This window comes from Achromobacter sp. CF-sbj1-Ac2-l (assembly GCF_052698165.1).
In genome coordinates this window covers 3,665,717-3,781,059 of sequence record NZ_CP199855.1, presented here as the reverse complement: position 1 = coordinate 3,781,059, position 115,343 = coordinate 3,665,717, and the positions used below count along the sequence as shown (strand labels likewise).

General features: G+C 68.6%; 90 protein-coding genes, 3 pseudogenes and 2 riboswitches (2 of these 95 running past the window's edge). Of the genes and pseudogenes, 50 read left to right on the top strand and 43 right to left on the bottom strand.

What is annotated here, in order from left to right; genetic code table 11:
• Both ACUDCK_RS17110 and ACUDCK_RS17105 read left to right on the top strand, forming a co-directional pair.
• A protein-coding gene (locus tag ACUDCK_RS17110; RefSeq protein WP_116792177.1) for an iron ABC transporter ATP-binding protein crosses the window boundary here: on the top strand, positions 1-421 show its 3' portion. 338 nt of this gene lie to the left of the window's left edge; the window shows 421 of its 759 coding nt (coding positions 339-759); its start codon lies off the left edge, out of view; it ends in the stop codon at positions 419-421.
• A 268-nt stretch (positions 422-689) separates the two neighbouring features.
• Complete coding sequence (locus ACUDCK_RS17105) at positions 690-2,786, top strand: TonB-dependent receptor (protein WP_175166761.1); 2,097 nt, start codon at positions 690-692, stop codon at positions 2,784-2,786.
• A 43-nt stretch (positions 2,787-2,829) separates the two neighbouring features.
• Here ACUDCK_RS17105 and thiM read toward each other — a convergent pair whose 3' ends face one another.
• Positions 2,830-3,651: a hydroxyethylthiazole kinase gene (gene thiM, locus ACUDCK_RS17100; protein ID WP_175166762.1), complete on the bottom strand. Its 822-nt coding sequence runs from the start codon at positions 3,649-3,651 to the stop codon at positions 2,830-2,832.
• Between the two features lie 60 nt (positions 3,652-3,711).
• Positions 3,712-3,845, bottom strand: a riboswitch (TPP riboswitch).
• A gap of 549 nt (positions 3,846-4,394) precedes the next feature.
• On the opposite strand from thiM, the gene ACUDCK_RS17095 reads away from it, so the two are divergent.
• The 3 genes from ACUDCK_RS17095 (at position 4,395) to ACUDCK_RS17085 (ending at position 5,724) form a co-directional block, all read left to right on the top strand.
• A complete protein-coding gene (locus ACUDCK_RS17095; protein WP_162876644.1) occupies positions 4,395-4,580 on the top strand; it encodes a hypothetical protein in 186 nt (61 codons plus the stop codon).
• 2 nt (positions 4,581-4,582) lie between these two features.
• Positions 4,583-4,906, top strand: coding sequence for a hypothetical protein (locus tag ACUDCK_RS17090; protein WP_175166763.1), 324 nt, complete (start codon positions 4,583-4,585; stop codon positions 4,904-4,906).
• Between the two features lie 203 nt (positions 4,907-5,109).
• A complete protein-coding gene (locus ACUDCK_RS17085; protein WP_175166764.1) occupies positions 5,110-5,724 on the top strand; it encodes an ABC transporter ATP-binding protein in 615 nt (204 codons plus the stop codon).
• Between the two features lie 13 nt (positions 5,725-5,737).
• Here the strand turns inward: ACUDCK_RS17085 and ACUDCK_RS17080 are convergent, their stop codons facing one another.
• Positions 5,738-6,499, bottom strand: coding sequence for an SDR family oxidoreductase (locus ACUDCK_RS17080; RefSeq protein WP_175166765.1), 762 nt, complete (start codon positions 6,497-6,499; stop codon positions 5,738-5,740).
• A gap of 259 nt (positions 6,500-6,758) precedes the next feature.
• Here ACUDCK_RS17080 and ACUDCK_RS17075 point away from each other — a divergent pair, with 259 nt between their 5' ends.
• Entirely contained in the window at positions 6,759-7,490 is a 732-nt protein-coding gene (locus ACUDCK_RS17075) for an SDR family NAD(P)-dependent oxidoreductase (protein ID WP_175166766.1), read from the top strand.
• A 188-nt stretch (positions 7,491-7,678) separates the two neighbouring features.
• Here ACUDCK_RS17075 and ACUDCK_RS17070 read toward each other — a convergent pair whose 3' ends face one another.
• Positions 7,679-9,589 (bottom strand): tetratricopeptide repeat protein, encoded by a 1,911-nt coding sequence (locus ACUDCK_RS17070; protein WP_175166767.1) that lies wholly within the window; start codon positions 9,587-9,589, stop codon positions 7,679-7,681.
• A 224-nt stretch (positions 9,590-9,813) separates the two neighbouring features.
• On the opposite strand from ACUDCK_RS17070, the pseudogene ACUDCK_RS17065 reads away from it, so the two are divergent.
• Both ACUDCK_RS17065 and ACUDCK_RS17060 read left to right on the top strand, forming a co-directional pair.
• Positions 9,814-9,897 (top strand): annotated as a pseudogene (locus ACUDCK_RS17065) (hypothetical protein); the annotation flags it as partial.
• 237 nt (positions 9,898-10,134) lie between these two features.
• Positions 10,135-13,284 (top strand): autotransporter domain-containing protein, encoded by a 3,150-nt coding sequence (locus ACUDCK_RS17060; RefSeq protein ID WP_445659321.1) that lies wholly within the window; start codon positions 10,135-10,137, stop codon positions 13,282-13,284.
• A gap of 94 nt (positions 13,285-13,378) precedes the next feature.
• On the opposite strand, the gene ACUDCK_RS17055 is transcribed toward ACUDCK_RS17060, so the two are convergent.
• The 5 genes from ACUDCK_RS17055 to ACUDCK_RS17035 all read right to left on the bottom strand — a co-directional run bounded on the left by ACUDCK_RS17055 (position 13,379) and on the right by ACUDCK_RS17035 (position 17,268).
• Positions 13,379-13,765 (bottom strand): Hsp20/alpha crystallin family protein, encoded by a 387-nt coding sequence (locus ACUDCK_RS17055; protein WP_116792185.1) that lies wholly within the window; start codon positions 13,763-13,765, stop codon positions 13,379-13,381.
• Positions 13,766-13,799: 34 nt separating this feature from the next.
• Positions 13,800-14,243: an Hsp20/alpha crystallin family protein gene (locus ACUDCK_RS17050; RefSeq protein ID WP_054415783.1), complete on the bottom strand. Its 444-nt coding sequence runs from the start codon at positions 14,241-14,243 to the stop codon at positions 13,800-13,802.
• 274 nt (positions 14,244-14,517) lie between these two features.
• Positions 14,518-16,140: a chaperonin GroEL gene (gene groL / locus ACUDCK_RS17045; protein ID WP_049073230.1), complete on the bottom strand. Its 1,623-nt coding sequence runs from the start codon at positions 16,138-16,140 to the stop codon at positions 14,518-14,520.
• Positions 16,141-16,171: 31 nt separating this feature from the next.
• Positions 16,172-16,489, bottom strand: coding sequence for a co-chaperone GroES (locus ACUDCK_RS17040; protein WP_049073231.1), 318 nt, complete (start codon positions 16,487-16,489; stop codon positions 16,172-16,174).
• Between the two features lie 158 nt (positions 16,490-16,647).
• The gene (locus tag ACUDCK_RS17035; protein ID WP_175166769.1) at positions 16,648-17,268 is read right to left on the bottom strand and encodes a diguanylate cyclase; all 621 of its coding nucleotides are present in this window, start codon (positions 17,266-17,268) and stop codon (positions 16,648-16,650) included.
• Positions 17,269-17,490: 222 nt separating this feature from the next.
• On the opposite strand from ACUDCK_RS17035, the gene ACUDCK_RS17030 reads away from it, so the two are divergent.
• The 6 genes from ACUDCK_RS17030 to ACUDCK_RS17005 all read left to right on the top strand — a co-directional run bounded on the left by ACUDCK_RS17030 (position 17,491) and on the right by ACUDCK_RS17005 (position 21,172).
• Complete coding sequence (locus tag ACUDCK_RS17030) at positions 17,491-18,087, top strand: NAD(P)H-dependent oxidoreductase (RefSeq protein WP_049073233.1); 597 nt, start codon at positions 17,491-17,493, stop codon at positions 18,085-18,087.
• A 19-nt stretch (positions 18,088-18,106) separates the two neighbouring features.
• Positions 18,107-18,709 (top strand): TetR/AcrR family transcriptional regulator, encoded by a 603-nt coding sequence (locus tag ACUDCK_RS17025; protein WP_175166770.1) that lies wholly within the window; start codon positions 18,107-18,109, stop codon positions 18,707-18,709.
• Between the two features lie 78 nt (positions 18,710-18,787).
• Positions 18,788-19,180, top strand: coding sequence for a hypothetical protein (locus ACUDCK_RS17020; protein WP_144657940.1), 393 nt, complete (start codon positions 18,788-18,790; stop codon positions 19,178-19,180).
• Between the two features lie 78 nt (positions 19,181-19,258).
• Positions 19,259-20,515 (top strand): hypothetical protein, encoded by a 1,257-nt coding sequence (locus tag ACUDCK_RS17015; RefSeq protein ID WP_175166771.1) that lies wholly within the window; start codon positions 19,259-19,261, stop codon positions 20,513-20,515.
• Between the two features lie 20 nt (positions 20,516-20,535).
• Positions 20,536-20,889 carry a type II toxin-antitoxin system RelE/ParE family toxin gene (locus ACUDCK_RS17010; RefSeq protein WP_445659245.1) on the top strand — a complete coding sequence of 118 codons (354 nt, stop codon included), beginning with the start codon at positions 20,536-20,538 and terminating at the stop codon, positions 20,887-20,889.
• Positions 20,882-21,172 (top strand): HigA family addiction module antitoxin, encoded by a 291-nt coding sequence (locus ACUDCK_RS17005; protein WP_200904303.1) that lies wholly within the window; start codon positions 20,882-20,884, stop codon positions 21,170-21,172. Before ACUDCK_RS17010 ends, ACUDCK_RS17005 begins: the two co-directional genes overlap by 8 nt.
• 100 nt (positions 21,173-21,272) lie before the next feature.
• On the opposite strand, the gene ACUDCK_RS17000 is transcribed toward ACUDCK_RS17005, so the two are convergent.
• Together ACUDCK_RS17000 and ACUDCK_RS16995 are read right to left on the bottom strand one after the other, a co-directional pair.
• Positions 21,273-21,602 carry a DUF202 domain-containing protein gene (locus ACUDCK_RS17000; protein ID WP_054502191.1) on the bottom strand — a complete coding sequence of 110 codons (330 nt, stop codon included), beginning with the start codon at positions 21,600-21,602 and terminating at the stop codon, positions 21,273-21,275.
• A gap of 36 nt (positions 21,603-21,638) precedes the next feature.
• On the bottom strand, positions 21,639-21,992 hold the full coding sequence (locus tag ACUDCK_RS16995; RefSeq protein ID WP_054502192.1) for a DUF202 domain-containing protein: 354 nt from the start codon (positions 21,990-21,992) through the stop codon (positions 21,639-21,641).
• Positions 21,993-22,184: 192 nt separating this feature from the next.
• Here ACUDCK_RS16995 and ACUDCK_RS16990 point away from each other — a divergent pair, with 192 nt between their 5' ends.
• From ACUDCK_RS16990 to dld, 8 genes are all read left to right on the top strand, one after another.
• Positions 22,185-23,465: an MFS transporter gene (locus ACUDCK_RS16990; protein ID WP_244976826.1), complete on the top strand. Its 1,281-nt coding sequence runs from the start codon at positions 22,185-22,187 to the stop codon at positions 23,463-23,465.
• Positions 23,466-23,508: 43 nt separating this feature from the next.
• The gene (locus ACUDCK_RS16985) at positions 23,509-25,005 is read left to right on the top strand and encodes an NAD-dependent succinate-semialdehyde dehydrogenase (protein WP_144657937.1); all 1,497 of its coding nucleotides are present in this window, start codon (positions 23,509-23,511) and stop codon (positions 25,003-25,005) included.
• Positions 25,006-25,032: 27 nt separating this feature from the next.
• Complete coding sequence (locus tag ACUDCK_RS16980; protein WP_175166774.1) at positions 25,033-26,457, top strand: Rieske 2Fe-2S domain-containing protein; 1,425 nt, start codon at positions 25,033-25,035, stop codon at positions 26,455-26,457.
• Between the two features lie 17 nt (positions 26,458-26,474).
• Positions 26,475-27,428: a PDR/VanB family oxidoreductase gene (locus tag ACUDCK_RS16975; RefSeq protein ID WP_175166775.1), complete on the top strand. Its 954-nt coding sequence runs from the start codon at positions 26,475-26,477 to the stop codon at positions 27,426-27,428.
• A 12-nt stretch (positions 27,429-27,440) separates the two neighbouring features.
• The gene (locus tag ACUDCK_RS16970; RefSeq protein ID WP_175166776.1) at positions 27,441-29,051 is read left to right on the top strand and encodes a GMC family oxidoreductase; all 1,611 of its coding nucleotides are present in this window, start codon (positions 27,441-27,443) and stop codon (positions 29,049-29,051) included.
• Positions 29,048-29,827: a GntR family transcriptional regulator gene (locus ACUDCK_RS16965; RefSeq protein WP_054502196.1), complete on the top strand. Its 780-nt coding sequence runs from the start codon at positions 29,048-29,050 to the stop codon at positions 29,825-29,827. Before ACUDCK_RS16970 ends, ACUDCK_RS16965 begins: the two co-directional genes overlap by 4 nt.
• Before the next feature lie 26 nt (positions 29,828-29,853).
• Positions 29,854-31,311, top strand: a complete 1,458-nt coding sequence (locus tag ACUDCK_RS16960; RefSeq protein WP_175166777.1) for a sulfatase-like hydrolase/transferase — start codon at positions 29,854-29,856, stop codon at positions 31,309-31,311.
• Positions 31,312-31,431: 120 nt separating this feature from the next.
• On the top strand, positions 31,432-33,123 hold the full coding sequence (gene dld / locus ACUDCK_RS16955; protein ID WP_116792197.1) for a D-lactate dehydrogenase: 1,692 nt from the start codon (positions 31,432-31,434) through the stop codon (positions 33,121-33,123).
• A gap of 57 nt (positions 33,124-33,180) precedes the next feature.
• On the opposite strand, the gene ACUDCK_RS16950 is transcribed toward dld, so the two are convergent.
• From ACUDCK_RS16950 to ACUDCK_RS16940, 3 genes and pseudogenes are all read right to left on the bottom strand, one after another.
• A complete protein-coding gene (locus tag ACUDCK_RS16950; protein ID WP_249292331.1) occupies positions 33,181-33,390 on the bottom strand; it encodes a flagellin in 210 nt (69 codons plus the stop codon).
• A gap of 957 nt (positions 33,391-34,347) precedes the next feature.
• Positions 34,348-34,701: pseudogene (locus ACUDCK_RS16945) on the bottom strand (flagellin N-terminal helical domain-containing protein); the annotation flags it as partial.
• A 123-nt stretch (positions 34,702-34,824) separates the two neighbouring features.
• Entirely contained in the window at positions 34,825-35,682 is an 858-nt protein-coding gene (locus ACUDCK_RS16940; protein WP_175166778.1) for a LysR substrate-binding domain-containing protein, read from the bottom strand.
• A gap of 122 nt (positions 35,683-35,804) precedes the next feature.
• Between ACUDCK_RS16940 and trpB the strand changes: the two genes are divergently transcribed.
• The 3 genes from trpB to ACUDCK_RS16925 all read left to right on the top strand — a co-directional run bounded on the left by trpB (position 35,805) and on the right by ACUDCK_RS16925 (position 40,412).
• Positions 35,805-37,013 (top strand): tryptophan synthase subunit beta, encoded by a 1,209-nt coding sequence (trpB, locus tag ACUDCK_RS16935; RefSeq protein ID WP_175166779.1) that lies wholly within the window; start codon positions 35,805-35,807, stop codon positions 37,011-37,013.
• Positions 37,010-37,798 carry a tryptophan synthase subunit alpha gene (trpA, locus tag ACUDCK_RS16930; RefSeq protein WP_144657927.1) on the top strand — a complete coding sequence of 263 codons (789 nt, stop codon included), beginning with the start codon at positions 37,010-37,012 and terminating at the stop codon, positions 37,796-37,798. Before trpB ends, trpA begins: the two co-directional genes overlap by 4 nt.
• 154 nt (positions 37,799-37,952) lie before the next feature.
• Entirely contained in the window at positions 37,953-40,412 is a 2,460-nt protein-coding gene (locus ACUDCK_RS16925; protein ID WP_244976827.1) for a DNA internalization-related competence protein ComEC/Rec2, read from the top strand.
• Positions 40,413-40,429: 17 nt separating this feature from the next.
• On the opposite strand, the gene ACUDCK_RS16920 is transcribed toward ACUDCK_RS16925, so the two are convergent.
• Together ACUDCK_RS16920 and ACUDCK_RS16915 are read right to left on the bottom strand one after the other, a co-directional pair.
• Complete coding sequence (locus ACUDCK_RS16920) at positions 40,430-41,746, bottom strand: ArgE/DapE family deacylase (RefSeq protein ID WP_054502204.1); 1,317 nt, start codon at positions 41,744-41,746, stop codon at positions 40,430-40,432.
• Positions 41,747-41,779: 33 nt separating this feature from the next.
• On the bottom strand, positions 41,780-43,096 hold the full coding sequence (locus ACUDCK_RS16915; protein WP_175166780.1) for an MFS transporter: 1,317 nt from the start codon (positions 43,094-43,096) through the stop codon (positions 41,780-41,782).
• A 137-nt stretch (positions 43,097-43,233) separates the two neighbouring features.
• Between ACUDCK_RS16915 and ACUDCK_RS16910 the strand changes: the two genes are divergently transcribed.
• Positions 43,234-44,214 carry a LysR family transcriptional regulator gene (locus ACUDCK_RS16910; RefSeq protein WP_054502206.1) on the top strand — a complete coding sequence of 327 codons (981 nt, stop codon included), beginning with the start codon at positions 43,234-43,236 and terminating at the stop codon, positions 44,212-44,214.
• 22 nt (positions 44,215-44,236) lie between these two features.
• On the opposite strand, the gene ACUDCK_RS16905 is transcribed toward ACUDCK_RS16910, so the two are convergent.
• The gene (locus ACUDCK_RS16905; RefSeq protein ID WP_144657922.1) at positions 44,237-45,130 is read right to left on the bottom strand and encodes a TonB family protein; all 894 of its coding nucleotides are present in this window, start codon (positions 45,128-45,130) and stop codon (positions 44,237-44,239) included.
• Between the two features lie 16 nt (positions 45,131-45,146).
• On the bottom strand, positions 45,147-46,034 hold the full coding sequence (locus ACUDCK_RS16900) for a LysR family transcriptional regulator (protein ID WP_116792528.1): 888 nt from the start codon (positions 46,032-46,034) through the stop codon (positions 45,147-45,149).
• A gap of 149 nt (positions 46,035-46,183) precedes the next feature.
• On the opposite strand from ACUDCK_RS16900, the gene ACUDCK_RS16895 reads away from it, so the two are divergent.
• Positions 46,184-47,827, top strand: coding sequence for a GMC family oxidoreductase (locus ACUDCK_RS16895; RefSeq protein WP_175166781.1), 1,644 nt, complete (start codon positions 46,184-46,186; stop codon positions 47,825-47,827).
• 123 nt (positions 47,828-47,950) lie between these two features.
• On the opposite strand, the gene cfa is transcribed toward ACUDCK_RS16895, so the two are convergent.
• On the bottom strand, positions 47,951-49,126 hold the full coding sequence (gene cfa / locus ACUDCK_RS16890; RefSeq protein ID WP_175166782.1) for a cyclopropane fatty acyl phospholipid synthase: 1,176 nt from the start codon (positions 49,124-49,126) through the stop codon (positions 47,951-47,953).
• A 393-nt stretch (positions 49,127-49,519) separates the two neighbouring features.
• Here cfa and ACUDCK_RS16885 point away from each other — a divergent pair, with 393 nt between their 5' ends.
• From ACUDCK_RS16885 to greB, 4 genes are all read left to right on the top strand, one after another.
• Positions 49,520-50,092, top strand: coding sequence for an AAA family ATPase (locus ACUDCK_RS16885; RefSeq protein ID WP_064526851.1), 573 nt, complete (start codon positions 49,520-49,522; stop codon positions 50,090-50,092).
• 140 nt (positions 50,093-50,232) lie between these two features.
• The gene (locus tag ACUDCK_RS16880; protein WP_175166783.1) at positions 50,233-51,168 is read left to right on the top strand and encodes an alpha/beta fold hydrolase; all 936 of its coding nucleotides are present in this window, start codon (positions 50,233-50,235) and stop codon (positions 51,166-51,168) included.
• Positions 51,169-51,258: 90 nt separating this feature from the next.
• Complete coding sequence (locus tag ACUDCK_RS16875) at positions 51,259-52,104, top strand: 3',5'-nucleoside bisphosphate phosphatase (protein ID WP_064526847.1); 846 nt, start codon at positions 51,259-51,261, stop codon at positions 52,102-52,104.
• 63 nt (positions 52,105-52,167) lie between these two features.
• Positions 52,168-52,719 carry a transcription elongation factor GreB gene (gene greB, locus ACUDCK_RS16870; RefSeq protein WP_024069367.1) on the top strand — a complete coding sequence of 184 codons (552 nt, stop codon included), beginning with the start codon at positions 52,168-52,170 and terminating at the stop codon, positions 52,717-52,719.
• Positions 52,720-52,902: 183 nt separating this feature from the next.
• Here the strand turns inward: greB and ACUDCK_RS16865 are convergent, their stop codons facing one another.
• From ACUDCK_RS16865 to ACUDCK_RS16855, 3 genes are all read right to left on the bottom strand, one after another.
• Positions 52,903-53,934, bottom strand: coding sequence for a DctP family TRAP transporter solute-binding subunit (locus ACUDCK_RS16865; RefSeq protein WP_049073254.1), 1,032 nt, complete (start codon positions 53,932-53,934; stop codon positions 52,903-52,905).
• Between the two features lie 73 nt (positions 53,935-54,007).
• Positions 54,008-55,306, bottom strand: a complete 1,299-nt coding sequence (locus ACUDCK_RS16860; RefSeq protein ID WP_054502214.1) for a TRAP transporter large permease — start codon at positions 55,304-55,306, stop codon at positions 54,008-54,010.
• Entirely contained in the window at positions 55,303-55,854 is a 552-nt protein-coding gene (locus ACUDCK_RS16855; protein ID WP_054502215.1) for a TRAP transporter small permease, read from the bottom strand. Before ACUDCK_RS16855 ends, ACUDCK_RS16860 begins: the two co-directional genes overlap by 4 nt.
• A gap of 367 nt (positions 55,855-56,221) precedes the next feature.
• Between ACUDCK_RS16855 and purL the strand changes: the two genes are divergently transcribed.
• Both purL and ACUDCK_RS16845 read left to right on the top strand, forming a co-directional pair.
• Positions 56,222-60,271 (top strand): phosphoribosylformylglycinamidine synthase, encoded by a 4,050-nt coding sequence (gene purL, locus ACUDCK_RS16850; RefSeq protein ID WP_175166784.1) that lies wholly within the window; start codon positions 56,222-56,224, stop codon positions 60,269-60,271.
• Between the two features lie 272 nt (positions 60,272-60,543).
• A complete protein-coding gene (locus ACUDCK_RS16845) occupies positions 60,544-62,169 on the top strand; it encodes a methyl-accepting chemotaxis protein (protein WP_054502217.1) in 1,626 nt (541 codons plus the stop codon).
• A gap of 89 nt (positions 62,170-62,258) precedes the next feature.
• Here the strand turns inward: ACUDCK_RS16845 and ACUDCK_RS16840 are convergent, their stop codons facing one another.
• Positions 62,259-62,873, bottom strand: a complete 615-nt coding sequence (locus ACUDCK_RS16840; protein ID WP_175166785.1) for a LysR substrate-binding domain-containing protein — start codon at positions 62,871-62,873, stop codon at positions 62,259-62,261.
• Positions 62,874-63,015: 142 nt separating this feature from the next.
• Complete coding sequence (locus tag ACUDCK_RS16835) at positions 63,016-63,789, bottom strand: MipA/OmpV family protein (protein ID WP_116792521.1); 774 nt, start codon at positions 63,787-63,789, stop codon at positions 63,016-63,018.
• Between the two features lie 140 nt (positions 63,790-63,929).
• On the opposite strand from ACUDCK_RS16835, the gene ACUDCK_RS16830 reads away from it, so the two are divergent.
• Both ACUDCK_RS16830 and ACUDCK_RS16825 read left to right on the top strand, forming a co-directional pair.
• Positions 63,930-64,598, top strand: coding sequence for a response regulator transcription factor (locus ACUDCK_RS16830; protein WP_054502220.1), 669 nt, complete (start codon positions 63,930-63,932; stop codon positions 64,596-64,598).
• On the top strand, positions 64,595-65,953 hold the full coding sequence (locus ACUDCK_RS16825; protein ID WP_175166786.1) for an ATP-binding protein: 1,359 nt from the start codon (positions 64,595-64,597) through the stop codon (positions 65,951-65,953). Before ACUDCK_RS16830 ends, ACUDCK_RS16825 begins: the two co-directional genes overlap by 4 nt.
• A gap of 54 nt (positions 65,954-66,007) precedes the next feature.
• Here ACUDCK_RS16825 and ACUDCK_RS16820 read toward each other — a convergent pair whose 3' ends face one another.
• Together ACUDCK_RS16820 and ACUDCK_RS16815 are read right to left on the bottom strand one after the other, a co-directional pair.
• Positions 66,008-66,994 carry a Bug family tripartite tricarboxylate transporter substrate binding protein gene (locus tag ACUDCK_RS16820; RefSeq protein WP_175166787.1) on the bottom strand — a complete coding sequence of 329 codons (987 nt, stop codon included), beginning with the start codon at positions 66,992-66,994 and terminating at the stop codon, positions 66,008-66,010.
• 18 nt (positions 66,995-67,012) lie between these two features.
• Complete coding sequence (locus ACUDCK_RS16815; protein ID WP_175166788.1) at positions 67,013-67,966, bottom strand: alpha/beta fold hydrolase; 954 nt, start codon at positions 67,964-67,966, stop codon at positions 67,013-67,015.
• Between the two features lie 110 nt (positions 67,967-68,076).
• Here ACUDCK_RS16815 and ACUDCK_RS16810 point away from each other — a divergent pair, with 110 nt between their 5' ends.
• Positions 68,077-68,994 carry a LysR family transcriptional regulator gene (locus ACUDCK_RS16810; RefSeq protein WP_054502224.1) on the top strand — a complete coding sequence of 306 codons (918 nt, stop codon included), beginning with the start codon at positions 68,077-68,079 and terminating at the stop codon, positions 68,992-68,994.
• Positions 68,995-69,042: 48 nt separating this feature from the next.
• The gene (locus ACUDCK_RS16805) at positions 69,043-70,515 is read left to right on the top strand and encodes a M20 family metallopeptidase (RefSeq protein WP_020928243.1); all 1,473 of its coding nucleotides are present in this window, start codon (positions 69,043-69,045) and stop codon (positions 70,513-70,515) included.
• 45 nt (positions 70,516-70,560) lie between these two features.
• Here the strand turns inward: ACUDCK_RS16805 and ACUDCK_RS16800 are convergent, their stop codons facing one another.
• Both ACUDCK_RS16800 and crcB read right to left on the bottom strand, forming a co-directional pair.
• Positions 70,561-70,944: a hypothetical protein gene (locus ACUDCK_RS16800; protein WP_175166789.1), complete on the bottom strand. Its 384-nt coding sequence runs from the start codon at positions 70,942-70,944 to the stop codon at positions 70,561-70,563.
• A 128-nt stretch (positions 70,945-71,072) separates the two neighbouring features.
• Positions 71,073-71,444, bottom strand: coding sequence for a fluoride efflux transporter CrcB (crcB, locus tag ACUDCK_RS16795; RefSeq protein WP_026382997.1), 372 nt, complete (start codon positions 71,442-71,444; stop codon positions 71,073-71,075).
• Between the two features lie 163 nt (positions 71,445-71,607).
• A riboswitch (Fluoride riboswitch) is annotated at positions 71,608-71,671 on the bottom strand.
• A 104-nt stretch (positions 71,672-71,775) separates the two neighbouring features.
• Between crcB and ACUDCK_RS16790 the strand changes: the two genes are divergently transcribed.
• The 3 genes from ACUDCK_RS16790 (at position 71,776) to ACUDCK_RS16780 (ending at position 74,881) form a co-directional block, all read left to right on the top strand.
• Positions 71,776-72,333 carry a DUF1415 domain-containing protein gene (locus tag ACUDCK_RS16790; RefSeq protein ID WP_175166790.1) on the top strand — a complete coding sequence of 186 codons (558 nt, stop codon included), beginning with the start codon at positions 71,776-71,778 and terminating at the stop codon, positions 72,331-72,333.
• A gap of 247 nt (positions 72,334-72,580) precedes the next feature.
• The gene (locus ACUDCK_RS16785) at positions 72,581-73,573 is read left to right on the top strand and encodes a Bug family tripartite tricarboxylate transporter substrate binding protein (protein ID WP_175166791.1); all 993 of its coding nucleotides are present in this window, start codon (positions 72,581-72,583) and stop codon (positions 73,571-73,573) included.
• A 9-nt stretch (positions 73,574-73,582) separates the two neighbouring features.
• Positions 73,583-74,881 carry an alpha/beta fold hydrolase gene (locus ACUDCK_RS16780; RefSeq protein WP_175166792.1) on the top strand — a complete coding sequence of 433 codons (1,299 nt, stop codon included), beginning with the start codon at positions 73,583-73,585 and terminating at the stop codon, positions 74,879-74,881.
• Positions 74,882-74,964: 83 nt separating this feature from the next.
• Here ACUDCK_RS16780 and ACUDCK_RS16775 read toward each other — a convergent pair whose 3' ends face one another.
• Genes ACUDCK_RS16775 through ACUDCK_RS16765 form a run of 3 tightly spaced genes read right to left on the bottom strand, consistent with a single transcriptional unit; the run spans position 74,965 to position 92,067 of the window.
• On the bottom strand, positions 74,965-75,723 hold the full coding sequence (locus ACUDCK_RS16775; RefSeq protein WP_054502231.1) for a SapC family protein: 759 nt from the start codon (positions 75,721-75,723) through the stop codon (positions 74,965-74,967).
• Between the two features lie 9 nt (positions 75,724-75,732).
• Complete coding sequence (locus ACUDCK_RS16770; protein WP_175166793.1) at positions 75,733-90,387, bottom strand: filamentous hemagglutinin N-terminal domain-containing protein; 14,655 nt, start codon at positions 90,385-90,387, stop codon at positions 75,733-75,735.
• Positions 90,388-90,411: 24 nt separating this feature from the next.
• Complete coding sequence (locus ACUDCK_RS16765; protein WP_175166794.1) at positions 90,412-92,067, bottom strand: ShlB/FhaC/HecB family hemolysin secretion/activation protein; 1,656 nt, start codon at positions 92,065-92,067, stop codon at positions 90,412-90,414.
• A 486-nt stretch (positions 92,068-92,553) separates the two neighbouring features.
• Between ACUDCK_RS16765 and ACUDCK_RS16760 the strand changes: the two genes are divergently transcribed.
• Positions 92,554-93,378 carry a response regulator transcription factor gene (locus ACUDCK_RS16760; RefSeq protein WP_081273577.1) on the top strand — a complete coding sequence of 275 codons (825 nt, stop codon included), beginning with the start codon at positions 92,554-92,556 and terminating at the stop codon, positions 93,376-93,378.
• Positions 93,371-96,055, top strand: coding sequence for a hybrid sensor histidine kinase/response regulator (locus tag ACUDCK_RS16755; protein WP_175166795.1), 2,685 nt, complete (start codon positions 93,371-93,373; stop codon positions 96,053-96,055). The genes ACUDCK_RS16760 and ACUDCK_RS16755 overlap by 8 nt, the downstream gene beginning before the upstream one ends.
• Positions 96,056-96,069: 14 nt before the next feature.
• Here ACUDCK_RS16755 and ACUDCK_RS16750 read toward each other — a convergent pair whose 3' ends face one another.
• Entirely contained in the window at positions 96,070-96,738 is a 669-nt protein-coding gene (locus ACUDCK_RS16750; protein WP_175166796.1) for an O-methyltransferase, read from the bottom strand.
• 166 nt (positions 96,739-96,904) lie between these two features.
• Between ACUDCK_RS16750 and ACUDCK_RS16745 the strand changes: the two genes are divergently transcribed.
• Both ACUDCK_RS16745 and ACUDCK_RS16740 read left to right on the top strand, forming a co-directional pair.
• On the top strand, positions 96,905-97,567 hold the full coding sequence (locus ACUDCK_RS16745; protein WP_063584180.1) for a TetR family transcriptional regulator: 663 nt from the start codon (positions 96,905-96,907) through the stop codon (positions 97,565-97,567).
• A gap of 46 nt (positions 97,568-97,613) precedes the next feature.
• The gene (locus ACUDCK_RS16740; protein WP_175166797.1) at positions 97,614-98,357 is read left to right on the top strand and encodes an SDR family NAD(P)-dependent oxidoreductase; all 744 of its coding nucleotides are present in this window, start codon (positions 97,614-97,616) and stop codon (positions 98,355-98,357) included.
• A 19-nt stretch (positions 98,358-98,376) separates the two neighbouring features.
• Here ACUDCK_RS16740 and ACUDCK_RS16735 read toward each other — a convergent pair whose 3' ends face one another.
• From ACUDCK_RS16735 to ACUDCK_RS16715, 5 genes are all read right to left on the bottom strand, one after another.
• Positions 98,377-99,372, bottom strand: a complete 996-nt coding sequence (locus ACUDCK_RS16735) for an Lnb N-terminal periplasmic domain-containing protein (RefSeq protein WP_175166798.1) — start codon at positions 99,370-99,372, stop codon at positions 98,377-98,379.
• On the bottom strand, positions 99,369-100,748 hold the full coding sequence (locus ACUDCK_RS16730) for an HdeD family acid-resistance protein (RefSeq protein WP_064527084.1): 1,380 nt from the start codon (positions 100,746-100,748) through the stop codon (positions 99,369-99,371). Before ACUDCK_RS16730 ends, ACUDCK_RS16735 begins: the two co-directional genes overlap by 4 nt.
• Positions 100,749-100,883: 135 nt before the next feature.
• Positions 100,884-102,335, bottom strand: a complete 1,452-nt coding sequence (locus ACUDCK_RS16725) for an NCS1 family nucleobase:cation symporter-1 (protein ID WP_054502434.1) — start codon at positions 102,333-102,335, stop codon at positions 100,884-100,886.
• A 243-nt stretch (positions 102,336-102,578) separates the two neighbouring features.
• Entirely contained in the window at positions 102,579-103,373 is a 795-nt protein-coding gene (locus ACUDCK_RS16720) for an alpha/beta fold hydrolase (protein WP_175166799.1), read from the bottom strand.
• Between the two features lie 75 nt (positions 103,374-103,448).
• Complete coding sequence (locus ACUDCK_RS16715; RefSeq protein WP_024069344.1) at positions 103,449-104,750, bottom strand: UDP-N-acetylglucosamine 1-carboxyvinyltransferase; 1,302 nt, start codon at positions 104,748-104,750, stop codon at positions 103,449-103,451.
• Between the two features lie 238 nt (positions 104,751-104,988).
• Here ACUDCK_RS16715 and ACUDCK_RS16710 point away from each other — a divergent pair, with 238 nt between their 5' ends.
• On the top strand, positions 104,989-105,420 hold the full coding sequence (locus tag ACUDCK_RS16710; RefSeq protein ID WP_064527078.1) for a DUF1801 domain-containing protein: 432 nt from the start codon (positions 104,989-104,991) through the stop codon (positions 105,418-105,420).
• Between the two features lie 16 nt (positions 105,421-105,436).
• Here ACUDCK_RS16710 and ACUDCK_RS16705 read toward each other — a convergent pair whose 3' ends face one another.
• Positions 105,437-105,919 (bottom strand): hypothetical protein, encoded by a 483-nt coding sequence (locus ACUDCK_RS16705; protein ID WP_175166800.1) that lies wholly within the window; start codon positions 105,917-105,919, stop codon positions 105,437-105,439.
• Between the two features lie 61 nt (positions 105,920-105,980).
• On the opposite strand from ACUDCK_RS16705, the gene ACUDCK_RS16700 reads away from it, so the two are divergent.
• Positions 105,981-106,778, top strand: coding sequence for a hypothetical protein (locus tag ACUDCK_RS16700; protein WP_175166801.1), 798 nt, complete (start codon positions 105,981-105,983; stop codon positions 106,776-106,778).
• Between the two features lie 61 nt (positions 106,779-106,839).
• Here the strand turns inward: ACUDCK_RS16700 and ACUDCK_RS16695 are convergent, their stop codons facing one another.
• The 4 genes from ACUDCK_RS16695 to ACUDCK_RS16680 all read right to left on the bottom strand — a co-directional run bounded on the left by ACUDCK_RS16695 (position 106,840) and on the right by ACUDCK_RS16680 (position 110,175).
• Complete coding sequence (locus tag ACUDCK_RS16695; protein ID WP_054502244.1) at positions 106,840-107,478, bottom strand: hypothetical protein; 639 nt, start codon at positions 107,476-107,478, stop codon at positions 106,840-106,842.
• A 179-nt stretch (positions 107,479-107,657) separates the two neighbouring features.
• A complete protein-coding gene (locus ACUDCK_RS16690; RefSeq protein WP_244976828.1) occupies positions 107,658-108,065 on the bottom strand; it encodes an EF-hand domain-containing protein in 408 nt (135 codons plus the stop codon).
• Positions 108,066-108,217: 152 nt separating this feature from the next.
• A complete protein-coding gene (locus tag ACUDCK_RS16685; RefSeq protein ID WP_175166802.1) occupies positions 108,218-109,126 on the bottom strand; it encodes a DNA/RNA non-specific endonuclease in 909 nt (302 codons plus the stop codon).
• A gap of 149 nt (positions 109,127-109,275) precedes the next feature.
• On the bottom strand, positions 109,276-110,175 hold the full coding sequence (locus ACUDCK_RS16680; protein WP_175166803.1) for a LysR family transcriptional regulator: 900 nt from the start codon (positions 110,173-110,175) through the stop codon (positions 109,276-109,278).
• 257 nt (positions 110,176-110,432) lie between these two features.
• Between ACUDCK_RS16680 and ACUDCK_RS16675 the strand changes: the two genes are divergently transcribed.
• Positions 110,433-111,386: an aromatic alcohol reductase gene (locus ACUDCK_RS16675; RefSeq protein WP_175166804.1), complete on the top strand. Its 954-nt coding sequence runs from the start codon at positions 110,433-110,435 to the stop codon at positions 111,384-111,386.
• A 48-nt stretch (positions 111,387-111,434) separates the two neighbouring features.
• Here ACUDCK_RS16675 and ACUDCK_RS16670 read toward each other — a convergent pair whose 3' ends face one another.
• A complete protein-coding gene (locus ACUDCK_RS16670; protein ID WP_175166805.1) occupies positions 111,435-112,289 on the bottom strand; it encodes a DUF7822 domain-containing protein in 855 nt (284 codons plus the stop codon).
• An 832-nt stretch (positions 112,290-113,121) separates the two neighbouring features.
• Here ACUDCK_RS16670 and ACUDCK_RS16665 point away from each other — a divergent pair.
• Positions 113,122-113,628, top strand: a pseudogene (locus ACUDCK_RS16665) (DUF932 domain-containing protein); the annotation flags it as partial.
• A gap of 59 nt (positions 113,629-113,687) precedes the next feature.
• Positions 113,688-113,900: a hypothetical protein gene (locus ACUDCK_RS16660; RefSeq protein WP_175166806.1), complete on the top strand. Its 213-nt coding sequence runs from the start codon at positions 113,688-113,690 to the stop codon at positions 113,898-113,900.
• A gap of 41 nt (positions 113,901-113,941) precedes the next feature.
• On the opposite strand, the gene ACUDCK_RS16655 is transcribed toward ACUDCK_RS16660, so the two are convergent.
• The gene (locus ACUDCK_RS16655; RefSeq protein ID WP_175166807.1) at positions 113,942-114,850 is read right to left on the bottom strand and encodes a Dam family site-specific DNA-(adenine-N6)-methyltransferase; all 909 of its coding nucleotides are present in this window, start codon (positions 114,848-114,850) and stop codon (positions 113,942-113,944) included.
• A 16-nt stretch (positions 114,851-114,866) separates the two neighbouring features.
• Here ACUDCK_RS16655 and ACUDCK_RS16650 point away from each other — a divergent pair, with 16 nt between their 5' ends.
• On the top strand, positions 114,867-115,343 hold the 5' portion of the coding sequence (locus ACUDCK_RS16650; RefSeq protein WP_175166808.1) for a DUF7687 domain-containing protein. The gene runs 438 nt beyond the window's last position; the window shows 477 of its 915 coding nt (coding positions 1-477); it begins with the start codon at positions 114,867-114,869; its stop codon lies off the right edge, out of view.

Sequence of the window (115,343 nt, the reverse complement as noted above, 5' to 3'; positions counted from 1 at the left end):
GGTCCATATCGACCGGGCCATCGCCTACCTGGACCTGGAACCGCTGGCCGGCCGCTACCTTGACGAGATGTCCGGCGGCCAGCGCCAGCGCGCGTTCGTGGCGATGGTGCTGTGCCAGGACACGCGCTATGTGTTGCTGGACGAGCCGCTGAACAGCCTCGACATGAAGCACGCCGTGGCCATGATGGGCACGCTGCGGCGCGCCGCCGACGAACTGGGCAAGACCGTGGTGCTGGTGCTGCACGACATCAACTTCGCGTCCAGCTATGCCGACCGCATCGTGGCGATGAAGGCGGGCAGGGTGGCGCATTGCGGTACGCCCGCCGAACTGATCCGTCCCGAGGTGCTGGGCGACCTGTACGAATTGCCGATCGACGTGCACGAAATCGGCGGCAAGCGCATCTGCGTGTATTACCGCTGACGGTCGCGGGGAGCGCGCAGGGTCGCGGGACGACGCCAGCGCCGGCGCGTGGCGGGAAATTTCCGGGGACGGAATACGGCCGGACTGGGACATCCGGCCCGTCGCGCACGCTTCGCACAGACATGCTGAATAACATCTGAATTGGACGCGTGTCTCATTTATCGTGGCCCCCAGGCAACGTAATGATAAAAGCATTGCGAGTGATTCTCGTTGTCAAGAGAATGGCGGTTTCTTCCATTTCAAACGACTTCGAAAAGACCCGCAGGCCATGCACGTCCTCCGCCCCCTCACCGCCGCCCTGTTCGCCGCGGCCCCCTTGGCCGTCCACGCCCAGGCCGCCGCGCCCGCCGCCACCCTGCCCGCGATCAGCGTCGTCGGCGCCGATGACACCGCGCAAAGCTACAACCCGCCCGCGTCCACCAGCGCCACCAAGATCGACGCGCCGCTGCGCGACATTCCCCAGACGGTGAACGTGGTGCCGGCGCAGGTGCTGCGCGACCAGCACGCCATGTCGGTGCAGGACGCGCTCAAGAACGTGCCGGGCGTCAGCTTCTCGACCGGCGACGGCCAGCGCGACCAGGTGTCGATCCGCGGCTTCACCGCCATCGCCGACCAGTTCGTCGACGGCTTCCGCGATGACGCGCTGTACTTCCGCGACCTGTCCAACGTCGAACGCATCGACGTCATCAAGGGGCCGGCGGCGGTGCTGTACGGCCGCGGTTCGTCCGGCGGCCTGATCAACCGCATCACCAAGAAGCCGGGCGAGGACATCTCGCAGGTCGGCCTGAGCTACGGTTCGTGGAACGACCGCCGCCTCGACCTGGACCTGGGCCGCGCCAACGACAGCGGCAGCATGGCCTGGCGCCTGACGGGCGCGGTGGAAAAGGGCGACAGCTACCGCGACAAGCAGTTCATCGATCGCAAGGCGATCGCGCCGTCGGCCCAGTTCAAGCTGGGCGAGAACACCACCTTCCTGCTGCAGACCGAATTCCTGGAAGACCGCCGCCTGACGGACTTCGGCATCCCGGCCTACCATGGCCGGCCGGTGGACGTGGACCCGTCCACCTACTACGGCGCCGAGAACGCGCGCGACACCGACTACACCCAGACCCGCGTGCAGTCGTACGCCGGCACGCTGACGCACCGCTTCAATGACAACTGGTCGCTGCGCAATGCCACGCGCTACTACCACTACACGCTGAACCGCAACAACACGCTGCCGGGTTCGGTCAACGAAGCCGCGCAGACCGTGTCACTGACCCACGGCAACGTGCTGCGCGACGAACACGGCTGGACCAACCAGACCGAGCTGATGCAGCGCGTGCAGTGGGGATCGGTGCGCCACGACATCCTCTACGGCGTCGAGGTGGGCCAGCAGAACAAGGACCTGGTGAGCTATTCCAACCCCAACGTGGCGGTGGTCAACCTGTTCGATCCGCAACTGCCGACGCTGCGGCGGCAGGCCGTGGGCGCGCCTGGCTCCGACAACCTGGGCCGCTTCAGCACGCTCGGCCTGTATGTGCAGGACATGGTGTCGCTGGGCGAGCACTGGAAGGTGCTGGGCGGCGTGCGCCATGACCGCTTCGAGCAGAAGACCGAGGACCGCCGCAGCGGCCAGAACCTGCAGCGCACCGACTCCAACCTGAGCCCGCGCCTGGGCCTGGTGTTCCAGCCGGACAGCGTGCAGTCGTACTACGTGTCGTGGAGCCGTTCCTACCAGCCCTCGGGCGAGGCCTTCGCGCTGGCGGCCAACAACGTCGACCTGGCGCCGGAGAAGACCACCAACTATGAAGTCGGCGCCAAGTACGATTTCCTGGATGGCAAGCTGTCGACCACGGTGTCGGTGTTCCGCCTGGAGCGCACCGACATCAAGGTGACCAACCCGGTGACCAACACGCTGGTGCCGGTGGGCACGCAGCGCACCGACGGCGCCGAGTGGACCCTGTCAGGCGACCTGTCCAACGGCTGGCGCGCGATGCTGGGCTATGCCTATCTGGACGCGCGCGTGACGCAGTCGGTGGCGCGCGACGCCGGCAAGGACGTGGAGGGCAAGCGCGCCACGCTGACGCCGCGCCATGCCGGCAACGTCTGGATCACCAAGGACCTGGGCGACGGCTTTGGCGCTGGCGCCGGTCTGAACCTGGTGGGCGCGCGCTTCGCCAACCCGGGCAACACGGTTACGCTGCCGGGCTACCTCACGGCGGACGCGGCGGCGTGGTGGCGCCAGGGGCCGTACTCGGTGCAGTTGAACGTGTACAACCTGTTCAATGCCGGCTACATCGTCTCGGCGCACGGCACCAGCCCCAACCTGAACATGCCGGGCGCGCCGCGCAACGCCATGCTGAGCCTGCAGTACCGCATGTAAATGGAAAGGCGTCCGCGCGCCGACAGGGCGCGCGGATGTGGTTTCAGCGCAGTGGCGACTCGGCCGTCAGGCTGTCGGTCTCCAGCGCCGCCAGCGCGTCGAGGAAGCGCCACGCGAACGAGCCGGGGCCTTCCGCCAGCGCCCCGGCGCGCCGGCCGGCGATGCCGAAGCAGGACAGCGCCGCCACCGCCGCGGTGTAGGCGTCAGCGCGCGCCACCGCCGCGAAGGCGCCGACCACCGCGGTCAGCGCGCAGCCCGTGGCGGTGACCTGAGGCATCAGCGGCGATCCGCCGGCCACGCGCACCTCGCGCTGGCCGTCGGTCACGAAATCCACTTCTCCCGTCACCGCCACCACCGTTGCGCGGGCCCGCGCCAGCTCGCGCGCCGCCTGCTCGGCCTGCTGCACCGGGTCGCGCGCATCCACGCCCTTGCTGGCGCTCTGGCCGCCTCCCAGCGCGATGATCTCCGACGCGTTGCCGCGGACCACGGCTGGCCGCAGGTCCAGCAGGCGCCGCACCGCGTCGCGGCGGAACGCGGTGGCGTGGTGCGCCACCGGATCCAGCACCCAGGGCGTGTCCGCCTGGCTGGCGGCGGCGGCGGTCCGCAGCATGCTGTCCAGCCAGGGGGCCGAGAGCGTGCCGATATTGATCACCACCGCGCCGCTGATGGCGGCGAATTCGGGCGCTTCCTCCGCCGCGTGCACCATTGCTGGCGAGGCGCCGATGGCCAGCAGCGTATTGGCCGCGGTGTTCATCGACACGAAGTTGGTCAGGCACTGCACCAGCGGCGCGTCGCGGCGCACGGCCGCATACAGGTCGCGCGAAGCCAGCGCCAGGTCGGACAGGGTAGGAGTGAGGGAGGCCATGCCGGCGGGTCCTTAAGGGGACAACGGGCGGGGCGGGGCGGCGTGGCGCGGCATGGGGGGCCGGCGGGATGCGCACCTTCCCTACGCCAGGATTGTCTGGATCAGGTTCAACGGGTCTCTCGCGCCGCGTGCCGCGCTGGGCGCGGCCGCCATCGGAATCTCAGCTTCTTGCCGAAGCTCCCCGGGTGGATGGGGCTATGTTCGGAGGGGGGAGGGGGGCTTGTCAAGCCGGGCGAGCCCGGCGCTTCTGTCATCATGGCGGGCAATCGGATCGAGACGAGGAGGCGCGCGGCATGCAGACCCACGATGAGGCGTTGACCGAGCAGGACCTGGCATGGTTGCGCCGGCATACGAACTTTCACCGCGCGGAAACGGTCCTGGGTGCGGTGTGTTTCATGCTGTTCCTGGCCATCACGGTTCTCTTCGCCGGGATCTGGCTGTGGGGGCCCTCGACCACGGCGCGCGACGGTCAAGTACGGCGTGCGCGGCCGGGTGGACGAGGTCCTGACCTACAAGGTACTAATGCCGGAGTCGACGTCCTGGACCCCGCTATATGTCTATCGGCTGGGCGGTGAACTGTACAACCTCAGCCATGGCGGCGGTCCGGCGCTTCCCGGGGAGCGGGTGGCGTTCGAGTACCTGGACCGCGGCAAAGGCGGCATGGAGCCGCTGTTCTTTCACCGCGAAGGCGGGGCGCCACCGGTTCTGTCATCATGCCGAACACCCTGAAAATGGAGACACGCATGACCGAATTACGCCGAGCCCGAATGGTTCCGGAGTTGCTGCTGGCCGACCTGTCGCGCAGCCTGGCTTTCTGGTATCGCAGCGATGCGATCGAAGTGGGCGTGCGCCAGTTCCTGGTGCAGGACCCCGATGGCTATCTGCTGCGCTTCTCGGCCTGGGTCGGCGATCGACCGGCGGCGCATTGACGATGCGCGCGCTGATCCTGGCGCTGGCCGCGCTGGCCGTATCGTTCGCGACCACGGCTCATTCGGCGAACACCCCCTGTTCCGGCAAGAAGGGCGGCGTGGAACGCTGTGCCGGGGAGAAGTTCCTCTGCCGTGATGGTTCGATCAGCGCCTCGAAGCGTGTCTGCACGGGCCCGGACGGCGCCGCCCAATCCCTGGTGTCGCCGCCACCCGCGGCCGGTTCGAGCGGCTCGTGCCACTGCCGCGACGGCCAATACTGTACGGGCCCGCGCGGCGGAACCTTCTGCTATTCGGACAGCGGAAAAAAGTCGTACCTGAGGAAGTGACGCGCTGCCGTCACGTGGCCTCGCGCTTCAAGTGCTTCCAGACCTTCGCCATCGAGGCCAGGGGGGGCGAGTAGCGGTGGCCGCGCCGTCGCGCATGGCCGGGGCCTGGCGTGTCGTCGCGTGGTCGGGGGCGGCCCGGCGGGTTGCGCGGCAGGCGCCGCGCGGTCCTGGCGGGGCGGCACGTTCCTGCGTACACTGGCGCCATGCTGCGCATTGACCATCTCACCAAACGCTACGGCGACCATCTCGTCTTCCAGGGGCTGACGCACACCTTCGGCCCCGGCTGCGTGGCGCTGTGCGAAGAGGACAGCACCGGTAAATCCAGCCTGCTCGCCATCATCGCGGGCGTGATCGCGCCGGATGGCGGCGAGGTCTGGATCGAGGGCCATTCGCTGAGCGGGTCGCCCCAACTGGCCAAGTCCCGCCTTGCCTACGTGCCCGACAACTGCCTGGCGTTGCCGCAGCAGACCGGGCGCGGGTTGCTCCAGCAGGTCGCGGCGGAGAAGGGCGTGTCGGTGGATGACACGGTGCTCGACCTGGCCGCGCGGCTGGGGCTGGAACCGCACCTGGACAAGCGCTTCGAGCAGATGTCCACGGGCACTCGCCGCAAGGTCTACCTGACCGCGGCCGCCCTGGGCGATCCGGCCGTGGTCATCGCCGACGGCCCGAGCAACGGGCTGGATACGCCGGCGCGGCGTGAACTGGCCGAGCTGTTCATGGCCTGGGGCCGGGACCGCGTGGTGCTGTTCGCCAGCCACGATCCCGAACTGGTGCAGGCCTGCGGGGCGACCGTCATGGAGGTGGCCGCGCTACGCTAGCGCGGCGCTCCGGTTACTTGCCTCCTGTGACGTCAACGAACGTCCCGGTGACGTACGAGGCCTCAACGCCGGCCAGCCACAGGATGGCGCGCGCCACTTCCTCGGGCTGGCCGCCGCGGCCCATGGGCACGGTGTCCTTGATGCGGTCCACCCGCCCCGGTTCGCCGCCGCTGGCGTGCATCTCGGTATAGATGTGGCCAGGACGCACGCAGTTCACGCGGATGCCTTCGCGCGCCACTTCCTTGGAAAAGCCGATCGTGAAACTCTCCAGCGCGCCCTTCGAGGCGGCGTAGTCCACGTATTCATTGGGACTGCCGAGCCGCGCCGCGCCCGATGACACGTTGATGATGGCGCCGCCCCGGCCCTTGTGGCGCTGGGACATGCGCCGGGCCGCCTGTTGCGCGCAAAGCATGGGGCCGATGGCGTTGACGGCGAAGATTCGTTGCATCCGTTCGAACGTCAGGTCTTCCACCCGCGATTGCCGCGCGATGATCGCGGCGTTGTTCACCAGCACGTCCAGACGGCCGAATGCCTGGTCGATGGCGGCGAACAGATGGGTGACCTGTTGCGGGTCCGCGCTGTCGGCGCGCACGGCCAGGGCGCGGCGCCCCAGGGCCTGGACGTCGGCGACCACCGCCCGCGCCGCCACTTCGTTCGAGACATAGCTGATCGCCACGTCATAGCCCTGCGCGGCGGCCAGCCGCGCGGTGGCGGCGCCGACGCCGCGGCTGCCGCCGGTGATCAGGATGACGGGGGCTTGGGATTCGGTGGCCATGAAAAGGGGCTCCTGCTGCGAAGTTCGGGATGGGTGCGTCGGGCGCGCCTGCGCCGCGCCGGTCACTATACTTCGCGCGGATCCGCGCCTCCAAGGCTGCTTCACGCGACGGGCGCCGGAATTCCCGGATGCGCCGGCGGGTCAAGGCGTCATCGGGCGCGCGATGCCGATACACTGCAGTCGCCTGCGCATGGCGCGGTGTCGACGGCGGCCGCGCAAGGCTTGCCCGGCCCGCGCCCGGTTTTCAAGGAGTGGATTCATGGCACGCATCTTCATCACCGGTTCGGTCGATGGCCTGGGACTGGCGGCCGCGCGCGCGCTGCTGGCGGACGGCCACATGGTGGTCGTGCACGGGCGCAATCGCGAGCGCCTGGGCGCCGCGCGGGAATTGTTGTCGCAAGGGGCGCTGGCGGTGGTGGGCGACCTGGCCGACCTGGCGCAGACGCGGGAGCTGGCGGACCAGCTCAATGCGCTGGGCCGGATGGACGCGGTCATCCACAATGCCGGCGTCTTCACCGGCCCGGCCATCCTGCCAGTCAATGTCATCGCGCCGTATATGCTGACCGCCTTGATGGCGCGGCCGCGACGGCTGGTCTACCTGAGCAGTGAAATGCACTACGACGGCAGGCCGGACCTGGACGGCATGGCCTGGGATGGCGGCCGCGAAAGCGGCTCGTATTCGGACAGCAAGCTGTTCGTGACGGCGTTGATGGCGGCCGTGGCGCGCCGCTGGCCGGATGTGATCAGCCAAGCGGTCGATCCCGGCTGGGTGCCCACCAAGATGGGCGGGCCCAACGCGCCGGACGATCTCAGCCTGGGGCATGTGACTCAGGCCTGGCTGGCGACGACCGATGATGCCGACGCGCTGCGCAGCGGCGGCTACTGGCATCACCAGGCGCGGCGCGAACCGCATCCGGCCACGCATGACGAGGCCTTCCAGGCGCGTCTGCTGCAAACCCTGCAAGGCGCCACGGGAGTCGGGCTGCCCTGACGCGGTCCGGCGCCTGCGTGACGGCATTGCGGCGGCCGCGGCGCCGCGCGCTGGAGCCGACGCAGTCGCGGTTCGCGGGCGACGCGCGTGGCATTTCCGGCCGCTCCATGTTCGGCGCCAAAGTGCGCGGCTTTGCCGTGGAGCGGGTCGTCAGGTTTTGGAGCGGCCGGCGAGGAAGGGGCGGAACGTCATTCGGCGGCGGAACGGGCCGCCTGCAAGGCGCGCAACGCGACCGCCACCTCTTCCAACACCGGCTGCCACGCATCCGGGGCCGATTGGCGGAACAGGCGCACCGACGGATACCAGGGACTGTCGCGGCGCTCGCGCAGCCAGCGCCAGTCGGACGCGAAGGGCAATAGCGCCCAGGCCGGGCAGCCCAGCGCGCCGGCCAGATGAACCGGCGATGAATCCACCGACACCAGCACATCCAGCAGGGTCAGGATGGCCGCGGTGTCGTCGAAGTCGTGGATATCCTGGCCCAACGGCACCAGGTTCAGGCCCGGCGGGGGCGAGGCCGCCTGGGCGGACGCCTCGCCGACCTGCAGGCCGATGAAAGTGACGCCAGGCTGTGCCAGCGGCGCCATATCGGCCAGCGCCAGGGAACGCTGCGCGTCGCGCGGATGGGTCGGCCTGCCCGCCCAGGCCAGGCCGACCAGGGGGCGCGGCAGGTCCGCCAGCCGCGCGCGCCAGCGAGCCACGCGGGCCGGGTCGGCGCGCAGGTAGGCGGTGCGCACCGGCAGGTCGTCAAGGCGCAGGCCCAGCGCCAGCGGCAGGCTCATCAGCTCGCAGTGCAGATCGAACGGCGGCGGCGGCGAACCGGCGACGATGACTTCATCAATCCCGTCGCTGCGCCGCGCCAGTGCGTGGCATGGCTCCTTGACCTCCAGGACGATGCGCGCGCCGCTGCGCGCGCGGGCCAGTGCCACCAGTTGCAGGAACTGGAAGGTATCGCCGTAGCCTTGCTCGTCATGCAGCAGCAGCGTCTGGCCGGGGATCGGCCGGCCGTCCCAGCGCGGCTTTTGCACGTGGCGGGCCAGCGCCGCCGTGTGCGCCAGGTGATAGCGGTAGCGGTATTCGCGCCAGCCGGCATCGAAATCGCCCTCCGTCAGCAGCACCTCGGCCAGCTCGAAGCGCGACCCCGTGTCGCCCGGCTCCGCGCGCAGCACGTGCTCCAGGGCGTCGCGCGCTTCCCGCAGCTTTCCTTGCGGCCGCAGGGCCTGGACCAGCAGGCGCAGCAGAGCGACATGACGCCCCGCCTGCGCCAGCGCGTCGCGCAGCAACGTTTCGGCCTGGGCGTAGCGGCCCTCGCGGAGCAGCGCCTCGGCCTCGCCCAGCGCATGTTCATCGGGCGGCGCGGCCGGCGCCGGGGCGCCGCCGGGAATTGCCCGGGCCTGGCCTGGGCGTGGCCGCGCACGTTCCAGCGCGGCCAGATTCAGGTGCGCCTGCGGCAGCAGCGGATCGATCTCGATGGCGCGCCGGATGGCGGCCAGGGCGGCCTCGTGCCGGCCCTCGTCGCCCAACGCCACCGCCATGTTGCTCAAGGCCTGCGCGTAGTCCGGGTCCAATTCCAGGGCGCGCCGGTAATGCGCCAGCGCCTGCGGGTTGTCGCCCAGGCGCTTGCAGGTGTTGCCCAGGTTGTTGTGGGCCTGCGCGCTGTCGGGCAGCAATGCAGCCACGCGCTGCAGGCAATCGAGGCTGGCGGCCAACTGGCCTGCCTCCTGCAGGATGATGCCCAGGTTGTTCCAGCCCTCGGCCAGCCCCGGATCGGCGGCCACCGCGCGGCGGGCGGCCGCCTCGGCTTCGTCGAGCCGTCCCTGCTGGCGGCACACTTCCGCCAGATTGCTGCAATAGACGGCCGGCGCCGCGTGCGATTGGCAGGCCGCGCGCAGATGCGCCAGCGCCAGCGCTGGATGGCCGTACGCATGCGCGATCAGGCCGAGCAAATGCCGCGCGTCGGGCTGGTCGGGAACCGCGTCCAGCACGCGCAGGCAAAGGTCTTCGGCTTGCGCGGCCTGACCGGCGTTCCAGTGCGTGTGGGCCAGGGCGATCGCCTCGCGGACGGTCAACGGCGGGGCGGCGCGGTCGGCGGTCGGGCCCAAGAAGGTCGCTCCTTGTAAATCGGCATTGGCGGCAAAAGTGCGATTATCTTCGCGGTGGGCAGGAATTGACCAGTGATTGCGCCTTTTCTTTTCGCTTCAGCCGCCCTGGCGCAGGCTATATTGTGCGCAAATATTCCGCCCATCGGCCAAAAAAGTCGGCTCGTCCTGTCGTGGGTGCGCCGCGCTGATCGCATGCGTTCGTGCCACCTTCACGGTGGGCCAGGATGACGCAGGCCGTCGCAAAAACAAGGGATTCCGCTTTGAACCACATCTACCGTCTGGTATGGAATCGTCGCCTGCGCGTTTGGCAAGCGGCGTCGGAACTGGCATCGCAAGCGCGCGCGGGCGGGATCTCGCCCCGCCCTGTCCTGCCTTGCCGGCCGCGCCGTCATGCGCTGGGCGCCGCGCTGGCGCTCGCGCTGGCCGGGACCGGCGGGGCGGCCCAGGCGGACTGTATCCGCGTCGGCCTTCTCGTCCAATGCGCCTCGCCAGCCAATCCTGTCACGCCGTCCTACGCGGATGCGTCCAATAACCTGGAGGTCACCGTGACTGGCACGGGGTCGTTGGGCGTCATACCGCCCGGCGGCGGCACCGCGCTCAGCCTGACCGGCAGCAACGTGACCGTGTCGAACCACGGCCGGATCGACCCCAACCCGCTTGGCGTGAATTCGGCCGGGTCGACCGGCGTGTTCGTCGGCAACAGTTCGGCCGGCGAAACACGGGTGACCAATGAGACGACGGGGACGATTGTCGGCGTCACCCCTGGCGTCGGCGGCGGCTCCAGCCTGCCGTCGCTCCTGGGCATGGCCGTGGCCGTGCAGAACGGCAGCGGCGGGACGAGCTATCTCACCAACGCTGGCATGATAAGCAGCAGAGATGTGGACGGCACCGTCACCGCGGCGGCGGACAAGGCCGTCATTGCCGCTTACGGCGGCGCGAGGGTGGAATTCGTCAACGACCGTACCGGCACCATCGTCGGCCGCGTCGCGTTCGAAGCCGCCGGCACTCCCGGCGAGGGGCACAGTTTCACCAATGCCGGGACCATCGTCGGCGGCGTATCGCTGGGCCAGGGCGGCAACAACACCTTCACCGCCGTTTCGGGTTCCGTCGTGTTTCGCGGTTCGGGATCCTCGTCGGCCGACCTGCCGGTGGCCGGTCAGCCCGGGCTTGCCTTCGCGCCAGCCGGCACGGTCGATGGCGGCGTGGGCGGGGGCAACACGCTGGTGCTGCAGAACGCGCTGCCGTCCGCGGGCACGGGCAGCGGCACGGGAGGGGCGGTCACCGCCATCTCGGGGCTGACCTACATCAACTTCCAGAACCTGCGTATCAACAGCGGTTCCTGGATATTGCAGGATTCGCCCCTGGTCTCCGGCGGCAGCGTGACGCTCAACGGCGGCCTGGCGACGCTGCAGCACGGCGCCATGCTAGGACTCGGCCCGATCAGCGCGAATGGGGGCGCGATCGCCGCCGCCGGTGTGCCGGGGGCGTTGAGCATGTCGAATGACTTCGTGCTGGGCCCTGGCGGGCTGACGGTCACCGGCGCCAACGGCATGACGCTATCCGGCACGCTGTCCGGCGCGGGGGGGCTGAGCCTGACTGGCAGCGGCACCGTCATCCTCACCGGCGCCGGCAACCATGCCGGCGGCACTTTCGTGCAAGCCGGCACCCTGCAGATAGGCGACGGCGCCAACTCGGGCAGCCTGGCGGGCGACGCGGACATCGCGGCGGGCGCGGCGCTGGTCTTCAATCGCAGCGATACGATCCGCTTCGACGGGATACTGCGCGGCGCCGGACAGGTGCGCAAGGCCGGCGCCGGCACCCTGGTGCTGGCCGGCGAGAACGCCTTCGCGGGCACCACGGTGGTCGACGCGGGCACGCTGCAAGTGGGCGATGGCGGCAATCGCGGCTCGTTGAGCGGCAATATCGTTAACAACGCCAACCTCCGGTTCGATCGCGCGGACGACTCCGCCTACGGTGGCGCGATTTCCGGCGCGGGCGCAACGACGAAGCTGGGAGCCGGGACGCTCGCGCTGACCGGCGACAGCAGCGCCTACACGGGCGCGACACAGGTGGCGGCCGGTACGTTGCAGGTGGACGGCAAGCTTGGCGGCCAGGTGCTTGCCGCGAGCGGGTCGACGCTGTCCGGCTCCGGAACGCTGGGCGATGTGACCATCGCGTCCGGCGCCACCCTGGCGCCGGGCAGCGCCAACCTTCCCACGGGCCGCATGAACGTGCAGGGGGACCTGACCTTCCAACCGGGAGCCGTCTACCGCGTCGCCACCACGCCGGATGGCTTGGCCAGCAGTGTGCGGGTGGCCGGCGGCGCCAACCTGGCGGGATCCGTGCTGCACATCGGCCAGAACGGCAACTATGCGCCTTCCACCACCTATACCATCCTGACCGCGGACAATGGCGTGCTGGGACGATTCGACAGTGTCTCGAGCAACCTGGCGTTCCTGACGCCGTCGCTGGCCTACGACAGCCAGCGCGTCGATCTGGTGGTGAGTCTCAAGCAGGTTCCGTCGGATGACGGCGGCTCGCGCCCGATCCAGTTTGTCGACGCCGCGGCCAGCGGTAACCAGCGCGCGGTGGCGCGGGCCCTGCAGAGCCTGGCGCCCGATAGCGCACTGTACCGGCACGTGTTGAACCTGCCCGACGGCATGCCCGCGCAGGCGTTCGATGCGCTCTCCGGCGAAGCGCATGCCAGCGCGATGTCGATCCTGCAGGGCGCCACCGGCGCCATGGCGCAGATGCCGCTGTCGCGGCTGCGCGCCAACCTGGGCGCCGGCTGGGCGCCGGGCGCGCCGACGGCGCAACTGGGCAGGGGCGATGCCGCGTCGCTGCCGCAATCGAATGCGCAGCCGCTCTGGACTCAGGTGTTCGGCAATTGGACCACCCTGGGCGGCGACGGCAACGCCGCCCGTACCACGCAGACTGACTCGGGCATGATCCTCGGCGGCGACGTGGCGGTCGGCGCGCAATGGCGTCTGGGCGGCGCGCTGGGCTACACCAACAGCCGCAGCCGCACCAGCGACCGGGCCTCCAGCGCCGACGTCGACAGCTACAGCGTCACGCTGTATGGCGGCCGGGCCTTCGAGGCCGGCGCGGGCCGGATCAATCTCAGCCTGGGGGCCGCCTATACCTGGCACGACGTCGACACCCGGCGCAGCACCGCCGCCGCGGGCCTGGACCAGACGCTCAAGGCCAGCTACGGCGCCAGCACCGGCCAGGTCTTCGGTGAACTCGGTTATGCCGTGCCGTTGAATGACCGGGTCACGCTCGAGCCTTTCGTCGGCGCCAACTTCAGCGACCTGCGTACCCGCGGCTTTTCCGAATCCGGCGGCGACGCGGCGTTGCGCGGCGAGAGCGGCCGCAGCCGCATCACGACCACCACGTTGGGCCTGCACGCGCGCAGCGATTTCGAGAGCGCCGGCGCGCGCGGCGCGGTGCGGGGCACGCTGGGATGGCGCCACGCCTTCGGCGACCGCAACCCGCTCAGCACGATGTCCTTCGTGCAGGGCGGGGACGCGTTTTCGGTGACGGGCGCCCCTGTGGCGCGCGACGCGGCGGTAGTCGAGCTTGGCGTGGGCATCGACGTCAGCAAGCGCACCACGGTGAGCGCGCTGTACGGCGGGCAATTCGGCGATGGCAACCGGCAGAACACCGGGTCGCTGGAAGTGAGATACCGCTTCTGAATCCTCGGCGGCAGGGGGACGCCGGCCGCGGCAGGTCAGGACATGAAGGCGCCGCGCCACGGCGGCCTGGCGGCCCCGCGGCGCGGCGCATCGTTTACGCCACCGTCACCGGAATCTGGCGCGGCTGCGCTTCGCGCACACGCGGCACGCGCAGCGTCAGGACCCCTTGCTTGAGGTTGGCGCTGATCGCGTCCTTGTCGAATTCCGGCCCCAGCCGGAACGAGCGGCGAAACAGCGGCTCGCGCAGTTCGCCGTGGATCAGGCGCAGTTCCTGCGGCACTGGCACGGCGGCTTCGCCTTCGATGACGAGCACGTCGGATTCGACCTTGATGTTCAGGCGCTCCTTGGTGACGCCCGGCAGGTCGGCCAGCACCGTGACGCCGGCGGTGTCCTCGAAAATGTCCACGGCGGGCAGGGTGGCGGGGCGCCGCGGCGCGGCGCGGCCTTCTTGTTCGACAACGAGTTCGTTACGCGTATTCATGATGCTATCTCCTGAATAGTGCGATTGGCGGGCGTTACTGCACCGGGATGAGACGCGGCTTGGACGACTCCTTCTTCTTGATGGAGACCAGCAGGCAGCCGTCGACATAGCGCGCCTGCACGTTGTCCGCGTCGACGTCGGCCGGCAGTTCGATGGCGCGCGTGAATGAACCGTCGGCGCGTTCACGCGCGTAATAGCGCGCGTTCTCGGGCAGTGCCTGCGTCTCGCGCGTGCCGCTGATCGTTAGCAGGCCCTTCTCGATGGACACTTTCAGGGTGTCCGGGTCGATGCCGGGAATGAATGCCACCACGACCGCGGCATCATCCGACACGCCGATATTGACCGGCGGAAAATGTCCGCGCGGCAGGGCGCGCAGGTTGGCGGGCAGGCCCGCGCCGCGCAGGATGCGGTCCATCTGTTCCTGGACCGCGTCGAAGAAGGACTCGACACCGGTATCGGTGAATGGGTAGTTCGCCATGATTACCTCCCAAGATGGTTGGACAGGATCGGGGCCGCTTCATGCGTCGCAATCGCCAGCCGCTCGACCGCTTCAACAGAGATATAAGTGCGGTCCGCGGGGATTCAAGATCCCGCGTTTTTGATTCGTGAAATCGGTTGGCGCGAATGCATAGACGCCATTGAAGAGCGGCCCGCGAGGACCCGGGAGGGGGGGGCGGTCGCGCGCCGCGACGCAAAAAAAAGGCACCGCGCCCGTGGCGCGATGCCTTCACGCAGCCCCGGTCCGAGCCGGATCAGAAGTCCATGGCTTCGGCCGGCGCCGCCTGCGGCTTGGTCTCTTCGGCGGCCTGCGCGACGGTGGCGTCCGTCGTCAGGATCAGGCCGGCGATCGACGCCGCGTTCTGCAGCGCGGTGCGGGTGACCTTGGTCGGGTCGACCACGCCGATCTCCACCAGATCGCCATACTCGCCGGTGGCCGCGTTATAGCCAAAATTGCCCTTGGCGTCCGCCACCTTGGCCACCACCACCGACGGTTCTTCGCCGGCGTTGGCCACGATGGCGCGCAGCGGCGCCTCCAGCGCGCGCCGCACGATGCGGATGCCGGCATCCTGGTCGGCATTGGCGCCCTTGAGGTCCTGGATGGAGGCGCGGGCGCGCAGCAGCGCCACGCCGCCGCCGGGCACGATGCCTTCCTCGACCGCCGCGCGGGTCGCGTGCAGCGCATCGTCGACGCGGTCCTTCTTTTCCTTCATCTCGACTTCGGTGGCGGCGCCCACCTTGATGACCGCCACGCCGCCCGCCAGCTTGGCCACGCGTTCCTGCAGCTTCTCGCGGTCGTAGTCGCTGGTGGCGTCCTCGATCTGCTTGCGCAGCGTCTTGACGCGGGCGTCGATGGCTTCCTGCTTGCCGGCGCCGTCGATGATGATGGTGTCTTCCTTGCGCACCTCGATGCGCTTGGCGCTGCCCAGGTCCTGCAGCGTGGCCTTGTCGAGCTGCTTGCCGGTCTCTTCGGAGATGACGGTGGCGCCCGTAAGGATGGCGATGTCCTCCAGCATGGCCTTGCGGCGATCGCCGAAGCCCGGCGCCTTGACCGCGGTGACCTTGAGCACGCCGCGCATGGCGTTGACCACCAGCGTGGCGAGCGCTTCGCCTTCGACATCCTCGGCCACGATCAGCAGCGGCTTGCCGGCCTTGGCGGCGCTTTCCAGCACCGGCAGCAGTTCACGCACGTTGGAGATCTTCTTGTCGTACAGCAGCACCAGCGGGTCGTCGAGCTGCGCCACCTGCTTCTCGGGATCGGTGATGAAGTAGGGGCTCAGGTAGCCGCGATCGAACTGCATGCCCTCGACGATATCGAGCTCGTTGTCCAGCGACTTGCCGTCCTCGACGGTGATCACGCCTTCGCGCCCGACCTTGTCCATCGCGTCGGCGATGATCTTGCCGATGGCTTCATCCGCGTTGGCCGACAGCGCCGCCACCTGCGCCGTTTCCTTGCTGGTGGAGATCGGCTTGGACAGCTTGCGCAGCGCCTCGACCACGCCCGAGACGGCCTGGTCGATGCCGCGCTTCAGGTCCATCGGGTTCATGCCCGAGGCGACGTACTTCATGCCTTCCTGCACGATGGCCTGCGCCAGCACGGTGGCGGTGGTGGTGCCGTCGCCGGCCACGTCGGCCGTCTTCGAGGCCACCTGCTTGACGATCTGCGCGCCCATGTTCTCGAACTTGTCCTTCAGTTCGATTTCCTTGGCGACCGAGACGCCGTCCTTGGTGATGACGGGCGCGCCGAAGCTGCGTTCGAGCAGCACGTTGCGGCCCTTGGGGCCGAGCGTCACCTTGACGGCGTCGGCCAGGATGTTGACGCCCTTGACCACGCGGGTGCGGGCGTTATCGTGGAATTTGACGTCTTTGGCACTCATGTCTTGCTCCTCAGTTCGCGATGGCCGGGCCTCAGGCGGCCTTCTTCAGTTGCTTGTCCCGCGGCGCGAGCACGGCGAAGACATCGTCCTCGCGCATGACCAGCAGTTCTTCGCCGTCGACCTTCACGGTCTGGCCGGCGTACTTGCCGAAGAGGACATGGTCGCCCACCTTGAGTTCGGGCTCGCGCAGGGAGCCGTCGGCGTTGCGCTTGCCCTGCCCGACGGCCAGGACTTCGCCTTGCTCGGGCTTTTCGGCGGCCGCATCGGGGATGACGATCCCGGAAGCCGTCTGGCGCTGTTGTTCGATTCGCTTGACGACAATCCGGTCGTAGAGGGGACGGATCTTCATGACTCTATCTCCTGAAGTCTTGATCATCAAAAAGTGAACGCTGGCGCGTCGTCACGGCATTGCGCCGACATGCGCCGGGCATCCGCGATCGGGATGCGCAAAAAATCTATGGGCGCGCCAAAGGCGCTTCAAGAGTCAAAAATGCATCAAAATGAAACTTAAGGAATCAAAAATCCCTTCCCCCGCCCGAGCCGGTAGAGCACCTTGCGGCGCAGTTCGCGGCCGTCCGGTTGCAGCGGAACCGGGCAGGGCATGGGGCGTCCGCCGTCGGCGTCCAGCGTGCTGTCGTCGCCGTCCACCAGGCGCCACAGTCCTCCCTTGCGCGGCCTGAACAGCCAGCGCACGTAGCCCTTGCGCGCCGCCAGTGCGATCAGGACCCGTTGGTCCGGGGCTTCCACCACGACCGGGTCGTGCGCGGACGGCAGGTCGGAATAATCGGCGAAGGCGCGGTGGCCGGCCACGGCTTCCGCGACCGGCGCGTTCAGGCGCCACCAGGGTGGGCGCGCCACGCGCTCGACGTCCCAGGCGCCGAGCGCCCATCCGGCGTCGATGATCGCGCGGTCGAGCACGGCGAAATCATGCCAACGCAGGTTGAGCTGCACCGCCGAACCGGCGACTGAACGCAGCCGGCGGCCGGGCTCGCCATCACGGTGAAAGCCGTGCCAGTGCAGGGTGAGGATGAGGGGAGTGTCGGCCTTGCGGATGGCGCTGGCCGTCACGGCGTACAGCGGGCGTTGCAGCGCGCGTGTGTGCGCAGCGATCGTCTCGATGATATCCATGCGTGTGACTCCAACGTCGGGCCTGCGGGGCAGGCCGCGGTAACGATTTCGCTGCAGCAAATTTATCGCTTCGGGCGCCCATGCTCAAGATCGCGGCGGGCATGGTCGGCGGACATGCCCGCCGCCGCCGCCGCCACCGCGACCGCGGCCAAAGAATTTTTCACAACCTACTAAAAGTAGGCTACGATTGGTATATAGAAACTTTGATACGGAAGGCCCCGCATGCACGCCCTTATCGTTGTCGCACATCCCGATCCGGCATCCCTGACCCACGCCGTTGCCGCCCGGCTCGCGCAGGGCATTGCCGCCTCCGGTACGGAACACACTTTCGAGATCGCGGATCTGGCCGCGCAGGGGTTCGATCCGAGATTCACCCAGGCCGACGTGGCCCTGCACCTGAAGCAGGCGGCGCCGCCGCCGGACGTCCTCGCCGAGCATGCGCGGCTCGACCGCGCGGATGCGTTGGCGTTGGTCTACCCGGTCTACTGGTGGTCATTTCCCGGCTTGTTGAAGGGCTGGATCGACCGCGTGTTCACCAACGGCTGGGCCTATGACGCCAGCGCGGACGGCAAGCTGGTCAAGAAATTGCAGCGCCTGCCGGTGCACCTGGTTGCCATCGGCGGCGCCGATATGCGAACCTACGACAAGCATGGCTATTTCGGCGCCATGAAAACGCAGATCGACCACGGCATCTTTGGCTACTGCGGCGCGCGCGTCGCGACATCGGAATTGCTGCTTCCCTCGGATACCGGCTCTCCGGCGTCCCATCTCGACGCGGCGCACGCTATCGGCCAGCGGATCTTTGCCGTGCCGTCCTGATCGACACCCGAGAATACAGATGTCCGCCGCTCCCGCCCCGCCGCCACGCCGCCGCCGCCTGTCGAAAGACGAGCGCTCGCGCCAGTTGTTGGAAGTCTCCTGGAAACTGGTCAGCGAGGAAGGCTCCGACGCCTTGACCCTCGGGCGCCTGGCCGAAGAGGCCGGGATTTCCAAACCGGTGGTCTACGACCACTTCGGCACGCGCAATGGCCTGCTGGCCGCCTTGTACCAGGACTTCGATGCGCGCCAGACGGCGATCATCGACGACGCCATCGCCGCCAGCAAGCCGACCCTGAAGGACAAGGCCGGCGTCATCGCCGCGAGATACGTCGCGTGCGTATCGGCGCAAGGGCGCGAGATTGCCGGGGTGCTCGCGGCGCTGGACGGCTCGCCGGAACTGGCCGCCGTGAAAAGGCAGTACCAATATGCCTTCATCGAAAAATGCCGGCGCCTCTTCGCGCCCTTCGCCGGGCCGCAAGGCATCGCCACGGCCAGCCTGTGGGCCATGCTGGGCGCGGCTGATGCGCTCTCGAATGCGGCCGTCGCCGGTGAAATCCCCGAGGCGCAGGCGCGCGACGAACTTTTCCGGACCATCCTGGATATGGTCAAGCGAAACAAGTGACGCCCGGCGCGGCCGGCGCGCCGTGCCCGGCCGATGCCCCGTCCGCACACGACCGGCCTGCCCGGGAAAGGAGTTTTCATGGATGTCGCACTCGGCGCAAGAATGGGCGGGCCGGAGGCCGGGCTGCGGTTCCTGCCCGCCGTCGTCGCGTACCGGCCCAGACTGAAGGCGGCATTGGCGCCGGTCGTGGTGCCTGGCGCCGCCACGCTGGATATCGAACTCTTCGTGGGAGGCGGCATCAGCGACTATGCCGAGTCGGGGTTCAGCGCCGTGGCGAAGTACTCGGGCAAGAAAGCGGCTCTTGCGGTTGTCATCCAGGTTCCGCGTCACGAGGCGATGGCGGTGAACGAGGCGGACGCGAATGCGGCGGTGGCGGGCTGGGTGGCCCGCGGGCTGGAATCGATGAAACGGTCCGCCAGCGCCGGCGCGCTGGATCTGGCCGGGGTGCTGGCGGCGCTAAAGAGCGCGTAAGCGCCGGCCCGGCGGCCTCGCTTCAATCGCCGGCTCCGGTATATTCGGCCTACCCCAATTTCCGGCTGCGCCCACTCCATGCCATCGTCCATCTTTCGTCCTCATATTCCTTCCCTCGGGGCCCTGGCGATGGTCCTCCTGTCGCTGCCGGGTGCGCAGGCCGATGCCGCCCAGCGCACCGTCTACAAGGGCACGCTGCAAGGCGCCGGCGAGGTGGTGCTGGAACTGGATGACGCGGCTGGCGCCGACGGGGTCGTAAGCGGACGCTATTTCTATCCCAGGAGCGGCGTCGACATTCCCCTGCGCGGCACGGGCGAAGTCCTGTACGAGCCCAAGCCGAATCCGGCGCGGCCGCCCGCCTCGGACACGGCCACGATCGAACCCGCCGATCGCGCCGCCAGTTGGCAAGGCACGCGCGATGAGAAGGGCTATCGCGGCCAATGGACCGACGCGCGCACCGGCAAGCAACGCCGCTTCGACCTGCAGCGGGTGGCCGGCTACGACACCGCCCAACTCGAACGCGACCGCGCCAAGGCGCGGGCCACGCAGGTCGACCCGGGCGACATCGACCTCGAGGCGGGTATAGATGCCACCCGCGCGCCCTACGAAACGCTGAAGCTGGCCGGCCACGCCAAGCCGGTGGGCAAGGAAGCCGGCTCGGCCACGGTGGCCTACCGCATGTGGGTGGATCCGCGCACCAGGTTCGCCTATCCACGGCTCAGCCGTCACCCCGATCCGCAGGTCATGCGGCGCGTCAATGACCTGCTGGAGCAGCGCCACTGGCGCAAGAGCCTGGGCGCGCTGGAATGCATGGCGTCCGCCTATACCAGCACGAATCCCGGCGCGGGCACCCTGGGCGGCTTCGACGATGAAAACATCAACGTCACCTGGCTGTCGCGCGCGCTGCTGACCGTGACCGAAGCTGGCAGCCTGGATTGCGGCGGGGCACATCCCGCCAATCATTTCGAGCCATACACCTTCGACTTGCTGCGCGGCGAATACCTCGATTGGAACCGCGTGTTCGACGCCTACGCGCCGGGCCAGCGCAGTTTCGGCCGCGAGCCCAGCGCCGCGCTGCGGGGGCTGGTGGAGCAGGTGGTCAAGGCCGGCCCGCCCGAGGACCGCGCCGAGCAGCATCCCAACCTGGAAGATTGCGCCGATCTCTGGCCGCAATACCTGGCCCTGGGCGCCACCGCGCCGGGGGCATTGAGCCTGTCGGTGTCCGGCGTGGGGCACGCCTCGGGCGCCTGCCTGGGCACGCACGGCAGCGTGCCGTTCAAGGCACTGCGGCCCTCCCTCAAGCCGGGGGGGCAGGCGTATCTGGTAACCGACTGAGCGGGCGCGGCGCCGCTGCGGTGGCGCGGCTTGCACACACACGCCATTCAGCTTCTCGCTGCCGTGCCGTGTTGCGCGGTGATGGTCCTGCCTGTCTTTTTGCGTGCGTCCGGACTCAAACTGATAAACGGCGTGTCATCGTTGACGGTCCGGTGTCCGGTGCGCAGGATGGGTCCTTGCAGACGCGATGCCGATTGGGAAGTCGCGCGGTGAACACAATCACCGGCTATAAGCTGCACTCGTTGAAAGGCGAGCTCGCGAACCAATGGTCAGTCTGGGTCAACGGCAATTGGCGCGTGACATTCCGCTTTACCGAGGCGGGTGTCGAGCTGGTCGATTATCGCGACTACCATAGGAATCATCATGATGCATAACCCTCCGCATCCGGGCGAAGTGTTGCGGGAAGACGTTATTGCCCCCTTGGGCCTGTCGGTGACAGACGCCGCTGATCGCCTGGCGATGTCGCGGGTGGCGCTGTCGCGGGTACTCAACGGCAAGGCCGGTATCAGCCCGGACCTCGCCGTCCGATTGGAGCAGGCGGGCGCGGGCACCGCGCAGGCGTGGGTTGCGATGCAGGCGAACTACGATCTGTGGCAGGCGTTGCAGCACGAGCAACCGCCAGTCAAGCCCCTGGCCTCCGTGGCGGATGCGCATTAGGCCGGCTTGCGTCAGCAGCGTGTGACCGTCTCGAACGAAAAGCGCCACCAAAGGCGGAGCGCGGTGAGAAGGCGGGGAGGGGCAGTGTCGCCCTGAGCGTTCAGGACAGCGCCGCGTGGAAAAGGCGCACGCCGTGCCAGGCGCCCGCCAGGCACAGCAACAGGGCCGCGCAGGTGGCCGCCATGACAACGCGCGGGTCCGGCGCGCTGGCGCGCGCGCCTGGCGAGGTGGACAGGCGCGCCCGGACGCGGGCATACAGCCAGCCGGCCAGCGCCACGACAAGCAGCCCGACGCCGATCGCGGCGGGCTCCCCGTGCAAGGCTCCCCCGCGCATCAGCAGAAAACTGTTCAGCACTAGGCCCAGGCAGGTGCGCCGCCAGGCCAGCAGGGTCCGCTCGGGTTGCAGCCCCGGATCGCGGGGATAGGTCATGGTTGGCGCATCGCCGGCCGGTTAACAGGATGAGGATCAAGCGTGGCTGAGCAGCAGCCAGCACACGCCCGCGCCGATGGCAAGCATGGCCAGGCACAGCAGCGCCAGGGCAGGGCTGTGCGGCAGCGCGGCGGCATGGCGCATGGCGATTTCATTGCCGCGCCAGCGCAGATAGGCGCTGGCGCAGGCCAGCACCGCGAGCAGGCACAGGCCGAGCGCGAGCCCCATGCGCACGATCGGGTCGCCCGCCATGCCGGGTTGGTCGAGCAGCAGGCCGGCCGCCAGCAGCGCCAGCGCCGAGCGGATCCAGGCCAGGAAAGTGCGTTCGTTGGCCAGGGAATAACGGTAGTCGGGGTCGCTGCCGTGATGGCGCCAGTGGGGACGTTGCATGGGCTTGGGGCTCGAAAAGAAGCGTGATCGGTCGGACTAGGGTTAGTCCTAGTGAGTCTGAGGATTGAACTTAAGAACTATATAGGACTATAGTTTTGACACGGCGCGGCGTCAACGCGGCGGATCTCGAAAAACAAGGGGCGAGACATGGCAACAGCAGCACCAGCGCAGGTGAATGTACGGGGGTGGGTCGTGACAGCGCTTCTGGCTCTGTTCATGGTCATCAATTTCATGGACAAGGCGATTCTCGGCATCGTGGCCGTGCCGCTGATGCAGGAGCTGAGCATCGAGCCGGCGCAGTTCGGCATGATCGCCAGCAGCTTCTTCCTGTTCTTTTCGGTGTCGGCGATCGGTTTCGGCTTCCTAGCCAACCGGGTGTCGTCCAAGGTCGTTCTGGTGGTGCTGGCCGGCATCTGGGGGGTGTCGCAAATGCCGCTGGCGTTCTTCGCCTCGGTGCCGTTGCTGTATTTCTCGCGCATCCTGCTGGGCATTGGCGAGGGGCCGGCGTATCCGCTGGCGCTGCACTCCTGTTACACCTGGTTCAGCGACGACCAGCGCAATGTGCCGTCGTCGGTCATCTTCCAGGGCGTGACGGTCGGTCTGCTGATTTCCGGGCCGGTGCTCACCTACATCATGCTCAACCATAGCTGGCACGCGGCGTTCCTGCTGCTGGGCATCCTGAGCATCGTCTGGATGGTGCTGTGGCTGCTGTTCGGCGGCGACGGGCAGGTCCGCAACGCCAGTGCCAGCGTCGACGCAACGCAAGCGCGCGTGCCGTACTGGGTGCTGCTCACGGATCGCACCTTCCTGGCCAACATGCTGCTGTACTGGACCACGTACTGGATCTTCTCGGTGATGTTCACCTGGATCCCGGCCTACATGAGCAAGGCGCTGGGCTACTCCACGCAGGAAACCGGCTGGATGTTCATGATCTTCACCGGCATCAATATTCCGCTGGTGCTGGTTGGATCGTGGCTGTCGCAGCGCATGCTCAAGCGCGGCATCGCGTCGATCTACGCCCGCGGCTGGCTTAGCTGTGCGTTCGTGCTGCTGGGCGGGGCCTGCATCCTGCTGTCGCTGTACGTGGCCGAACACCCCACGCTGCGGGTGCTGCTGCTGGCGCTGGGCTGCAACCTGCCGCAACTGACCTTCGTGCTGAGTTCGGCGATCGTCGCCGAGATCTCCTTCGATTCGCAGCGCTCGGCCGCGATGTCGATCAGCAGCGCGCTGGCGACTACCGGCGGCCTGGTGGCGCCGGCCTTGATGGGCCGTTTCATCGGCAGCGGCAACACCGTCGTGGCCGGCTATGAACAGGGCTTCCTGGTATCCGCGGTGCTGGCCATCGGCGTGAGTCTCGTCGGCGTGCTGTTCATCAATCCGCAGGCCAGCCGCCGGCGCATGCAGGCCCGCATGACCGCCGTACCGGGCGCCGTCGCAGGAACCATGCCGGGCGGCGCGCGGCGGTTGTCATGACGGATCTTCTTCCCCCTTCTAGAACCACGATGAGTCACAAGCCATGAAGCAAACGAAACACGAGCCCACCGCGGCGGTCGCGAGCCAGGACGCGGCGGCCTATCCCCGCGACCTCGCCCTTTGCGTGGGCGGACAGTGGCGCGGCGCGCCGGGGCGCGAAACGCTGGCGGTGCGCAATCCCGCCAGCGGCGCCGAGCTGGGCAGGCTGCCGGTGGCCACGGACGAGGACATCGACGACGCGCTGCGCCACGCCGACGCCGCGTTCGCCACCTGGTCGCGCACCAGCGCCTGGGATCGGGCGGCGATCCTGATGCGCGCGGCGCAGTTGATCGACCAGCGGCGCGGCGAGCTGGCAGTGGTCCTGACGCTGGAAAATGGCAAGCCGCTGGCCGATGCGGACGGCGAGCTGAGCCGGGTGATCGAGGGCATCGTCTACTGCGCGGAGGAATGCAAGCGCGCCTACGGCCGGCAACTGCCGCCGCGCTCGGCGCTGCTGACGCAGACCACCGTCAAGCGCCCGATCGGGCCGGTGGCGGCCTTCGTGCCGTGGAATTTCCCGGCGTTCCTGGCCGCGCGCAAAGTGGCGGCGGCGCTGGCGGCGGGCTGCACCGTGGTGCTCAAGGCGCCCGAGGAGACCCCCGCCATCGGCATGCTGCTGGTGCGCGCGTTCCTGGACGCGGGCGTGCCGGCCGGCGCGATCGGCCTGCTGTATGGCAAGCCGGCGCAGATTTCCGAGCGCCTGATCGCCTCGCCCGTGATCCGCAAGGTCTCGTTCACCGGCTCCGTGCCGGTGGGGCGCTTGCTGGCCATGCTGGCCTCGCGCCATCTCAAACCGTGCACCATGGAGCTGGGCGGCCACGCGCCGGTGATCGTCTGCGACGACGTCGACGTCGCCCGCACCGCGCACGCGTGCGTGGCGTTCAAGTACCGCAACAGCGGCCAGGTGTGCCTGTCGCCCAGCCGCTTCTTCGTGCAGGACTGCCTGTACGAGCCCTTCGTCGCGCATTTTGTCGAATACGCCAGCCAGCTCCAGGTCGGCGATGGCCTGGCGCAAGGGGTGCGCATGGGGCCGCTGAACAACGAGCGGCGCCTGGCCGCGGCGACCGAACTGGTGGACGATGCGCGCCGGCGCGGCGCCCAGGTCAGGCTGGGCGGGGCCCGCCAGGCGGGCGCGGGCTACTTCTTCCCGCCGACGGTGCTGACCGACGTGCCCGCCAGCGCCCGCATCCTGCGCGAGGAACCGTTCTGCCCGGTGGCGCCGATCCTGTCCTTCGGCGACCTGGACGCCGCCATCACGCGCGCCAATGCCGTCGAGTACGGGCTGGCGGCCTATCTGTTCACCAACGACCTGCAACGCGCCGCCACTTTTGCCGAGGACATCGACGCGGCGTGGATCGGCATCAACAACTTCACGCCCTCGCTGGCCGATGCGCCGGTCGGCGGCGTCAAGGACAGCGGGCTGGGCTACGAAGGCGGGCCGGAAGGCCTGGACGCATATCAGCAGATCCGCTTCGTCAGCCAATCGAATCTGCGAGTTTGACCCATTCCCATCATCAGGAGACAAGACATGACGCAAGCCACGAGTCCCATGCCCCCGACCCGCAACGAGCATCCGTTGCGGTTCTCCGGCTACCAGCAACGCAACCGCCCCGGCCCGGACCTGGAACTGACCAGCAGCAATCCCGGCACGCCGATGGGCGAATACATGCGCCGCCACTGGCAGCCGGTGTGCCTGTCGCAGGAACTGACGGACGTGCCCAAGGCCATCCGCATCATGGGCGAGGACCTGGTGGCGTTTCGCGACAAGAGCGGCGACGTTGGCGTCATGCACCGCCAGTGCGCGCACCGTGGCGCCTCGCTGGAATTCGGCATCATCGCCGAGCATGGCATCCGCTGCTGTTATCACGGGTGGCACTACGGCGTGGACGGCACGCTGCTGGACGCGCCCTGCGAACCGGACGCCACGCGCCTGAAGGAGACCGTGTGCCAGGGCGCCTATCCCGCGTTCGAGCGCGACGGGCTGGTCTTCGCCTACATGGGGCCGGGCCAGGCGCCGCCGTTCCCGGAATTCGATACCTACAGCCTGCCCGCCGATACCCGGCTGGTGCCGTTCTCGAATATCTACCCGTGCAACTGGCTGCAGGTGTACGAGAACATCATGGACCACATGCATACCGCCGTGCTGCACAACCACATGGTGGTCGAGGGCGTGGATGCGGCGACCTCGGCCGGCGTGTCGCTGGAAGGCTTCGGCGACATGCCGGTCATGCAATGGGAAGCCACGCGCGACGGCAATGGCTGCGTGTTCATCGCCTCGCGCCGCCTGCCCGGCGACAGGATCTGGGTGCGCATCACCGAAATGGTGTTCCCCAACTACCTGCAGATCGGCTCGCTGCTGCCGACCGCCGCGCGCGAGCGCCATGGCACCGCCGGCTGCACCCGCTGGAGCGTGCCGGTCGACGACGAGAACATGATCATCTTCGGCTATCGCCACTTCAACAGCACCGTCGACCCGGACGGCCTGGGCAACGAAGCGGACTGCGGCGTCGACAAGATCGACTTCCTGGAAGGGCAGACCGGCAACCGCAGCTACGACGAAGGCCAGCGCGCGCCGGGCGACTGGGAGGCCATCGTCAGCCAGGGCCGCATCGCCGCGCATGGCGCCGAGCATCCCGGCGTCTCGGACGTGGGCGTGTACCTGTGCCGCAAGCTGTTGCGCAACGCCGTGCAGGAAAAGACCCCGCCCTACGCGCTCTACCAGCAGTTGCAGGAGCAGGGCAGGACGCTGCCGATCTATGCCCAGGATTCGGTGCTGGACATTCCCGAACTGGCCGACAAGCAGGCGGACCGCAAGCAGTTGGCCGCCGCCGGCAAACAGGTGCTGGAAATCATGCGGTCGGCCGACGCGCTGCCGGCCGACCAGCGCGATGCGCACGTGCGCGCCCGGCTCGATGGCATCGACCGCGCGGGCCGGGCGGCCAGCGCCGGCTGAGGGATGCGGAGAAAGCCATGCTGAAGCTGCGAGTCAGTGCGATCCGGTATGAGGCGCAAGGCATCTACGCCTTCGACCTGGTCGATCCGGGCGGCGCGCCGCTGCCTGCGTTCGAGGCCGGCGCGCACCTGGATATCCGTACCCCGGGCGGCGTCAACCGCCGCTATTCCCTGTGCAACGCACCGGGCAGCACTGACCGCTATTGCATCGCCGTGCTGCGCGTGCCGGACAGCCGCGGCGGTTCGCGCGCCATGCACGAGCAGGTGCGGCCCGGCGATCTGCTGGAGGTGGCGGGCGTGCACAACTACTTCCCGCTGCGGGAGGACGCCGGCCATTCGCTGCTGCTGGCCGGCGGCATCGGCATCACGCCGTTGCTGGCGATGGCCGAGCGGCTGCGCGCGCTGGGCCGGCCGTACACGCTGCACTACTGCACGCAGTCACCCGAGCGCACCGCCTTCGCCCGCTATCTGGCCGACGACCAGTGGCGCGGCCGCGTCTTCCTGCACCACGATGGCGGCAACCCCGCCAACGGGCTGGATCTCGGCCAACTGCTGGCGCGGCGGCCGGAGGATGGCCAGCTTTACTTCTGCGGCCCGCCCGGCTTCATGCGGGCGGTGCAGGCGGCCTGCGCCCATTGGCCGGCCGAGGCGGTGCATTCGGAGCATTTCGGCGCCGATCTGGCGCCGGCGCCGCCGCCCGCGGCGGACAGCGCGCCGGCCAGCCTGACGCTGCGCCGCAGCGAGCGGTCGGTGCCGGTGGCGCCGGGGCAGACCATCCTGCAGGCCCTGCGCGGCGCCGGCGTGGCCTGCAATTCATCCTGCGAGGCCGGGCTGTGCGGCGAATGCCGGCTGCACTACCTGTCGGGCCTGATCGAACACAACGACTACCTGTTGAGCGACGAAGAACGCGCCGACAGCGTACTGATCTGCTGCGCGCGTGTCCGCGAGGGCGCCGTGGTACTGGACATCTGAGGGGAAGGGAACGTGGAGACCAGGGAGTTTGACTACATCGTCGTGGGCGCGGGCTCGGCCGGATGCGCCGTGGCCGCCAGGCTGGCGCAGGACCGCAAGACCACGGTGCTGCTGCTGGAGGCCGGTCCGCGGGACCGCAACCTGTGGATCCACATCCCCATCGGCTATGGCAAGACGATGTTCAATCCGCAACTGAACTGGCAATTCGAATCCGAGCCTGAACCCAACCTCGACAACCGCAGGATCTACCTCCCGCGCGGCCGCACCCTGGGCGGGTCCAGCTCGATCAATGGCCTGGTCTACATCCGTGGCCAGAAAGAGGATTTCGAGCGCTGGCGGGCGCTGGGCAACGTCGGCTGGGGCTGGGACGACGTCCTGCCGTACTTCAGGCGGTCCGAGGCCAATGAGCGCGGCGCCGACGCCTGCCATGGCGGCGACGGCCCGCTGGCGGTGTCCGACATCCGCGGCCGCCACCCGCTGATCGAAGCCATCATCGGCGGCGCCAACGAGCTGGGCGTGCCGCGCACCGACGATTTCAACGGCGCGCGGCAGGAAGGCGCCGGCTATTTCCAGTTGACCACTCGCAATGGCCTGCGCTGCTCGGCCGCCAAGGCCTACCTGCGCTCGGGCATCGCCGGCGCCAACCTGTGCGTGCAATCCGATGCGCACGCCACCGGGCTGATCCTGGAGGGCCGCCGCGCCGTGGGGGTGTCGTACCTGCACGGGGGCCAGGCCTGCCAGGTCCGCGCGCGGCGCGAGGTGGTGCTGAGCGCCGGCGCGATCCAGTCGCCGCAATTGCTGATGCTGTCGGGCATCGGCGACGCCGACGCGCTGCGGTCCCTGGGCATTGCGCCGGTGCACCATCTGCCCTCCGTCGGCCGGAACCTGCAGGATCACCTGCAATCGCGGCTGATGTACCGCTGCACCCGGCCGATCACCACCAACGATGCCCTGCGCACCTGGTGGGGCACGGCCCGCATCGGCATGCAGTGGATCCTGCGACGCGCCGGGCCGGTGGCGGCCGGCATCCAGTTGGGCGGCATGTTCGCGCGCACCAACGACACCGAGCAGACCCCCAACGTGCAATTTCACTTTGGCACCATCAGCGCCGACATGACGGCCGGCCGGCCGCATGATTTTTCCGGCTTCACCCTGTCGGTGTGCCAGTTGCGGCCGACCAGCCGTGGCCGGCTCGACCTGGCCTCGCCCGATCCGCTGGCCGCCCCGCGCGCGCGCTTCAACTACCTGGATACCGAGTTCGACCGGCGCACCATGATCGAAGGGGTGCGGATGGCGCGGCAACTGGTGCGCACCCGTTCGCTGGCGCCGTACGTGGCCGACGAATACCGCCCCGGCTTCAACGTCGAGTCGGACGATGAAGTCCTGCGTTTCATCCGTGGGTACGCCACCACCATCTTCCACCCCGTGGGCACCTGCCGCATGGGCGCCGACGCCGAGTCCGTGGTCGATACCCGGCTGCGGGTCCGCGGGGTGGACCGGCTGCGCGTGGTCGACGCCTCGATCATGCCCCTGCTGCTTTCCGGCAATACCAACGCTGGTAGCATCGTGATCGGCGAGAAAGGCGCCGACATGATCATGCAAGACAGGGAGAAAATCTCATGAGTACCTTGGAACGTCGTCTGGAAATCTTCGAGACGTTGCATGCCCCCGATCCGACCCGCCGGCCCAAGTACCAGCGGCTGGTGGAGGTGTTGATCGACGCGGTCCGGCGCGGCATCTGGCAGCCGGGCGACCAGTTGCCGGCCGAGGAGGAACTGGCGCAGCTCACGCCGTTCAGCCTCGGCACGGTGCAACGGGCATTGCGGGACCTGGTGGAGCAGGGGCTGGTGGTGCGCATGCACGGCCTGGGCAGCTTCATCGCCGAGGCGCCGCGCCAGATCGAGGATCCCTGGCATTGCCGTTTCCTGGACGACGATGGCTCGGTGCTGCCGATCTTCTCGCAGGCGATCCTGCGCGCGCCCGTGACCGGCGCGGGCCCCTGGAATCGCCACCTGGGCACCGAGGCCAACGTCATGCGGCTCGACCGCATCATCATCGTCAACGATGAGTTCCGCATTTCCAGCCGCTTCTATGCCGACCGCCAGTTGCTCAAGCGCCTGTGGGACATGCCCATGGACAAGCTCAACGGCGCCAACTTCAAGAAAGTCATCATCCAGCAATTCAAGTTGCCGATCACCAACATCACCCACCTGGTGAAGCAGGCCGATTTCGACGCGGAATCCTGCGAGCGCATCGGCGTGCCATATCCCTACCGCGGCATCTACATGCAGGCCGTGGCGCGGTCCGGGCGCGGGCAGTGCGTGTACTACCAGGAATTCTTCCTGGGCCCGACCTCGCGCGATCTCGCGTTCCCCGATTCGAATTTATCAAGCGGCTGACATCAGCCATCCAACCTAGTAGAGCCATGACCGTGAAACCGAAGAACCTGTTGATCATCATGTCAGACGAACACTCGCCCAAGGCCCTGGGCTGCTATGGCAGCGAGATCGTCAAGACCCCTCATCTCGATGCCCTGGCCGCGCGCGGCACCCGGTTCAGCTCGGCCTATTGCGCCAGCCCGGTGTGCATTCCCGCCCGGGCCTCGTTCGCGGTGGGCAAGTACATTCATCAGATCGGCTATTGGGACAATGCCGACGCCTACGATGGCGCGGTGCCCAGTTGGCATCATCGGTTGCGCGAACGCGATCACGACGTGGTTTCGATCGGCAAGCTCCACTTCCGCCAACCCGGCGAGGACCACGGGTTCTCGGAAGAGATCATCCCCATGCACATCATCGAGGGCAAGGGCGATCTGATGGGCCTGGTCCGCAGCGAACTGCCGGTGCGCAAGGGCGCCTACAAGATGGCCCACTTCGCGGGGCCCGGCGAAAGCTCATACACTTTCTACGACCGTGAGATCACGGCCCGCGCCCAGGTCTGGCTGCGCGAGGCGGCGCGGCGCGAATCGGACAAGCCGTGGGTGCTGTTCGTGTCGCTGGTGGCGCCGCACTTCCCCCTGACCGCGCCGCCGGAACACTATTACCGCTATTTCAACCAGAACCTGCCGCTGCCCAAGCTGTACGACAGGCGCGAGCGGCCGGACCATCCCTATCTGGTGGACTACCGCAACAGCTTCAACTACGACGATTATTTCGAGGGCGACGCGGTCAAGCGCGCCGTCGCCGGCTATTATGGCCTGTGCTCGTTCCTGGACGAGAACATTGGCAAGATCCTCAACGCGCTGGAGGACGCCGGCCTGGCCGATGACACCCGCGTGATGTACACCTCCGACCACGGCGACAACCTGGGCGCGCGCGGCCTGTGGGGCAAGTCCACCATGTTCGAGGAAACCTCGGGCGTGCCGCTGATCATGGCGGGCGACGACATTCCGCGCGGACGGGTGGTCGACGTGCCCGTCACGCATATCGACGCCTATCCGACCGTGCTGGACGCCGTCGGCAACACCGAGCCGGCCTTGCGCGAAGGCTATCCCGGCCATTCGCTGTTCGATATCGCCCGGGGCGAGACGCCGCGGCGCAACGTGCTGGTGGAATACCACGGCATGGGTTCGACCACCGGGGCCTTCATGATTCGCCACGGCAAGTACAAATACATCGAATACGTCGGCTATCCTGCGCAGTTGTTCGACCTGGAAGCCGACCCGGAAGAACTGCAGGACCTGGCCGCGGATCCGCGCCATGCCGACGCCCTGCAGGCCTGCCGCCGGCAGTTGCATCTGATCTGTGACCCGCAGGCGGTCGACCGTCAGGCCAAGGCGCGCCAGCAGACGTTGCTGCGCGAGAACGGCGGGCGCGAAGCGGTGATCGCCCGCGGCGATCTCGGTTTCACGCCGGTGCCGGGTTCGGCCCTGGTGTTCGACTGACGTGGCGTGGGGGCGGGGCGTCCGCGAGGACGCCCGGCCTGCATTTGGCGTGCCCCGTGTCGGCGGCCCTGAGGGTTTGGGCTGCGCGCGGTTTCCAATCCGTTTCTTTCCGAGGAGCGCATGAATCCTGATAACCAGCGTCTGCTGGACGAACTGCGCGGCATTGTCGGCGCGGACCATGTCTTGACCGATCCACGGCATACCCAACGGTTCCGGACCGGGTTTCGCTTCGGCTTCGGATCGGCGATCGCGGTTGCGCGGCCGGGCAGTCTTCTGGAGCAATGGCGCCTGGTCCAGGCTTGCGTGGCGCATGACAAGATCGTGATCATGCAGGCGGCCAATACCGGCTTGACCGGGGGATCAACGCCCGACGGCAATGACTACGATCGGGAGATCGTGATCATCAGCACGCTGCGCATGAAGAAAATCCAGTTGATCCGCGATGGGCGTCAGGTGATCTGCTTTCCCGGCGCTACCCTGGATCAACTGGAGAAGGCGCTCAAGCCGCTGGGACGGGAGCCGCACTCCGTCATCGGGTCGTCATGCATTGGCGCGTCGGTGTTCGGCGGGATCTGCAACAACTCCGGTGGATCATTGGTCCAGCGGGGGCCCGCTTTCACCGAGATGGCCGTGTTTGCGCAATTGGGGCAGGACGGCAAGCTATCCCTGGTCAACCATCTGGGCATCTCGTTGGGGCAATCCCCCGAGGAGATCCTGCGGCGCCTGGATGACGGCACTTACCGGCCTGACGATATCCACGACGGCGGGCGCGGGTCGGACCAGGATTATGCGCGGCACGTGCGCGATGTCGATGCGGATTCGCCCGCGCGCTTCAATGCGGATCCGAAGCGGCTGTTCGAGGCGTCAGGCAGTGCCGGAAAGCTGATTCTCTTTGCCGTGCGCCTGGACACGTTTCCGGCGGAGACGCAGACCGACGTTTTCTATATCGGGACGAACGATCCCGCGGAACTGACGGATATTCGACGATACCTTCTGACGGCCCTGCCGGCATTGCCCATCGCGGGGGAATACATGCACCGGGATGCGTTCGATATCGCCGACGTCTACGGCAAGGACACTTTCCTGGCCATCCGCAGGCTGGGCACCGCAAGGCTTCCCGCCTTTTTCGCCTTGAAAGCGCGCGTGGACAATTTCTGCGCGAGGTTCTCGTTTCTTCCCAGGAACATGAGCGACCGGCTCCTGCAGTTCTTCAGCGCACGCTGTGGCGACCACCTGCCCGCCCGCCTGCGCGACTTTCGCGCCCGGTATGAGCACCACCTGATGATCAAGGTGTCCAGAAAGCTGACGGAGCCGCTTCAGGCTTTTCTGGACTCCCATTTCAAGAAGGCCACGGGCGCCTACTTCCTGTGTTCTCCGGAAGAAGGCGCGGCCGCGTTCCTGCTGCGATTCGCCGCGGCCGGCGCCGCCGTGCGCTACCGCGCCATGCATCCGGACGCGGTCGAGGATATCGTCGCGCTGGATATCGCCCTGAAGCGCAACGAACGGGACTGGCTGGAGGTTCTGCCCGAGGACATGGAGACCGCCATGGTGGCCAAGCTCTATTACGGACACTTTCTCTGCCATGTCTTTCACCAGGACTACATCGTGAAGAAGGGCGTGGATTGCCTGGAGCTGGAGCACCGCATGTGGAAGCTGCTGGACGCGCGCGGCGCGCAGTATCCGGCCGAACACAACGTGGGGCACCTGTATCGCGCCGGCCCCGAGCTTCGCAATTTCTATCGCGCCCTGGATCCCTGCAATCAGTTCAACCCAGGAGTCGGGCAGCTTTCGAAGCGCAAGAACTGGGCGTGAGACACCAAAGCCGCGCATCGCCTCGCCGCGCGCGTTCGCACCTGCGCCAATGACGCCTCAATCCTCCTGCAGCAACGCCAACACGTTCTGCGCCAGTTGGTTGGCCTGCGTCAGCGCCACCTTGCTGGCCTGCTGCAGGATCTGTTGCCGGGTCAGGTTGGAGGTTTCGATGGCGTAGTCCGCGTCCTCGATGCGGCTGCGGGCCTGGCTGAGGATGCCGGCGGTGTGGTTCAGGTTGGTGATGACCGAACCCAGGCGGTTCTGCATCGCGCCCAGTTCGCCGCGCAGGCCGTCCACCTGGTCCAGCGCGTTGCTCACCCGCTTCATGGGCATGACCTTCATGTTGACCGTGGGCGGGGCGTCCTTCGGCTTGAATTCCACCTGCCCGGTGGCCGAAATGCTGATGTCGTAGAAATTGCCGTCGCTGCCGCTGATGACATAGTCGCCATTGGCGTTGCCGCTGGCGTCGGTGAGGTAGTGCACTTTGCTGTCGTGATCGAACAAAGGCCGGCCGTCGGCGGTGACGGGCACGGGCGCGAGGCGCTGGAGGAAGTCGAACAGCTTGATCGGCGTGCCCTTGCTGACCGAATCGGCCGTGGCCGCGACGGGAGGCGTGGTTGGCGCCGGGGCCGTCGCGGGAGGGGGCGTCACCGGTACCGGGACTTGCTGGCCGACGAGGTAGGCGGTGCTGCCGGCTATTTGGGCGCGTTCCGCCGCACTGACTTTCGCCACATCGAAGGGCGTCAAGCCGGCGATGTCGATATCGAGGGCGCCGCCGACGGGGGCCGGCAGCGCGACCCGGTAGGAGTCTCCCAGCGGATTCACCAGTGGACCCACCGTTCGGACCACGTAGTTGCTGGTGCCGTTGAAGTCATATTGGATGAGGAATGCCTGGAACATGGTGAAGGTTCTGCCTCCGTCCCTGATGGCCAGCGTTGCCGGGGTGGTGGCGGGCGGGGGAGCCGCCGGACCGGGAGCCGCCACGGCGGGGCCGGGCGGCGCGGCGATGTCCAGCATGGTTTTGTCGGTGGCGCCGCCCAGCCGTGGATCGCGCACCACGTCGATCCCGTCCAGGTTCAGCGTCCTGGTATTGACGAGCTTTGTATTGAGGTCGATGGTCTCGCCGTCATGCGCGCCGACCTGGATCGAGATGCCGGCGTCCCGCGCCAGCACGTCCAGGTTGTTGAAGCGTGTCTGGTGCGATATCCGCTCGATTTCGCCCAGTTGCTGGTCGATCTCGGCCTGGATGGATTCGAGGTCGCTGAGCGAGTTGGTGGAATTCTGCGCCTGCACCGAGAGTTCGCGGATGCGATGCAGGCTGCGATCCATCTCGCCCAGCGCGCCCTCGATGGTCTGCGCCAGCGAGATACCGTCGTTGGCGTTGCGCGCCGCCTGGCGCTGGCCGCGGATCTACGCAGTGAAGTGGTTGGCGATGGCTTCGCCGGCGGCGTCATCCGCCGCGTGATTGATGCGCTGGCCGGATGACAGCCGCTCGATGGCCACGCCTTGCGCGGCCTCCGATTTGCCCAGATTGGTGCGAGCCCGCAGCGACAGGGACTGGCTTCTGATCGAGGGCATGTTGTTCTCCAATGCAAGATTGCCCGCCGGCGAGGCCGCGGGCCGATCAAAAATGCTAAGCCGATCCCCCGCCGGCCGTCTCGCCGCGCGCGTGAATCCCAGATTCGTCCTATGCGGCGCGGCTCAGGGAGCGTCGGACAGCGCCTGTGCCTTCAGCCAGCGCCTGAAGTCGGCAACGACTTCACGGGCGTCGGTGCGGGCGTACAGGCTGAACCGGCCGCCGGTATCCTGGAACCCGAGCGGGGCGGCCAGCCGGCCGGCCCGGATGTCGGCCTGCGCCAGTTCCCGCGGCGCGATGCCGATGCCCAGGCCGGCTACCGCGGCCTCGAGCAGATGGCCGAGCTGGTCGAACTGGCGCCGGGGCTGTTGCGCGTCCAGCGTCACGCCGTGGGCCTGCGCCCAGTGCTCCCAGGCGGCGGGGCGCGCCGCGGCATGCAGCAACGGGCAGCCCAGCACGTCGGCCGGCCGCCGGATCCGCCCGGCCAACGCCGGGGCGCAGACGGGTCCGATGCTCTCCCGGAACAGCGGCACCGCCTCGATGTCCGGCGACCGGTGTTCGTCGGCCACGATCAGCACATCGACCACGCGCCGTTCCAGCAATGCGATGTCGGCCGCCGTCTGCAGCCGCACCTGGACGCCGGGATGGGCGCGTTCGAAATCCTCGAGCCGGGGGATGATCCAGTTGGACAGCAGGCTGGCAGGCGCGCCGACGACCACCTCCGCCGAGGTGGCGCGGCCGAGCAGTTCGGCCAGGCGCTGCTCGAGCATGTCGAACGCCGGCAGGCAGACGCGTTGCAGGTCCTGGCCCGCCGCGGTCAGCCGCACGCCGTCGGAATGCCGCTCGAACAGCTTGCCGCCGAGCCAGGTCTCGAGTTGCCGGACCTGCTGGCTGACCGCGCTGTGCGACACGCCGAGCTCTTGCGCGGCGAGCGACAGGTTCAGGTGGCGGGCGGCGCTGTCGAAGACGCGCAGCGAATTCATGGGAGGCAGGTTTCTCATGTTTTGATATTAGAAAATCTGATATCAATGAGCAAGAAATCTATGATTTATCTAGGCATTTCACCTAGATACCATGGCGGACATGTTCCCGAAGGCCTGAAATCATGTCTTTTATCCCACATCCTGAATATCCCGATGCCGCCGGGCAGTTCGGCCGTTATGGCGGCCGCTACATGCCCGAGACGCTGGCCCCGGCGCTCGATGCGCTGGAACACACCTTCCGCGCGGTTCGCGAGGACCCTGCGTTCTGGACCGAGTACCGCGCCATGCTGGCCGACTACGTCGGACGCCCGAGTCCGCTGCTGCATGCCGAGGCGATCAGCGAGGAACTGGGCGGCGCGCGCGTCTTCCTCAAGCGCGAGGACCTGAACCACACCGGCGCCCACAAGATCAACAATTGCCTGGGCCAGGCGCTGCTCGCCCGGCGCATGGGCAAGCGCCGCATCATCGCCGAGACCGGCGCGGGGCAGCACGGAGTGGCCACCGCCACGGTGTGCGCCTTGTTCGGCCTGGAATGCGTGGTCTACATGGGCGAGGTCGACGTGGCGCGGCAGTCCTCCAATGTGGCGCGCATGGAGATGCTGGGCGCGCAGGTCCGGCCCGTGCCGGACGGCAGCGCCACGCTGAAGGACGCAATGAACGCCGCCATCCGCGACTGGATCGCGCATCCGGACGACACCTACTACCTGCTGGGGACGGGCGCGGGGCCGCATCCCTATCCCTGGCTGGTGCGGGAGTTGCAGAAAGTCATCGGCGAGGAGACGCGGGCGCAGATTCTCGCGAAGACCGGGCGGCTGCCGGACGCGATGGTCGCCTGCGTGGGCGGCGGCTCCAACGCCATCGGCTTCTTCCATCCCTTCCTGAACGATGCCGGCGTGCGGCTGTTCGGCATCGAGGCGGGCGGACGCGGCACGCACACCGCCGAGCACGCCGCCAGCATCGGCGAAGGCTCCCCCGGCGTCCTGCATGGCTGCCGCAGCTACTTCCTGCAGGACGCGGACGGCCAGATCCAGAACGCGCATTCGATTTCGGCCGGTCTCGATTACCCCGGCGTCGGCCCGGAGCATGCCCTGCTGCACGATACCGGGCGGGTCGTCTACGAATCGGTCACCGATACCGAGGCGGTCGACGCCTTTCTGTGGCTGACGCGGCGGCAGGGCATCATCCCCGCGCTGGAAAGCGCCCATGCCTTGGCCTATGCCAGGAAACTCGCCCCGCTCATGGAGCGCGACCAGGCGCTGGTGGTCTGCCTGAGCGGACGCGGAGACAAGGACCTGAATTCGGTCCTGCAATTCACCGGAGAGGCCGCATGAGCCGTATCGAACAGACCCTGGCGGCGTTGCGCGCCGCCGGCCGGCCGGGCCTGGCCGCTTATTTCACGGCGGGCGATCCGTCCTACGATGACTGCCTGGCCTTGCTGAAAGGCCTGCCCGCCGCCGGGGCAGACGTGATCGAACTGGGCATGCCGTTCAGCGACCCGATCGCCGACGGGCCCGTGCTGCAACAGGCCAATGCGCGCGCGCTGAAGGCGGGGCAGACCCTGCGCCGCACGCTCGACCTGGTCGCCGCCTTCCGCGAAGAGGACGAGCGCACGCCTGTCGTGCTGATGGGCTATCTGAACCCGCTGCTGCGCTATGAGGCGGCCAGCTTCATGGCCGATGCGGCCTGGGCCGGCGTCGACGGGCTGATCGTGGTGGACCTGTCGCCCGAGCACGCCGCCGGCATCGAGCGGTTGGCGCGGCGCCACGGCATTGCGCTCATCAAGATGACCGCGCCGACGACGACCGAAGCGCGCCTGGAGAAAGTGCTGGAAGGCGCCAGCGGCTTCGTGTACCACGTGATGCTGGCGGGCACGACGGGCGCGGCGCTGCCGTCGGACGCCGTGATCGCCGCTGCGCTGGAACGCATCCGGGCGAAGACCTCCCTGCCGATTGCCGCGGGCTTCGGCGTGCGCACCGCCGAACAAATGAAGGCGGTCGGGCGCCATGCGGATCTGGTGGCGGTGGGGACCCGGCTGGTCGAGGTGCTGGCGGCGGGCGGGGTGGGGGCGGCGCTGGCCGAAGTGCGCGGGTTAGGGGCGGCGGCAAGAGGGGAGTGATGGCTGGATGGGACACCGACGGTTTCCCGAGGTGGGCAAATCCCTTCATACACCGACCGCCTGAGCGCCTGTCGCCCTACGCTGATCCGTTTCCCGGGAGACGGATATCAAGGGGCGCATATTCTGCCTGGCCATCGTGGCGGGCGCGGGGGCGGTGCAGACACTCGCGGCGCTGCCGGGGGCGGGGTTCTACCTGACCGCCGGCGTGGCCTGCGCCGTGTTGCCTGTGGCTGCCCGGCGCTGGCAGGGCTGGCTGGCGGGGATGCTGGCCTGCCTGATCGCGGGGTTGCTGGTGGGCGCGGTCAATGCCGCGCTGCGGGCGCAATGGCGCCTGGATGACGCGCTGGCCGACGCGCACCAGGATGCCGTCGCGCGGCTGGCGTTGCGCGTGGCCGAGCTGCCCGACGATGACGCGGGCGGCGTGCGGTTCGTGGGCGAGCAGGTCGGGCCGGCGCGTTCGGGCATTCCGCGGCGCATCCTGGTGTCGTGGTTGGCGCCGCCCGGCGCGCAGCCGGAATTGCCGCCGGTGGCGCCGGGGCAGGTGTGGCGCATGGCCCTGGTGCTGCGCCGTCCCCATGCGCCGCTCAATCCCGATGCGCCGGATGGCGAGGCGCGCCTGTTCGCGCGTGGCCTGCGCGCCACCGGCACGGTGCGGGGCCAGCCGCGATTGCTGGAAGACCAGCCCTGGGCGTCTGCCGGCATCGCCATCGAGCGTGCCAGGTATCGCGTGCGCGCAGGCATGCGGCGGGCGCTCGGCGGCCATCGCTACGCGCCGGTGCTGATCGCGCTGGCGATCGGCGACCAGGCCGGCGTGGCGCGGGACGACTGGCGCGTCTTCAATCGCAGCGGCATCACGCATCTGGTGTCCATCAGCGGCATGCATGTGACCTCGATCGCGGGCCTGGCGGCCTGGTCGTTGGCGGCGATGTGGCGGCGCGCGCGCTGGCGCGGCATCGGCCTGGCCGAGCGGGTGCCGGCGCGTATCGCCGGCGGCGCCGCGGCGATGGCCGTGGGGCTGGCGTATTGCCTGCTGGCGGGCTGGGGCGTGCCGTCGCGGCGCACGTTCTTCATGCTGCTGGTGGTGTTGGCGGCGGGCTGGTCGCGCCTGCGGATATCGGCGGGGCGGGTGCTGGCGTTCGCGGCGGCGGCTGTGGTGATGCTGGATCCATGGGCGCCGATAACGGCGGGTTTCTGGTTGTCGTTCGGCGCGGTGGCGATCCTGCTGCGCGTGGCGCAGGCGCCGCGCGACGCCGATGCCGGGTGGCGCCAGCGCTGGGCCGCGGCGCTGGCGCAGGCGACGCGGCTGCAGTTGACCGTGACGCTGGGACTGACGCCGCTGCTGGCGTTCCTGGTGCATCAGGTCTCGCTCGGGTCGCCGCTGGCCAATGCGGTGGCGATTCCGGCGGTGACGTTCCTGGTCACGCCGCTGGCGCTGCTGTGCGCCATGTTCTCTGTGGCGCCGGCCACGGCCGGCGTGGCCGCGGTGGCGGGGCAGGCGGGGGCGTGGGTGTTCGACCTGGCGATGACGGTGGTTGCGTGGGTGGGCAACGCGGACTGGGCCAGTTTCACGGTGGCGGCGGCGCCATGGCCATGGCTGCTGTGGGCGCTGGCAGGGATGGCGTGGGCCTTGCAGGCACAGGGCTGGCCGGCGCGGCGCCTGGGCTGGCTGTGCATGCTGCCGCTGCTGTGCTGGCGGCCCGAAAGGCCCGAGCCGGGCTACTGGCGCATGAGCGCGATGGACATCGGCCAGGGCAGCGCGATCCTGGTGGAGACCGCGACCCAGGCCCTGTTGTTCGATGCCGGTCCGCGCCATTTCGGCGGCGGCGACGCGGGCGAACGGGTGATCGCGCCGCAGTTGCAGGCGCGCGGCATCGACAAGCTGGACGTGCTGGTGCTGTCGCACGCGGACCTGGATCACGTGGGCGGCACGCGCTCGGTGCTGGCGGCGGTGCCGGTGGCGCGCAGCTATGCGTCGTTCGATGTGGCGGCGTGGCTGCGGCGTGATGCCAGGCTATGGTCCGGGCAGCGTGGGGCATCGACGGCGGCGACATCGTCCCGGGGCAGTTTGCCGGCCGGCGAATCTTCGAATCGCGCACCGGACCGGGGCGCCTCCTACGTTTCTCCGGCCCGGATGCTGCGCTGCGAGCGCGGCGACAGTTGGCGTGTTGACGGCGTGACCTTCACCTTCCTGCATCCCGCGGCGGCAGCGGCCGCGCTGGGGGCCGATCGCAACGCCAACAGTTGCGTGTTGCGCGTCGCGGGCCGCGCCCATTCGCTGCTGCTGACCGGCGACATCGGCGTGGCGCAGGAGCGCGAGCTGGCCGCGCTCGGCCTGCCGCCGACCGATATCGTGCTGGCGCCGCATCACGGGTCGGCATGGTCATCCGGACGGGAGCTGGTGGCCGCCGCGCATGCCGGCCACGCGATTGCCCAATGCGGCTACCTGAACCGTTTCGGCCACCCGGCCCCGGCGGTGGAACGGCGCTGGCTCCGCGCGGGCGCGGCGTTCTGGCGCAGTGACCGCGATGGGGCGGTGACGGCCGAGTCGCGCGCCGATGGGCTGGCGGTGTGGGCGCAACGCGAGCGGCACCGGCGCTACTGGCATGGGCGCTGAGCCGGCCCGCGCCGGGTTCAGTCCGCCTGGGCGTTCGTTTCGCTGATGCCACACCATTGGGCAATGAAAAGCGCAATGGTCTTGGTGATCAGCCGCAGCGACTCGATGTGGACACGTTCATCAAAGCCATGGATGTCGAGCGACTTTGGACCATAGACCAGCGTCGGCATGTCGCCATAGATCACGAAGACACGGGCATCGAGATAGCCCGGGGTCGTGAAGCTTTCGAGCTCGCTCTTGAAGGCCTGCTGGTGGCAATCGCGCAGCGTGTTTTCGGCATCGCTGCCTTCTTCGAGCACGTAGCCTTCGGCATAGAAGCCGGTGTAGGCGACCTGGGGCGGCGTGCCGCCAAGCCGCGGGTCGGCGACGGCGTCGCGCAGGCAGGCGTCGATCTGCGCGCGGGCCTCATCCGCGGTGGTGCCCGGATAGATTGCCGCGCGCACGTCGAATTCACACCAGGGCGGTACCGTCGACGGCCAGTCGCCGCCCTCGATCTTGCCGATGTTGAAATTGATCGGATGGTCGAGATGTTCGAAATGGCGATGGCAGTGGTGCTCCGCGTTCCATTTGGCTTCGATCCCGCGCAACGCCTCGATGGCGGCGTAGGCGGCGTCGATGGCGTTGAAGCCGTTGGCCATCTCGCGGGTATGGGTGGGATGGCCCTGCACGCGGACCTTGAACCACAGCACGCCCACGTTGGCGCGCACCAGCATGTTCTCTTCCGGCTCCGGAATGATCACGGCGTCGGCCTGGTAGCCGCGCAGCAGGGCGGACAGGGCGCCGTTGCCGGTGCATTCCTCTTCGACCACCGACTGGAAATAGATCGGGGCGGCGGGTTCATAGCCGGCGGCGCGCACGGCGTCGTAGGCATACAGGTTGGCGGCCAGGCCCGCCTTCATGTCGGCAGCGCCACGTCCGTACATCCAGCCGTCGATGATCGCGGGGTCCCACGGTGAGCGGGACCACATATCCACGGGGCCGGTGGGCACCACGTCGATATGTCCGTTCAGGATGAGCGAGCGGCCCTGTTGCCGCGAGGGACGATAAGTGCCGACCACGTTGAAGGCGTTTTCATACGAGACGGTCACCGGGCCGAAGCCGGGGTGGGACTCGATGTCCTTGACGTCGATTTTCCAGCGGTCCATCGCGAAGCCGCGCGCGCGCATCGCCTCGTAGAGAAAGTCTTGCGCCGTATGCTCCTGTTCGCGCAGCGAGGGGAAGCGCACCAGATCCTGGGTGAAGGCCAGTTGGGCGTCGAAATGCGCGTCAACGGCTTGCAGGATCCGGCGGGTCTGCGCTTCGGTGAGCGCGGGCGGGGAGGTGGTCTGTGTCATCGGGTTTCCTGAAAGAAGGAGAAGCGGGGCGGCTCAGGCCGCGGCAGCGGGGGTGACTTCCAGCGCCAGGCGGCGCTTGTGGCCGGCCAGGGCCCAGATCGACACGAGCGTGATCGCCGACAGCGTCGAATAGAAGATCGCCAGCGGCAGCCATTGGCCGGGGTAGTGGTAGGTCAGCCAGGTGCCGACCAGCGGCGTCATGCCGCCCGCCACCGCGCCGCACAACTGGTACGACAGCGAGATGCCGGAATAACGCACGTGGGTGGGGAACGCCGAGCTGATGTAGCCGGCCATGGCGGAATAGATCGCGGCCATGAAGACCAGCACGATGGCGATGCCGCCGACGATGCTGTAGGGCGTGCCTTGCGACACGAGCATGAACATGGGATAGGGCGCCAACACCGAGAAGAAGGCCGCCGTAATGAGGACCCGGGTGGGGCCAACGGCGTCGGCCAGCCAGGCCGCCACCGGCTGCACGAAGAACTGGATGATGGCGACCACGAACAGGCAGTCCAGGACCAGCGTGCGGCTCAGGCCCATTGTCTGGGTCGTGTACGACAGCATGAAGGTGTTGGTGAAGTAGATGCCGCCGATCGCCACGGTGCACACCCCCATGCACAGCAGCACGGTGCGCCAGGCGGTGCGCAGCACTTCCTTGGCCGGGATCTCGGCGCGTTCCTGGCGCTCTAGCACTTTCGCGAAATCGGGCGATTCATTGACGCCGACGCGGATGAAATAGCCGACCAGCAACAGGACCGCGCTGATCAGGAAGGGAACGCGCCAGCCCCAGCTCACGAAATCGGCCTCGTCCAGCGTGGTCAGCAGCCGGAACGCGAGTAGCGACAGGATCAGGCCGGCCGGGCTGCCCAATTGCGCGAACGAGGCGGCGAACGTGCGGCGGCGTTGCGAGGCGTGTTCGCCGGCCATCAATACAGCGCCGCCCCACTCGCCGCCAACCGCCAGCCCCTGTGCCAGGCGCAGCAGCAGCAACAGGGCGGGCGCCCAGAGGCCGGCGGTGGCATAACTGGGCAGCAGGCCGATGCCGACCGTGGCCAGCCCCATGATGACCAGGGTCGCCATCAGTGCGTTCTTGCGGCCGACACGGTCGCCCAGGTGGCCGAAGAGGACGCCGCCGAGCGGCCGTGCAAGGAAGCCGGCGGCGAACGTGCCAAACGACGCCATGGTGCTGATGAACGGATCGGCGGTGGGGAAGAACACTTTGCCGAACACCAGCGCGGCGGCCGTGGCGTAGATGTAGAAGTCGTACCACTCGATGGTGGTGCCGACGAATGCGGCGGTCGCGGCCCGGACAGGTTGGCGCGCCGCCGGAGCATGGGCGGGAGCGGTCATGGGGTTTCCTCTTGTGGGTGTTGTCGTTGTTCGAAGGCGTCTTTATCGCGCCCGCCTCGATATAACGTCAATTTATGATTTTTAATTTTTCACTTAAGTTAAATTGATGTCTTGCCGATTCCCTGCAAAGGCCGCCGATGAACAACGCCCACCCCGCCGACGCCCGCAGCGGCGACCGCCTCGACTGGAACCTGCTGCGGACCTTCCTGGTGATCGTGCAGGAGCGCAGCATCAGCGGCGCGGCCGCCAAGCTGCACCTGACGCAATCGGCCGTCAGCCAGGCGCTCAAGCGACTGGAGGAACAGTTGGACCGGCGCCTGATCGAACGGCACAACCAGGCGTTCACCGTCACCAATGCCGGTGAAGAGGTGTGTCGCGCGGCGCAGGCCATCTATGGCAATGTCGCGCAGTTGCTGACCGACGTCTCGCAGACGGAAGTCGAGGCGACCGGCCGCATTCACTTGCTGGTGGCCAGCCGTATTCACTCCCAGGTCTATGACGATTTCTGGGCGGCGTTCCATGCGGCCTATCCGCGCATCGAGGTGCAGATGGATGTGTTGCCCAGCAGCGAGATCGTTACGCTGATGCAGCAACGCGTGGGCACGGCCGGCATCGCGCTTTGCCGGCAGATGCCCAAGCGGCTCGAGAACAAGGTTTTCCTGCACCAGCGCTACGCGCTGTTCTGCGGGCGCAACCACGCATTGTTCGGTCGTCAGGACCTGCGCATCGAAGACCTGATGGGCGAAAACTTCGTCTCTTTCGCCAGCGATGCCCTGGGCGACAGCCTGTCGCCGCTGACGATTTTTCGCGACCAGCGGGGGTTTTCAGGGCGGGTGGTGGCGACGTCCACGCAGCATGACGAAGTCAAGCGCTTGCTCGTCGCCGGCTTCGGCATCGGTTGCCTGCCCGAGCACAGCGTACGGCGCGATCTCGCCGAGGGCCGGTTGTGGCGGCTGCCGCCCGGCGAGGGCGTGTGTTCGGTCGACCTGCACCTGTTGTGGCACCGGGACGTGCAACGCAGTCCGGCCGAGGCGGCCTTCCTCAAGCACTTTCGCGACTACATCGACGGTTTCACCATGGCCGAGCGGCTGGTGCCCGGCAACCTGCCGCCGCCTTGATGCGTCAGGTCCCCCGCCCGGGTCAGCGGGCCCGGGCGGCGATGCCGTCGCGCACTTGCCGGAACATCGTCATCGCGGCGGGCATGGCATCGCGTTGGGTGGCGCAGGCCATGCGGACGCGGCCTTGCGGCAATACGATGTCGGCATAGTAGTGCAGCGTGTCCGGGTGGCTGGGGCCCGGCGCCGCGAGGTAGTCCAGGCCCTGCGCGCCGTCCAGGGTGAAGCGGTCGTACAGCTCGATGGACCCGCCCAACCGGCGCTGCCGGCGTTCGGCGGCGGCGACCTGCGCGCTCGGCGCCGGCGCGGCGGGGGGCTTGGCGCCAGCCTGCGTGGCCTGGAAGCCGATCCGGCACAGGTACCTGGCGTCCCGCGCCCTGGGCGGGAAGTCATCGGGGCTGGAGATCTCGATCTGGGCGTCGTACCTGCCGCGGGTGGGCGCGGGGCCGGCCCGCAGCGGCGAGGGCACGGTGACGCTGAAGCCGGTGGCTGCGTCGACGTAGCGGCGCGGCGGGATGTCGGCGGGCGGACCCCGGTCGGTGGCGGGCGCCGTGTCGTCTTCCTGCTGGAAGCGCAGCGGCAGCATCAGCTCGGTCTTTTCCTGGGTCATGGCGTCCGGAAAAGCGGGCAGCGGGCCGGCGCGCCGCACCATGGCGACGGCGGCCTGGTCGACGGCGGCGTCGCCGGAGGACCGGCTCACCACGACGTCGTAGATGGTGCCGTTGCGTAGCGCCGTGATCTTCAGGGACAGGCTGATCGGGCCGCTGAGGCGGTGCGCCTCTTTCGGATAATCCAGGCGGCTGATCAGGCGGCGTTGCACGGCCCGGGTCCATTCGGCTTCGTTGCCGGGGGCGGCGGCCATGACGGGGACGGCGGCGCAGGCCAGGGCCAGGCCGATAGCGAGCAAGCGTGAGCGCATGGGGAGTCTCTCCTGGTCAGCCGAATGCCGCCCGCACCGCGTCGAAAGACGCGGCGATCATCGGCTCCTCGCGCCGCGCGGCCAGCGTGATGAAGGCCAGTTCCGCCTCGATCGACAGCCCCGGCGCCAGCGCCAGCCCGTGCGCCTGCGATTCGCGCAGGGCGATGGAGTCGCGCGCCAGGGTCAGGCCGACGCCGGAGCGCACCAGGTCCAGCATCGACGCCTCCTGGTCGACTTCGGCGACCGCGTTGGGGGCGACGCCCAGTTCGCTGAATTTCGTCGCGAGCAGGCGGTGATGGACCGAGTCGGGCGGCGTCCAGATCCAGGGCAGCGCGGCGATCTCGTGCCAGCCGCGGCCGGCCAGTTGCGGGCCCCAACCCTTGGGAGCGACCACGTAGTAGGAGAACGCCGCCAGCGGCAGGGCATGCAGGGCGGGCTGGCCGCTGGCCTGGTCGCGCGGGCCGAGGGAAAAGCCGACGTCCAGCTCGCCGTTGCGCACCTGGCGCGCAACCGAGCCGGACATGCCGTGGCGCAGCGTGGGGCGGATCTTGGGATAGTGCTGGACCAGGTGGCGCAGGGTGGCGCCCAGCCGCAGGAATTCGGGGTCGAGGATGGTGCCCAGGCGCAGTTCGCCCTGCACCGTGACGCGCAGCGCGCCGATGGCGCGCTCGAAGTCCTCGAGCGCGTCCAGCACGCGCTGGGCCGAGGGCAGCAGCGCGCGTCCATCGGCGTTGGGCGCCAGGCCCTGGGCGGTGCGGGTGAACAGCGGCAGGTCCAGGGCTTCCTGGAAGCTCTTGAGCTGCAGGCTGAGCGCGGGTTGCGTCAGGTGCAGGTGTTCGGCCGCGCGCGTCAGGTTGCCGACACGCGCCACCGCGGCGAAGGTGCGGATGTGCTTGAGGTCCATGGCTCCGGTCCCGTCAGGGCGATACCCATTATTAAAGAGTCTTATAAAGCGCTTTTCAACAATTCATTGGACAGGGGCGCCCGGCTGCGCGACAGTGGCGCAGCGACTGGTGACTGACAAGAAGTCGAGACTCAAAAGAAGAAGCGCAAATGGAGACATACGACTACATCATCGTGGGCGCCGGGTCGGCTGGCTGCGTGCTGGCCAACCGCCTGAGCCGTGACCCGGCGGCGCGCGTGCTGCTGCTGGAGGCGGGCGGCCGCGACAACTACCACTGGATCCACATTCCAGTCGGCTACCTGTACTGCATTGGCAACCCGCGCACCGACTGGATGTACCGCACCGGCGCCGAGCCTGGGCTGGGCGGGCGGTCGCTGATCTATCCGCGTGGCCGGGTGCTGGGCGGTTGCTCGTCGATCAACGGCATGATCTACATGCGCGGCCAGCGCCAGGACTACGACGAGTGGGCCGAGGCCGCCGGCGATCCGTCATGGCGCTGGGACGAGGTGCTGCCGGTGTTCAAGCGCAGCGAAGACCATTATCGCGGCGGCGACGAATTCCACGGCGTCGGCGGCGAGTGGCGGGTCGAGGCGCAGCGGCTGCGCTGGGACATCCTCGACGCCTTCGCAGACGCGGCGGAGCAGGCGGGCATCCCCCGCGTGGCGGACTTCAACCGGGGCGACAACTTCGGGGTCGGCTATTTCGATGTGAACCAGCGCCGCGGCTGGCGCTGGAACACCGCCAAGGCGTTCCTGCGGCCGGTGCGCGAGCGGCCCAATCTGCGGGTGATGACGGGCGCGCACGCCGAACGCCTGCTGTTCGAGGGCACGCGCTGCGTCGGCGTGCAGGTGCGCCGCGACGGGCAAACCGTCAGCATCCGCGCGGCGCGCGAGGTGGTGCTGGCGGCGGGCGCCGTCAATACGCCGCAACTGCTGGAACTGTCGGGAATCGGCGAGCCGGCGCGCCTGCGCGAAAGCGGCATTGCGCTGCATCACGCCTTGCCCGGCGTGGGCGAGAACCTGCAGGACCACCTGCAACTGCGCGTCATCCTGAAGGTGCGCGGCGTGAAGACGCTGAACCGCATCGCCTCGACCTGGTGGGGCAAGGCCGGCATCGGCCTGGAATACCTGCTGAACCGCAGCGGGCCGATGAGCATGGCGCCGTCGCAGTTGGGGGCGTTCGCCAAGTCCGATCCGGGCCAGGCGCGCGCCAACCTGGAATTCCACGTGCAGCCTTTGTCGCTGGGCGCCTTTGGCGAGCCGCTGCATGGTTTCGATGCCTTCACGGCCAGCGTCTGCAATCTGCGGCCGGTGTCGCGCGGCAGCGTGCACGCGCAGGGCGCGGACGGTTCGCTGCCGCCGGTGATCACGCCGAACTACCTGAAGGAAGAACAGGACCTGAAGGTGGCGGCCGACGCCATCCGGCTGGTGCGGCGCATCAGTGCGGCGCCGGCCTTGCAGCGCTACCAGCCGGAGGAATGGCTGCCGGGCCCGGCCTGCCAGAGCGAGGCCGAGCTGCGCGAGGCGGCCGGCAAGATCGGCACCACCATCTTCCATCCGGTCGGCACCTGCGCCATGGGCCGCCGCGCCGATGACGGCGCGGTGGTGGACGCGCGCCTGCGCGTGCACGGCTTGCAGGGGCTGCGCGTGGCCGACGCGTCGATCATGCCGACGATTACGTCGGGCAACACCAATTCGCCCACCATCATGATCGCGGAGCGGGCGGCGCAGATGATTCTGGAGGATGCGGTGCGCGTCGGCGCCGAGGCGCAGGAGGCCGAGCTGGTGGCGTGACGCGGAGCGGGACGCGCCCGTGGCGCGTTGGAGGGGGGCGGCCAGGCCCGACATTTCCAGCCTGGGGCCCGGGCGGCGCCTTCCAGAGGAGGCGCCGCCCGGAAGGCGCTCCCCGAGTCCGCCTCAGCGCAGCGACCGGTACATCTCCTGGCGCTGCGGATGCGTCAGGATCACCTGCCACAGTTGCCCCTCGCGCGAGCGGAAGAAGCCGGCGCAACACATCAGGTAGTACTGCCACATGCGGTAGAAACGCGTGCCGTAGCGCTCCTGCAACCGCGGCCAGGCGCGCTGGAAGTTCTCCCACCAGGCCATCAGCGTGCGGTCGTAGTCGGCGCCGAAGTTGTGCCAGTCCTCGATGATGAAGCGGCCTTCGACCGCGGTGCTGATCTCGCGGGCCGACGGCAGCTTGCCGTTGGGGAAGACGTAGCGGTCGATCCAGGGATCGGTGCTCTGGCTGGTCGAGGCGATGCCGATGGTGTGCAGCAGGAAGATGCCGCCGGGCGCCATCAGCCGTTGCACATTGGTGAAGTAGGTGTCGTAGTTCTTGGGGCCGACGTGCTCGAACATGCCGACCGACACCACCTTGTCGAAGCTGCCCTGCAGGTCGCGGTAGTCCTGCAGCAGCAGTTCCACCGGCAGGCCGCGCACGCGCTCCTGGGCCAGCGCCAATTGCTCCTTGGAGACGGTGATGCCGGTGACCTTGACGCCATAGCGTTCGGCCGCGAACTTGGCCAGCCCGCCCCAGCCGCAGCCGATGTCCAGCAGCGTCTCGCCGGGCTTGAGCTGCAGCTTGCGGCAGATCATGTCGAGCTTGGCTTCCTGGGCGGCTTCGAGCGTGTCGGCCTGTTCCCAGAAGGCGCAGGAATAGATCATGCGGCTGTCGAGCATGGCCTCGAAGACGTCGTTGCCGGCGTCGTAATGCTGCTCGCCGACTTCGAAGGCGCGGCTTCGGGATTGCAGGTTGAACAGCTTGTGGCGCAGGTGTTCGGCGATCAGCTTGACGCGCGCCAGGCCCAGCGCGGCCGAGCCCATGTCGGCGCGCAGCAGGCGGGTGAAGAGTTCGTCGAGCTGCTCGCAGTCCCATTCGCCGTCCATGTAGGACTCGCCCAGCCCCAGCGACCAACTGGCGAAGACGCGCTCGTACATGTGCTTGTCATGGACCTGGATGTCCCAGGGGCGCGAGCCGTTGATCCGGACATCCGCGCGCGCCAGCAGGTCCTGCAGGACCTTGGGCGGTGCGGGGGGGCCGGCGTCGGCGCGGGGTGGCGTTAGCTGAGTAGTCGGACTGCTTTGGTGCATAGTGGCTCCATATCAATTCTGGACTGACTGATCTGGCAATGCTCGAAGCGCATAACTCTCGCCCGGACCGGCGGATGGAATCCAATTTAATGATTGAATCGGCTCGATAGGCAATCGTAATTTCAGCGGGGTGTCAGCGCCGTGACACCGCGGCCGCTGACCCGGGACCCGCCAATCTTAACCAACGTATGCTGCTGCGCAAGGCCCAGACGCATCCTGCCACCAACAGGGCCGGGGCCAGGATAAAGACCATGGGGCCAATGGTGCCGTAGGCGCCCGACAGACGGTCGCACGCCGCTACACTGGTTGCGCGCCGCCCGGACAGGTCCGGGCGGCATTCGTGCCTGTCGCCGGCGGATTCCGCCGGGTCGCATCCGTCTCAAGGAGAGTCCCATGGCTGCGCGCATCCATCTTTTCGGCGCGTCCGGCTGCGGCGCCACCACGCTGGGCGCCGCGCTCGGCGCACGCCTGGGCGTGCCCCACCTCGAAGCCGACGACTACTACTGGCTGCCGACCGATCCGCCATTCACCGACAAGTATCCCAAGGAGGAACGTTGGCGCCGCATCCGCGAACGGCTGCGAGGGCATGACGATTGGGTGCTCAGCGGCGGTTCGGTCTACCACTGGGGCGAGGGCCTGATTCCCGCGTTCACGCTGGTGGTGTTCCTGCGGCTGCCGGCGGCCGAGCGCATGGCGCGGCTGCGCCGCCGCGAGGTTGAACGCTATGGCGCGGCGCTGGAAAACGATCCCGCGGTGCGTGAGAAGAGCCGCCTTTTCCTGGAATGGGCCGCCGGTTACGACACGGGCGCCGAGGGAACGCGCACTTTGGCGCAGCACCGGGAATGGATCCGCCAACTGCATTGCCCGGTGCTGACGCTGGATACGCGCGCCAGCGTGGACGACCTGGCGGACCAGGTGCTGGCCGCATTGCCGCCGGACATGCGGGTATCCAGGAGTCCGGCCTGAGGCATTTCAGCGGCCATCCCGCGCCGACTGGGGCGCGGCCGCCGCGCCGGCGTCCGGGCGGCGGCGCGCGCTTCCGATAAGATACCCGCCATGCACGGCGCCGCCATTGCGGCCGCGCGCCGGTTTTTCGGAGCACAACGATGCTGGATGCGAGCCTGGAACCCCGTTTGGAATTCGTCACCTGCGCCAGCCCGGCGGGCCTGCACCGCATGGCGTACTGGGAATGGGGCGATCCGGCCAATGACCGGGTGCTGGTCTGCGTCCATGGCCTGACCCGCAGCGGGCGCGATTTCGATACGCTGGCGCGGCGCCTGGCGGGGCAGTTCCGCGTGGTGTGCCCCGATGTGGTCGGCCGCGGTCGCTCGGACTGGTTGGTCAATCCGGCGTTCTATACCGTGCCGCAGTACGTGTCCGACATGACCACCCTGGTGGCGCGGCTGCGGCCCGCCTCGCTGGCTTGGGTCGGCACCTCGATGGGCGGGCTGATCGGCCTGGGGCTGGCCGGCGCCGCCGCGTTCGCGCGGGCGATGCTGCCGCTGCGCCCGCATGCGGGCATGCTGCCGCCGCAGGACGGCATCCGTTTGTCGAAGCTGGTGCTCAACGACGTCGGCCCGCGCCTGGAGACCGGCGCGCTGACGCGCATCGGCCAGTACGTGGGCGAACCGGGCGCGTTCGGCTCGTTTGCCGAGGCGGTGGCGGCCATGCGCGCCAATTCCGAGACCTTCGGCCCGCACACGGACGCGCAGTGGGACCACCTGGCGCGCTTTGTCTATCCGGAGCAGGGCGGGCAGTGGGTCAAGCACTACGACCTGGCGCTGGCGCAGCCGATGGCGTTGCAGACCGGCGAGGAACTGGCCGCCGGCGAGCAGATCCTGTGGCGTTCGTATGACGCGGTCGACTGCCCGATCCTGATCGTGCGCGGCGAGCATTCCGATCTGCTGACCCGCGCCACCGTCGACGAAATGCGCCAGCGCAATCCGCGCGCCCGGCTCTACGAGGTGCGGGGCGTGGGCCACGCGCCGACGTTGATGGCCGACGACCAGGTGACGGCGGTGGCGGATTTCCTGTTGGCGTGACGGCCGCCTCGGCGGCCCCGTCGATCAATTGGGGACGCCGCTGGCCGGCGCCGCTACCCAGGGGGGCGGGGCTTCTCTACAATAGGTTCCATGACTACGCCCGTTCTCAACATCGATTTGCATTGCCATTCCACCGTGTCCGATGGCGCCCTGGCGCCGCGCGACGTGGCGCAGCGTGCGCACGCCAACGGTGTCGATGTCTGGGCCCTGACCGACCATGACGAGATCGGCGGCCTGGCCGAGGCCGCGGCCATGGCCAGTGAACTCGGCATGCGCTTTGCCACGGGCGTCGAGATCTCGGTGACCTGGGCCGGCCTGACGGTGCACATCGTCGGCCTGCGTTTCGATCCGTCCAATGTGGCGCTGGCCGACGGCCTGCGCAAGACGCGTTCGGGCCGCGCCGAGCGGGCCCGCCGCATCGGCGAGCGGCTGGCCGAGATGGGCATGCCTGGCGCCTACGAAGGCGCGCTGCCTTTCGCCGGCAACCCGGAATTGATCAGCCGCACGCACTTCGCGCGCTATCTGGTCGAGGCGGGTTACTGTCCCGACGTGCAGACCGTCTTCACCAAGCACCTGGGCGACGACCGCCCCGGCCACGTGCCCATGCAATGGGCCACCTTGGCCGAGGCGGTCGGCTGGATCCGCGGCGCCGGCGGCATTGCCGTCATCGCGCATCCGGGGCGCTACAAGTACACGCCGCTGCAGTTCGCCGCGCTGTTCGACGAATTCCTGCAACTGGGCGGCGTGGGCATCGAAGTCACGACCGGCAGCCACACCGTTGAAGAGGCGCGCCAGTATGCCGAGGTGGCGCGCCGCTATGGTTTCCTGGCCTCGCGCGGGTCGGACTTCCATAGCCCGAAAGAAAGCCGCATGGACCTGGGCCGGCTGCCCCCGCTGCCGCCGGACCTGAAGCCGGTCTGGCACGACTGGTTCTAGCGCGGGCTGGCGTGTCCATGCCTCCCTTGAATTGACTGATCGCGCGTCGACCGCGCCGCCGCCATGAACAAAGCATTTGTCAAAGAATCCGACAACGAGGACGACGATGACCTGCCGCAGGCCCAGGCATTGCCGGCCGGCACCAAGAACTACATGACGCCGGAAGGCTACGAGCGCCTGCGCGGCGAGCTGACGCACCTGATGAACGTGGAGCGGCCGGCGGTGGTGCAGGTGGTGTCGTGGGCCGCGTCCAACGGCGACCGTTCCGAGAACGGCGACTATCTCTACGGCAAGAAGCGCCTGCGCGAAATCGATCGCCGCATGCGCTTCCTGACCAAGCGCCTGGACATCGCCGAGGTGGTCGACCCGGCCGCCCAGCCGAACCGCGACCAGGTCTTCTTCGGCGCCACGGTGCTGTATTCCGACAAGGCCGGCGAGGAACATACCGTCACCATCGTCGGCGTGGACGAGGCCGAGCCGCTGGCCGGCAAGATCAGTTGGATTTCGCCGGTGGCGCGGGCGCTGATCAAGGCGCGGGAGGGCGACACGGTGGTGCTGCGCACGCCGGGCGGGATCGAGGAGCTGGACATCCTGGAAGTGCGCTACCCGGAGTAGGACGGCGCCACGCGGCGTTGCGGCGCCCGCCGCCGAAACGTACCCTCCAAAAGGCGACGGGCGCCGGCTTGTGGCCGGCGCCCGTCTTTGGTGGGCGGGATCTGACGTCCCTGCCTCGGTTGGCGGCTTGCGCCGCCGTTCCCCTGGGGCTTGCTGCTTGTTCGGTATCTTGTCCTGGCCGGATTACTTCTTGCGCGCCGCGATGGACTTCTCGGCCAGGTTGACCAGGTCCTCGCCGATCTGCTTCTTCCACTTGTCGTAGACGGGCTGGGTGACCTTGGCGAAGGCGTCGTGCTCGGCCTGGCTGAGCGAGGTCACGGTGACGCCATGGCCCTCGATCTCCTTGAGCAAGGAAGGATCTTCCGGCGTGACGCCCTTGCGCGCGATCACGATCTGCTGCTTGCCGGCGTCCAGCGCGGCCTGGCGCACGATGTCGCGGTCCTTTTCCGACCACGAATTCCACACCTCGCGGTTGACCACGAAGATCAGCGGATCGGCCACGTAGTTCCACAGCGTCAGGTACTTCTGGCCGACGGTGTAGAGCTTGGAGCCGGTGTAGATCGACAGCGGGTTCTCCTGGCCGTCGACCGCGCCGCTGGCCAGCGCCGGCTGGGCGTCGGCCCAGCTCATCTGGGTCGGGTTGGCGCCCAGCGCGGTGAACGTGTCGATGTACAGCGGCGAGCCGACCACGCGCAGCTTCATGCCCTTCATGTCCTCGGGCCGCTTGATCTCGCGCTTGGAGTTGCTGAGCTGGCGGTAGCCGTTTTCGCCCCAGGCCAGCGGCACCACGCCGGCCTTCTCGATCAGCTTGAACATCTCCTTGCCCACGTCGCCCTGCACCAGCGCGTCGATGGCGGCGTAGTCCGGCATCAGGAAGGGCAGCGAGAACAGGTTCAGTTGCTTGATCTGCGGCGACCAGTTGATGGTCGAGCCGACGGCCATGTCGATCACGCCCTGGCGGATGGCGGTGAATTCGCGGGTCTGGTCGCCCTGCACCAACGAGGTGCCGGGGTAGACCTTGATGTTGATGCGGCCCTGCGTGCGCTCGCGCACCAGGTTCGACCAGATCTCGGCGCCCTGGCCCCACGGGAAAGTGGTGCCGACGACGATGGAGAGCTTGTATTCGGGCTTGTAGTTCTGCGCCTGCGCGGCGGCGGGCAGGCCAACCACGGCGGCGGCGCACAGGGTGGCGCCGATCAGCTTGCGGAAATTCATGTTGCGTCTCCTCTCTTTGCGGGTCTGTCTGTTGTTGTCATGAATGCATGCCGGACGAGCCGGTCCGGGTCCCTCAATAGCCCAGCTTGTGCGGCAGCCACAGCGCCAACTGCGGGAACACCAGCACCGCCACCAGCACCAGGAACATCGCGCCCAGCAGCCACACCACCCAGCGCACGGTCGATTCCATCGGCACGCGCGCGATGCGGCACGACACCATCAGGTTGACCGCCAGCGGCGGGGTGAACTGGCCCAGCGCGACCTTCAGCGTCAGGATCACGCCGAACCACACCGGATCCCAGTTGTAGGCCTTGGCGATCGGCATCAGGAGCGGCACGAAGATCAGGAAGATGGAGATGCCGTCCAGGAACATGCCGACGGTCATCAGCAGCAGGATCAGCAGCGCCAGCACGCCCCATTCGCCCAGCCCGGAATTGACGATGGCGTGGGTGATCGGGTCGATCACGCTGAGGGTGGACAGGGCCCAGGCGAAGATGCCGGCCAGCGTCACCACCAGCATGATCACGGCCGACAGCTCGGCGGCCTCGCGCAGGATCACGTACAGGTCGCGCAGCTTGATGGTGCGGTGGATGCACATGCCCACGAACAGGCCGTAGAACACCGCCACCACGGCCGCCTCGGTGGGCGTGAACCAGCCCATGCGCATGCCGCCCAAAATCAGCACCGGCGCGGCCAGGCCCCATGAGGCCTCGCGCAGGCTCTTCCAGAACGGCGGACGCGGCAGGTGCGCTTCCAGCATGCCCATCTTGTGCTTGCGCGACAGCCACACGGCCGGCACGATCAGCGCCAGGCCGGCCAGGATGCCCGGCACCATGCCGGCGGCGAACAGCGCCGGCACCGAGGCTTCAGGCACCAGCACCGAATAGATGATGAAGGCCACCGATGGCGGGATCAGAATGTCGGTGGCCGCGCCGGCCGCCACCACCGAGGCCGAGAACGAGCCCGGGTAGCCGGCGCGCGACATGGCCGCGATCATCACCGCGCCCACCGCGGCGGCGCAGGCCGGGCCGGAGCCGGAGATGCCGCCCAGGAACATGGCCACGGCGATCGACACCAGCGGCAGCATGCCCGGGCCGCGCCCGACGATGGCGATGGCGAAATCCACCAGCCGCTTGGCCACGCCGGAGCGGTCGAAGATGGAGCCGACCAGCACGAACATGGGAATCGCCAGCAGCGGGTACTTGGCCAGCCCGGCGTAGAAGTTCTGCGGCACGGTCAGCAGGCCATACCAGGGCGTGTCCAGGTTGGACAGCACGATGGCCACGGTGCCGCCGATGCCCAGCGCCACGCCGACCGGCACGCCGATCAGCATCAGCGCGATGAAGACCGCGAACAGGATGCCGGCGATCATGCCTGGCCCCCGTCGGCCTTGGGTAGCGGCGCCTTCCACAGGCGCCGCAGCGTGCCCAGGGTGCGCAGCGAGATGGCGGCGGCCATCACCGGCAGCCAGATCGAATACCACCAGGTCGGCACGCCGATGGCGGGCGAGGTTTCCTCGTAGATGAATTCATCGGACACCAGCTTGACCGACAGCACCGTCAGCAGCACGAAGAACGCCAGCACGCAGAAGTTGGCGATCAGCGCCATGATGCGCTGGCGCCGCGGCGAGCCGTTGTCGGCCAGGATCTCGATGCGGATGTGGTGGTTGCGCACGAAGGCGACGCTGCCGCCGGCCATGGTCAGCACGATCAGCAGGAACACCGAGATCTCTTCGGTCCAGGCGAACGACTGGTCGGTGAAGTAGCGCACCAGCACGTTCAGGAAGGTAATCAGCGCCAAGGCCGCCAGCAGGATCACGGCCAGCCAGTCCTCGATGGCCAGCGGCACTTTCACGGCGGGGTCTGCTTCGGCGGGGATGATCGGTTCGACGGGCTCGGCGGGGGCTTCGGGGCGTGACATGTGAGGCGACGGCCAGCGCGGCGAGGCGCTTTCTTGGTATGGGGTCGCTGCATCCTACCGTCGGGGCGGAAGGGCGGGTGTTCGTGTTTTCCCGCGCTGCGGTATGGCCGCAACATGGTGCATCGCAATAGCCGGGGTGCTGGGGCGGGCCTTGGGCCCGCCATAATCCGCGCGGGCGGCAAGGCTTTGCGCGCCATATTGCTGTGCAGCAGGCCCCGCGCCTCGTCGCGGAATTCTTTTGTAACAATGACCAAAGCCGGACGAATTCGGGCCGGATCGGGACAGGGCCGTGCTTCCGTCCGGGAAAACCCGCCAAGCGGGGTAAAATCCTGTTTTTGCTTCCCTCCTTATATACGGCGCCCGCATCGTGTCCCTTGTTCAGCATCTGCCTGGTTCCTCCATCCTGTCCTCCTTTCGTCGTGACCGCCTGCTGGCGCAACTGAAGGAAGCCGGCCTGCCGGTGGCCGACATTTCCGCCCGCTACGAGCACTTCGTCAGCACCGACGCCGCCCTGACGGCCGAGCAGCAGCAGCACCTGGCCCAATTGCTGGACTACGGCACCCCCGCCACCGGCGAGGCGCCGGCCAAGAGCCTGGCGCTGCTGGTGATCCCGCGCCTGGGCACGATCTCGCCGTGGGCCAGCAAGGCCACCGACATCGCCCACAACTGTGGCCTGTCGGCCGTGCACCGCATCGAACGCGGCGTGCGCTACGTCATCACGCCCGAACGCGGCCTGCTGGGCAGCAAGACCTTCGACGCCGACATGCTGGCGCGCGCGGCCGACTGCCTGCACGACCGCATGACCGAAACCGTGGTCGACGCCAGCTTCGACGGCCAGGCGCTGTTCCAGCCGCTGGCCGGCAAGCCGATGCGCACGGTCGACGTGCAGGCGCGCGGCGCCGCCGCCCTGGTCGAGGCCAACAGCACGCTGGGCCTGGCCCTGTCCGATGACGAGATCGAATACCTGGCCAAGTCGTTCAGCGACCTGGGCCGCGATCCCACCGACGTCGAACTGATGATGTTCGCGCAGGCCAACAGCGAACACTGCCGCCACAAGATCTTCAACGCCCAGTGGGTGATCGACGGCCAGGAGCAGCCCAACACGCTGTTCGGCATGATCCGCGCCACCCACAAGGCGCAGCCGGAAGGCACCGTGGTGGCCTACTCGGACAACGCCGCCATCATGGCCGGCGGCCCGGCGCAGCGCTTCCAGGCCGGCGTGCCCGGGGTGACGGGCGAGGGCGTGGATGGCGCCAAGTACATCCGCCGCGACACCACCGTGCACACCCTGATGAAGGTCGAGACGCACAACCACCCGACCGCGATCGCGCCGTTCCCCGGCGCCTCGACCGGCGCCGGCGGCGAAATCCGCGACGAAGGCGCCACCGGCCGCGGCTCCAAGCCCAAGGCCGGCCTGACCGGTTTCACCGTCTCGCACCTGCGCTTCGACGACGCCACGCAGCCCTGGGAAGCCGACCACCACGGCCTGCCGGACCGCATCGCCTCGCCGCTGTCCATCATGATCGACGGCCCCATCGGCGGCGCCGCCTTCAACAACGAATTCGGCCGTCCCAACCTGCTGGGCTATTTCCGTTCGTTCGAGCAGACCGCCGGCGGCACCCGCTGGGGCTACCACAAGCCCATCATGATCGCGGGCGGCCTGGGCAGCATCGACGCCGGCCTGACGCACAAGGACGTGATTCCCCCCGGCGCGCTGCTGATCCAGTTGGGCGGCCCGGGTTTCCGCATCGGCATGGGCGGCGGCGCCGCCTCCAGCATCAGCATGGGCAGCAACTCGGCCGAGCTGGATTTCGACTCGGTCCAGCGCGGCAACCCCGAATTGGAACGCCGCGCCCAGGAGGTCATCGACCGCTGCTGGCAGCAGGCCGAGAACAACCCCATCATCGCCATCCATGACGTCGGCGCGGGCGGCCTGTCCAACGCCTTCCCGGAACTGGTCAACGACGCCGGCCGTGGCGCCATCTTCGATCTGAAGCGCGTGCCGCTGGAAGAATCCGGCCTGTCGCCCGCCGAGATCTGGAGCAATGAATCGCAGGAACGCTACGTCCTGTCGATCCTGCCCAAGGACCTGGAGCGCTTTGACGCCATCGCGCGCCGCGAACGCTGCCCCTACGCGGTGGTCGGCGTGGCCACCGAAGAACGCCAACTGCGCGTGGTCGACGGCGAGGGCCTGCCCGGCCTGGACACGATCCGTCCGCAGGGCGAGGCCGAGGTGCGTCCGGTCGACGTGCCGATCGACGTCATCCTGGGCAAGCCGCCGCGCATGACGCGCGACGTGCGCCGCCTGCCGGGCGTGTCCGAGCCGCTCGACCTGGCCGGCATCGACCTGACCGAAGCGGCCTACCGCGTGCTGCGCCACCCCACGGTGGCCAACAAGTCGTTCCTCATCACCATCGGCGACCGCACCGTCGGCGGCCTCTCCAGCCGCGACCAGATGGTCGGCCCGTGGCAGGTGCCGGTGGCCGACTGCGCCGTCACCCTGGCTGACTACCAGGGCTTTCGCGGCGAAGCCATGGCCATGGGCGAACGCACTCCCATCGCCATGCTGAACGCGCCGGCCTCCGGCCGCATGGCCGTGGCCGAGGCCCTGACCAACCTGGCCGCCGCCGACGTGGCGCGCCTGGAAGACATCAAGCTGTCCGCCAACTGGATGGCCGCCTGCGGCGTCGAGGGCCAGGACGCCGCGCTGTACGACACCGTGTCGGCCGTCAGCGAGCTGTGCCAGGCCGCCGGCCTGTCGATCCCGGTGGGCAAGGACTCGCTGTCCATGAAGACCTCCTGGGAACAGGACGGCGAGCAGCGCCAGGTGGTGGCGCCGGTGTCGCTGATCGTCACGGCCTTCGCGCCGGTCGGCGACGTGCGCGCCAGCCTGACGCCGCAGCTGCGCACCGACGCCGGCGACAGCGTGCTGATCCTGATCGACCTGGGCCGCGGCCTGCACCGCATGGGCGGCTCGATCCTGGCGCAGACCTACAACCAGGTCGGCGAAACCGTGCCGGACATCGACTCGCCGGAAGCCCTGCGCGCCTTCTTCGTCACCATCCGCACCCTGGCCGAAGCCGGCACCATCCTGGCCTACCACGACCGCTCCGACGGCGGCCTGTTCGCCACTTTGGTGGAAATGGCCTTCGCCGGCCGCACCGGCATCTCGGTCAACCTCGACATGCTGACCTTCGACCCGCAATCGGCCGATTGGGGCGACTACAAGATCCGTCCGGAACAGGTGGCGGTGCAGCGCGACGAACTGACGCTCAAGGCGCTGTTCGCCGAGGAAGCCGGCGCCGTCATCCAGGTGCCGGCCGCCCAGCGCGACGCCGTCATGCAGGTGCTGCGCGGCGCCGGCCTGTCGGCCCACTCGCACGTCATCGGCGGCCTGAACGGCGGCGACGAGGTCGAGTTCTACCGCGACGGCAAGAAGGTCTGGGGCCAGCCGCGCGCCGACCTCGGCCGCGCCTGGAGCGAAGTCTCCTACCGCATCATGGCGCGCCGCGACAACCCGGCCTGCGCCCAGGCCGAGCTGGACGTCTGGAACGACACGCAGGATCCGGGCATGAGCCCGAACGTGGCCTTCGACCCGCAGGAAGACGTGGCCGCGCCGTTCATCAACAGCGGCAAGCGCCCGCGCGTGGCGATCCTGCGCGAGCAGGGCTGCAACAGCCAGGTGGAAATGGGCTGGGCCTTCGACACCGCCGGCTTTGACGCGGTCGACGTGCACATGACCGACCTGCTGGCGGGCCGCGTGGACCTGGCGCAGGTGCAGGGCCTGGTGGCCGTGGGCGGCTTCAGCTACGGCGACGTGCTGGGCGCCGGCGAGGGCTGGGCCCGCACCATCCGCTTCAACAGCAAGCTGTCGGATCAGTTCGCGGCGTATTTCGCCCGCCCCGACACCTTCGCGCTGGGCGTGTGCAACGGCTGCCAGATGATGGCCGCGCTGGCCCCGATGATCCCGGGCGCCGAGCACTGGCCGCGCTTCACCCGCAACCTGTCCGAGAAGTACGAGGCGCGTCTGTCGATGGTCGAGCTGGCCAAGTCGCCGTCGATCTTCTTTGCCGGCATGGAAGGCGCGCGCATCCCGGTCGCGGTGGCGCACGGCGAAGGCTACGCCGACTTCTCGCAGCAGGGCGACGCCGGCCGCGTGCTGGCGGCGGCGCGCTACATCGACAACCGCGGCAACGCCACCGAGGCCTATCCGTTCAACCCGAACGGCAGCCCGGGCGGCCTGACCTCCGTCACCACCGCCGACGGCCGCTTCACCGTGATGATGCCGCACCCGGAACGCGTGACCCGCAACGTCATGATGTCGTGGGCGCCCGAGAAGTGGGGCAACGCCGACAGCGGCGGCCAGTTCAGCCCGTGGATGCGCATTTTCCGCAACGCGCGCGCCTGGCTGAAATAAGAAGCGCCTCAGCCCGCGCGTGTCGCGCGGGCTGCCCCCGAGAGGCCATGCGTCACACAGGACATGGCCTACCTGGCAAAGCCCCACCGGTTTCGGTGGGGCTTTTTTCATGCGAGCAACGCGCGGCGGCCGGGGAGGCTCGCCGGTATTCGCTCCGTTGCTGTAATCGGTGTTGTAACCCAATGAGATATTTAACTTTTCATTGCAATAAGCCGTAAACAGGAGGACAGCCGCCCGCGGCGGCCTCCTGCAAACCCCGAGTGGCCCTCCCCATGTTCAAGAATCTGAGTATCCGCGCCGTCCTGACGACCGCGCTCTGTATCTTTTTCGCCCTTTTCCTGGTCACCGGCATCGCCGTCTACCAACAACTGACCTCCAACCGCAGCTCGATCGAGGTGATGCTGGACACCAACCTGGTGCGCGCCAACGCGGTCGACTCGGCCGGGGCCGAGCTGCTGCGCGCGCGTCTGGTGCTGCTGGCGGCCCAGACCACCTTGCTGGAAGGCAAGAGCATCGACAGCCTGGCCAGCATGCAGCGCCTGGACGGCTACACCAAGAAGGCCGCCGACCTGATCCAGAGCGCGCGCCAGAATCCCGAAACGTCGCCGGTGGGCAAGCCCTTGTTCGACGAGGCGCTGGCCGCCTATGAGGTCTACCAGCGCGACGCGATCACGCCGATGATCGCCGCGATCCGCGCCGGCAAGGCGCAGGACGCCAGCCGCCTGAACCTGGAAAAGGTCACGCCGCTGGGCATCGCCTTCACCCAGGCGATCCAGAAGTACGTGGACTTCGCCGACGAAATCGGCAAGCGCGTGGCGCGCGAAGCCAACGCCCGCATCAACGGCGCCATTGCCTTCCTGATCGGCCTGCTGGTGGTGGTGGCGGTGCTGGTGGTGGGCCTGTACGCGGTGTTCGCGCGCTCGGTGTTCCGGCCGCTGCACGAGGCCGGCCGCCTGTTCGATCGCATCGCCGGCGGCGATCTGACCAACCGCATCGAGCAGCGCGGCAACAACGAAATCGGCGTGCTGTACGCGGCGGTCAAGCGCATGCAGGACAGCCTGGCGCGCACCGTGGCCGCCGTGCGCCAGGGCGTGGAAGAGATCCACACCGGTTCGCGCGAGATCGCGGCCGGCAACATCGACCTGTCCTCGCGCACCGAGCAGCAGGCCGCTTCGCTGGAAGAAACCGCCGCCAGCATGGACGAGTTGTCGTCCACCGTGAAGAACAACGCCGACAGCTCGCGCAACGCCTCGCAATTGGCGACGGCGGCGTCCGACGTGGCCACCCGCGGCGGCCAGGCGGTGGGCGATGTGGTCGGCACCATGCGCGCCATCGCCGACAGCTCCAACCGCATCGCCGACATCGTCGGCGTGATCGACGGCATCGCCTTCCAGACCAACATCCTGGCGTTGAATGCCGCGGTGGAAGCGGCCCGCGCCGGCGAGCAGGGCAAGGGTTTCGCGGTGGTGGCCAGCGAAGTACGCGCGCTGGCGCAGCGCAGCGGCCAGGCCGCCAAGGAGATCAAGGGCCTGATCGACGACTCCGTGCAGAAGGTCTCGATCGGCTCCGACCAGGTCGAAGCGGCCGGCGCCACCATGCAGGAGATTGTGACCTCGGTGCGCCGCGTGACGGACATCATCAACGAAATCTCCAGTGCCTCCGAAGAGCAGTCGCAGGGCATCGAGCAGGTGAACCAGGCGGTGTCGCAGATGGACAGCGTGACGCAGCAGAACGCCGCGCTGGTCGAACAGGCCGCCGCGTCGGCCGCCTCGCTCGAAGCGCAGGCGCAACGCCTGCGCGAAGCGGTGGCGGTGTTCAAGCTGCAGACCGGCCGGGTGATCGACGCCGAGGCGCCGGCCTTGGGCCGCGGCGCCGAGCCGGCGCTGATCGGCGCCTGAATGGCCGCCTGAATCGCCGTCCTTCGGGGCGCGGGACGCCTGTGCGTGCCGCGTCTTGTTGATGAGGTGGCGCCGCGCTGCCGTTGCGGTCAGTCCGCCAGCGCCTGCGTCAGGTGCGCGATCAAGGCGCGGGTGCGCACCGGCAGCCGAGGTGCGCTGGTCAACGCGTACAACGCCACCGGCTCCAGTTCCCAATCCGGCAGCACTGCGACCAGCCCGGGCGCGGCCTCGCGCAGCGGCGCGATGCCGGCGCCGCGCGCGGCCAACTGCCTCGCCATCTCGGGATCATCCACGCAATAGCGTTCGCGCGTCATGAGGACGGCGCGGTCCTGGCCGCGCCGCAGTTGCCAGCGCGCGGGCGCGCCGTTGTCGTCGGCATGCACGCCAATGCAGTCGTGCGCCGCCAGATCGGCCGGGCGTTCCGGCGCCGGCCGTCGCACCAGATATTCTGGGGCGGCATACAGGCGGGCGCGCAGGGCGCCCAGACGATGCGCCAGCCAGAACGGGTCGCAGGGCGGATCCAGCCGGATCGTCAGATCGGCGCCGTCCGGCGCCGGGGATGCGGCCGGCGTCACGCTCAATTGGAACCGCAGGCCGGGATGGCGCGCCGCGAAGGCCGCCAGCAAGGGCGCCAGCGCCTGCCGGGTGCGGGCGTCGGGCAGGTCCACGCGCAGCAGCCCGGCGTCGCGGCCCGCCGTGGCCACCTGGCGCGGCGGCGGCGTCAGTGGAATGCCCAGCGCCGCGGCGGCGCGGCCGAAAGCCCCGACGCTGGTGACCGGCGAACACTTCCATCCTGGGCAGCGGTGTCATGGCGCGGGTTTCCTTGGAAGGCGCGGCCGGGGCCGCTCAGAAGGCGTAGACCACGCCGACGCTGCCGAACAGGTTGGCGCGGCGCTCGGTCAGCGGGCTGTCGCGTGCGTCGCCCAGCAGCGTGTTCACGCCCAGCGTGGTGATGGTGCTCCAGCTCGGGTTGATGCGGTACGACCAGGTGGTGAACAGCGCCGCCGACTTGAAGCCGGAGGACGGCGAGTAGGTCGACAGCCCGGCGCGGCTGCTGGCGGCCTGCGAGGAGGTGACGCCGTACCAGGTCTGCATGGCGTCGTGGCTGGCCCACTGCGTGCTGGCGCCGATATTGACGCGATGGGCGCCGTCCTGCCAGGCGGCGTAGGTGGCGCGCAGTTCGAGCGTGCCGCCGTAGGCGCTGCGCGCGGCCTGGCGGTAGGCGGCGCCCAGGGACAGTGGGCCGGGCGCCCATTCGACGAAGGCGCCGTAGGTGCCGTGGAAATCGATGTCGTCCAGGCCCTTGGTGCGGTCGGCGTCGCTGGAATCGCGGCCCAGGCCCATGCCGACGAACACGCCCGCCTTCCAGTCGGGCGCCAGTGCGGTCTGCAGGCCCATCGCAGGCAGGCCGGCGCGTGGCGAGATGAAGAAGTTGCCCGAGTGGTAGTTGACCAACGGCACCGGCAGGGCGCGGTATTCGCGCGACCCTTCGTAGACCGGCACGTAGCCGACGCTCAATCCGATGAAATTGGTGCCGGGTTGATCGGCCTGGGCCGGGGCGGCGGCGCAGGCCAGGGTGGCGGCCGTGGCGGCGCCAGTTGCTAACATAGCCAGCTTCATTGCGGGAACTTTCCTTTCTCGTGGGCGGGCGCCCGGCGATGGCCGGAGCGCGGCAAGGCGCCATTGTCGGGGCCGGCTTTTAAAAATTCTTTAAATCCGGGGCGGCACAATGCGACGCCATGGAGAGTCAGGGAGCGTTCTTGCAAGTTCTACTGGTGGAAGACGATGCGATGCTGGGAGACGCCTTGCGCGCCAGCATGGCGCAGGCCGGCATGCGCGTGGACTGGGTGCGCGACGTGCCCGAGGCCCGGCTGGCGCTGGTCGACCACGGCTACGGCGCCGTGCTGCTCGACCTGGGGCTGCCCGGCGGCAGCGGCCTGGCCGTGCTCAAGCACCTGCGCGGGCGCTACGACGCCACGCCGGTGCTCATCATCACCGCGCGCGACCGCCTGAGCGAGCGGGTGCAGGGGCTGGACGCCGGCGCCGACGACTATATCGTCAAGCCGTTCCAGCTCGACGAGCTGCTGGCCCGGCTGCGCGCCGTCGTGCGCCGCAGCAGCAATTCGGTGGTCTCGGTGCTGCGCTGCCGCGATGTGTCGCTGGATCCGGCGCGGCGGGTGGTGACCCGCGCGGGCGCCGAGGTGACGCTCAGCGCCAGCGAATACCGCACCCTGCTGGCGCTGATGGAGCGCGCCGGCCAGACCGTCAGCCGGGAGCAGTTGGAATCCGCCGTCTACGGCGGCAGCGGCACGATCGAAAGCAACACCGTGGCGGTGTACGTGCACCAATTGCGGCGCAAGCTGGGCGAGGACCTGGTCGCCACCGTGCACGGGCTGGGCTATCGCATTGCCGGCGGGGACGCGCCGTGAAGACGCTGCGCAAGCGCCTGACCGTCACGCTGTTGCTGACCCTGCTGCTGACCTGGGCGGCGGTGTTCCTGTTCCAGCAGCACGCGATGACGGAGGCCCGCACCGGCATCCGCGACCAGGCGCTGGTGGACTCGGCCAACCAGACCATCCTGTCGCTGCGCCGCAGCCTGCTCGAGGAACGGCCGGACGAGCGCTTCGAACTGCCGCCGTCCAGCCATTTCCGTGGCGAGCGCGCCTCGGTGCAGATCTGGTCGCTGGCCGACCGGCGCCTGGCGCTGCGTTCGCCGGAATCGCCGGCCCAGCCGCTCAATCCGCATTTCGATGATGGCTTCCGCGACAGTGTGATCGACGGCAGGCGCTGGCGCGTGTATTCGCTCAGCGACGCCTCCGGTCAGGTGCAGGTGCAGTTGGCCCGCGCCGACAGCGTGCTGCGGGCCGAAACGGTGGCCGCCTTCAAGCGCGGCCTGGTCATCGTCACCGCCTTGTTCCTGCTGCTGGCGGCGGCCACCTGGATCGTGGTGCGCCAGGCCTTCCGGCCGGTCAACCAGGCCGGCGAAGCGATCCTGCGGCGCGCGCCGTTCGATCTGGCGCCCCTGCCGCTGGACCGCCTGCCGGGCGAATTGCATCCCTATGTGCAGTCCATCAATGCCCTGTTGCTGCGCCTGCAGGCCGCCATGGACCACGAGCGCCGCTTCCTGGCCGACGCCGCGCACGAACTGCGCACGCCGCTGGCCGCGCTCGGCGCCCAGACCGAAGTGCTGCTGCAACGCATCGCCGACACGCCGGCCGCCGACGCCGCCCTGCAATTGCGCGCGGTGGCGCAGCGCACCGCGCGCCTGGCCGAGCAATTGCTGGACCAGGCCCGCATGGACGCGGCCAGCGAATCCGACGCGGATTCCGGACCGGTGGCGCTGGATACGCTGGTGGTGCTGCTGGTGCGTGACTGCGAGGCGGCCGCGGCGCGCAAGCGCCAGCGCATCCTGCTGGACGTGCAGGCCTGCGGCGCGCGCGGCGACATGGACACGCTGGGGGTGCTGGTGCGCAACCTGCTCGACAACGCCCTGCGCTACACCCCCGAGGGCGGCCAGATCGCGGTGTCCTGCGGGCCGGACGAATCCGGCAGGGCCTGGCTGCGGGTGGCCGACGACGGTCCCGGCATCGCGCCGGCCGAACGCGCGCGGGTGTTCGACCGCTTCTACCGCGCCCCGGGCGCCAATGGCGGCGGCAGCGGCATCGGCCTGTCGCTGGTGGCGCAGATCGCCGCGCGCCATGGCGCCGTGGTGGTTTTCACCCCCGGCCTGAACGGCCGGGGGATCGGCCTGATGGTCACCTTTCCCGCGGCCGCCGCGACATGAAAAAGGCCGGCGCAAATCGCCGGCCCGCGAAACAGGCGCCGTGGCGCGCGCGGCTTACTGATCCAGTTGGATCTTGGCGTCGGCCGCCACGTTCTTCCACTTCTTCACGTCGCTGGCGATCACGTTCTTGAACGCTTCGGACGTGCCGGCCACCACCGTGCCGCCCAGGCTGGCCAGCTTGGCCTTGACCTCGGGGTTGTTGAGCGCCTTGACCGAGGCGTCGTGCAGCTTCTGCGTCACGTCCGCCGGCAGGCCCTTGGGCGCCAGCAGGCCGTTCCAGGCGTTGGCCTCGTAGCGCGGCAGGCCGGCTTCCTTGAAGGTCGGCGTGTCGGGCAGTTCGGGCGAACGGGTGTCGGCGGCGATGGCGATGGGGCGGATCTGGCCGCCCTTGATGTACGGCAGCGAGGCCGGCACCGGCTCCCAGATCATCGACACCTGGCCGCTGATGACGTCGGTGAAGGCCGGGCCGGCGCCACGGTAGGCGATATGCATGAGCTTGGCGCCCGTCATCGACTTCATCAGTTCCATCGCCAGGTTGCCCAGGCCGCCCGCGCCCGACGAGGCGTAGGTGTACTTGTCCGGGTTGGCCTTGGCGGCGGCGATCAGGCCGTTCAGGTCGGCGGCGGGGAAGTCCTTGGTCACGCTCAGCACGCCCGGCACGGTCACCAGTTGCGTGATGGCGGTGAAGTCCTGCACCGCGTCGTAGGTCAGGTTCTTGTACACCGCCGGGTTGGTGCCGTGGGTGCTGGACGAGGCCAGCAGCAGGATGTAGCCGTCGGGCGCCGCGTCGGCCACGAAGCGCGTGCCGATCGAGCCGCCCGCGCCGGCCTTGTTCTCGACCACCACGGTGGCGCCCAGTTCGGTGCCCAGTTGCGCGGCGAACACGCGGCCGATGATGTCGGCGGTGCCGCCGGGGGCGAACGGCACGATCAGGCGCACGGGCTTGTTGGGGTAGTCGGCCTGCTGCGCCGAGGCCGGGCCGGCGATCAGCGAGGCGCCGCTCAGCAACGCCACGGCGATTGCGGTTTTGGTCAGTTTCATGGTGTCTCCAGGCGAAGGTTAGTCGAGGCCGTTGAGCCAGTCGACGATGAGTTCGGCGATGCGGTCACTGTTGCGGTCCAGCATGCAGAAGTGGGAATTGCCGCCGATGCCGGCGGCGGGCAGGTCCAGCACGTCGGCGCGCCTGCCGGCCCGCCGCAGGGCGTCCCAGTAGGCGTCGGTCTGAGCGCGGTAGCGTTGCCAGGTGTCGTGCTGGTCGAAGTGGTCGCCCCAGACCAGCAGTTGCGGGGGCAGGGGGCCGTCGACGTGTTCGGGCGTGCCGGTCGGTTCCACCGCCACCACCGCGCGGATCGGGCCGGGGCATTCGCGCGCCAGTTGCGTGGCGTAGCCCCCGCCCTGGCTGTGGCCGATGACGATGCAGGGGCCGGCCAGGTCCAGCAGTTCGCGATAGGCATCCAGCGCCATGGCGTCATGCGCCAGCCAGCGCGGCACGAACTGCTTGGCGAAGGTGTCGAAGGCCTCGGTGGGGAATTGCTGGGCGGGGTGGGCGCGGCGCGGCTGGCCGGCGGGCGCGTAGCCGCCGGCCGGGCCGACGCGGAACAGGTGCCAGGCTTCTTCCTTGGAACGGAAGATCGGCGCCGCGTCGTAGATCTGCGGGTACATCGCCCACGAGGCGCGGCCGCGCTCGGGCGCGTCGGCCACGAACACGTCATAGCCGGATTGCAGCAGCCGCCAGAGCCAGCCCTGGCGGCCGTCGGGGGTGCTCTCCCATTGTGCGCCGGTCATGCCGCCGCCGTGCCACAGCAGCACCGGATGCGGGTGGCGCGGCTCGGCCAGGCGGTATTCCTGCACGTACAACTGGCCGGCGCAGTAGCCGCCGTTCATGTCGATGGCGCGCGCGGCGCCGTTGCCCACCACTTGCCTGCGCAGCACCGGCAGTCCGCTGGCCGCGACCTCGCGGCCGCCCAGGAAGTGGCTGCGCAGGGATTTCAGCAGGATCGGGGCGTCGGACATCGGCATCTCCAGGGAACGCCGTAATACTAGTTGTAACAAACGCGGGGTTTGTGCAAAATGTGCAGGGCCTGTGCCGATACGGCACAGCCACACAAGAAGAGGGGAGACGGATGGACATCAAGTGGCTGGAGGACTTCGTGGCGCTGTCGAAGGCGCGCAACCTGTTCCAGGCGGCCGAGGCGCGCAACGTCACGCATCCGGCCTTCGGGCGCCGCATCAAGGCGCTGGAGGACTGGGCCGGCGTGCCGCTGGTCGAGCGCGGCCACCAGGTGTCGACGCTGAACGCGGCCGGACGCAGCATGCTGGCGGCGGCCATCGACGTGCTGGACATCCTGCGCGAGACGCGCCAGGGTCTGCAGAAGCCGGAACAGGAGCGTGTCCGCCGCATCGCCATCGCCTCCGGCAAGACGCTGGCGCATTCGGTGCTGCCGGGGCTGATGGCCAGGGTGCAGCAGGGCATGCAGCCGTTCCAGTTGAAGGTGGTCACCACCACGCTCAACTTTGGCATCGACATGCTGGCCGACGGCGAGGTCGATTTCCTGCTGTGCCACGCGCACGAGCCGCTGTACGCGCAGATCGACAACCCCAACTACCGCTTTCGCCGGGTCGGCGCCGACAAGCTGGTGGCGGTCAGCGCGCCGCTGGCGCCGGGCAGCCGCCATCCGCGCCATGCCGTGCCCAAGCTGGCCTCGGATCCCGCCGTGCCGTTCCTGGCCTACGCCGACAGCATGTCGCTGGGCCGCATCCTGCGCGATCGCCTGCGCGGCCTGTGCGTGCCGGCGCGATTGCAGGCCATGTATGAATCCGACCTGGCGGACGCGCTGCATGCCATGGCGCGGCAGGGCTTCGGCCTGGCGTGGCTGCCCCACACGCTGGTCGAATCCGACCTGCGCGCCGGCGCCCTGGTGCGCGCCGACAGCGCGCGCAACGACATCCACATGGAGATCCGGCTGTACCAGTCGGTGGCCAACGCCAAGCCGCTGGCGCGCCAGGTGTGGAGCCGGATCGAGGCCTACGCGGCGCGCTAGGCATAAAATAGAGGATTATTCCGCTTCCCGACCACAGGATCCCGCGCCATGAACGCACGCATCCCCGACGACGCACTTCCTCCTACCCTCGATCCGAAGGCTCTGCAGGCTTTTGTGGACGACAAGTGGGACAACGAGATCATCCCCGCGCTGACCGACTACATCGCCATCCCGGCCAAGAGCCCGGCGTTCGACGCCGACTGGGAAAAGAACGCGTTCATCGAGCGCGTGGTGCGCGACGCGGCGCAGTGGGTCGAAGCCCAGAAGGTCTCGGGCCTGAAGCTGGAAGTGGTGCGCCTGCCCGGCCGCACGCCGGTGATCTTCTTTGACGCGCCCGCCACCCGCAGCGACAACGGCGACACCGTGCTGCTGTACGGCCACCTGGACAAGCAGCCGGAATTCTCGGGCTGGCGCGCCGGCCTCGGCCCCTGGACCCCCAAGTACGAAGACGGCAAGCTCTACGGCCGCGGCGGCGCAGACGACGGCTACGCCGTGTACGCCTCGCTCACCGCCATCATGGCGCTGGACAAGCAGGGCATCCCGCGGCCGCGCTGCGTGGGCATCGTCGAGACCTGTGAGGAATCCGGCAGCTACGACCTGCTGCCCTATGTCGACGCGCTGCGCGACCGCCTGGGCAACGTGGCCCTGGTGGTGTGCCTGGATTCGGGCGCCGGCAACTACGACCAGTTGTGGATGACCACCTCGCTGCGCGGCATGGTGTCGGGCACGCTGGAAGTGCAGGTGCTGGACGAAGGCGTGCACTCGGGCGACTCCAGCGGCGTGGTGCCGTCGTCGTTCCGCATCCTGCGCCACCTGCTGGACCGCCTCGAAGACAGCGCCACCGGCCGCCTGCTGCCGCAGAGCCTGCACTGCGAAATTCCCGCCGACCGCATCGAGCAGGTGCACGCCACCGCCCGCATCCTGGGCGACGAAGTGTGGCGCCGTTTCCCCTGGAGCTGCGGCGCCGACGGCGGCTTCGTGCTGCCCATGACGACCGAGCCGGAACAGGCCCTGTTGAACCGCACCTGGCGCCCGACCCTGTCGGTGACCGGCGCCGAAGGCCTGCCGCCGCTGTCCAGCGCCGGCAACGTGCTGCGCCCGCGCACCGCCTTCAAGCTGTCGCTGCGCCTGCCGCCGCTGGTCGACGCCGTCGCCGCCTCGGAGGAAATCAAGGCCCTGCTGGAAGCCGACGCGCCCTACAACGCCAAGGTCCTCTTCAAGGCCAACGAAGGCGCCGCCACCGGCTGGAACGCGCCGGCCTCGGCGCCGTGGCTGACCCAGGCGCTGGATGCCGCCTCGCAGCAGTACTATGGCGCGCCCTGCGGCTACATCGGCCAGGGCGGCACCATTCCGCTGATGAGCATGCTGCAGAAGGGCTTCCCCAAGGCCCAGTTCATGGTGTGCGGCGTGCTGGGCCCCAAGTCCAACGCCCACGGCCCGAATGAATTCCTGCACGTGCCCTACGGCAAGAAGCTGACCGCCGCGGTCGCGCAGACCATGGCGGCGATGCCGGCGGCCTGATCGGCGTTGGCGGATGAAAGAAAGCCCGGCCTGGCCGGGCTTTTTTCATGGCGTCGGATGCGCTGCCGAGAGCCGCGCCGATGGGCGGAACACGACGCGCATGGCTGTCTCGGACGTCACCCGCAGGAGTACGTCGCAGCGGGGGCGGGTGAATCGTTGCGCGATCCGCCGCAGTAATGCCCATAGGCCGCTCAGGATGAAGACGGTGTCCGTGATCGGGTTGGGAATGAATGAGAGGGGGGCCGTATTTTGGGGCGCGATCTGTACTACGCTGTCCAGGCCGTCCGTCGCCAGCAGCGCCTGCATGCGTCGCGTCAGCATATCCATGGCGCTGATGTTCTCGACGTAGAAGTTCTCGCGTTGCCGCAGCAGCATCACCAGTTCATCGTCGGACAGGCGGTTGGCGAAATAGGTGAGCGCGATGGCCATCCGTTTCTCTCGTGGTAGTCGTGGCGCCACTCTAGCGCGGCCCCGTCGCGCGGTGCCACAGGCTCCGGCAATGTCGGACGGAGGGTGGATGGCGAGCGCGGCCGTCAACGGCGCCCCGGCCGCCGCCGTCACAGCGTCCGCACCAGCGCCATCGCCCCGAACAGCGCCGCCAGCCCCAACCCGAGCGAGAGGCCGGCGTACAGCAGCGCGGTGCCGATGCGCCCCTGTTCCACATGCAGCGCGGTCTCCAGCGCGAAGGTCGAAAAGGTGGTGAAGCCGCCGACAATGCCGGTGGTCAGGAACAGCCGGGTCGGCTGCGACACCGAGAACTTCAGCGCCAGCAGTTCGGTGATCAGCCCCATGACGAAGCAGCCGATCACGTTGGTGGCCAGGGTGGCGTAGGGGAAGGCAATCCAGCCCAGGCGCAACGCGGCCAGGCTCATGCCGTAGCGCGCGGCCGATCCCAGGCCGCCGCCGATGAAAACCAGCACTAGATTCAAGATTTCTCTCCAGGTGAAACGATGGAGAGCAACAGCCTGGGCCTTGTTCACGGGCCGCGCCGGTTGAAGGCGCGGGCGGCCTGCGACGAGGCCGCGGCCCGAAAAACAAGAAACCCGCCGCGGCGGGTTTTGTCCGGACGGCACCCGCTGCGGGCATGTTGCCCGGTCAGCAGGAGCCATCAGCCGAGGGATCGGCGGTTTTGGGAAGCTCCATTCCCATTGCGGTCGATTGTATCCCAGGCGCGGCGGCTGGGCGTGGCTCCAAAGCGAACCCGGTCGCGGGCGCCTTCCACCGGTCGCCTATACTCGCGGTTTGCCAGGATTACCCGCCATGATTTCCACTTCCGACGCCTACGCCAACGTGGTTGCCGAAACCCGCCACTGGCTCACCCAGGCCGTGATCGGCCTGAATCTCTGTCCGTTCGCCAAGGCGGTCCAGGTCAAGGACCAGATCCGCTTTGCCGTCAGCGATGCGACCGATGCCGAAGGCGTGTTGACCGACCTGCAGGACGAGCTGGCGCTGCTGGCCGAGGCCGATCCGGAAAAGATCGACACCACGCTGCTGATCATCCCCGACGCGCTCGATGATTTCCTGGAGTTCAACGACTTCGAGGACCTTTCGGACCGCCTGCTCAAGCGCATGCGTCTGGTGGGCGAGCTGCAAGTGGCCACGTTCCACCCCGGGTTCCAGTTCGCCGACACCCAGCCGGACGATATCGAGAACTACACCAACCGCTCGCCGTATCCCATCCTGCACCTGCTGCGCGAGGACAGCATCGACCGCGCGGTCGAGTCGTTCCCGGACGCCGCCGAGATCTACGAGAAGAACATCGACACGATGCAGCGGCTTGGCCTGGAAGGCTGGAAGCGGTTGATGAGCAAGTCCTGAGGCGGGTTTTGCTCAGGTTCCAGGCGGGCCTCTCCTGCGCGGGGCCGCGCAGGCGCGCGGCGTGGGGGCGAACCCGGCACCGGGATATCCCTAGATAGCCCCCGCGCCATATTGCATACAAGATACCGTCATTGAGACCCCCCGCCGTTCGGCGGGCGGCCTGTGCTTCCTTCCCCCTTGTTCATCGCATGGCTCGCGCGGCCGCCTGTCGCGCGGACGTCGTGCGCGCCTGTCTGGAGAGAGCCTTATGCCGTTCACCCGCCGCCACGCCCTGGGCGCGCTTGCCGCGCTGCCGTTGCTGCCTCGCCTGGCGTTTGCCCAGGCCCAGGCCGATTTCCCCACCCGCCCCGTGCGCCTGCTGGTCGGCTTCGCGCCCGGCGGCCTGACCGACATCGCCGCGCGCGCGCTGGCCGAACGCATGGGCAAGATCCTCAAGGGCAACGTGGTGGTCGAGAACCGGCCGGGCGGCCAGGCCATCATCGCCACCGTGGCGGTGGCGCGGGCCGAGCCGGACGGCTACACGCTGGGCTTTGCCGGCACTAACGGCATGATCCTGAACCCCTTGCTCTACAACAACCTGCCGTACCAGCAGTCGGACTTCAAGCAGTTGGGGTCGATGGGCAAGTCGCCGATGCTGCTGATCGTGCATCCGGCGCTGGGCGTCAAGAACGTGCAGGAATTCATCGCGCTGGCCAAGAAGAAGCCGGGCGACATCACCTGCGCCCATGCCGGGCGCGGCGTCATCAACCACCTGGCGCTGCTGCACTTCCAGTCCAAGACCGGCACGCAGTTCCAGGACGTGCCCTACAAGGGCAGCGGCCCGGCGCTGCTGGACCTGATGGCCGGCACGGTGCAGAGCACCTTCGATTTCCCGACCTCGGCGCTGCCCAACATCCAGTCGGGCAAGCTGCAGGTGCTGGCGGTGACGGCCGACCGGCGCCTGTCGAGCCTGCCCGACGTGCCGACCATGAAAGAGGCCGGCGTCGATGGCTTCGAGCTGTACACCCGCATGATGATCTCGGGCCCGGCGGCGATGCCGGCGGCGGTCGCCGCGACGCTGGAGAACGCGGTGCGCGAAGGCACGCGCGACCCCAGCCTGGTCAAGCAGTTCGCCGAGCAGGGGGTGACCGTGGAGTTCACCTCGTCGGCCGACCTGGACCGGGTCATTGCCGAAGAGTCCGCCATGTGGGCGAGCGTGATCCGCGCCAACAACGTGCCCAAGACCGACCTGAAAGGCTGAGGACGCGCCATGACCGAACAAGCCCGCATCACCGTCAGCCCCGAATCCGCGCTGATCGACGTGCCGCGCGAGATCCGCATCGACGGCTTTCCCGCCTACGCCTTCGTCACCATCACGGCCCGCATGCGCATGAGCGGCGTGCCGTGGCGTTCGCAGGCGGTGTTCATGGCCGGCCACGACGGCAGCCTGGACCTGGCGCGCGATTGCCCCGTGTCCGGCAGCTATGCCGAGCCGTCCGCCATGGGACTGGTGTGGTCGATGACCTGCGAGGAGATGGACCGGGTGGTGTTTCCGCCCGATCGCACCGAGCCGCTGGCGATCGACCTGCACGCCACCGACGGCCGGCATGAGGCCAGCGCGCGGCTGGTGCAGACCTTCGTGGCCGAGGGCGTCACGCACCGCGCCGTGCGCGAACAGGTCGGCGGCATGACGCTGTCGGGCGAACTCTACACGCCCGCCGGCCCCGGCCCGCACCCGCTGGTGATCTACATGAACGGCTCGTCCGGCGGCGTCAACGCGCCGCGCGCGGCGCTGTTCGCGGCCCGCGGCTACCAGTGCCTGGCGCTGGCCATCTTCAACCACGATGGCCGGCCCAAGTACCTGAACGACATGCCGCTGGAATATTTCGAGCAGGCGCTGCGCTGGGCCCGCGCCGAACTCAAGCCGCGCGATGGTTTCGTGGCGCTGTCCGGCATCAGCCGCGGCGGCGAGACCTCATTGCTCGTGGCGTCGCACTATCCCGACCTGGTGAGCGCGGTGGTGGCCTACGTGCCGTCGCCGGTGACGCACGGCGTGGTCAGCGCCGGCGAGCCGGGCACGGGACGCAATGCGCAGGTCTGGCGCAAGGGCGGCGAACCCTTGCCGCACCTGTGGCAGGACAACCCCAGCGCCGATTGGGAGGCGGCCTACGCCTCGGATCCGCCCTACCGGCAGACCCATGCGTTCCTGAGCGCCAGCCGCGATGCCGCCGCGTTCGAACGCGCCCGCATCCCGGTGGAACGCTATCCGGGCCCGGTGCTGCTGGTGAGCGCGTCGGACGACGGCTTCTGGCCCAGCACCGCGTATTCCGAGATCGTCATGCGCCAGCGCGAGGCGCACGGGCTGCCCACGTCGCATTACGTCTGCAAGGGGGCGGGGCATCACGTGCACTATCCGTGCCTGCCGGCCACGCTGATCAGCAAGCCGCACGCCATGTCCGGCCTGTTGCTGGACGCGGGCGGCACGCCGCCGGCCAACGCGGCCGGCAATGAGGGATCCTATCGCGCGGTGCTGGCCTTCCTGGCGCGCGCGACCGGGCAAGCGTCATAACGCGCACGGCCCCGACCGGCGAGGCCGGCGGGGCCGTGGGGCGCGGGCTGGCGCATGCGCCGGCCCGCGGGCGTTCCAGAAGATCATGCCTCGGCGGCGGCTTCCTCGGTCGCGGCGACCGGCTGCACCTGGTCGATCAGGCTGGGCCAGGTGTTGATCGACAGCAGGTGGCAATAGACCAGCGGCAGCCAGCCATTGGCGCGCCAGCGCAGGAATTCCGCTTCCGGCAGCTTGTTGAACTTGGCTTCGTCGATCACCTTGAAGCCGGACATGGCCAGGCGCTGGCCGTCGGCCAGGGTGATGTCGGCGCGGTTCTCGATCAGCAGGTCGGCGTCGGCCAGGGCGCGCGCGAATTCCAGCGTGTAGGCGTGCTGGTTCTGGTAGTCGCGGCAGAATTCCAGGGCGCTGCGGGCCAGCGCGGTCGGCTCGCCGGCCTCGTCGAAGAACGGGTTGTCACGGCCTTCGACCACCGAGGCGGCCTTCTCGTCGACGCACAGCGTGTACTGGCTGCGGTCTTCGTTCTCCATGAAGATGAAGGGATAGCGGCGCACGTAGGCCGGGATGTAGGTGCCGGGGCGCCATTGGCCCTGCGCGTCGACGAACAGGTTTTCCTGGCCGCGCACGCCCAGCACCGCGACCGGCGTGGGCTGTTCGCCATCGGTGAAGACGATGGGGAAGTGGCGGCACGCGGTCGGCAGCTCGGTGGCGACCAGCGGCACCGCGTTGGTCCTGGCGGCGTAGGCGAAGCCGGTGTTGCCGGCCAGCGACAGGTTGGCGTGCGCGCCGGCGGCGAGCGGACGGGGTTGCTCGTAGAAGAGGGGAAGCGAGGTTTGCGTCGTCATGGTGTCTGGTCAGAGAGTACGGGATTGGATGTCGGTGTCGCGGCGCGCGTCGTCGGCGGCGCCTTCGACGGCGGGGCGTTGTGGGTTGCCGCCCGGGGTTTGCAGCACCGGGTGGTTGCCGGTCGGCACGGTCAAGACCGCATTGTCGCCGGAAGGCAGTTGCCAGGAAAAGGCCGAGGCCACCGTCAGCACCTGCGGATCAGCGAAGGCGCCCAGCACGTCGGGGCCGAAGCCCTTGGACGGCACGGTGCCCTGGAACAGCGGGTTGGCGGTGGGCGTGCTGGGGATCACCGAGCGCGGGGCCGTGACCGCCGCCAGGCGGTCGATCACGTCCGTCTGGCCCCAGGCGGCGCCGTTCATGAAGTACGGCGCGCCGGCCAGCGAGCTGCGGATCGTGGTGGCGGCCATGGAACCGGTCTTGCCGCCGATCGTGCCCCACATATCGGCGGAGCCGGCGTTCTGCACGGTCAGCCCGGCCACGTTCAGCTTGTGGCTCGGATCCGCGTCGTTCAGGCCGATGCGCAGCGCGCCCACGCCGGAGGCCAGCGTCAGCGAGGTCTGCGGGCCGCTCAGGCCGATGGCGGTGATGTCGCCGTTGGTCTGGATGACCGCGTTGCCGCCTTGCAGCTTCGCCGGCGCGCCCAGGTTGATGGGGCCCTGCGTCACCAGCAATTGCGCCGGCAGCGTCAGCCCGGCGCCGCCGGTCTGGGTGAAGCCGGTGGCGGCCTTCACGGTGCTGCCCGCGCCAAAGGACGTGGTGCCGGTCGGGCTGGTATTGGCGATGCGGATCGAACCCGTGTCGGCGGTGACGTTCTTGCCAAATGACAGCGTGCCGCCCGAGATGTCGATGCCGTCCGGGCCGGAGGCGCGCACCGCGCCGTTGTAGCTGGCGGACTTGGCCTCCAACTGCTGCACACGGTAGGCGCTGACGTCGCCGTTGAACACGATGGTGTCGACGGCGCGCAGGGTCAGCGAACCCAGGCCGGTGGCATCGCCCGCGACCTGGATGTTCTTGCCGGCGTTGACGTTCAGGTTGTTGCCGTTGCCGCCATCCAGCTTGCTGCCCAGGATCACCGAGCCGGTGTCGGTGGTCAGGTCGCGGTCGCCCTTCAGCGTCACGGCGCCGTTGTAGACCTGGTCGCCGGTGGTGTGCGTCTTGCCGCCGCCCAGGGTGGTGGTGCCGGTGACGGCCACGCTGCGCAGCGGCGTGGTGGCGCCGACGTCGCCCTGGATATCGGCGTTGCCGACGATGACCAGGCCTTGCTGGCCCGGCTGGGTGCCGTCGACGCCGGCCTTGAGCTGCACGTTGGCGCCGGTCAGGGTGGTGTCCACGCCGCTCAGGATGACGTGCTGGCCGTATTGCTGCGTGCCGGTGGTGTCCACCGAGCCGCCGTTGATCAGCACGTCGCCATTGCCGCCGGTCTGCACCGAGGCGGCGCGCACCGGGCCGTCCAGCACGATGTCGCCGGCGGCGCTGACCTTCAGGTCGCCCAGGCGCGAGCCCTGGCCGACCGGGCCGGAGAAGGTCACTTCGCCTTGATTGGCGACGACCGTCAGGCCGTGGCCGCCATCGACCGCGCGGTCGAAGCCGATGTCGCCCTGGCGGCTGGTCACCGAGACGTTGCCGCCCACGGTCACATTGCCCTGGTACGACTGTTCGCCGTCGGTGACGATGCTGCCGGCGCCCAGCGTGGCGTTGCCCGTGACCGTCAGGCTGGCCAGCGGATCATTGGCGCCCAGCGGTCCCTTGAGCACGGCATTGCCGTCGATGGTCAGGTCGTGCTCGCCGTCGCCGCCGCCCAGCAGGCTGACGGTGCTGCCCTTGAGCACGGTGTCGGTGCTGAACACGGCGCGTTCGCCATAGGACTGCGTGCCGGTGGTGTCGATCAGGCCGCCGTTGATGGCCAAGGTGCCGCCCGCGTCGGTGTTGACCGACGCGGCGTACACGGCCTTCTCGAAGGTGGTGGCGCCGTTGCTGTTGACGGCCAGGGCGCCCAGGCGGCCGGTGGCGGCGTCGCCGACCTGTTCGGCAAAGCGCACGTCGCCGCTGCCGCTGCTGACCGTCAGGCCGCTGCCGTTACCGCTGGTGACCGTATCGTTGAAGGTCACCTTGGCGTCGGCGGTGCTCAGTTGCGCATTGCCGGACAGTTCGACCTTGCCCAGGTAGGATTGTTCGCCCACCGTCTTGAGCGGGCCGCCGCCGAGCGTCGCGTCGCCGTCGACGGTCAGATAGGCCAGGCGGCCATTGGCGCCGGCGCCCACCGGGCCGTTGATCGTGGCCGGACCTTCGATGGTCAGGCCCTGGCCCTCGTCGGTCGAGTTCGCGCCGCCGGCCAGGGTGACGCTGGCGCCCTTGAGCGTGACGTTGCCGCCCAGCGTGACCAGCTCGCCGAATCGCATGACGCCAGTGGTGTCGACGCGCTCTCCCGTGATGGTCACGGCACCCGGGTCGTCGGTCTGCACCGATGCCGCGTAGACCGAACCATTGAAGGCGGTCGTGCCGGCCGTGTCGACCGTCAGGCTGCCCAAGCGTTGCGTGGCGCTGCCGACCGCGTCGAAGCTGACGTCGCCGCCGGCCGTGGACACGACGTGCAGGTCATGCGTGCCGTCCAGCGCGCCGTCGAAGGCCACGCCGCCGGTGGTGGTGCTCAGCGTGTGATCGCCGCTCAGCGTCACGGCGCCCTTGTAGCGCTGGTTGCCGGTGGTGGCGATGCTGCCCGCATTGAGCGTGGCGGCGCCGTCCAGCGTCAGGCTGGCCAGCTTGGTGGTGGCGCCGATGGCGCCGGTCAGCAGGGCCGTGCCGTCGATTTCCAGCGCATGGGCGCCGTCGGCGCCGTTGGCCAGGGTGACGGTGGTGCCGGTCAGCACCGCATCGTCGCCCAGCGTCACGTGGCCGACGTAGGTCTGCGTGCCGCTGGTGGTGACGCTGCCGCCGTTGATGGCCGTGCCGCCGGTGCCCGCCTGGTTGAGCGAGGCGATGTCGACCGCGCCGCCGTAGGTGGTGGTGCCGCTGCTGGTGACGGTCAGCGCGTTGGCGCCCGACACGGCGCCCGTGAAGGCGACCGCGCCGCTGCCGGTGGTCACGCTCACGGTGCTGGCCAGCGTGGTGGCGCCGTCGACGCCGAAGGCGCCGTTGGCGGTGGTGTAAGCGCCGCGCAGCGTGGTGGCGCCGTTGTACTGCTGGGCGCCGGTGGTGGCGACCTGGCGCAGGTCGATGTTGTTGCCGGTGATGGTCAGGCTGGCCAGGTTGGAGGCATTGCCGCCCAGCGCGACGTCGCCGTCGTCGGCCACGATCACGGCCTGCTGCGCGCCGCCGTTCAGCGCGCCCGAGAGGGCGACGCCGCCGTTGGCGCCGTTGGCCGTCAGGGTGCGCTTGCCGCCGGCCAGCGTGGCGTTGCCGGTGATGCCGATGGCGCTGCCGGTCAGGTCGCCGTTGAGGGTGACGTTGCCGGTGTAGGTCTGGCTGCCGCTGGTGTTGGCGGCGGCCATGGCGATGGCCGCGCCGCTCACGGACAGGTCATGCACGTCGGCGCTGGCGATGTCGTGGCTGACGGTGACGTTGCCGGCGGTGGAGGCCAGCGCGACGTCGCCGCCGTTGCCGGCCGACAGGCCGACCGTGCTCGCCAGGTTGCCGGCGGAGGCGATGCCGATGTTGCCGTCGGCCGTCGCGACGCGGCCCAGCGTCAACGGACCGGAGGCGTCCACATAGATGTCGCCGCTGCCCAGGACATTGGCCTTGAGATTGCGGGCCGACGTGGTGAAGTGGTCGGCCTGGGTGCCGATGCCGGTCTTGCTGGTCAGGTCCAGGCTGTTGGCCGTGAGGGTGTTGTCCAGCCCCAGCAGCGAGCCCTCAGCGGCGCTCAGGATCACGGTGCCGCTGGCGGCGCCGGCGTTGACGATGCCGATCTCTACATCGCCGTGCTGCGAGGTCAGCGCGATGGTGCGGTTGCTGCCGACGGCGGTGGCCGAGGCGTTCAGCGAGCCGGTGGCCGTGGCGCTGATGTCGCCGTTGGCGGCGCTCAGCGACGCGTCGAGCGCGCCGGTGTTGGTCAGCGTCAGGTTGGCCGGCGTGCTGGTGCCGGTCAGGCTGGCCCCGATGGTGCGGGCTTCGGTCACCAGCGTGGTGTTGCCGCCCGCGGCGCCGCTGCTGAAATTCAGCGTGGTGCCCTTGACGTTGATCGTGCGCGGCGTGGCGCCGGCGGCCACCACGTCCTGCGTGCCCTTGAGCGTGATGGTGCCGTTGGCCTGTACGCCGGCGCTGGCCAGCGTCAGCTTGCCGCCCGAGGACAGCAGCAGGTTGGCGGCGGTGTTCGACATGCCGCCGCTGGCGTCCAGATCGCCGGCCGTGGTCAGGTAGACCGAGCTGATGGCGCCGCTCTGCTGGATGTTGCCGCTGTTGGCGCTGAGGGCCCGCGTGCCGATGTTGTTGACCACGATGACCGCGCCGTCGGCGGCGGTCGACAGGTTGCCCAGGGCGCCGAGGTTGGTGCGCAGCGCGATGCCGCCCGAGCCATTGCCCGGGTAGGCGGCCGAGCCGATGCTGCCGCCGGCGACGGCCGTCAGCGTGTTGCCCAGGACCAGGTTGTTGGCCACCGCGCCCAGGATGGAGCCGGCCGCGTTCAGGCTGATGTCGCCGCCCGCCGAGGCGTCGATCGTGTTGACCGACAGGTCGCCGCTGGTGGCGGCGATCGAGATGTTGTTGCTGGCCGAGCCGTTGCGGCTGATGGCGCTGGTGACCAGGGTGGGGCCGGCGGTGGTGATGCCGATCGCGCCGTTCTGGGTGATGACCGACGCCAGCGTGGTGCCGGCCGCGCGGTTGTCGTTCAGGTAGATCGAGCCCGCGCCGGTGACTTCGGCGGTGATGTTGGCGGCGGTCGTCTGCAGGTTGTCGGGCGAGCCGGCGGCGCCGCCGATGCCCGCGCCGGCCTTGAGCACCACGTTGTTGCCGATGATGCGCGTGGAGTCCTCGCGGTCGTCGACGATGGTGCTGCCCGTCTTGCTGAAGTCGATGTTGACGCTGCCGGCGCCGGCGTCGATGTTGCCGGCCACCAACTGGCTGTTGGCGCCGTTGCCGGTGATCTTGATCGCGCCATTGGACGAGATCGCGTTGGCGATCTGCAGATTGCCGGCGGCGGCGATGTCGATGATGTTGCCCGACAGGTAGGAGTAGACGGAGTTGTTGTCCGCCGCCAGGTACATGCCGCCGCTGGTGGTGGCTTCGACGCGCTGGCCGGTCGCGTTGATGCGGCCGTTGCTGGCGCCGATGGCGTTGGCGGCGTTGAGCGCCACGCCGTAGGCCTTGACGGTGGCGCCGGCCGCGTCGGCCAGGATCGAACCGTTCTCGGCGTTGAGCGTGACCTGGCCGTGGTTGGCGCCGGCCTGCACGTTCTTGACCGTGATGTTGCCCGAGGTGGTCTTGACCGAGATGTCGTTGCCGGTGGCGTCGGTGCCCGAGGTGACGCTGGTCAGCGCCAGGCTGCCGTTGCCGGTGATGCGCGTCTCGCCATTGGCGACCGAGGTCGTCAGGCCGCCCAGCAGGTTGCCGCTGCTCTCCAGGTAGAGCGAGCCGTCGCCGGTGACGGTGGCCGACACCGGGCTGTTGGGCGCGGCGATCTTGATGGCCGCGTCGCGCGTGCCGATGCCGTTCTGCGCCGTCAGCGTGATGGCGCCGGCGCCCGCGCCCGAGAGCGTGCCGCCGCCGTACAGGATGCTGCCGGTCTGGGCGTTCAGGGTCAGGGCGTTGCCGGTGCCATAGCTGACCGTGCCGACCAGGATGTCGCCCGTGGTGGTGGTGACCGACAGGTCGCCGCCCGCGCGCAGGTTGCCCAGGTTGATCGAGCCGTTCTGCTTGAGCCAGATGCCGCCCGAGGCGGTGGCGGCGATGTTCTTGACCTGCGTGCTCAGCGCCAGGCCGGCCGAGCCGATGGTGTTGGGTGTGTCGCCCGTGCCGGTGGACAGCGTCAGGTCGCCCGCCACGATCTTGGACGAGCCGTTCATGCCCTGGATGGAGCCGCCCGTGTAGTAGTACGGGTTGGTCGACAGCGTTACCGAGCCGTTCTGCGTGACGTCGATGTCGTGCAGGTTGATCGCGCCCACGGCCTGGTAGGTGAAGTTCAGGCCGGTGGTGTCGCGCACCACGGTCAGCGCGGTGGCGTTGTTGGAGTCGCCGCCGCTGAACGTCAGGTTCTTGGCGTCGATGGTCAACATGCCCGCGCTGCCCAGGTTCGAGCCCTGCGCGTTGTTGCGGATGATGGTCAGGTCGGACAGGTCGGCCAGGTTGTCGACGTAGATGCTGCCCGGCGTGGCCATGGTCAGCTTCTCGGTGTTCAGGTGCAGGCGGGCCGAGTTCGACGCGCCGATCGAGGTGCCCGTGCCGTAGTTGGCCGTCAGGTTGACGCTCTTGCCGGTGACCAGGTTGCTGTTGTTGGCGCCGACGATGCTGCCGCGCGCGGTCGACAGGGTGACCGCGCCGTCTGTGGACGTGATGGTGCCCACGGTCAGGTTGCGGCCGTTGTTGGCGGTGTCGGCGCTCAGGGTGATATCACCGGCGCCGGAGGCCGAGGCCACCTGCAGGCCATAGGCTTCCGTCAGCGCGATGCTGCCATCGGCGCGGTCGGTCTTGGTGGCGCTGAGGTTGACCGTGGTGGTGCCGTTGGCCAGCGCGGTGGTGCGAATGGCGCTCTTGTTGCCGATCGAGCCATTGGCCGTCAGGTTGACGGTGGTGGCGTTGTTGATCGTGCCGCTCAGGATCGAGCCGCCGGTGTTGTTGACGGTGAAGGCGTTGCCGTTGGTGTTGACCGTGCCCAGCTCGATGTCGCCGGTGGTGTTGCTGACCGAGCTGGCGCCCGTCGAGACCAGGCTCGGCAGGCTGGTGTTGCCTTCCACCGTGATGTACGCGCCGCCGCCATTGGCGCGGCCGTTCAGCGTGCTGACGCGGGTGTCGATGGCGTTGCCGGCGCCGGCCGCGCCGATGGCGTTGTTGGCCGTCAGGGTCAGGGCCGCCGCGTCGATCTTGGTGGTGCTGTCGCCGTCGCCCAGCAGCGAGCCGCCGCGCGAGGTCAGCGTGACGTTGTCGTTGCCGACATTGATCTTGCCGACCGTGATGGTGCGGTCGCTGGTGACGCTGAGGTTCAGGCCGCCCTGGTCGATCACTTGGCTCAGCACCAGGCCGGCGCTGCTGCCGCTGCCGCCGTCGGTGGCCTGGAATCCGATGTTGCCGCCGTCGCGGGTGGGCGAATTGATGCCGTAGCTGCGCGCGGCATTGCCGGTGGAGTACAGCGTCAGCGAATCGATGTGCGTGTCGGAATCGACGTAGACGTCGCCGGCGTTCTGGATGCTGACGATCGGCGCCGACAGGTTGATTTCGCGGCCGACCGCGCCGATGGCGCCCGAGCCCTGGGTGGTGATGTTGACCTGCGCGGCGGTGATGCGCTGGCTGTCGTCGGCGCTGCCCAGGATGCTGTTGTTGCTGGACAGGCGCACCGTGCCGGTCGGCTGCGTGTCGATGATGCCGATGTCCTGGCCGACGTTGCTCGACAGCATCAGGTTCAGGCCGGTGTTGTCGCGCACCTGGTTGACCTGCAGGCGGCTGCCGTTGTGGGCCACGTCGAACAGCAGTTCGTTCGACTGGATCTGGTAGGTCGCGGGCGCGCTGCCGGTGGCGTACAGCGACAGGCTGGCCAGGTCGCGGTCATTGTCCACGTAGACGTCGCTGCCGGCGGTGAGGTAGAGCTCGCTGGTGGTGGTGTGGATCGAGCCCGAGTCGTCGCCGGAAGCGACGCCGATCTGGCCGCTGGTACGCAGCGTGACCACGTCGCCAGTGATGTGCGAAGTCGGCGACAGGTTCAGGATATTGGCCCCCGAGCCATAGGCGTCCAGGCTCACGGTGTTGGCCGGGCCGACGTCGACGTTGCCGACGTACAGCGTGCGGTCACCGCCGAACGAGAAGTTCAGGCCGGTCAGGTCGCTGACCTCGGTCATGGCATAGGCGCCGGCGTCCGTGACATTGAACGTCAGGCCCTTGGCCGCGACCTGCAGCACGTTGTCCACTGCGCTGTTGGCGTGGTTGGCGGTGATGTTCAGCGAGAACAGGTCGCTGGCGTTGTTGACGTACAGGTTGCCGCCCGATTGCGTAGTCAGCTGGCGCGTGTCGGTCTGCACCGCGTTGCCGGCGCCACCGATGGACTGCGCGGCGGTCAGTGTCAGCGCCGGGGTGACGAAGCGGCCGGCGCCCTGCGTGATCGAACCGTTGGTCACGTTGACCTGGGCCGAGCTGGTGGCGCTGTTGTCCAGCAGCGTCAGGCTCTTGTTGTTCGACACCCACAGGCTGCCGCGGATGTTCGAGGACAGTGAGTCGACACTGACGAACAGCGGCTGGTTGGTGGCGTAGGTGCCCGTCACCGAGCTGGCGTTGAGCGTCAGCGCGCCAGTGGTGATATTCGGCGCGCTGGCGCCGTTGCCGTAGATGGTGCCGTTGCTGGCCAGAGTGACCGAGCCGCCGGCGGCGGTGGTGACCTTGTTGACGGTCAGCGCGCGGTCCGACGAGATCGACAGTGCCAGGTTGTCGGTATTGATGATGTTGCTGAGTGTCAGGCCCGAGACGTCGGTCGAATCATTCAGCGAGAACTCCGTCATGCCGGTGGCGCTGATGGCGTAGGTGTTGACGACCGCGCCGTTGGAACTGCTGTGATTGGCCGTCAACGACAGCGAATCGAGCTGCTTGTCGTTAGCCACGTTCACATTGCCAGCGGAGGCGATCGACAGGTTGGACGTGCTGGTCTTGGCAAAAACGCTGCCGTTGGTGCCCAGGGCGCTCAGGCTGACGCTGTTGCCGGTGATCAGGCCCGAGCCGCCGATGCTGGGGGCCAGGTCGCTGTTGACGTAGCGCGTGGTCAGCGACACCGAGCCGCTGCCGGCGTTGATGGTGTTCGAGGTGATCGCGGTGTCGGTGTTGATGGTCAGCGCCGCGCCCTGCATGTTGGCGCCGATCGTCATGTTGGTGCCGCTACCCAGCGACAGCGACTGCCCGCCCATGCCGGCGAAGGCATAGCTGTTGGTGTCGTAGTTGACGCTGCTGCCGGCGTCGCGGCGCGACAGGTACAGGTTCAGGCTGCTGAGCGCCTGGCCGCCGTTGTTCAGGTTGATGTCGCCGTTGTTGGTGACCGCCAGGTTGCTGGTGGTCACGCGCAGCGCCCGGGCGCCGGCGCCGATGGCGCCGGTATTGGCGTCGCGGGCGGTATAGCTGTCCGAGCCGGTGGCCGATAGCGTGACGCTGTTGGCCGTGATGCGGCCGGCGCCGCCATCGCTGGTGATGCTGGAGTTGACGCCGCCGCCGGTCGTGGCCAGGTTGACCGAATTGGTGGCGGTGATCGTGCCGGCCTGGATGTTCTTGCGGCCGCTGAAGCTGAAGTCGGTCAGGCCGCCGGTGACCTGTTCGAGGTACTGGGTGGTGCCGTCGTCGCTGATGCGGATGGTCTGGCCGGCGCCGCCGCCGATCTCGAAAGTGCTGGCGCTGCCGGCGGCCTTCAGGCTGTTGATGGCCAGGCTGCGCAGCACGGTGTCGCTGCTGACGTAGAAGTGGTTGCCGGCGGTCAGGCTGAGCGCCGACGTGCCGTTCAGGACCAGCCCGCCGCCCGTGACCGACGAGCCGATGGAGCCGCCGGTGCCCGCCGTCAGCGCCACGGTCGAGGCGCGGATGGCGCCGCTGTTGGCCGGATCGTCGTTGCTGATGTTCTGGTTCGAGGTCAGGCTGACCTTGCCGTTGGCGCCCGCGTCGATGCTGCCGACCAGCAGGTTCTTGCTGTTGGCGGTGAAGCCGAAGTCCAGGTTGGTGGCGCTGGCGATGTTCTTCAGGTGGATGCCGCTGGCGTCATCCGTCACGGTGAACGCCGTCAGGTTCGGCGCGGTGATCGCATAGGTGGCGTTGGCCGTGCCGTTGCGGGTGATGTTCAGGCGCGTCAGGCCGACCAGGTTGTCGACGGCGATGCCGCCGCCGCTGGCGAGGCTGACGTCCGGGGCCTGCAGGGTCAGCGCGGCGCCCGTCGCGCCAATGCTGCCGCCGGCCGCCAGCGCGATGCTGCTGGCGCGGATCTGCGTGGCGGCGTCGCCGTCGTCCAGCAGCGAACCGCCGGTGTTGGCCAGGGTGGCCGCGCCGGCGGCGCTCAGGCTGCCGATCGTGGTGTTGCCCGACGCCTGGGTGTAGCCGATCTGGCCGCTGCCGGCCTCCAGCCGCGTCAGCTTGATGTTGCCGGTGGTGCCGTTCAGGTAGACGTCGGTGCCGGCGGTGGCCTGCACGCTGGCCTGGCCGCTGCCGCCCACGCCGATGTAGCGCAGGCTGCCGTTGTACACGCCGCCGATGGCGCCGGCGGCGGTCAGCAGGATGTCATTGCCGCCCGCGTACACGTTGCCGGTGCCGTTGCCGAACAGCGAGCCGTTGGCCACGTTCAGGGCGACCGCGCCGTTCCAGCTGCGCACGGTGCCGGACAGCAGCGCGTCGCCCTGGCGCGTGTCGATGCGCACGTCGTCGGTGGCGGTGATGTTGTTCAGCGTGACGGTGCCGGTGGTGTTGGACGAACCGGTGGGGTGGGGCAGCTGGACGTAGAAGCCGCCATTGCCCGCCGAGCCGCTCAGGCTGCCGGCGATGATGTCCAGGTAGCCCGCGCCGCTGGCGCCGACCGCCTTGCCGGCGATCAGGTTGACCGCGTTGGCCAGCAGGCGGGTCTGCTTGTTGCCGTCGTCGCGGATGTCGCCGGCGGCGTTCAGGGTGATGCTGCCGCTGTAGCCGGCGTCGATGCTGCCAGCCGTGATGTCGCGGTCGCTGGTGAAACTGAAGTTCACCGAGTTGGCGTCGCGCACTTCGCGGATGGTGTGGCCGCTGGCGTCGTCGGTGATGTTGAACAGCAGCGACGGCGCGCGCACGTCCAGCACGTAGTGGTCGTCCGCGCTCTTGTGGCGGGCGGTCACCGACAGCGAGTTGAGGTCGGCGATGTTGGTGGCATACAGGTTGCCGCGCGTGTCCAGCGACAGGCTGGGCGCGTTGACCGCCACGTAGTTGGCGGCGGTGCCGATGTCCTGGTTGGCCGTCAGGCTGACGTTGCTGGCGGTGACGCGCGTATCGGCGATGCCGTCGTCCAGGATGCTGCCCAGGGTCGAGGTCAGCGTGATGACGCTGCCGGCGCGCAGGTTGCCCAGCTTCAGGCTCTGGTCGCCGGTGAACGAGAACTGGCTCAGCAGCGAACTGTAGACCTGGCGCAGCTCGTAGGCGTTGCCCAGGTTGTCATTGATATCGAAGGTCAGGAACGGCGCGGCCACCTGCAGCGTGTTGCGGCGGGCCGGGTCGGCGTGGGAATTGCTGATCGCCAGGTAGGTCAGCGTCTTGCCCGGGTTGTCGATGAAGATGTCGCCGCCGCTGCCCAGCGTCAGGCTGGTGGTGGCGGTGGTGAGGTGTTCGCTGGCCGTGCCCAGGTGTTGCAGGGCCTGCAGGTTGACGCTGCTGCCCGCCAGCACGCTGTTGGCATTGGCGCGCAGGACGCTGCCGCCCTGGGCGTTGAGCGAGAGCGTGCCGTTGCCGGCGTCCAGCTGGTTGGCCGTCAGGTTGGCGACGCCGGTCACATAGATGCCGTTGTTGGCCTTCAGGTCGTCCAGCAGCACCGAGCCCTGGGCCTGGTTCAGGAAGATGCTGCCGCCGGTGGCGTGCAGTTCGCCGGCGGCGGTGCGCAGGTAGGTGCCCGCGGTGCCGACGGTGTACGAGGTGTTGGAGGCCGGGGCCAGCAGGGTGACGACGTTGCCGGTGATCAGCGAGGCCGAGGTGCCGGTGATGCTGCCGGCGCGCGCGGTCAGCGTGACGTTGCCGCTGCCCGCGTTGACCTGGCCGGCGTTGATGCTGTTGCCGGTCAGGTTGACGGCGCCGCCGCCCGAGCTGACGTTGTTGGCCGAGACGCTGCCGGCGCCAGTGATGGTGATGGCGGCGTTGGCGGCCTGCGCCTGGGTGATGTTCAGGTTGCTGCTGGTGCTGTCCAGGTACACGCCGCCGCTCGAGACGGCGGACAGGCTGCTGGCGCTGGTCTTCAGGCTGCGTGCGCCGGTGCCGATGGTGCCGTTCGCCGCCGCCAGCGTCAGCGAGGACGTGGCGATCGTGGTGGCGTCGACGCCGTCGTCCACGATGTTGCCCAGGGCCGACGTCAGGACGGCGGACGCGCCGGTCTTGATATCGCCCAGGGTCAGGTTGCCCGTGGTCGTGGCGACCAGGCTGCCGGTGGTGTCGATGGCCTTCAGGATCGCCGAACCGGTGTTGTTCAGGTAGACGCCGCCGGTGCCGCTGGTCGCGGTCAGCGAGGCGGTCTGGGTGTTCAGCCCCTGGGCAGACGAGCCGATCGCGCCGCTCCTGCCGTCGCTGCCGGCGGCGCTCAGCGTGATGAAGCCCGCCTTCAGCAACGAGGTGGGCGTGCCCAGGATGTGGCCGGCCGTCGAGGTCAGCGCCAGCGCGCCGCTGCCCAGGTCGATGTTGCCCGCGGTGATGGTGCGGTCGCCGGTGAACGAGAAGTTCAGGCCCGGCTGCGTGACCGTGCTCAGCTGGTAGCTGCCGTTGTCCTGCAGCGCGAAAGCCAGGTCGGGCGAGGTCAGCTGGAAGCTGTTGTTGACGCCCGGTTGCGCGTGGCGGCTGGTGATGTCCAGCGACGTCAGCGTCTGGCGGTTGGCCACGGCCAGGTTGCCGCCGGTCGCAAGCGACAACTGGGCCGTGCGGGTGTTGACCGCCGCGGCCGGATCGCCGATGTTGCCGCCGCTGGCGTCCAGCTTGACGCTGCCGCCGGCCACGACCTGGTTGGCGCCGCCGGTGTTGCGGATCGAGCCGGCGCTGGTGCGGACCAGCGCCGCGCCGCTGCCGGCGTCGATGACGTTGGCCAGGTTGATGTCGCCGGTGGCGTTCAGCGTGATCGCGCCGCCGCGGCTGGTCAGCTTGCCGATGTTGTCCAGCGTGCTGCCCACGCCCAGCGCTTCCAGCGTGATGGAGCCGCCCTGGGTGCTGATCTCGGTGTTCGCGTTCTCGAAGCGGATGCCGCCCGTCTGGGTCGAGCGCATCGTGAAGCTGTGGCCGCTGGTGGTCTTCAGGTTGATCGCGGCCATGTCCGCGACCGTGATCTGGCCGGTGGCTTCCAGCTTGATGTTGGTGGTGCCGGCCAGGCTTTCCAGCAGGCCGCGCGACACGGTGTTGTTGGCGGTGTTGGCGTCGCCGCCGTTGATGGTGCCGTCGCCGGCCGCGCCGTCCTGCGAGCCGCCGCCGCTGGCGGAGTCGACGATGCGCAGGTCGGTCGGGTCGATCAGCAGCAGGCCGGTCTTGCCCTTGGGCGCGCGCAGGTCGGCCGATCCGGTCAGGCCGATGTTCTTGTTGCTGGAGACTTCGGCGAAGCCGCCATCGCCGCCTTGCGCGCCGCCGCGCGCCGACAGGCTGCCGGCGAATGCGGTGGCGTCGTTGGACCACATGGTGACGTTGCCGCCGTTGCCATTGATGAGCGCGTCGGCCTTGAGGGTGGCGCCCGCCGCCACCTTCACGGTCGACGACTTGCCGCTGAACGCGGCCGAGCCGTCGTCAGGCGCGACGCCCTGGCTGCCCAGCGCGATCTCGCCGCCGCCGGCCGCGCCGGACACGTCGATCGCGGCGCCGCGCGCCACGTTGACGTGTTCGCCGGTCACCACCACCTTGCCGCCACGCTCGCCGGCGTTGACGCCGGTGGCCTCGACGGTGCCGGCCACATTGACCGTGCCGGCGTCGCCGCCGGACAGCACGATCTTGCCGTTCTGCGTGCCCACCGCCTTGGCGCTGACGATGCCGTCGGTGTTGACCACGTTGTCGATCACGCCCTTGACCGCGCGCGCCGTCATCAGCACCGTGCCGCCGTCGGCGCGGATCACGCCGTTGTTGGCGACGAGGGCCGAGACCGGCTTGCCATCGGCGTCCTTGGGCAGCTCGCTGACGGCCGAGGTGGCGTCAAAGCTCAGCAGGCCGTCGCCGTGGAAGTCGACCGTGACGGTCTTGGCGCCGGCCAGGGCCACGCGGCCCAGCTTGGCCTCGATCACGCCCGAGTTGCGCACCGCCGGCGCCACCAGCACCGCCAGGCCGCTGTCCTTGATGCTGATCGTGCCTTCGTTCACGATCATGGCATTGGCCTTGGACGAGGGCTGGTCGAACTTGTACTTGCCGGCCAGGAAGTCCTTGTCGCTGATGTTGGCGGTGGTGGCGACCAGTCCGCCCACGTCCACGCGCGCGCCCTTGCCGAACAGCACGCCGTTCGGGTTGACCAGGATCACGTTGCCGTTGGCGTTGAGGCGGCCGAAGATGGCCGACGGATCATTGCCGACCACGCGGTTCAGCGTGACGCTGTTGCTGCCCGGCTGACGGAAATTGACCGTCTCGTTGGCGCCGATGCTGAAACCCTTCCAGTTGATGATCGCCTTGCCGGTCGACTGGTTGATGTCCAGCGTGCCGTTGCCGCGGTCATTGATGGTCGCGCCGCCAGCCACGACGTTGCCGCCGGTGGGGTTGGCGTGGGCGCCGCCGGAGACCAGCGAGCCGATCACCATCGCCATGGTGGTGAGCGCGGGCAGGGGCGGGGCCTTCAGGGCCTGGCGGCGGGCGGATTGGGCGAGGATGCGGGATTGACGAGTCATGGTCGGTCGCTTTTCTGTCGCGGATTAGTACTGGGCCGAGAGGCTGAAGAACACGCGGGGATCTTTGTTGCCCTGGGTCAGGACGTCGGAACTCATGGGCTTGGCCACTTCGATCGTGGCGTACAGATTCTTGGTCAGGTTGGCGCGCATGCCGGCGCCGTAGGAGGACAGCTTGGCGCGCGTCAGCGGCGCGCTTTCGCTGCGCGACCAGATGTGGCCGCCGTCCACGAACGTGTAGACGTGCGCGCCGCTGGGCAGGAAGCGGTCGGTGGAGATGGCATAGCGCAGTTCCAGCGACGCGGCCACGCCCGAGTCGGCCGACATTTCGCCGTCGTCGTAGCCGCGGCCGAAGTTGGGGCCGCCCAGGGCGAATTCCTCGCTGGCCAGCAGCGGGCTGGCGCTGTACTGGCCGGCGAAGGTGGCCACCAGGCTGAAGCGGTCGGACAACTGCTGCAGGCGGGTCAGTTCGGCGGTGAGCTTGAGGAAGTCCGGGCGGCCCTTGGCGCGCGAGGCCAGCTCGTTGCCTTCCTTGGAGGCGCCCATCGCGTCCAGGCCCTGGTGCACGGTGCCGCGCACGGCGGTGATGCCATTCCAACTGTCGGTGCGGTCATAGCTCAGGCCGGCGCGCAGCACGCGCAGGCGGTCGCGCGTGAAGGGGGTTTCGACAATGTCGGTGGCGACGTTGCGCACGTCGAGCATGCCGAAGGCGCGCAGGTTCTCCAGGCGCGACCGGATCAGCGGATGGGTGACGGTGGCCGAATAGGCCTGCACGTCGCTGGCGACGTTCAACGGAGCCAGTTCGCGGCCCGGCTCGCTCTTGGCGTAGCTGGCGGCCACGTCGACCGTCGTGCCGCTGTCGGACACCAGCATGTTGTAGTTGGCGCCCACGGCCTTGCTGCGGTAGGCCGGGAAGCCCACGCGGCCGGTCAGGGTGAGACTGTCGGCGCGGCCGCCGAACGAGTTCAGCGTGACCTGGCCGGTCATTTCGCTCCAGCCCAGGTAGGGCGAGGCGCGGTTGTCGATGCCCAGGCGCGCGTCGACCGCCTTGCGTTCGCTGCGCACCACCAGCACCGAGCCGCCCACTTCCGTGGGCGAGGCTTCCAGCGAGGCGCGCACGGTCAGGCCGTTCAGGTCGTTGGCGAGCAGCAACTGGCGCTCGACTTCCGCCACGTTGATGGGACGAACGCCGCGCAGGCGCTGCACCAGCTTCTCGACCGCCGCCTGCGCCGGGCCGATGTCGCCGTCATATTTGACGTCGGCGATGTAGCCCTCGACCACCATGATGCGGAAACGGCCGTCATCGATAGTCTGCGCCGGCACGATCACGCGCGTGGTGACGTAGCCGTCGTTGCGGTAGCGCAGCTCGAGCTCGTTGGCCACCTTGAAGGCGTCCGCGACGGTGATCGTCTTGCCGACCAGCCCCTGGTAGAGCGGGCGCAGCGAATCGGCCGGGTAGCGGGTCACGCCTTCCACGCGCATGTCGGTCAGCGTGAAGGTCAGCTTGTCGGCGCCGGCGGGCGCTTCCGTGGCGCCGCCTTGCTGCACCGTCACCGGCGGTGCGGCGGGGGTGCTTTCCGGCAGGACGGGTTGCGGCAACTGGCGGCCGGGTTCGGCGCCTGACGGCAGGCGCAACTGCACGTTCTGGGCGGCAACCGGCCCGGCGGCGAGCGCCAGCACCACGGCGGCAAAGCCGGCGCGTAGGGAGAAAGGGGGCTGGCGGAGGACGGCGGGGCGGGGTTGGGCTGGACGGCGCATGGATACGTAAGTGATGATTCGTTACAATCAGAATTAAACGAAGCTATTTGATATATTTCGTAAACATCAATAAACGGAATTTCTAAAGTTCTTTACAACTCCCCGACACTGCGGGATTCTTGGCCGGGCAATGGCATCCTTGCGGATGCGTCAGAAGAGGGAGCGTGCCGGCGTGGTGTCCAGGTGTCGTCGCGAGGTCGTCATCGCGAGTCGTTGCGGGGGGTCAGGTCGACGAAGAACCCACACTTCCGGCAGATTGCTCAATGTAACAAACACTATCATGTGTGAATAATGATTGCGATTGAGAGGTTTGCCGGAATGCACGGCACGTTTGCCAAAAGGAAAAATATTCACAAACCCGGCATGGTTTCGTCGCTTGTTACCAACGCGCCCCTGCCTCGGCATGAAAGAATGCGCGGCATGAATGACGCCGCTTCCCATCCGCTTATCCCGGGCCAGCTTGCCGGCTTGCGCGTGCTGGTCGTCGAGGACCGGCCCGAGGACCGCATGCTGCTGGTGGATTTCCTGACCAGCCAGGACTGCCGGGTCTACGTGGCCGAGGATGGCAACGACGGCTACCGCAAAGCGCAACTGGTGCAGCCGGACATCATCCTGATGGACGTGAACATGCCGGGCTGCGACGGCCTGGCGGCCTGCCGGCTGCTGAAGGCCGATCAGGCCACGCGCGCCATTCCGATCATTTTCCTGACCGCCGCCGCCCTGCCGGCCGAGCGGGTGGCGGGGCTGTCCGCGGGCGCGGTCGATTACGTCGCCAAGCCGTTCGATTTCGAGGAAGTGCGCCTGCGCCTGCTGATACATCTGCGGGTGGCGCCCGTGCTGGCCGCGACGCCGCCCGCCAAGCCGGCCGAGGACGGGGCGTCGTCCGCCGCCACCGGCGCGTCGCTCGACGGCGTGCTGTTCCGCGCCGCGCGCAAGCTGCTGCGCGAACGGCTCGACCACACGCCCGAGCTGGTGGCCCTGGCCCAGGCGCTGGGCACCAACGCCCGTCGGTTGAACCAGGCTTTCCGCCGCTGCGCGGGCACCACCGTGTTCGAGTTCCTGCGCGAAGAGCGCATGCGCGAGGCGCGCCGCCTGCTGTGCGAGACCGGCCTGGACATCCAGGCCATTTCGCAGGCGGTGGGGTATGGCAACCGCGGCAATTTTTCCACCGCTTTCCGCGAGCGTTTCGGCATGGCGCCCACCGCCTTGCGCCAGGAGCAGGATCCCCATGCCTGACCGTCGCCTGGGCTGGCTGGCCTGGTTGCTGTGGCTGGCCCTGTCTTGCCTGAGCCTGCCCGCGCGCGGGCAGGATGCCCAGCCCGTGATCGATCTGAGCACCGTGGGCGGCACCCTGCCGCTGGTCGGCGAGCTGCGGGGCATCGAGGACAAGGCCGCCGACCAGCAAGCCAGCCAGGTCCTGGACGGCGCCTGGCAGCCGGTGACCGCCCGCTGGCTCAACCGGGGGTATTCCGCCTCGGCGTTCTGGCTCAGGCTGGAGGTCAGCAATACCTCCGACCGCGCCCAGGAGCGCTGGCTTTCGTTCGGCGTGCCGCGGCTGGAGGACGTGCGCTTCTATCTGTTCGCGCCGGGGCAGCGGCAGCCTTCCGGCATTCTGCTGGCGGGCAACCGCGAGCCGCTGGCGCGGCGCGAGGTGCCGGCCACGGTGTCCGTGGTGCCGCTGCGGCTCGAACCGGGCCAGCGCATGACGGTGCTGGTGCGGGTGCAGAGCCGTTCGGCCATCAGCATGGAGCCCACCCTGCGCACGCCCGCGGCCTTCGTCGGCGTGACCCAGCGCAACACCATGGTGGTGGCGCTGCTGATCGGCGCGCTCATGATGGTGGGCCTGTATGCCGGGGTGCTGGGCGCGGCCCAGCGCGATCCGGTCTACCTGCTGCTGTCCTGCGCCATCTTCGTCGAAATCCTCTACAGCCTGTCGTTCCAGGGGCTGCTGTATCGGTATGTATTGACCGGCGGCGGCGAACTGGTGCTGCGCGCGCCCAGCGTCCTGGCGACGTTGGCGGCGTCGCTGTTCGGGCTGATGGCGATGCTGTTCGCCGACCTGCATCGGGTGCGCATCTGGCGCCGGGTCTATCTGGCGCTGATCGCCGCGGGCGTGGCCGGCGCGGTCTGGGCCGCGCTGGGCGACTACCGCGAAGCGGCGCAGGCGCTGATCGGGCTGATCTTCCTGTGGGCGCTGGTATGGCTGGTGTCCATGGCGGACGGCTGGCGCCGCGGCCATGCCAATGCGCGCATCTTCCTGCTGTCGTTTGCGATCTATTGTTCCTGCCTGTTCCTGCGCGTGGCCTATATCCAGGGCCTGCTGCCGGGCCGCTGGATCGGCGGGCCGGAAGTCGCCTGGGATCTGCTGTCTGTGTCGCTGATGCTGGCCGTGCTGCTGCATGGCCGTTCGCGCCAGCATCGCCAGGAACGGCTGGCGGCCCAGCGCGAACTGGCGCAGGCGCGCGAACGCGAACACCAGCGACTGGATCAGGCCGTCACCGAGCGCACCCAGGCGCTGCAGGCGGCATTGATCCTGGCCGACGAGGCCGGCCGCGTGCGCCAGGACTTCCTGGCGCGCATCAGCCACGACCTGCGCACGCCGCTGACCTCGATCATCGGCTTCGCCGACCTGATCCAGGCCGGCGGCCGCGACGACGCGCCGCGCGGCGCCGTCATCCGCCGCAGCGCCGACCACATGCTGGGCATGGTGAACGACCTGATCGACTATGCCGCCGGCGCGGGCGGCCAGGCCCTGCGCCTGGCGCCCGAATACGTGCACGCCCTGCTCGACGCCGTGGCCAAGGAAGCGGCGCCGATCGCGGCGCGGCAGGACAACCGCTTCGACCTGCGGCTGTCGGACACGCTGCCCGCCGTGCTGGAGATGGACGGCAAGCGAGTGCGGCAGGTGCTGTCCAATCTCATCGACAATGCCGCCAAGTTCACGCGCGGCGGCGTGCTGACACTGACGGCGGACTATGCCGCTCCAGGCGCGGGCGAAGCCACGGGCTGGTTGACGCTGTCGGTGCGCGATACCGGGTGCGGCATCGCGCCCGCCGACCGGCAGCACATCTTCGAACCGTTCCAGCGGCTGGGCGCGGCCGAGAGCCAGCCCGGCGTCGGGCTAGGCCTGGCCATCGTCCAGCAATGGGTGCAGCGCATGAATGGCCGCATCCACGTCGACAGCGAAGTCGGCCAGGGCACCACCATCAGCGTGTCGCTGCCGGTCAGGCAGGTGGACGAATCGGGCGTGTCGCATCACTACATCGCCGCCGCGGCGCATGTGCTGCCCCAGCTCGACGGATCCGGGCGTCGCATCTGGCTGGCCGAGGACACGCCGGAAATCCGCGAGTTCCTGGTCGAGGAACTGGCCAGCCTGGGCTTTCAGGTGGAAAGCGAGGCGGACGGCCGCGGCATGGTGGCGCGCATCCAGGCCGATAACGCGCGCCGGCCCGACCTGATCCTGACCGATCACCGCATGGAAGGCGCCGACGGCTCGGCCGTGCTGCGCGCGGCCCGCGCGCGCTGGCCGGACCTGCCGGTGGTGGCGGTATCTGCCACGCCGCAGGAGACCGCGGCCCTGGACGGCGTCGGCTATGACGCCAGCCTGCTCAAGCCCATCAATCTGGTCGAGCTGCGCCACTTGCTGGGCCGGCTGCTGCATCTGCCGATGCCTTCGACGGCCGGCGAGCCGGCCCCGGCGCCGTCGCCGATGCCGCGCCTGTCGCGCGCCGAACTGGAACAGGTGCGGCGCCTGCTGGACATCGGCGGCATTTCGGACCTGATGGATTGGGCGCGCGCCGTGCAGGCGCGCGATCCGGCCTTTGCGGATTTCAGCCAGCAGGTGCAGCGCCTGGCGCGGCTGGGCGATCTCGCGGCCATCGGCGAGCTGTGCGAGCGCATGCCGGTGGCGTGAGCCGGCGCCGCGTCCTACCCCAGCCGCATCGACAGTTCCACGTCGCCGCCGAAGGGCGTCGACAGGTAGCCCGACGCCGGCGAGCGCACCCGCGCCAGGTATTCCGGGCAATGGTCGGCGTTGTCCGCCACGATCAGCGCGCCGGGCCGCAGGCGGTCCTCCAGCAATGCCAGGACGTCCGAATAGAGCGCCTTGGCGCCATCGAGCAGGACCAGGTCGATGTGGTCCGGCAGCCCGGTGGCGAGCGTTTGCAGCGCGTCGCCCTGGCGCAGTTCCACCAGGTCGGCCAGGCCGGCTTCGGCCAGGTGGCCGCTGGCCAGCGAGACCTTGGAAGGCTCGAATTCGGTAGTGATCAGCCGGCCGCCGCCGTTGTCGCGCAGCGCCGCCGCCAGGTGCAGGGTCGAGATGCCGAACGAGGCGCCGAATTCGATGATGGAACGGGCCTGTGTGCTGCGCGCCAGCATGTACAGCAGCGTGCCGGTCTCGGGAGACACGGCCAGCGGCAGGTCCTTCATGCGGCCGTAGAACTCGCGGTATTCGGTCTTGCTGCGCATCAGCCGCGCCTGTTCGGCGTCGGACATGTTGGCCAGGGCGGGGTCGGCACTGGCCCAGGAGGCCTCGGCCTGCGTGAACAGCCGGTCGAGCAGCGGGGCCAGGGGAGCGGAAGTCAGGGTGTTGGTCATGGTGATGCGTTTCCAGTCGGGGGGGCAAGGCGGCCGGGGCGATGCCGCGGCCTGTGGGATGAACGCCCTCCAGCGGCGCGAAAGCGTCGGCGTTGAAGGGGCGAGGGCACCGGTTTAGAATACGACGAATTCGTCGCATTTCCCTATTCGCATTTCGCGCGCCGCCATGACCACACGCCGCAGCACCCGGCTTTCCGAGAGAAAACAGCCGCAGCAGGCCCGTTCGGCCGAGCTGGTCGCGGCCATCCTGCAGGCGGGGGCTCAGGTTTTGGCCAAGGAGGGGGCCACGCGCTTTACCACTGCCCGCGTGGCCGAGAAGGCCGGCGTCAGCATCGGTTCGCTCTATCAATACTTCCCCAACAAGGCCGCCATCCTGTACCGGCTGCAGACGCAGGAATGGCAGCAGACGTCCGACCTGTTGCGACGCCTGCTCGAAGACACCCGCCACGCGCCGCCCCGGCGGCTGCGCAACCTGGTGCATGCCTTCGTGCGCTCGGAATGCGAAGAAGCCGTGATGCGCGTGGCCCTGAACGACGCCGCGCCGCTCTACCGCGACGCGCCCGAGGCGCGCGCCACCAAGGAAGAGGGCGGCCGCATCGTGCTCGCCTTTCTCGGCGAGGCCTTGCCTCAGGCCAGCGACGCCACCCGCGCGCTGGCCGGCGATCTCATCACCCACACGCTCAGCGCCGTCGGCAAGCAGTTCTCGGAAAGCCCGCGCACCGAGGCCGAGATCGAGACCTACGCGGACGCGCTGGCCGATATGCTTTGCGCGTATCTCGACAGCCTGGCGGGCGGCGCCGGTCCGGCGCGCCGGCAGGCCCGCAAGTAGTCCCTGACACCTTCCTTCCGTAATGCAACCTTCTACGACTGACAACATGACCGCCTCCCTTCCCGTTGCCCTGGTGACCGGCTCCACCTCCGGCATCGGCGCCGCCATTGCCCGGCGCCTGTCGCGCGATGGCTATGCCGTCGTCCTGCATTCGCGCCAGTCGGCCGAGGCGGGCCGGGCGCTGGCGGCCGAACTGGGTGCCGCTGTTTACATTCAGGCCGACCTGGCCGTGGACGCTGACCGCGTGCGCCTGGTGCGCGAGGCGGTGGCGGCGTGGGGCCGGCTGGACGTGCTGGTCAACAACGCCGGCGTCAGCCGCGTGATTGCCCATGGCGACCTGGCCGCGGCCACGCCCGAGGTCTGGCACGAGATGCACGAGGTCAACGTGGTCGCACCGTTCCGCCTGGTGGCCGAGGCGCAAGCCGCGCTGTCGGCGGCCGCGGCGCGTGGCCGGCCGGGTTGCGTGGTGAATGTCAGTTCGCATGCCGGCGTGCGGCCCAAGGGCGCGTCGATTCCCTATGCGGCGGCCAAGGCGGCGCTGAACCATGTGACGCGCCTGCTGGCGGTGTCCCTGGCGCCGGATATCCGTGTGAACGCGGTGGCGCCCGGACTGGTGGATACGCCGATGACGCAGGATTGGACCCAGGCGCAGCAACTGTGGCGCGAACGGGCGCCGATGCGGCGCGCCGCGCAGCCTGACGACATCGCCCAGGCGGTGGCGGGGCTGGTGCAGTCCGATTACCTGACCGGCGAGATCCTGTTGTCGGACGGCGGCCTGAACCTGACCTGACGCGCGGCCATGGGCGCGGTCAGGCGTCTGTTTCGGATAGTGGCACGCCCGGCACCCCGCGCCGGATGTTGCGCGAATACCGCGCCGCGTCCTGCGTGGCCCGGGCCCGTTCGGTGTAGCGGCCGGCGTCGCGGTACGCCTGCAAGCTGTCCGCGCCCGCCAGGGCCCCGAGCCGGTACAGATATTCCGGCAGGTACCCGGACAGCAGCAGGCGGTAGTCCAGCGGCAGGCCCGGCACGATCTTGTCGGCCAGCCGGTACACGATGGTGATGCAGTTGGCCGTGAGCGTGTTGTAGAAGCGCGGCTGGCGCCGCAGGCGCGTGGCCGTGTCCACGTACGACAGCAGCAGTTTGCGCGGCGCGCCGGCCGGCATGCGCACGCGGTAAAGGTAGCCGTCCTCGCCGCGCACGTTGGTGCGCACGCGCAGGCTGTCTTCCTCGGCCGAGGCCAGCACCGACAATTCGTACTGGCGAAAGAATCCGCCGATCTCCGAGAATGTGTCATTGCGCTTGCGCCGGATTTCCACCGAGAACACCACATACTGGCCATCGGTGAACCCGAACGACACCAGCGCATGCGCGATCGCCGGCCGGCCCCAATACGACAGCGCCAGGTCCACCGAGGCCAGCTTCGACAGATCGTAGCGGCGGGTTTCCCAGCGCGCGTCGAAGTCGGTGCGCGAACGCCAGTCGAAGTTGCGCACGTTATGCAGCGTCAGGCGGTCGCCGTCCACCTCGCCGTAGGTGGTGCGGGCCACTTCCGGCATCCAGTCGCGATCGTTGGATGGCCGCATGCCCCAGATCCACCAGGCCAGCAGAATCAGCAGCATTGCCGCGAACACCGCCGCGGGCAACCGATATCCCCAGGCCAATCCGGCCAGCGCGGCGGCGGCCAGTGCCAGCCAGGCCAGCGGCGCCAGCACGCGCACGCGGCCCCCGCCGGGCGACTGGAACCACAGCGCCAGCGCGCCCCACAGCGCGCCCGCGATCACCACGGCCGCCAGCAGCCCCGTCATGACTGGGTCTGGGCGTTGCGGGCGACGGCCTCGCGGTCCTGGCGGCGCCAGCCGGCGCGCAGCGCGGCGATCTGGCGCAGCGCCGCCTGCGACATCTTCCACCAGCCGAACGGGCGCGGGTCGGCCAGCATGCTGAGCGCGCGCGCATAGTCCAGCGTCAGGCCCGGTGTCCAGGCCATGGTCAGGGCGCGCTTGCGGATCTGCGCCGCCACCCATAGCTCGGGCGTGAACAGCAGGCGCCACATCACCCCCCAGCCGGCATCCGGGCCATGCAGGCGGCCGACCACGCCATCCAGCGCCGCTTCCAGCGCGGCCGAGACCGAGCTGGAACAGTTGCGGTGGGTCAGGTTGTAGATCTCGGTCTTGCGGTATTCGTCCCAGAAGGCCGCCAGCTTGGCCGCGTCGTAATTGCGGATGCGCACCTGCATGGTCGACGGGCACCAGGCCTGGGACTCGGTGGCGTAGTCGGGCTGGTACACGCCGGGCACGTTGTTGTCGGCGGTGGCGCGCAGCAGCGTGCCGAACTGTTCGGGCGAGTGGTCGATTTCCACCGCGGGGTACAGGCTGATGTAGATGCCTTCGGGCGATTCGAGCGCGGCATGGCCGGTGGACACGACGCCATTGATGTCCACGGCCGCGATGTAGCGGTCGACCACCGGGTAGTGGCGGGTCTCGGTCCTGGCCGAGCCCGACGGCGTCCATACATGCACGGTCAGGGCGCGCTCGCTGGCCTGGGGCGGGCCATCGAACACTTTCTGCGCCGGGCCGTCGGCGCGCGTTGGCATGAAGGCGGGGTCGGGATTGGCGGCCAGCGCCGGGTTGGCATCGAGGCTGCGCACGCGGCGCGCCAGCCACAGCAGCTTCACACCCGAAATCGCCAGGAACAGGCCGATGCAGTACGGCACCGTGCCGACGTAGTGGGTGGGGTAGGGCTGGAAGAAGAAGATTGCCAGCAGCACCTCGGCCACGCCCGAGGCGAACACCACACGCCAGCGCTGGTAGCGCACCACGTAGGCGGCGATGCACTGGATCAGCCCGTCCACCAGGAACAGCAGCCCGAAGATCATCGACAGCACGAAATGCCCGTGGTGCTGGCCCGCCAGCACCAGCGTGCCGGCCGCCAGCACGAACACGCCCTTGGTGTAGCGCAGCACACGCTGGCCGCCGACCCCCGACTTGGCGATCGCCAGGGTGGCGATGCCTTCGACCACCAGCAGCGCGGCGAAGAAATTCAGCGGGAAATAGAGCGCGTTATCGAGCGCGTCGATGAAGACGAACGCGCCGGCGGCCAGCATCAGCCAACCGCCGATCATCAGGGCGCGGGCGCGCTTGTGCAGATAGTCGACACCAAGCAGCAGCAAAACCAGGTGGCTCATGGGGGCGCAGTCTCCATGCAAGGGTGCGATGCCACGTAGGGCGGATATCGCATGCAGGGTACCGCGAGCGCGTCCCGGTCGTCGAGTCGCGGCTGCCCGCGCCGGCGCCTGGCGGCCGGCTCGGGCAAGGACGCGTCAGGCCAGGGCCGGGACCGCGCGCGGGCGCAGCGTGGCCAGCACCCAATAGACGCCGCCGCCGATTCCCACGCCGAAGAACCAGCCGTAGGTGGCCCACCAGGCCGGCAGCAGGTCGGTGAAGTTGGGCAGGATGGTCGAGAACACGCTGCCGATGCCGGTGGCGATCAGCGCGTTGATGTTCCAGCCGCCCTGGTAGCGGTATTCGCCGTGCTCGTCGTACAGCGCCGCGACATTGATGCGGCCCTTGGCCACCAGGTAATAGTCCACCAGGATGATGCCGAGCAGCGGCCCCATCGTGGCGCCGATGGCGTTGACGAAGTGCGCCGCGCCGCCTTCCCACGGCGCGAACGGATACAGCACCAGCGCGATCAGCGCCGCGATGTAGCCGCCGCGCTTGAAGTCGATGCGCTTGGGGAACACGTTCGAAATATCGAACGCGGCCGACACGAAATTCGCCACCACGTTGATGCCCAGCGTGGCCACCGCGAAGGTCAGGGCGGCCAGCAGCGCCAGCACCCAGCTATCGAACTTGGTGGAGATCTGCTCGGGGTGCAGCAGCACTTCGCCATAGACCTTGTAGGCGGCGATGGTGGTGACGCCCGCCACCAGCGAGAACGCCACCAGGTTCACCGGCAGGCCCCACAGGTTGCCGCGCTTGACGGCCTGCCTGTCGCGGGCATAGCGCGAGAAATCGCAGAAGTTCAGGTACAGCGCCGCGAAGTAGGTGATCCAGGTGGCGCCCACCGCCATCAGCGCCCAGAAGCTGCCCGGCGCGCCGTTCACGCCCGCGTCGCGCGTCTTGTCGAGCAGCACGTCCATCGGGATGCCGTGGTCCAGGCTGAAGCCGCCGGCCTTCACGCACAGCCCCACGGCCAGCACCAGCATGGCGATCCACACCGCCGGGCCGGCCCAGTCCTGGAAGCGGCGCACGGTCTCCATGCCTTTCTGGATGATGAGCAGTTGCAGCGCCCAGATGCCGACGTAACAGATCAGCTCCAGCCCCGAATGCCCCAGCCATTGCGTGTTCTGGTGGAAGGCCAGCAGGCTGTCGTTGCGCACCAGCAGCGCCACGATGGCGCCCGAGGCCGCCGCCGTCTGCGCGCCGTACCAGAAACAGGCCACCACCGCGCGCACCAGCGCCGCCAGGTTGGCGCCCCAGATGCCGAACGAGGCGCGCGCCAGCACCGGGTAGGGCACGCCGGTCTTTTCGCCGGCATAGCCCATCAGGTTCATCAGGAAGAAGATCACCAGCGAGCTCAGGCCGATGGCGATCAGGAAGTTGACGAAGCTGCCGCACAGCAGGAACAGGCTGGCGGCCAGGTAGTAGCCCCACAGGCTGTGCACGTCCGAGGTCCAGACGTTGAAGATGCTGAAGGCGCCCCAGCGGCGCTCCTTGGTGGGGGCCAGGTCCTCGTTGTAGAGACCGGGCGACGGATTTCGGATATCGATGGCGAGCTCCCTGGCCCACGTGTGGGCATGGCCGTAAAGGAAGCCGGGCCGACCAATACAGCAGCAACACTTGGACGGAGCCTGGCGCGTACTATGGTGTGCAAAGAGTGTATACAACCTTTGCGCCAAATCGCCCCTGGGGTTTTCCCTTCCGGTGGACGCGTGCGGGGAGCGGGCGGGAGGCGCGGACGCCGTGGGGGCGGCGCCAGGGCGTGGCGTCGGGACCGGCGAGGGCCGGAGGGATCAGCCCGGCAGCGCGCCCCGCAGCCACTGGCTGGCCAGGTCCAGCACGATGTGCGGTTGCTCGCGGTGCGGCACGTGGCCGCAGTTTTCCAGCAGCGCCTGCCGGCCGCCGGCCAGGCGCGCGATGATGCCGGGATGGGCGGACGAGCCGTACTCGTCCTCTTCGCCATGCAGCGCCAGCACCGGGCATTGCACCCGGCGCAGCGCGTCATCGAGGTTCCACTGCGCGAAGGCCGGCGACAGCCAGGTGTCGACCCAGGCGCTCAGCACCCAGGCGGCTTTGTCGCCGTGATACTTCTTCAGTCGGTCCAACTGGCCCGGTTCGGCGAAGTTGCGTTGCGCCGCGCGGATGCCGTCGAGCGTGCGGTCCTCGGCGAAGGTCTGGGCCGACTCGGTGATCAGCGCCCGGCAATCCGCCGGATGGGCCGCCGCGCAGCAGATGCCCATGCCGCCGCCGACGCTGTGGCCGAAGGCGATGAAGGGGCCGATGTCGAGCGCCCGCCGCAGGTCCTGGAAGCCGCCGTTGGCCTCGGCTTCGACGAAGCCCGTGGCCAGCGTGGCGGGGTTGGCATCGGAGCGGCCGAAGCCCAACCGGTCATAGGCGATGACGGCGCGGCCGGTGGCCATGGCCAGGCGTTCGGGAAAGTCGCGCCACAGTTCGACGCAGCCGAGCGAATCATGCAGCAGCACGATCGGCGCCGCGTCCGCATCCCGTCCGGCGGGATCCCAGCGCCGCGCGAACAGGCGGCCTTGCGGGGTGGGCACATGGACATCCTGGCGGGCAATCGACGACATGGAGGGATCCTGGGAAGCAAAAAGGCGCCGTGGCGCCGTTTGGAGGAATCGCGGGATTATAGAAAACCGCCCGCGCTATTCCTCGGCCGTCCATTCGACCTGCACGCCCAGGCTGCGCAGGTTCTCGACAAAGCGCGGATGGGCGCGGCGGATCGGGGTGGCGTTGCGGATCTCGGAGCGTCCCTCGATGCTGCTGGCGATCATGAACAGCGCGATCGCCACGCGGATGATGTAGGGGCTTTCGACCACCGCCGGCGTCAGCGGATTGCCGCCGAAGGTGATGACTCGGTGCGGGTCCGACGAGAACACGTGGGCGCCGAACTTGGACAGCTCGCCGGTCCAGCCCAGCGCGCCGTCGTAGACCTTGTTCCAGAACATCGCGTTGCCCTCGGCGCACACGCCCAGCGCGATGAAGATGGGTAGCAGGTCCACCGGGAAATACGGCCACGGCGCGGCCTCGACCTTGGTCAGCACGTTGCTGGTGAAGGGCGTCTGCACCTTCAGCGGGCCGTCGCGCAGCGCGCGCGACCAGCCGTTCTCGTGCACGATCCTGACGCCGAACTTGGCGAAGGTGCGGTCGATCAGCGGGAAATTGGACGGCGTGCTGTTGCGCACCACCACGTCGCCGCCGGTGATCGCGCCCAGCGCCAGGAAGGTGGTGATCTCGTGGAAGTCTTCCTCGAAGGTGAACTCGCCGCCGCGCAGGGTGGCGCCGCCGCGCACCGTCAGGCGCGAGGTGCCGATGCCGTCGATGTTGGCGCCCATCATCGTCATGAAGCGGCAGAACTCCTGCACGTGCGGCTCGGACGCGGCATTGGTCAGCGTCGATTCGCCGGCCGCGGCGGCCGCGCACAGCACGAAATTCTCGGTGGTGGTGACCGAGGCGTAGTCCAGCCAATGATGGGTCGGCTTGAGCGGGCCGGCGCTGCGCACCAGCAGCGAACCGCTGGCGCGTTCGACCTCGCCGCCGAACGAGCGGAAGATGTCGACGTGCGGATCGATCTCGCGCACGCCCAGCGTGCAGCCCTTGACGTTGTCCTCCAGCCGCGCCACGCCGAAGCGCGCCAGCAGCGGCGACACCAGCATGATGGACGAGCGCATCTCTTCCGGCAGGCGATGGCGCGCGGCGTCGAACGTGGTGTCGCGGTGATGCAGGTCCAGTGTGCGGGTGCTTTCATCCAGCCGCACTTCGCTGCCCAGCGTGCGGAAGATGTCGAGGATCTTGCGCACGTCGGTGATGTCGGGCACGCCATGCAGCCGCAGCGGCTGGTCGGTCAGCAGCGTGGCGCACAGGATCGGCAGCACCGCGTTCTTGTTGGCCGACGGGATGACGCGGCCGCGCAGGGGGGTGCCGCCGTGGACGATGAGATTGGACATGGGTGAGGAGCTTGGACGACAGGTGGGACGGCTAGGGGAAAACGCGGGGGAAATTGTACCGGCATGGCCCGATGGGCGTTGGCCGTGCTCAGGGGAAATGGTGTCAGACTGCAAACCGGGTGACCGGACGTCGCGGCCGCGGGGGAGGGCGTGGCGCGGCGCCGCATGGACGCATGCCGGCGGCTTCGGTATAAAGACCGGCAGGCGCCGCGCCCGGCGCCACCCACAGGGAATCGCCATGCCCAGCGCCAAGTCCGTCACGAACGCGCACGCCCCGTCGCAGTTGATCGATGCCCGCATCCGCGAGCTGCACGACTGGCGCGGCCCGTTGCTGGCGCGGGTGCGCGAGGTGATCCTTGCGGCCGATCCCGGCGTGATCGAAGAGTGGAAGTGGCAGGTGCCGGTGTGGTCGCTGGGCGGCATCCTGTGCACCGGCGAAACCTACCAGCGCGCGGTCAAGCTGACTTTTCCCAAGGGCGCGGCGCTGCCCGACCCCGCCGGCCTGTTCAACGCCAGTCTGCAGGGCAACGCCCGCCGCGCCATCGACATCCGCGAGGGCGAGGCCATCGACGCGCAGGCGCTGACGGCGTTGATTCGCGCCGCCGCGGCGCTCAATGCCGCCGGCGGCAAGGCGCCCGCCGCCGCCCGCAAACACGCCAAGCCGGCCTGAGCGGCGCCTCCCGTTTTCAGGCCAAGGGGCCGCGGTTCGCCGGGGAGCGGAACTTGCGCAGCATGACCGCGCCGCCGATCGTCAGCGCCAGGCCGCCGCCCAGGTAGGGCAGGCCGAAGATCAGCAACCAGAAGAAGAGCGCCGTCTTGGCGTCGCGCGCCTCGGCCGATCCGGCGGCATGCCCGCCCAGGTCCATTCCCGGCAGGGCGGCCAGCAGCGTCAGCAGCAGCGTGACGCCCAGCACCAGGCAGCCCCACGCAATGCGGCGCCGGTTGTCGGCCACGCGCAGCAGCGCCGCCGCCACCACCACCGCCACCACGAGGCACAGCACACTGCCCGTGATCAACATGCGGTCCAGCGCCACCGGGTCGAGCGGCGCGTCGGGCTGGTCCAGCCCGAAGGCCATCTGCAGCAGTGAGTTGAGGACGCCGTAGGCGGCGCGGCCAATGACCAGGCCAAAGCCGACGCTGGTCAGCCACTTGATTACGGTCGGGTTCATTCAAGATATCCTTGCTGTTGCCTGAACGTCAGAGAATACGCTATTACGAGGTTCGCCCCGGATGTCCGAACATCACCAGTTCATCTTTCCCCGTTACCCCCATCTGCCGCCGCCCGACTGGCCGGCGCTGCAGACGCGCCTGCTGGCCGAGGGCTATCTGCTGGAGCCGCGCGGCGATCGCGTGCCGCGCGAGGCCCTGGACGACCTGAGCCATCGGCTGGCGCGCTTGAAGGAAGGCTCGTTCCAGTATCGCCACGGCCTGCGCACCACCGGCGACGTGATCGCGCTCTATCAGTCCGCCGGCCATCTGCCGCCCGATATCCCGGTGCGTCATCACGACACGATGGAAGAGACGCTGGCATTGCTGGCGGCGCACGGCGTCGCGCCTGATGCGTCGCTCGACGATGAGCGCAGCAACTGGCGCGGCCCGTATTGCTGCCTGGGGCCGGCGGCCCGCGCACTGCTCAACCCCGCGCAGCGCGCGCATTACGACGCCGATCCGGCCGGGTTCAGCGTGGTGATGCTGGCCTACGAGGGGGCCGAGCCGTATGTCGGCGTGGGCGAGAACCTGGAAGTGCCGAGCCTGCCGGGCTCGGATGAACGGCTGGAGGAATTGCCGCCGTTCGGCTCGCACGTCGATTTCATCGGCGTGGCGTACGAGGATCCGGCGGCGCGTTGGCGCAACCCGGCGGACGGGCGCGAATACCATCTGTTCGACCTGGACTGGCATTACAGCCTGGCGCTGGGGTTCCGCATGATCCGCGCCAACTGCCTGGAAGAAGGCAGCGCCGAGGCGCTGGCGCGGGCGATCGGCCAGATGGTCGACCAGCCGATGGCATGCAGCCACCGGCATCTGTGAAACGCGGACGCCAAGCCTGCTGTGGCAGGCCGGGGGCGTCGCATCGAGGCCGTCGCGTCGATCAATAGTAGATGTCGACGTAGTCGGTCAGGCCGCCGCACGCTTCCATCTGCTGCAGGCGCCAGTACTTGCGCTTGCCGGTGGCGCGGAACTCGTAGTCGCCGGTGCGTTCGCAGCGGCGGCCCTTGTCCGGCGCGTCCACGATCAGGATGGTGCCGCGGAAGGTGAAGCGGTCGGCCGAGATCGACAGCACCTGGCCCTTGATCGTCACAGAGCCGTTTTCGTTGGCGTGGCCGCCTTCCAGGCGCACCACGTCGTTCTCGTCCACCGCCTTCAGCTTGCCGCGCGCGTCGGTCCACAGCCATTGCACGCTGATGCCGCTGTTATGCAGCAGTCGCTCGTAGGCGGCCTGGTCCTTGATCTCGGTTTTCTGCGCGCCCTGGGCCTGGGGTTGCGCCGGCGCCTGGCTCTGCGTCTGCGCCGAACCGCGCGGCGGCAGGCGGCCGTCGTTCTGCGCGGGCGGCTGCTGGGTCTGCATCTGCGTCTGGCCCTGCGATTGGGCAGCGGCGCCGCCGCGCGGGGGCAGATCGCCCGCCAGCGTGGCGGAGGCCGCGGTGGCCAGGGCCAGGCCCAGCGCCAGCAGGCCGGCTATCCGTTTCTTGCCGGCCAGGGCCGGGGCGCGATCTTGGTTCTTGTGCATGATTGTCGTGAAGAAAGGAAGGGGGAAAGCGCGCTGTCGCCGGCGCGCGGGCGATGGCGCCGTCAACTGGGGACGTAACTTAGCACGTGGCCGCGACGGGGTAATTGCGATTTCCGTCTTGTGTATCCAATCGTTAACTTGGCAGCGCAGGCGGCGTCGGGAGCCGCCCGCGCGCGCCTTCACGGCTTGGCGTAGTGGTTCTTTTCGTACTTCGGCCGGGCCTGGAAATTCTTCAGGGCATAGGCGAGGAATTCGGCCTTGCTGATGCGGCCGTCGCCATCCGTGTCCATCGCGGTGATCTGCTCGGGCGTGGCTTCCTGCAGCAGCGGGCCGCGGGTCAGATAACCGTCGGCATTGATGTCCTGCTTGTTGAACGCCGCTTCCATGCGGGTCAGGTATTCCTGCTCGCTCATGGGGCCGTGGTTGGCGGGCTCGATGGCGGCGTCGGGCGCGGCCGGTTTGGCGGGGGCGGCTTTCGCGGGCGCGGCCGGGGCGGCGGCGTTATCGGACGCCGCGATCGCGTTGGCCGCAAGGCCGGTCAACAGCATCGCCGCGACCAGCCTGGCCATCAGGGTGGCGTGTTTCATGATTCTCCTTGTTCTCCGAAAGGCGGCCATGCTGTCAGGCGGGGGCGTTGCCGTGGCCGCGCGCGGCTCATTTTGCCTGAAGCGGCGACGCCGGCGCCGGATGCAATCTTTCGGTTACCAATCCGCCGCGCCAGGCCGCGTGCAGGCCGCGATTATTGCGGCAGCAGCCGCAGCCCGGTGCGCTTGACGAACTCGTCGTAGCCGATCGGCGGCCCGGCCTTGGTGCTGGCGCTGTTGGCCTGCCAATGCACCCACGAGCGGTGCGTGGTGGCGTCGTACACGACCTTGTACAGATACGTGGGCACGGCCACGCCGGCGCCGATGGTCTTGGGACGGTCGTCATACACCGGGCCGGTGAAGACGTACACATCGCCGGCCGCCCGCATCACGTACTGGCGCGTGTCCTGCTCGATGCGGCTCCAGGGGCCGGCGTTGTGCTTCTGGTCCTGCGGCACCATGTTGGCCAGCGAAAAGCTCTGCGCCATGGCCTCGGGCGTGGCCATGTCGCCGGCCGGCGCCATGTGGCCGCGCGAGTAGCCCGAGCCGCGGTAGTCATCCAGCTCCGAACGCTCGGCGCGCGGCACCCGCGCCTCGGCGTAGAACTTGTCGGTGCGGTGCAGTCCCTTGGCCTGCGCCAGGTTCTCGCGGTTCAGCCGCTCGGCCACGAACACCGGCGTCTTGGTCGAGCCGTTGTGGAGGATGGCGAACGAGGAGAAACAGACTTCGCGCAAGCGTTGCGCGGCGGGCACCGCGGGCGGCTGGGCATTCGGGAAAAACTGCGGACAGTCGCTGAAGGCGGTCTGCACCAGCGCCGCGTTGGGCGCGGGCAGGGCCACCGGCGCGCTGCGCTGCAGCGATGGCCATTCCAGGCGCGACAGCAGGTCGCCAACCGCCGCCGGCATCTTCCATTGCGGATGCAGCACATAGGTGGCAGCGCCGAAACTGGCGAGCGAGGTGACGATCAGCGCGCGCAGGAAGCGCGGCACGCGGCCGGCGGCGCGGCTTTGGGATCGGGAGGGGGAGCTTCTCTTTCTGGGAGCGGGTTTCTTCGCGCGGGTCATGCTACCTGGGGGCTACGGACCGGCCGCCATGCGGGCCGGCCAAGGTGACCCCGGATTGTAGATGAGTGACGGATTTGTCACGCCGTGCGGCATGGGCGCCGCGGGCGATGCGATGTCGCACCCGCCGAGGCCGCGCCGGCTGGCGCGCTTCAGGCGGGCAGGTCCTGCCGCGCGATCGTGATGACCCACTCCACGAACGTCCTCACCGCCGCCGTCGCGCGCGCCTGGGGATAGACGATGGCGATCGGCACCGGCGCGCAACGCGCCTGCGCCAGCACCTCGCGCAGGCGTCCGCTGCGCAGGTAGATGCTTGCGGCCAGCTCGGACAACTGGATCAGGCCCAGCCCCTCCAGGCCGCAGTGCAGATAGGCCTCGGTCTCGTTGACCGAATAGCGGCCGGGCAGGGCCAGCGCGATGTCCTCGCCGTCGACCCGGAAGCGCCAGTCCAGCGGCCGGCCGCTGGCATTGGACAGGTAGTTGACGATGCGGTGGCCTGGCAGCGCCGCCACCGAGTCAGGTTCGCCGAACTGTTTCAGGTAGGCTGGCGCCGCGCAGGTCAGCCAGGCCAGCCGCCCGAGCGGGCGCGCCACCAGCGTCGAATCGGCCAGCGGACCGCTGCGGATGGCGCAGTCGATGCCTTCGTACACCAGGTCCGCCGGCCGGTCGCTCAGGCCCAGCGCCACCTCGATGTCCGGATAGCGCGCTTCGAACTCGCGCAGCCGCGGCACCACCAGCGCGCGGCCGATGACGCCCGGCATGTCCACCCGCACGCGGCCGCGCGGCGCCTGCGTGGTGGCGGCCATGTCGTGTTCGGCCTCGGCGATGTCGGCCAGGATGGCCTGGCACGACGCGAAGTAGCGCGCGCCGGCGTCGGTCAGGCTCAGGCTGCGGGTGCTGCGCCGCAGGAGCGGCGTGCCCAGGTGCGCCTCCAGGTTCTTGATGGTGGTGGTCACCGACGAGCGCGGCATCGCCAGCGTTTCGGCGGCCTTGCTGAAGCTTTGCGCCTGCACCACGCGCACGAACGTCGCCATTGCTTGAAGTTTGTCCATGGACGGGAGCCTTGGGGAATGCGCTGGGGAAGGGGAATGTTAAGCGGTTCGCGCGGCGCGTGGATCGGCCTCGATACGGGCCGGCTCGTGTAGGGGCGCGACGGGTTCGGGCAACGCGCGTTGTGAATTCAGGCGCGCCGAACAATGGGCGCGGGGCGCGCTCCTACACTGCCCGCATGCCGGCAGCGCGGACGTTGGCGGCATGTCAGCCGCCGCTGCTCGTGGTGCCTTCCCTGAATCATTTCCCCGGAGTTTCCATGTTGAATCACAACGCCATCCTGGTCCTGGGCGCGGGCCAGCTCGGCATGGCCATGCTGCGCGGCCTGGCGCGCCGCGCCGCGGGCGATGCCGGCGTGTCCCTGTCGGTGCTGTTGCGGCCGGCGGGGCCGCGCTCCGACGATCCGCGCAAGCAGCGCGACCTGGCCGAGCTGCAGGCCCTGGGCGTGCGCATCGTCGAAGGCGACCTGGTCGCGCAATCGACCGCTGAACTGGCCGCCACATTCGGCCGCTTCGATACCGTGGTGTCGTGCACCGGGTTTGTCGGCGGCCCGGGAGTGCAGCGCAAGATCGCGCAGGCCGCGCTGGCCGGCGGCGTCGGGCGCTTCGTGCCCTGGCAGTTCGGCGTGGACTACGACGCCATCGGCCGCGGCAGCCCGCAGGACCTGTTCGACGAACAGCTCGACGTGCGCGACATGCTGCGGGCGCAGCGCGCCACCGAATGGATCATCGTCTCCACCGGCATGTTCACCAGCTTCCTGTTCGAGCCGTCGTTCGGCGTGGTCGATCTGGCCGGCCGCCGCGTCAACGCGCTGGGCGGCTGGGACACCGCCGTCACCTTCACCACCGCCGAAGACATCGGCGAGCTGACCGCCGAGATCCTGTGGGCCGAGCCGCGCATCGCCAACCAGGCCGTCCATGTCGCCGGCGACACCGTGACCTACGGCGAACTGGCCGAGCGCGTGGCGCACGAGCTGGACATCGAAATCACGCGCCATGTCTGGACCGTGCCGGAACTGGAACGGCAACTGGCCGCCGCGCCGGATGACGGCATGCGCAAATACCGCGCCGTGTTCGCGCAGGGGCGGGGCGTGGCGTGGGAACCGGCGCGCACGTTCAATGCGCAGCGCGGCATCGCGGTGCATGGGCTGACGCAATGGATCCGGGAAAACCGGCCGGCATTGCGCCAGGCCGCCGGCGCGCAAGGCGCATAGCCGCCGGGTCCTCGGTCCAGACCGCCTCGCGGGCCGCGGGCGCGGCCGTCAATCCTCGTCAGGCTGCGCCTGCCGCGTCTCGAATTCCTCGCGGTTGTGCAGCGCGAAGTACAGCACGTCGCTCCACGCCAGGCCCAGCACGTAGTCCGTATTGCCGGTGTGGCTGCCGTCGAAACCGTCGTCCAGGCGCAGGCCATGGAAGGCGTCCAGCGGCGGCTCGCCCCGTTCGACGGTGGCCGCCAGCAGCTGGCGCCCGGCCTCGGCGGGATCCGCCGGCAGCGCATCGAGCGCCGCGCCGGCCTGGCGGCAGCGCGCGATTTCCTTTTCCGCGTTGGCCTTGAGTGCGGCCTCTTCGGATTCCATCATCAGTTCCAGCTCGATGGTCTCCAGCAGCAGGTATTCATTGCGGTGCGCTTCGAGAAAGACCAGGGTTTCGTCCAGCGCTTCCAGCAGCTGCGTCACGGACGTCGGGCCGCGGCCCCGCGCCGCGGGCTTGGCCGCGCCGGCCGGCGCCGCGTCATCCGAGGAGAACAGGCGCTTGAGCTTGCCCAGCAGCGAGGCGGGTTCCTGCGTGGCCGGCGCCGGCGTCGCGGGCGCGGCCGTCGGCGCGGCGGCGGGCGTGGCCAGCGCGGTCCGCACGATCTCGGCAAAGCGTTTCACCCGCGCCAGGCCCGGCTCGAACGTGCTGCTGATGGCGGGCAGCCGGGTGCGCTGGTCCGGTTCTTCGTCCTCCAGTCCATCCGAGATCAGCGAGGCGCACAGCTGTGGATCCCCCGACATCAACAGCCGGTACATGAACGGCACCGCGTAGGGCCATTCGGACAAGCCGGAAATCGTCTCCGGGCGGTCGGTGAAGTGGGTGGGGCGGTTGCTCAGGCTGTAGAGGTAGGAACGATTTGCCATGGCGATCGGGGCCTCGGAAAGGGGAGTGGAATGCCGGCGCGAGCCACCAGGCGGGCCGGCAACGACAGGCAAAACGACAACGTGCGGTATTGAACCGCAGCCGGGGGCGCGCGCCATTGCAGGCTGACACCTTTTGCCACCAAGTATTTCCACGAACGCCAGCGCAGGCGCCGCGGCGCGCGCAGCAGTTCCCTTGCGGGCAAAAGTCGGACTATCCGTGGTGTCCTGGCGGCGATAGTTCAGGGGTGGGTCTCAATCATAATAATGAGATCGATTGTCATTATTTTAGTGGTGAAAAACCGAGGAGCCGATGAGCGCACATCCGCCATTCCGCGCCCGCCGCGCGTCCGCACCCGTGACCGCCTGGCGCCTGCCCCTGATCGTGGTCGGCCTGGACCTGTCGGCCGCCGCGCAGGCGCAGCATGACATGCCTGCCGTGCATCTGCCCGCAGTGACCATGCCGGGGACGGCGCTGGAGGAAACCTCCACCGGCCCGGTGCGTGGCTTCGTCGCCAGGCGCGCCGCTACCGCCACCAAGACCGATACGGCTGTGCTCGACACGCCGCAGGGCATGCTGTACGGCCAGGCGTCCAGCAGCGGCATCGTGAACCTGGTCAGCAAGCGGCCGCAGTCCGAGGTGGTGCGCGAGATCGACGTTAGCGTCGGCAGCCACGACCGCAAGCAGATCCAGGAGGATCTCACGGACCGCTTGATGCCGACGGCACAGGGCTATATCGCTTGGTGGCGCTGGGACGCAACAGCGGCAGCGCCGTCATGCATGCCAGCTGGTGTGCGGTGTGAACAGCAAACCTCTTTTGTTAGGAGAAAGACAATGCAACTCGCATGCCGTTTCGCTTCCCGCCTCCTCCCGCTGCGTAGCGACTACCCGCTGTCGGACGAACAAATTCACCGCGTCGTCCCGTCCATCTTCGCGGACGCGCCGCATCAGAGCCGTTCGCAGCGGTACGGTTATATCCAGACCGCGACCGTGCTGCAAGAACTGAACGTGGAAAGCTTCGAGCCTTTCATGGTGACGCAAACCCGCGCGCGCCAAGACAACCTCCGCGACTACACTAGGCACATGATCCGGCTGTACCACGTGAGCCAGATCAACGGCCGCGAGGCCAACGAAATCATCCTGCTGAACTCCCATGACAGCATCTGCAGCTATCAGATGCTGACCGGAATGCTCTGGTTTGTTTGCAGCAATGGCCTTGTTCGCAGCGACACCGTGGCCGACGTGCGCATGCCGCACAAGGGCGACGTGGCGGCGCAGTTCATCGAGGACGCTTACGAAGTCCTGCACGGTTTCGACTGGGTGCAGGAATCGAGCGATGCCAAGGATTGCGCGTTATTGGGTTGCGAGACCTCTTGTCACCAACGACAAGGAGGTCATACATGAAAAGGAACGTTCCGCGAGGCGAGCGCAAACGGCTTTGCCTTCAACTCATCTTACACGCGCATCTGCATCAGTTCGAGATGCCCCTCACAGAGGCGGCCATCAGCGAACTCTGCACTGAACTTGGCATGCAGAACGTGCCGGGCACGCGCGAGGGCCGCATCGCCGCTCTACAGGTACTGGCAGCCCAGCTGCTGCCCCAGATGTCCTGATTTATTCAAGGGCCCCCGCATCCGGCGGGGGCTTCTCTCGGTCAGTAAGTCAGGAGCAGGCGGTCCTCAACGTGGTGGTCTTCAGCGGTCTGGTCTTTCAACTGGTACCGCTTCAGCATCGACGATCCAAGGCGCACCATCACCTCGCGCTCGAAAAGACCTTCGATGGTTGGTAGTTCGACCGTCTTGTCGCCAGACTTTTTTGTACCGTCGATGCTCAGCGCGACGTAAACGCCGCGCTTCTTGCAGTCAGCTATCGACTCCAACAAGCGCGGGTACGAGAACGACTGCGCCCCGTAGAGGATTGCTTGGCTATCGACGTAGGGCGGATCAAGGTAAACCATGTCACCCTTCTTGGCCTGCGCCATGGTCTCGGCGAAGTCGGAGTGGCAGAACTCGGCGCCGCGAGTGCGAGCGGCCCAAATGCGGGCGCGGTCTGCGAAATTCTCAGGCGGCATCGGTTTGTGAGGTCCACACGGCGTGGACATGTAGCCGTCGGACTTCCTGAAGCGCACCACCCCCCCGTAGCAGACGCGGCTTAGGAACAGTAGGTCAGCACCGTTGGCGCCGGCGTTGTAGCTAGCCAGTACCTGTTCGTAGGCTTCCTTTTTCCCCAGCTTGTCTATAAGCGCGTGGCGCTCGCTGTACCACTCTATGAGGCCTTCTGTGTCGTCGTGCAGCTTTTCCCATATTTCTATGAGCGGTTTGAACACGTCACCGGCCACGGCCTTTTTGGGTGCCAAGGTCGCCAGCACACCGCCGCTCCCCAGGAATGGCTCGAAGTATGTGCCGAATTGGCGCGGGAACTTATTGATGATTTCGACCGCAAACTTTTGCTTGTTGCCAACCCATTTGAGCAGTTGCCCCTTGAGTTCAGGGACGCCCGGCTGTGGTGTTTCCACTTGGCTGTCGAACAGTGAAACCTGTGTATATTCCGGGGTGTTCAACATAGAGGAGAGGTTTAAATTGAAAGCAAATCCGGCCTTTCTGGGCCTACCTAAGGGCTTCTGGGCACACGTGCGCTCCATCTCCGAGGCTCAACAGTACACCGATCGCCGAACAGGTGGCATCAAGGCTCTGAACGCCGGGGGCATTGTCGCAGCCTTCCGCAAGCTTCGACTGTCGAGCGACCATCTAGTGTTCCCGAACGGGAGTTTGACGGACTTTGGCCTGAAGCTGTGCCAGTACTTCGAGTACCGCGCAGATGTGCTGGACAACTTCGTCCAGTACCAACTCATGGACGCCACAAAGGCCGAGAAAGTATACAGCGAACTGAAGGCGAGACTGCAGCCTCGACTGGCTCCTACTATGAACAAGCAGTCTGGGGACATGAAAAAGCCGGCATACTTGACTGGCATCGTCAACATGATTATCGAGAGCAAAGTCGGCCACCAGGGCTTCAACTCGAACCCTGGTCAGCTGACCACGTTCACCCACAACTCG

Coding starts and splice junctions, on each gene's coding strand:
- ACUDCK_RS17105 (WP_175166761.1), top strand. CDS start 690: ATGCACGTCCTCCGCCCCCTCACCGCCGCCCTGTTCGCCGCGGCCCCC.
- thiM (WP_175166762.1), bottom strand. CDS start 3,651: ATGGCCTCCCTCACTCCTACCCTGTCCGACCTGGCGCTGGCTTCGCGC.
- ACUDCK_RS17095 (WP_162876644.1), top strand. CDS start 4,395: ATGACCGAATTACGCCGAGCCCGAATGGTTCCGGAGTTGCTGCTGGCC.
- ACUDCK_RS17090 (WP_175166763.1), top strand. CDS start 4,583: ATGCGCGCGCTGATCCTGGCGCTGGCCGCGCTGGCCGTATCGTTCGCG.
- ACUDCK_RS17085 (WP_175166764.1), top strand. CDS start 5,110: ATGCTGCGCATTGACCATCTCACCAAACGCTACGGCGACCATCTCGTC.
- ACUDCK_RS17080 (WP_175166765.1), bottom strand. CDS start 6,499: ATGGCCACCGAATCCCAAGCCCCCGTCATCCTGATCACCGGCGGCAGC.
- ACUDCK_RS17075 (WP_175166766.1), top strand. CDS start 6,759: ATGGCACGCATCTTCATCACCGGTTCGGTCGATGGCCTGGGACTGGCG.
- ACUDCK_RS17055 (WP_116792185.1), bottom strand. CDS start 13,765: ATGAATACGCGTAACGAACTCGTTGTCGAACAAGAAGGCCGCGCCGCG.
- ACUDCK_RS17050 (WP_054415783.1), bottom strand. CDS start 14,243: ATGGCGAACTACCCATTCACCGATACCGGTGTCGAGTCCTTCTTCGAC.
- groL (WP_049073230.1), bottom strand. CDS start 16,140: ATGAGTGCCAAAGACGTCAAATTCCACGATAACGCCCGCACCCGCGTG.
- ACUDCK_RS17040 (WP_049073231.1), bottom strand. CDS start 16,489: ATGAAGATCCGTCCCCTCTACGACCGGATTGTCGTCAAGCGAATCGAA.
- ACUDCK_RS17035 (WP_175166769.1), bottom strand. CDS start 17,268: ATGGATATCATCGAGACGATCGCTGCGCACACACGCGCGCTGCAACGC.
- ACUDCK_RS17030 (WP_049073233.1), top strand. CDS start 17,491: ATGCACGCCCTTATCGTTGTCGCACATCCCGATCCGGCATCCCTGACC.
- ACUDCK_RS17025 (WP_175166770.1), top strand. CDS start 18,107: ATGTCCGCCGCTCCCGCCCCGCCGCCACGCCGCCGCCGCCTGTCGAAA.
- ACUDCK_RS17020 (WP_144657940.1), top strand. CDS start 18,788: ATGGATGTCGCACTCGGCGCAAGAATGGGCGGGCCGGAGGCCGGGCTG.
- ACUDCK_RS17015 (WP_175166771.1), top strand. CDS start 19,259: ATGCCATCGTCCATCTTTCGTCCTCATATTCCTTCCCTCGGGGCCCTG.
- ACUDCK_RS17005 (WP_200904303.1), top strand. CDS start 20,882: ATGCATAACCCTCCGCATCCGGGCGAAGTGTTGCGGGAAGACGTTATT.
- ACUDCK_RS17000 (WP_054502191.1), bottom strand. CDS start 21,602: ATGACCTATCCCCGCGATCCGGGGCTGCAACCCGAGCGGACCCTGCTG.
- ACUDCK_RS16995 (WP_054502192.1), bottom strand. CDS start 21,992: ATGCAACGTCCCCACTGGCGCCATCACGGCAGCGACCCCGACTACCGT.
- ACUDCK_RS16985 (WP_144657937.1), top strand. CDS start 23,509: ATGAAGCAAACGAAACACGAGCCCACCGCGGCGGTCGCGAGCCAGGAC.
- ACUDCK_RS16980 (WP_175166774.1), top strand. CDS start 25,033: ATGACGCAAGCCACGAGTCCCATGCCCCCGACCCGCAACGAGCATCCG.
- ACUDCK_RS16975 (WP_175166775.1), top strand. CDS start 26,475: ATGCTGAAGCTGCGAGTCAGTGCGATCCGGTATGAGGCGCAAGGCATC.
- ACUDCK_RS16965 (WP_054502196.1), top strand. CDS start 29,048: ATGAGTACCTTGGAACGTCGTCTGGAAATCTTCGAGACGTTGCATGCC.
- ACUDCK_RS16960 (WP_175166777.1), top strand. CDS start 29,854: ATGACCGTGAAACCGAAGAACCTGTTGATCATCATGTCAGACGAACAC.
- dld (WP_116792197.1), top strand. CDS start 31,432: ATGAATCCTGATAACCAGCGTCTGCTGGACGAACTGCGCGGCATTGTC.
- ACUDCK_RS16950 (WP_249292331.1), bottom strand. CDS start 33,390: ATGCAGAACCGCCTGGGTTCGGTCATCACCAACCTGAACCACACCGCC.
- ACUDCK_RS16940 (WP_175166778.1), bottom strand. CDS start 35,682: ATGAATTCGCTGCGCGTCTTCGACAGCGCCGCCCGCCACCTGAACCTG.
- trpB (WP_175166779.1), top strand. CDS start 35,805: ATGTCTTTTATCCCACATCCTGAATATCCCGATGCCGCCGGGCAGTTC.
- trpA (WP_144657927.1), top strand. CDS start 37,010: ATGAGCCGTATCGAACAGACCCTGGCGGCGTTGCGCGCCGCCGGCCGG.
- ACUDCK_RS16920 (WP_054502204.1), bottom strand. CDS start 41,746: ATGACACAGACCACCTCCCCGCCCGCGCTCACCGAAGCGCAGACCCGC.
- ACUDCK_RS16915 (WP_175166780.1), bottom strand. CDS start 43,096: ATGACCGCTCCCGCCCATGCTCCGGCGGCGCGCCAACCTGTCCGGGCC.
- ACUDCK_RS16910 (WP_054502206.1), top strand. CDS start 43,234: ATGAACAACGCCCACCCCGCCGACGCCCGCAGCGGCGACCGCCTCGAC.
- ACUDCK_RS16905 (WP_144657922.1), bottom strand. CDS start 45,130: ATGCGCTCACGCTTGCTCGCTATCGGCCTGGCCCTGGCCTGCGCCGCC.
- ACUDCK_RS16900 (WP_116792528.1), bottom strand. CDS start 46,034: ATGGACCTCAAGCACATCCGCACCTTCGCCGCGGTGGCGCGTGTCGGC.
- ACUDCK_RS16895 (WP_175166781.1), top strand. CDS start 46,184: ATGGAGACATACGACTACATCATCGTGGGCGCCGGGTCGGCTGGCTGC.
- cfa (WP_175166782.1), bottom strand. CDS start 49,126: ATGCACCAAAGCAGTCCGACTACTCAGCTAACGCCACCCCGCGCCGAC.
- ACUDCK_RS16885 (WP_064526851.1), top strand. CDS start 49,520: ATGGCTGCGCGCATCCATCTTTTCGGCGCGTCCGGCTGCGGCGCCACC.
- ACUDCK_RS16880 (WP_175166783.1), top strand. CDS start 50,233: ATGCTGGATGCGAGCCTGGAACCCCGTTTGGAATTCGTCACCTGCGCC.
- ACUDCK_RS16875 (WP_064526847.1), top strand. CDS start 51,259: ATGACTACGCCCGTTCTCAACATCGATTTGCATTGCCATTCCACCGTG.
- greB (WP_024069367.1), top strand. CDS start 52,168: ATGAACAAAGCATTTGTCAAAGAATCCGACAACGAGGACGACGATGAC.
- ACUDCK_RS16865 (WP_049073254.1), bottom strand. CDS start 53,934: ATGAATTTCCGCAAGCTGATCGGCGCCACCCTGTGCGCCGCCGCCGTG.
- ACUDCK_RS16860 (WP_054502214.1), bottom strand. CDS start 55,306: ATGATCGCCGGCATCCTGTTCGCGGTCTTCATCGCGCTGATGCTGATC.
- ACUDCK_RS16855 (WP_054502215.1), bottom strand. CDS start 55,854: ATGTCACGCCCCGAAGCCCCCGCCGAGCCCGTCGAACCGATCATCCCC.
- ACUDCK_RS16845 (WP_054502217.1), top strand. CDS start 60,544: ATGTTCAAGAATCTGAGTATCCGCGCCGTCCTGACGACCGCGCTCTGT.
- ACUDCK_RS16835 (WP_116792521.1), bottom strand. CDS start 63,789: ATGAAGCTGGCTATGTTAGCAACTGGCGCCGCCACGGCCGCCACCCTG.
- ACUDCK_RS16820 (WP_175166787.1), bottom strand. CDS start 66,994: ATGAAACTGACCAAAACCGCAATCGCCGTGGCGTTGCTGAGCGGCGCC.
- ACUDCK_RS16815 (WP_175166788.1), bottom strand. CDS start 67,966: ATGTCCGACGCCCCGATCCTGCTGAAATCCCTGCGCAGCCACTTCCTG.
- ACUDCK_RS16810 (WP_054502224.1), top strand. CDS start 68,077: ATGGACATCAAGTGGCTGGAGGACTTCGTGGCGCTGTCGAAGGCGCGC.
- ACUDCK_RS16805 (WP_020928243.1), top strand. CDS start 69,043: ATGAACGCACGCATCCCCGACGACGCACTTCCTCCTACCCTCGATCCG.
- ACUDCK_RS16800 (WP_175166789.1), bottom strand. CDS start 70,944: ATGGCCATCGCGCTCACCTATTTCGCCAACCGCCTGTCCGACGATGAA.
- ACUDCK_RS16790 (WP_175166790.1), top strand. CDS start 71,776: ATGATTTCCACTTCCGACGCCTACGCCAACGTGGTTGCCGAAACCCGC.
- ACUDCK_RS16785 (WP_175166791.1), top strand. CDS start 72,581: ATGCCGTTCACCCGCCGCCACGCCCTGGGCGCGCTTGCCGCGCTGCCG.
- ACUDCK_RS16780 (WP_175166792.1), top strand. CDS start 73,583: ATGACCGAACAAGCCCGCATCACCGTCAGCCCCGAATCCGCGCTGATC.
- ACUDCK_RS16775 (WP_054502231.1), bottom strand. CDS start 75,723: ATGACGACGCAAACCTCGCTTCCCCTCTTCTACGAGCAACCCCGTCCG.
- ACUDCK_RS16770 (WP_175166793.1), bottom strand. CDS start 90,387: ATGACTCGTCAATCCCGCATCCTCGCCCAATCCGCCCGCCGCCAGGCC.
- ACUDCK_RS16760 (WP_081273577.1), top strand. CDS start 92,554: ATGCGCGGCATGAATGACGCCGCTTCCCATCCGCTTATCCCGGGCCAG.
- ACUDCK_RS16755 (WP_175166795.1), top strand. CDS start 93,371: ATGCCTGACCGTCGCCTGGGCTGGCTGGCCTGGTTGCTGTGGCTGGCC.
- ACUDCK_RS16750 (WP_175166796.1), bottom strand. CDS start 96,738: ATGACCAACACCCTGACTTCCGCTCCCCTGGCCCCGCTGCTCGACCGG.
- ACUDCK_RS16745 (WP_063584180.1), top strand. CDS start 96,905: ATGACCACACGCCGCAGCACCCGGCTTTCCGAGAGAAAACAGCCGCAG.
- ACUDCK_RS16740 (WP_175166797.1), top strand. CDS start 97,614: ATGACCGCCTCCCTTCCCGTTGCCCTGGTGACCGGCTCCACCTCCGGC.
- ACUDCK_RS16735 (WP_175166798.1), bottom strand. CDS start 99,372: ATGACGGGGCTGCTGGCGGCCGTGGTGATCGCGGGCGCGCTGTGGGGC.
- ACUDCK_RS16730 (WP_064527084.1), bottom strand. CDS start 100,748: ATGAGCCACCTGGTTTTGCTGCTGCTTGGTGTCGACTATCTGCACAAG.
- ACUDCK_RS16720 (WP_175166799.1), bottom strand. CDS start 103,373: ATGTCGTCGATTGCCCGCCAGGATGTCCATGTGCCCACCCCGCAAGGC.
- ACUDCK_RS16715 (WP_024069344.1), bottom strand. CDS start 104,750: ATGTCCAATCTCATCGTCCACGGCGGCACCCCCCTGCGCGGCCGCGTC.
- ACUDCK_RS16710 (WP_064527078.1), top strand. CDS start 104,989: ATGCCCAGCGCCAAGTCCGTCACGAACGCGCACGCCCCGTCGCAGTTG.
- ACUDCK_RS16705 (WP_175166800.1), bottom strand. CDS start 105,919: ATGAACCCGACCGTAATCAAGTGGCTGACCAGCGTCGGCTTTGGCCTG.
- ACUDCK_RS16700 (WP_175166801.1), top strand. CDS start 105,981: ATGTCCGAACATCACCAGTTCATCTTTCCCCGTTACCCCCATCTGCCG.
- ACUDCK_RS16695 (WP_054502244.1), bottom strand. CDS start 107,478: ATGCACAAGAACCAAGATCGCGCCCCGGCCCTGGCCGGCAAGAAACGG.
- ACUDCK_RS16690 (WP_244976828.1), bottom strand. CDS start 108,065: ATGAAACACGCCACCCTGATGGCCAGGCTGGTCGCGGCGATGCTGTTG.
- ACUDCK_RS16685 (WP_175166802.1), bottom strand. CDS start 109,126: ATGACCCGCGCGAAGAAACCCGCTCCCAGAAAGAGAAGCTCCCCCTCC.
- ACUDCK_RS16680 (WP_175166803.1), bottom strand. CDS start 110,175: ATGGACAAACTTCAAGCAATGGCGACGTTCGTGCGCGTGGTGCAGGCG.
- ACUDCK_RS16675 (WP_175166804.1), top strand. CDS start 110,433: ATGTTGAATCACAACGCCATCCTGGTCCTGGGCGCGGGCCAGCTCGGC.
- ACUDCK_RS16670 (WP_175166805.1), bottom strand. CDS start 112,289: ATGGCAAATCGTTCCTACCTCTACAGCCTGAGCAACCGCCCCACCCAC.
- ACUDCK_RS16660 (WP_175166806.1), top strand. CDS start 113,688: ATGAAAAGGAACGTTCCGCGAGGCGAGCGCAAACGGCTTTGCCTTCAA.
- ACUDCK_RS16655 (WP_175166807.1), bottom strand. CDS start 114,850: ATGTTGAACACCCCGGAATATACACAGGTTTCACTGTTCGACAGCCAA.